This window comes from Streptomyces sp. NPDC006332, from assembly GCF_040612855.1.
Lineage (GTDB): Bacteria > Actinomycetota > Actinomycetes > Streptomycetales > Streptomycetaceae > Streptomyces.
The window spans coordinates 1-92888 of the sequence record NZ_JBEXRA010000038.1 but is presented as its reverse complement, the minus strand read 5'-3'; the positions used below and the strand labels follow the sequence as shown (position 1 = coordinate 92888).

The 92888-nt window shown below is 71.3% G+C and carries 82 protein-coding genes and 1 pseudogene; 47 read left to right on the top strand and 36 right to left on the bottom strand.

What is annotated here, in order from left to right; translation table 11 throughout:
- Window positions 1-707, bottom strand: a 707-nt coding sequence (locus ABZ027_RS29315; RefSeq protein ID WP_356773576.1) for a GntR family transcriptional regulator, incomplete at its 3' end; no start/stop codon positions are given.
- A gap of 165 nt (window positions 708-872) precedes the next feature.
- On the opposite strand from ABZ027_RS29315, the gene ABZ027_RS29310 reads away from it, so the two are divergent.
- The 8 genes from ABZ027_RS29310 to ABZ027_RS29275 are packed head-to-tail and all read left to right on the top strand — an operon-like array spanning window position 873 to window position 8773.
- Window positions 873-1946 (top strand): sugar ABC transporter substrate-binding protein, encoded by a 1074-nt coding sequence (locus ABZ027_RS29310; RefSeq protein ID WP_356773574.1) that lies wholly within the window; start codon window positions 873-875, stop codon window positions 1944-1946.
- On the top strand, window positions 1943-3469 hold the full coding sequence (locus ABZ027_RS29305; protein WP_356773572.1) for a sugar ABC transporter ATP-binding protein: 1527 nt from the start codon (window positions 1943-1945) through the stop codon (window positions 3467-3469). Before ABZ027_RS29310 ends, ABZ027_RS29305 begins: the two co-directional genes overlap by 4 nt.
- Window positions 3462-4496 carry an ABC transporter permease gene (locus ABZ027_RS29300; RefSeq protein ID WP_356773570.1) on the top strand — a complete coding sequence of 345 codons (1035 nt, stop codon included), beginning with the start codon at window positions 3462-3464 and terminating at the stop codon, window positions 4494-4496. Before ABZ027_RS29305 ends, ABZ027_RS29300 begins: the two co-directional genes overlap by 8 nt.
- A 36-nt stretch (window positions 4497-4532) precedes the next feature.
- Window positions 4533-5906 (top strand): L-fuconate dehydratase, encoded by a 1374-nt coding sequence (locus ABZ027_RS29295; RefSeq protein ID WP_356773568.1) that lies wholly within the window; start codon window positions 4533-4535, stop codon window positions 5904-5906.
- A complete protein-coding gene (locus tag ABZ027_RS29290; RefSeq protein WP_356773566.1) occupies window positions 5903-6658 on the top strand; it encodes an SDR family oxidoreductase in 756 nt (251 codons plus the stop codon). Before ABZ027_RS29295 ends, ABZ027_RS29290 begins: the two co-directional genes overlap by 4 nt.
- On the top strand, window positions 6655-7641 hold the full coding sequence (locus tag ABZ027_RS29285) for an aldo/keto reductase (protein WP_356773564.1): 987 nt from the start codon (window positions 6655-6657) through the stop codon (window positions 7639-7641). Before ABZ027_RS29290 ends, ABZ027_RS29285 begins: the two co-directional genes overlap by 4 nt.
- Window positions 7638-7952 (top strand): L-rhamnose mutarotase, encoded by a 315-nt coding sequence (locus ABZ027_RS29280; RefSeq protein ID WP_356773562.1) that lies wholly within the window; start codon window positions 7638-7640, stop codon window positions 7950-7952. Before ABZ027_RS29285 ends, ABZ027_RS29280 begins: the two co-directional genes overlap by 4 nt.
- Entirely contained in the window at window positions 7949-8773 is an 825-nt protein-coding gene (locus ABZ027_RS29275; RefSeq protein ID WP_356773560.1) for an amidohydrolase family protein, read from the top strand. Before ABZ027_RS29280 ends, ABZ027_RS29275 begins: the two co-directional genes overlap by 4 nt.
- A gap of 36 nt (window positions 8774-8809) precedes the next feature.
- Here ABZ027_RS29275 and ABZ027_RS29270 read toward each other — a convergent pair whose 3' ends face one another.
- Entirely contained in the window at window positions 8810-10231 is a 1422-nt protein-coding gene (locus ABZ027_RS29270; protein WP_356773558.1) for a lipase maturation factor family protein, read from the bottom strand.
- 305 nt (window positions 10232-10536) lie between these two features.
- Here ABZ027_RS29270 and ABZ027_RS29265 point away from each other — a divergent pair, with 305 nt between their 5' ends.
- The gene (locus tag ABZ027_RS29265) at window positions 10537-12624 is read left to right on the top strand and encodes a SpoIIE family protein phosphatase (RefSeq protein ID WP_356773556.1); all 2088 of its coding nucleotides are present in this window, start codon (window positions 10537-10539) and stop codon (window positions 12622-12624) included.
- Between the two features lie 104 nt (window positions 12625-12728).
- Window positions 12729-13592: a DNA-formamidopyrimidine glycosylase family protein gene (locus tag ABZ027_RS29260; RefSeq protein ID WP_356773554.1), complete on the top strand. Its 864-nt coding sequence runs from the start codon at window positions 12729-12731 to the stop codon at window positions 13590-13592.
- Between the two features lie 36 nt (window positions 13593-13628).
- On the opposite strand, the gene ABZ027_RS29255 is transcribed toward ABZ027_RS29260, so the two are convergent.
- From ABZ027_RS29255 to ABZ027_RS29245, 3 genes are all read right to left on the bottom strand, one after another.
- Window positions 13629-14288, bottom strand: coding sequence for a zf-HC2 domain-containing protein (locus ABZ027_RS29255; RefSeq protein WP_356773552.1), 660 nt, complete (start codon window positions 14286-14288; stop codon window positions 13629-13631).
- A gap of 152 nt (window positions 14289-14440) precedes the next feature.
- Window positions 14441-14956, bottom strand: a complete 516-nt coding sequence (locus ABZ027_RS29250; RefSeq protein WP_356773550.1) for a hypothetical protein — start codon at window positions 14954-14956, stop codon at window positions 14441-14443.
- A gap of 136 nt (window positions 14957-15092) precedes the next feature.
- Window positions 15093-15638, bottom strand: a complete 546-nt coding sequence (locus ABZ027_RS29245; RefSeq protein ID WP_356773584.1) for a sigma-70 family RNA polymerase sigma factor — start codon at window positions 15636-15638, stop codon at window positions 15093-15095.
- Between the two features lie 279 nt (window positions 15639-15917).
- On the opposite strand from ABZ027_RS29245, the gene ABZ027_RS29240 reads away from it, so the two are divergent.
- A complete protein-coding gene (locus ABZ027_RS29240; protein WP_356773548.1) occupies window positions 15918-17066 on the top strand; it encodes a CapA family protein in 1149 nt (382 codons plus the stop codon).
- Between the two features lie 67 nt (window positions 17067-17133).
- Here ABZ027_RS29240 and ABZ027_RS29235 read toward each other — a convergent pair whose 3' ends face one another.
- Complete coding sequence (locus tag ABZ027_RS29235) at window positions 17134-17595, bottom strand: universal stress protein (protein WP_356773546.1); 462 nt, start codon at window positions 17593-17595, stop codon at window positions 17134-17136.
- An 89-nt stretch (window positions 17596-17684) separates the two neighbouring features.
- On the opposite strand from ABZ027_RS29235, the gene lysX reads away from it, so the two are divergent.
- Together lysX and ABZ027_RS29225 are read left to right on the top strand one after the other, a co-directional pair.
- Window positions 17685-20957 (top strand): bifunctional lysylphosphatidylglycerol synthetase/lysine--tRNA ligase LysX, encoded by a 3273-nt coding sequence (gene lysX, locus ABZ027_RS29230; protein WP_356773544.1) that lies wholly within the window; start codon window positions 17685-17687, stop codon window positions 20955-20957.
- Window positions 20958-21046: 89 nt separating this feature from the next.
- Entirely contained in the window at window positions 21047-21913 is an 867-nt protein-coding gene (locus ABZ027_RS29225; protein ID WP_356773542.1) for a polysaccharide deacetylase family protein, read from the top strand.
- Window positions 21914-21947: 34 nt separating this feature from the next.
- Here the strand turns inward: ABZ027_RS29225 and ABZ027_RS29220 are convergent, their stop codons facing one another.
- Window positions 21948-22619 (bottom strand): class F sortase, encoded by a 672-nt coding sequence (locus tag ABZ027_RS29220; RefSeq protein ID WP_356773540.1) that lies wholly within the window; start codon window positions 22617-22619, stop codon window positions 21948-21950.
- Between the two features lie 332 nt (window positions 22620-22951).
- Here ABZ027_RS29220 and ABZ027_RS29215 point away from each other — a divergent pair, with 332 nt between their 5' ends.
- A complete protein-coding gene (locus tag ABZ027_RS29215; RefSeq protein ID WP_356773538.1) occupies window positions 22952-23467 on the top strand; it encodes a hypothetical protein in 516 nt (171 codons plus the stop codon).
- A 165-nt stretch (window positions 23468-23632) separates the two neighbouring features.
- Here the strand turns inward: ABZ027_RS29215 and ABZ027_RS29210 are convergent, their stop codons facing one another.
- Together ABZ027_RS29210 and ABZ027_RS29205 are read right to left on the bottom strand one after the other, a co-directional pair.
- Window positions 23633-24148 (bottom strand): hypothetical protein, encoded by a 516-nt coding sequence (locus tag ABZ027_RS29210; RefSeq protein ID WP_356773536.1) that lies wholly within the window; start codon window positions 24146-24148, stop codon window positions 23633-23635.
- Window positions 24149-24407: 259 nt separating this feature from the next.
- A complete protein-coding gene (locus tag ABZ027_RS29205) occupies window positions 24408-25172 on the bottom strand; it encodes a hypothetical protein (protein ID WP_356773534.1) in 765 nt (254 codons plus the stop codon).
- Window positions 25173-25352: 180 nt separating this feature from the next.
- On the opposite strand from ABZ027_RS29205, the gene ABZ027_RS29200 reads away from it, so the two are divergent.
- The 4 genes from ABZ027_RS29200 to ABZ027_RS29185 all read left to right on the top strand — a co-directional run bounded on the left by ABZ027_RS29200 (window position 25353) and on the right by ABZ027_RS29185 (window position 30277).
- Window positions 25353-25616 carry a hypothetical protein gene (locus ABZ027_RS29200; protein WP_356773532.1) on the top strand — a complete coding sequence of 88 codons (264 nt, stop codon included), beginning with the start codon at window positions 25353-25355 and terminating at the stop codon, window positions 25614-25616.
- A gap of 445 nt (window positions 25617-26061) precedes the next feature.
- Window positions 26062-27051 carry an SCO0930 family lipoprotein gene (locus ABZ027_RS29195; protein WP_356773530.1) on the top strand — a complete coding sequence of 330 codons (990 nt, stop codon included), beginning with the start codon at window positions 26062-26064 and terminating at the stop codon, window positions 27049-27051.
- Between the two features lie 281 nt (window positions 27052-27332).
- On the top strand, window positions 27333-28145 hold the full coding sequence (locus ABZ027_RS29190) for an SAM-dependent methyltransferase (RefSeq protein WP_356773528.1): 813 nt from the start codon (window positions 27333-27335) through the stop codon (window positions 28143-28145).
- Window positions 28142-30277, top strand: coding sequence for an EAL domain-containing protein (locus ABZ027_RS29185; RefSeq protein ID WP_356773526.1), 2136 nt, complete (start codon window positions 28142-28144; stop codon window positions 30275-30277). Before ABZ027_RS29190 ends, ABZ027_RS29185 begins: the two co-directional genes overlap by 4 nt.
- An 81-nt stretch (window positions 30278-30358) precedes the next feature.
- Here the strand turns inward: ABZ027_RS29185 and ABZ027_RS29180 are convergent, their stop codons facing one another.
- The gene (locus tag ABZ027_RS29180; protein WP_356773524.1) at window positions 30359-31243 is read right to left on the bottom strand and encodes a LysR substrate-binding domain-containing protein; all 885 of its coding nucleotides are present in this window, start codon (window positions 31241-31243) and stop codon (window positions 30359-30361) included.
- Window positions 31244-31361: 118 nt separating this feature from the next.
- Here ABZ027_RS29180 and ABZ027_RS29175 point away from each other — a divergent pair, with 118 nt between their 5' ends.
- The 5 genes from ABZ027_RS29175 to ABZ027_RS29155 all read left to right on the top strand — a co-directional run bounded on the left by ABZ027_RS29175 (window position 31362) and on the right by ABZ027_RS29155 (window position 36694).
- A complete protein-coding gene (locus ABZ027_RS29175) occupies window positions 31362-32033 on the top strand; it encodes a succinate dehydrogenase (RefSeq protein WP_356773582.1) in 672 nt (223 codons plus the stop codon).
- A gap of 2 nt (window positions 32034-32035) precedes the next feature.
- On the top strand, window positions 32036-33985 hold the full coding sequence (locus ABZ027_RS29170) for a fumarate reductase/succinate dehydrogenase flavoprotein subunit (protein ID WP_356773522.1): 1950 nt from the start codon (window positions 32036-32038) through the stop codon (window positions 33983-33985).
- On the top strand, window positions 33982-34728 hold the full coding sequence (locus ABZ027_RS29165; protein WP_356773520.1) for a succinate dehydrogenase/fumarate reductase iron-sulfur subunit: 747 nt from the start codon (window positions 33982-33984) through the stop codon (window positions 34726-34728). The genes ABZ027_RS29170 and ABZ027_RS29165 overlap by 4 nt, the downstream gene beginning before the upstream one ends.
- Window positions 34729-35096: 368 nt before the next feature.
- Window positions 35097-35867, top strand: a complete 771-nt coding sequence (locus ABZ027_RS29160; RefSeq protein ID WP_356773518.1) for a GNAT family N-acyltransferase — start codon at window positions 35097-35099, stop codon at window positions 35865-35867.
- Window positions 35867-36694: a 1-acyl-sn-glycerol-3-phosphate acyltransferase gene (locus tag ABZ027_RS29155; RefSeq protein ID WP_356773516.1), complete on the top strand. Its 828-nt coding sequence runs from the start codon at window positions 35867-35869 to the stop codon at window positions 36692-36694. Before ABZ027_RS29160 ends, ABZ027_RS29155 begins: the two co-directional genes overlap by 1 nt.
- 425 nt (window positions 36695-37119) lie before the next feature.
- On the opposite strand, the gene ABZ027_RS29150 is transcribed toward ABZ027_RS29155, so the two are convergent.
- The gene (locus ABZ027_RS29150; protein WP_356773514.1) at window positions 37120-39462 is read right to left on the bottom strand and encodes an excinuclease ABC subunit UvrA; all 2343 of its coding nucleotides are present in this window, start codon (window positions 39460-39462) and stop codon (window positions 37120-37122) included.
- Window positions 39463-39567: 105 nt separating this feature from the next.
- The gene (locus ABZ027_RS29145) at window positions 39568-40566 is read right to left on the bottom strand and encodes an LLM class flavin-dependent oxidoreductase (RefSeq protein ID WP_356773512.1); all 999 of its coding nucleotides are present in this window, start codon (window positions 40564-40566) and stop codon (window positions 39568-39570) included.
- Window positions 40567-40728: 162 nt separating this feature from the next.
- Here ABZ027_RS29145 and ABZ027_RS29140 point away from each other — a divergent pair, with 162 nt between their 5' ends.
- Complete coding sequence (locus ABZ027_RS29140) at window positions 40729-41421, top strand: nucleotidyltransferase domain-containing protein (protein WP_356773510.1); 693 nt, start codon at window positions 40729-40731, stop codon at window positions 41419-41421.
- A gap of 45 nt (window positions 41422-41466) precedes the next feature.
- Here the strand turns inward: ABZ027_RS29140 and ABZ027_RS29135 are convergent, their stop codons facing one another.
- Window positions 41467-41871: a (2Fe-2S) ferredoxin domain-containing protein gene (locus tag ABZ027_RS29135; RefSeq protein WP_356773508.1), complete on the bottom strand. Its 405-nt coding sequence runs from the start codon at window positions 41869-41871 to the stop codon at window positions 41467-41469.
- A gap of 130 nt (window positions 41872-42001) precedes the next feature.
- Here ABZ027_RS29135 and ABZ027_RS29130 point away from each other — a divergent pair, with 130 nt between their 5' ends.
- Window positions 42002-42493 carry a hypothetical protein gene (locus tag ABZ027_RS29130; RefSeq protein ID WP_356773506.1) on the top strand — a complete coding sequence of 164 codons (492 nt, stop codon included), beginning with the start codon at window positions 42002-42004 and terminating at the stop codon, window positions 42491-42493.
- A gap of 57 nt (window positions 42494-42550) precedes the next feature.
- Here the strand turns inward: ABZ027_RS29130 and ABZ027_RS29125 are convergent, their stop codons facing one another.
- Complete coding sequence (locus tag ABZ027_RS29125) at window positions 42551-42766, bottom strand: dodecin (protein ID WP_356773504.1); 216 nt, start codon at window positions 42764-42766, stop codon at window positions 42551-42553.
- Between the two features lie 226 nt (window positions 42767-42992).
- On the opposite strand from ABZ027_RS29125, the gene ABZ027_RS29120 reads away from it, so the two are divergent.
- From ABZ027_RS29120 to ABZ027_RS29110, 3 genes are all read left to right on the top strand, one after another.
- Window positions 42993-44465 carry a sugar transferase gene (locus tag ABZ027_RS29120; RefSeq protein WP_356773502.1) on the top strand — a complete coding sequence of 491 codons (1473 nt, stop codon included), beginning with the start codon at window positions 42993-42995 and terminating at the stop codon, window positions 44463-44465.
- A gap of 186 nt (window positions 44466-44651) precedes the next feature.
- Window positions 44652-45344 (top strand): putative colanic acid biosynthesis acetyltransferase, encoded by a 693-nt coding sequence (locus ABZ027_RS29115; protein WP_356773500.1) that lies wholly within the window; start codon window positions 44652-44654, stop codon window positions 45342-45344.
- A complete protein-coding gene (locus ABZ027_RS29110; RefSeq protein WP_356773498.1) occupies window positions 45341-46468 on the top strand; it encodes a glycosyltransferase in 1128 nt (375 codons plus the stop codon). Before ABZ027_RS29115 ends, ABZ027_RS29110 begins: the two co-directional genes overlap by 4 nt.
- Before the next feature lie 87 nt (window positions 46469-46555).
- Here ABZ027_RS29110 and ABZ027_RS29105 read toward each other — a convergent pair whose 3' ends face one another.
- Entirely contained in the window at window positions 46556-47755 is a 1200-nt protein-coding gene (locus ABZ027_RS29105; RefSeq protein ID WP_356773496.1) for a glycosyltransferase family 4 protein, read from the bottom strand.
- Window positions 47756-47787: 32 nt separating this feature from the next.
- Window positions 47788-48768 (bottom strand): NAD-dependent epimerase/dehydratase family protein, encoded by a 981-nt coding sequence (locus ABZ027_RS29100; protein WP_356773494.1) that lies wholly within the window; start codon window positions 48766-48768, stop codon window positions 47788-47790.
- A 295-nt stretch (window positions 48769-49063) separates the two neighbouring features.
- On the opposite strand from ABZ027_RS29100, the gene ABZ027_RS29095 reads away from it, so the two are divergent.
- The 5 genes and pseudogenes from ABZ027_RS29095 to ABZ027_RS29075 form a co-directional block, all read left to right on the top strand.
- On the top strand, window positions 49064-50548 hold the full coding sequence (locus ABZ027_RS29095; protein ID WP_356773492.1) for a hypothetical protein: 1485 nt from the start codon (window positions 49064-49066) through the stop codon (window positions 50546-50548).
- A complete protein-coding gene (locus ABZ027_RS29090; RefSeq protein WP_356773490.1) occupies window positions 50545-52125 on the top strand; it encodes a hypothetical protein in 1581 nt (526 codons plus the stop codon). The genes ABZ027_RS29095 and ABZ027_RS29090 overlap by 4 nt, the downstream gene beginning before the upstream one ends.
- The gene (locus tag ABZ027_RS29085; protein ID WP_356773488.1) at window positions 52122-53663 is read left to right on the top strand and encodes an oligosaccharide flippase family protein; all 1542 of its coding nucleotides are present in this window, start codon (window positions 52122-52124) and stop codon (window positions 53661-53663) included. Before ABZ027_RS29090 ends, ABZ027_RS29085 begins: the two co-directional genes overlap by 4 nt.
- A gap of 142 nt (window positions 53664-53805) precedes the next feature.
- A complete protein-coding gene (locus tag ABZ027_RS29080; RefSeq protein ID WP_356773487.1) occupies window positions 53806-55296 on the top strand; it encodes a fibronectin type III domain-containing protein in 1491 nt (496 codons plus the stop codon).
- Window positions 55293-55706: pseudogene (locus ABZ027_RS29075) on the top strand (adenylyltransferase/cytidyltransferase family protein); the annotation flags it as partial. The gene ABZ027_RS29080 and the pseudogene ABZ027_RS29075, both read left to right, overlap by 4 nt.
- Window positions 55707-55730: 24 nt before the next feature.
- Here ABZ027_RS29075 and ABZ027_RS29070 read toward each other — a convergent pair.
- A complete protein-coding gene (locus tag ABZ027_RS29070) occupies window positions 55731-56432 on the bottom strand; it encodes a CDP-alcohol phosphatidyltransferase family protein (RefSeq protein WP_356773485.1) in 702 nt (233 codons plus the stop codon).
- Between the two features lie 62 nt (window positions 56433-56494).
- Here ABZ027_RS29070 and ABZ027_RS29065 point away from each other — a divergent pair, with 62 nt between their 5' ends.
- Window positions 56495-58012, top strand: coding sequence for a glycosyl hydrolase family 28-related protein (locus ABZ027_RS29065; protein ID WP_356773483.1), 1518 nt, complete (start codon window positions 56495-56497; stop codon window positions 58010-58012).
- A gap of 75 nt (window positions 58013-58087) precedes the next feature.
- Here ABZ027_RS29065 and egtD read toward each other — a convergent pair whose 3' ends face one another.
- From egtD to ABZ027_RS29025, 8 genes are all read right to left on the bottom strand, one after another.
- A complete protein-coding gene (egtD, locus tag ABZ027_RS29060) occupies window positions 58088-59050 on the bottom strand; it encodes an L-histidine N(alpha)-methyltransferase (protein ID WP_356773481.1) in 963 nt (320 codons plus the stop codon).
- Window positions 59047-59874 (bottom strand): ergothioneine biosynthesis protein EgtC, encoded by an 828-nt coding sequence (gene egtC / locus ABZ027_RS29055; RefSeq protein ID WP_356773479.1) that lies wholly within the window; start codon window positions 59872-59874, stop codon window positions 59047-59049. The genes egtD and egtC overlap by 4 nt, the downstream gene beginning before the upstream one ends.
- On the bottom strand, window positions 59874-61220 hold the full coding sequence (egtB, locus tag ABZ027_RS29050; RefSeq protein ID WP_356773477.1) for an ergothioneine biosynthesis protein EgtB: 1347 nt from the start codon (window positions 61218-61220) through the stop codon (window positions 59874-59876). Before egtB ends, egtC begins: the two co-directional genes overlap by 1 nt.
- Window positions 61217-62554: an ergothioneine biosynthesis glutamate--cysteine ligase EgtA gene (gene egtA / locus ABZ027_RS29045; protein ID WP_356773475.1), complete on the bottom strand. Its 1338-nt coding sequence runs from the start codon at window positions 62552-62554 to the stop codon at window positions 61217-61219. Before egtA ends, egtB begins: the two co-directional genes overlap by 4 nt.
- Window positions 62555-62985: 431 nt before the next feature.
- Window positions 62986-63432 carry a type II toxin-antitoxin system PemK/MazF family toxin gene (locus ABZ027_RS29040; RefSeq protein ID WP_356773473.1) on the bottom strand — a complete coding sequence of 149 codons (447 nt, stop codon included), beginning with the start codon at window positions 63430-63432 and terminating at the stop codon, window positions 62986-62988.
- A gap of 107 nt (window positions 63433-63539) precedes the next feature.
- Window positions 63540-65024, bottom strand: coding sequence for an SPFH domain-containing protein (locus tag ABZ027_RS29035; protein WP_356773471.1), 1485 nt, complete (start codon window positions 65022-65024; stop codon window positions 63540-63542).
- Between the two features lie 156 nt (window positions 65025-65180).
- On the bottom strand, window positions 65181-65399 hold the full coding sequence (locus ABZ027_RS29030; RefSeq protein ID WP_356773469.1) for a hypothetical protein: 219 nt from the start codon (window positions 65397-65399) through the stop codon (window positions 65181-65183).
- A gap of 26 nt (window positions 65400-65425) precedes the next feature.
- Window positions 65426-66850: an amidase gene (locus tag ABZ027_RS29025; RefSeq protein WP_356773467.1), complete on the bottom strand. Its 1425-nt coding sequence runs from the start codon at window positions 66848-66850 to the stop codon at window positions 65426-65428.
- 278 nt (window positions 66851-67128) lie between these two features.
- On the opposite strand from ABZ027_RS29025, the gene ABZ027_RS29020 reads away from it, so the two are divergent.
- A complete protein-coding gene (locus ABZ027_RS29020) occupies window positions 67129-68523 on the top strand; it encodes a glycoside hydrolase family 43 protein (protein WP_356773466.1) in 1395 nt (464 codons plus the stop codon).
- Between the two features lie 138 nt (window positions 68524-68661).
- Window positions 68662-69567: an SDR family oxidoreductase gene (locus ABZ027_RS29015; RefSeq protein ID WP_356773464.1), complete on the top strand. Its 906-nt coding sequence runs from the start codon at window positions 68662-68664 to the stop codon at window positions 69565-69567.
- A gap of 146 nt (window positions 69568-69713) precedes the next feature.
- Here the strand turns inward: ABZ027_RS29015 and ABZ027_RS29010 are convergent, their stop codons facing one another.
- Window positions 69714-70772 carry a YihY/virulence factor BrkB family protein gene (locus ABZ027_RS29010; protein ID WP_356773462.1) on the bottom strand — a complete coding sequence of 353 codons (1059 nt, stop codon included), beginning with the start codon at window positions 70770-70772 and terminating at the stop codon, window positions 69714-69716.
- 288 nt (window positions 70773-71060) lie between these two features.
- On the opposite strand from ABZ027_RS29010, the gene ABZ027_RS29005 reads away from it, so the two are divergent.
- Window positions 71061-71981: a phosphotransferase gene (locus ABZ027_RS29005; protein ID WP_356773580.1), complete on the top strand. Its 921-nt coding sequence runs from the start codon at window positions 71061-71063 to the stop codon at window positions 71979-71981.
- Between the two features lie 43 nt (window positions 71982-72024).
- On the opposite strand, the gene ppk2 is transcribed toward ABZ027_RS29005, so the two are convergent.
- A complete protein-coding gene (gene ppk2 / locus ABZ027_RS29000) occupies window positions 72025-72936 on the bottom strand; it encodes a polyphosphate kinase 2 (RefSeq protein WP_356773460.1) in 912 nt (303 codons plus the stop codon).
- A gap of 202 nt (window positions 72937-73138) precedes the next feature.
- On the opposite strand from ppk2, the gene ABZ027_RS28995 reads away from it, so the two are divergent.
- Together ABZ027_RS28995 and ABZ027_RS28990 are read left to right on the top strand one after the other, a co-directional pair.
- Complete coding sequence (locus ABZ027_RS28995) at window positions 73139-74017, top strand: hypothetical protein (RefSeq protein ID WP_356773458.1); 879 nt, start codon at window positions 73139-73141, stop codon at window positions 74015-74017.
- A gap of 541 nt (window positions 74018-74558) precedes the next feature.
- Complete coding sequence (locus tag ABZ027_RS28990; protein ID WP_356773456.1) at window positions 74559-75227, top strand: formylglycine-generating enzyme family protein; 669 nt, start codon at window positions 74559-74561, stop codon at window positions 75225-75227.
- Here ABZ027_RS28990 and ABZ027_RS28985 read toward each other — a convergent pair.
- Entirely contained in the window at window positions 75224-76063 is an 840-nt protein-coding gene (locus ABZ027_RS28985; protein ID WP_356773454.1) for a helix-turn-helix transcriptional regulator, read from the bottom strand. The two genes, ABZ027_RS28990 and ABZ027_RS28985, sit on opposite strands and share 4 nt — an antisense overlap.
- Window positions 76064-76164: 101 nt before the next feature.
- Between ABZ027_RS28985 and ABZ027_RS28980 the strand changes: the two genes are divergently transcribed.
- Entirely contained in the window at window positions 76165-76872 is a 708-nt protein-coding gene (locus ABZ027_RS28980) for an SDR family NAD(P)-dependent oxidoreductase (protein ID WP_356773452.1), read from the top strand.
- Window positions 76873-77031: 159 nt separating this feature from the next.
- On the opposite strand, the gene ABZ027_RS28975 is transcribed toward ABZ027_RS28980, so the two are convergent.
- Window positions 77032-78225 (bottom strand): CaiB/BaiF CoA-transferase family protein, encoded by a 1194-nt coding sequence (locus tag ABZ027_RS28975; RefSeq protein WP_356773450.1) that lies wholly within the window; start codon window positions 78223-78225, stop codon window positions 77032-77034.
- A 122-nt stretch (window positions 78226-78347) separates the two neighbouring features.
- Here ABZ027_RS28975 and ABZ027_RS28970 point away from each other — a divergent pair, with 122 nt between their 5' ends.
- The gene (locus ABZ027_RS28970) at window positions 78348-79271 is read left to right on the top strand and encodes an NADP-dependent oxidoreductase (RefSeq protein ID WP_356773578.1); all 924 of its coding nucleotides are present in this window, start codon (window positions 78348-78350) and stop codon (window positions 79269-79271) included.
- Window positions 79272-79520: 249 nt separating this feature from the next.
- On the opposite strand, the gene ABZ027_RS28965 is transcribed toward ABZ027_RS28970, so the two are convergent.
- The 3 genes from ABZ027_RS28965 to ABZ027_RS28955 all read right to left on the bottom strand — a co-directional run bounded on the left by ABZ027_RS28965 (window position 79521) and on the right by ABZ027_RS28955 (window position 82217).
- Complete coding sequence (locus ABZ027_RS28965; protein WP_356773448.1) at window positions 79521-79979, bottom strand: MarR family transcriptional regulator; 459 nt, start codon at window positions 79977-79979, stop codon at window positions 79521-79523.
- Window positions 79980-80149: 170 nt separating this feature from the next.
- On the bottom strand, window positions 80150-81139 hold the full coding sequence (locus tag ABZ027_RS28960; protein WP_356773446.1) for a helix-turn-helix domain-containing protein: 990 nt from the start codon (window positions 81137-81139) through the stop codon (window positions 80150-80152).
- Between the two features lie 103 nt (window positions 81140-81242).
- On the bottom strand, window positions 81243-82217 hold the full coding sequence (locus tag ABZ027_RS28955) for an alpha/beta hydrolase (RefSeq protein ID WP_356773444.1): 975 nt from the start codon (window positions 82215-82217) through the stop codon (window positions 81243-81245).
- Between the two features lie 245 nt (window positions 82218-82462).
- Here ABZ027_RS28955 and ABZ027_RS28950 point away from each other — a divergent pair, with 245 nt between their 5' ends.
- Window positions 82463-83431, top strand: coding sequence for a TerC family protein (locus ABZ027_RS28950; RefSeq protein ID WP_356773442.1), 969 nt, complete (start codon window positions 82463-82465; stop codon window positions 83429-83431).
- Window positions 83432-83523: 92 nt separating this feature from the next.
- Here the strand turns inward: ABZ027_RS28950 and ABZ027_RS28945 are convergent, their stop codons facing one another.
- Window positions 83524-84087, bottom strand: a complete 564-nt coding sequence (locus ABZ027_RS28945) for an NAD(P)H-dependent oxidoreductase (protein WP_356773440.1) — start codon at window positions 84085-84087, stop codon at window positions 83524-83526.
- 116 nt (window positions 84088-84203) lie between these two features.
- Here ABZ027_RS28945 and ABZ027_RS28940 point away from each other — a divergent pair, with 116 nt between their 5' ends.
- The 3 genes from ABZ027_RS28940 (at window position 84204) to ABZ027_RS28930 (ending at window position 87667) form a co-directional block, all read left to right on the top strand.
- On the top strand, window positions 84204-84851 hold the full coding sequence (locus tag ABZ027_RS28940) for a helix-turn-helix domain-containing protein (RefSeq protein WP_356773438.1): 648 nt from the start codon (window positions 84204-84206) through the stop codon (window positions 84849-84851).
- A 113-nt stretch (window positions 84852-84964) separates the two neighbouring features.
- Complete coding sequence (locus ABZ027_RS28935; protein WP_356773436.1) at window positions 84965-85999, top strand: LacI family DNA-binding transcriptional regulator; 1035 nt, start codon at window positions 84965-84967, stop codon at window positions 85997-85999.
- Window positions 86000-86230: 231 nt separating this feature from the next.
- Window positions 86231-87667 (top strand): benzaldehyde dehydrogenase, encoded by a 1437-nt coding sequence (locus tag ABZ027_RS28930; protein WP_356773434.1) that lies wholly within the window; start codon window positions 86231-86233, stop codon window positions 87665-87667.
- A gap of 56 nt (window positions 87668-87723) precedes the next feature.
- Here the strand turns inward: ABZ027_RS28930 and trxA are convergent, their stop codons facing one another.
- Window positions 87724-88110: a thioredoxin gene (gene trxA / locus ABZ027_RS28925; protein WP_356773432.1), complete on the bottom strand. Its 387-nt coding sequence runs from the start codon at window positions 88108-88110 to the stop codon at window positions 87724-87726.
- Between the two features lie 119 nt (window positions 88111-88229).
- Here trxA and ABZ027_RS28920 point away from each other — a divergent pair, with 119 nt between their 5' ends.
- Window positions 88230-89663, top strand: a complete 1434-nt coding sequence (locus ABZ027_RS28920; RefSeq protein ID WP_356773430.1) for an NAD(P)/FAD-dependent oxidoreductase — start codon at window positions 88230-88232, stop codon at window positions 89661-89663.
- Window positions 89664-89789: 126 nt separating this feature from the next.
- On the opposite strand, the gene ABZ027_RS28915 is transcribed toward ABZ027_RS28920, so the two are convergent.
- Window positions 89790-90437, bottom strand: coding sequence for a peptide deformylase (locus ABZ027_RS28915; protein WP_356773428.1), 648 nt, complete (start codon window positions 90435-90437; stop codon window positions 89790-89792).
- 147 nt (window positions 90438-90584) lie between these two features.
- On the opposite strand from ABZ027_RS28915, the gene ABZ027_RS28910 reads away from it, so the two are divergent.
- On the top strand, window positions 90585-91991 hold the full coding sequence (locus ABZ027_RS28910; protein ID WP_356773426.1) for a PepSY-associated TM helix domain-containing protein: 1407 nt from the start codon (window positions 90585-90587) through the stop codon (window positions 91989-91991).
- A gap of 226 nt (window positions 91992-92217) precedes the next feature.
- On the opposite strand, the gene ABZ027_RS28905 is transcribed toward ABZ027_RS28910, so the two are convergent.
- Window positions 92218-92565 (bottom strand): tetratricopeptide repeat protein, encoded by a 348-nt coding sequence (locus tag ABZ027_RS28905; RefSeq protein ID WP_356773424.1) that lies wholly within the window; start codon window positions 92563-92565, stop codon window positions 92218-92220.
- Between the last annotated feature and the right edge of the window lie 323 nt (window positions 92566-92888).

The window sequence follows — 92888 nt, the reverse complement described above, 5'->3', positions numbered from 1 at the left end:
GCTTGGCGGTGGCGGGGTAGAGCGGGATGAGGGCGCCGGCCCAGCTGTCGACGGCCTCCGCCGCCTCGCCGTCGGCGCCGCGCAGCAACTCGTACCAGGGCGCGGTGGATGGCGGCGTGCTCGCGGCGCGTGCGTGCGAAGGCGCCCTCCTCCTGGTAGCCGCGCCAGACCCGGGCGCGGAAGGTGCGCGAGGACAGGCCGTCCAGGATCGCGGCCATGGTCTCGTTGCCCGCGGCCGAAGCGATCTCGCGGTGGAAGGCCAGGTCGTGGGCGATGATCACCTCCGGATCCTCGGTGGCGTTCATCGCCGTCAGGTGCTTCTCGACCTCGGCGAGCTGGTCCGGGGTGATCCGGGCCGCCGCCAGCGCGGTCGCCGTCGACTCCAGGATGCGGCGCACCTCCAGCAACTCCACCAGGCGCGGGCCGCGGGACAGGTCGGCGACCACACCGAAGGTCTCCAGCAGGTCCCCGGCCTCCAGCTGGGTCACGTAGATGCCCGAGCCGTGCCGGGCCTCCAGTACGCCCAGCACCGTGAGCGCGCGGATCGCCTCCCGCATGGAGCTGCGGGAGATGCCGAGCTGGGCCGCCAGGTCGCGTTCGGTGGGCAGCCGCTGACCCGGCTCCAGCCGGCCCTCGCCGATCATCTCCTTGATCCGCTCGATGGCGCGCTGCGTCACGGTGCCCTTCTGGGGGGCTGTCTCGTCCACGCCGTTCCTCCACTCGCGGGGTGCGCCGCAGTCTAACCGGCAGAGTGGTCCGACCACTACGGCCTCAAGTCGGGAAAATATGGCCGCGGAGGGTGTTCCTCTGGCCGAGTGGTCTGATATCTATGCGGACATCTGCTCGAAGACCGCTCGACGAGGAGCCACCAGATGCTCGGCAGGACTGTGGGGAAGCGGAACAGGTTTCGGAGTGCCGGTACGGCGGCCACGGCCGTCGGAGCCGCGCTCGTGCTCGCCGCGTGCGGCAGCACCAAGGACTCGGGTGGCGCTGCCAGCGCGGGAGGTGACGGCAAGGGCAAGGTCGGGGTGATCCTGCCCCTGCTGACCTCGCCGTTCTGGCAGTCGTACAACGACTACGTGCCCAAGATGGCGAAGTCCGAAGGCGTGGACGCGCTGAAGACGGTCAACTCCAACAGCGACCCCTCGCAGCAGATCACCGACATCAACAACCAGCTCAACCAGGGTGTGAAGGGGCTCGTCGTGGCCCCTCTGGACAGCGCCGCGATCGAGGCCGGACTCAACCAGGCCGAGCGCAAGGGAGTACCGGTCGTCGCCGTGGACGTCGCCCCCGAGAAGGGCAAGGTCGCCATGGTCGTGCGCGCCAACAACGAGGCGTACGGAGAGAAGGCCTGCCAGTACCTCGGCAAGCAGATCCCCTCCGGCAAGGTCGTGCAGATCATGGGCGACCTCGCCTCGGTCAACGGCCGTGACCGCTCCGAGGCGTTCCGCGCCTGCGTGAAGAAGAACTTCCCGAAGCTGAAGGTCCTGGAGATCCCGGCCAAGTGGGAGTCCGACACCGCGGCCTCCAAGCTGGACACGCTGCTCAACGCCAACCCCGACATCAAGGGCATCTACATGCAGGCGGGCGGCGTCTACCTCGCGCCGACCCTGCAGACCCTGAAGTCCAAGAACATGCTGAAGACGATGGGCCAGAAGGGCCACATCGCGATCGTCTCGAACGACGGCATCCCGCAGGAGTTCGACGCCATCCGCAAGGGCGAGATCGACGCGACCGTCTCCCAGCCCGCCGACGCCTACGCCAAGTACGGCATGTACTACATCAAGGCGGCGATGGAGGGGAAGACGTTCAAGCCCGGTCCGACCGACCACGACTCGACCATCGTCAAGCTGCCCAGCGGCATCCTCGAGGACCAGCTTCCCGCGCCCCTGGTCACCAAGGACAACGTCGACGACGCCAAGCTCTGGGGCAACACGGTCAAATGAGCCTGCCACTGGTTGAAGCGCGTGGGGTCGTCAAACGCTACGGCCCCACCACCGCCCTCGCCGACGGCAGGCTCACTGTCCTGCCCGGCGAGTCCCACGCCCTCGTCGGCCGCAACGGCGCCGGCAAGTCCACCCTCGTCACCGTCCTCACCGGCCTCCAGGCACCGGACGAGGGCACCGTCAGCTTCGACGGCGAGCCCGCGCCGCCGCTCACCGACCGCACCGCCTGGCGCTCCAAGGTGGCCTGCGTCTACCAGCGGCCCACCGTGGTCCCGGAACTCACCGTCGCCGAAAACCTCTTCCTCAACCGTCAGCCCGACAGCCGGCGCGGCTTCTTCAGCTGGCGTCGGCTCCAGGCCGAGGCCGCCGAGGTCCTCGACACCTGGGACATCCACGTCGACCCCACCGCCCGCACCGCCGACCTCAAGGTCGAAGACCGGCAAATGGTGGAGATCGCCCGGGCACTGAGCCAGGGCGCCCGCTTCATCGTCCTCGACGAACCCACCGCCCAGCTCGACAACCGCGAGATCGAGCGCCTCTTCAGCAAGATGCGCGCGCTGCAGGAGTCCGGTGTCACCTTCCTGTTCATCTCGCACCACCTCCAAGAGGTGTACGAGGTCTGCCAGAAGGTGACCGTACTGCGCGACGCCCGCTGGATCACGACCGCACCCGTCGCCGAACTGCCCAGGGCGGCCCTGGTGGAGGCGATGGCGGGGGAGGCGCTGGCCGAGCAGCAGGCGGCTGCCGCGGACGCCGTGGTGGAGCAGGCGGAACAGGTGGAACAGGAGCGGGCCGACGCGTCCGTCGTCCTCGATGTCCAGGGCCTGACCTCGGACACGTACAAGGACATCGCTCTGACCGTCCGCCGTGGTGAGGTCGTCGGCCTCGCCGGTTCCAGTGGCAGCGGGAAGATCGCGCTCGCGGAGTCCCTCGCCGGGCTGCACACTCCGACCTCCGGAACCGCGCAGGTGGAGGGCAGACAGCTTCCGTTCGGCGATGTCCAGGGAGCTCTGAAGGCCGGCGTCGGCTGCGTCCCCCGCGACCGGCACGGCCAGGGACTCGTCTTCGGCATGTCCATCGGCGACAACGCCACCATGAGTGTCCTGGGCCGGCTCGGGCGGTACGGGTTCGTCGGCGCGGCCCGTAAGCGCTCCTTCGCCGCCGAGCTGATCCGGCGGCTGGACATCCACGCGGAGGGACCCGACCAGCCGGTCTCCGACCTCTCCGGCGGCAACGCCCAGAAGGTCGTGATGGCCCGCGCCCTCGCGTCGGACCCGCGTCTGCTGGTGCTCATCAACCCCACCGCCGGCGTCGACGTGAAATCCAAGGAGTCCCTGCTGTCCCGGGTGGACACCGCCCGCGAGGACGGCACCGCCGTCCTGGTCGTCTCCGACGAACTCGACGACCTGCGCCGCTGCGACCGCGTCCTCGTCCTCTTCCACGGCAGGGTCGTGGCCGAGTACCCGGCGGGCTGGCACGACCACGAGCTGATCGCCTCCATCGAAGGAGTGGACCATGGCTGACACGAAGGCCCCGTCGGCCTCCGCACCCATCCCCGTCAAAGCGCCCGAGGGCAAGGCCCTGCGGGGCGTGCTGCTTCACCGGGCCCGTGAACTGGCTCTGGTCCCACCCCTGTTGCTGCTCGTGGTGATCGGCGCCGTCGTCAATGACTCGTTTCTCACCGAGCGCACCCTGATCTCCATCCTCGCCTCCTCCGCCGCGCTCGCGATGGTGGTGCTGGCCGAGGCGCTGGTGCTGATCATCGGCAAGATCGACCTGTCCCTGGAGTCGGTGGTCGGTATCGCGCCCGCCATCGGCGCGCTGTTGGTGCTGCCCGCCGCACAGTACGGCTGGGGCACCGAATGGCCCGCCGCCCTCGCCCTCCTCGGGATCCTCGTCGTGGGCGGAGCGATCGGCGCGTTCAACGGCTTCCTCGTGGTGAAGCTCAAGCTCAACGCCTTCATCGTCTCCCTCGCCATGCTGATCGTTCTGCGCGGTCTGCTGGTCGGCGCGACCAAGGGCAAGACGCTGTTCTCGATGCCCGACGCGTTCTTCTCGCTGGCGACAACCACGTTCCTGCGCGTACCGATGTCGGTGTGGGTCGCCGCGATCTGCTTCGGTGTCGCCGGACTGATCCTCAAGTACCACCGGATCGGCCGCGCCCTGTACGCCATCGGAGGCAACGCGGACGCCGCCCGCGCCGCCGGCATCCGGGTCGACCGGGTGGTGTTCGGGGTGTTCGTCGTGGCGGGCGTCCTCGCCTCGGTCGGCGGGATCATGCTGACCGGCTACGTCGGCGCGATCAGCGCCAACCAGGGCAACAACATGATCTTCACAGTAATGGCGGCGGCGGTCATCGGCGGCATCAGTCTCGACGGTGGCAAGGGCACCATGTTCGGCGCCCTCACCGGTGTCCTGTTGCTCGGTGTCGTACAGACCCTGCTGCAACTCGCCCAGGTGCCGTCCTTCTGGATCCAGGCCATCTACGGCGGCATCATCCTGCTCGCCCTCATGATCGCCCGCGTCACCACCGGCCGCGCCCAGGACTGACCCGCCCCGACCCCGCCAACGACCGAAAGGCCCTCCGTGTCCCCGACGCCCGTCCGTATCACCGACGTCGACACCTACGACATCCGTTTCCCCACCTCGCGGGAGCTCGACGGCTCCGACGCGATGAACCCCGACCCCGACTACTCGGCGGCGTACGTCGTGCTGCGCACGGACAGCGACGACGCGGACGGCGGGCCCGAGGGGCACGGCTTCACCTTCACCATCGGGCGTGGCAACGATGTCCAGGTCGCCGCGATCCAGGCACTGCGCCACCACGTGGTCGGACGGTCGGTCGACGAGCTGTGCGCCGACCCGGGTTCGCTGTTCCGGGACCTGATCGGGGACAGCCAGCTGCGGTGGCTCGGCCCTGAGAAGGGCGTGATGCACATGGCGATCGGCGCGGTCACCAACGCCGTGTGGGACCTGGCGGCCAAGTGCGCCGGCAAGCCCTTGTGGCGGCTGCTCGCCGAGGCCGACCCCGAATGGCTGGTCGGACAGATCGACTTCCGCTACCTCACCGACGCGCTCACCCCGGAAGAGGCGCTGGAACTCCTGCGCAAGGGCCGGGAGGGCGCGGCCGACCGCACCACGACCCTGCTCGCCAAGGGTTTTCCCGCCTACACCACCTCCGCGGGCTGGCTCGGCTACGACGACGAGAAACTCACCCGGCTCGCCTCCGAGGCCGTCGCCGACGGCTTCAGGCAGATCAAGCTGAAGGTCGGCGCGGACCTCGACGACGACATCCGGCGCTGCCGCGTCGCCCGCTCCGTCGTCGGCCCCGACATCCGCATGGCGATCGACGCCAACCAGCGCTGGGACGTGGACGAGGCGATCCGCTGGACCAAGGCCCTCGCCGAGTTCGACGTGTACTGGATCGAGGAGCCCACCAGCCCCGACGACATCCTCGGCCACGCGGCCATCCGCCGGGCCGTTGCGCCGGTGAAGGTGGCCACCGGCGAGCACGTGCAGAACAGGGTGGTCTTCAAGCAGCTCCTCCAGGCCGGGGCCGTCGACATCGTCCAGATCGACGCGGCGCGGGTCGCCGGAGTCAACGAGAACCTGGCGATCCTGCTGCTGGCGGCCAAGTTCGGCGTCCCGGTCTGCCCGCACGCGGGCGGTGTCGGCCTGTGCGAACTCGTCCAGCACCTGTCGATGTTCGACTACGTGGCGCTGTCCGGCACCACCGAGGACCGCGTGATCGAGTACGTGGACCATCTGCACGACCACTTCCTCGACCCGGTGGTGATCCGGGACGGTCACTACACGGCACCCAATGCGCCGGGCTTCTCGGCCGCCATGCGACCGGAGTCCCTGGCGCGGTACACCTTCCCCGACGGCGCCTTCTGGGCGGCCGACCTCCAGACCCAGCAGAATGACGACACCCCCCACAAGAAGGGTCAGGCGGCATGACCGACTTCGAGGGCCTCAAGGCCCTGGTGACCGGCGGCGCCTCCGGCATCGGCCGGGCGACGGCGGAACTCCTGGCGGCGCGCGGCGCCCAGGTCGCGGTACTCGACCTGGACCCGTCGTCGGTGGACAAGCCGCTCCTCGCCCACCGGGCCGACGTCACCGACGACGCCTCCGTACGCACGGCCGTCGCGGCCGCGGCGAGCGACCTCGGCGGACTGGACGTCGTGGTCAACAACGCGGGCATCGGCGCCCAGGGCACCATCGAGGACAACTCCGACGACGAGTGGCACCGGGTCCTGGACGTCAATGTCGTCGGCATGGTCAGGGTGGCCCGTGCCGCCCTGCCCCACCTGCGGGAATCCACCCACTCGGCGATCGTCAACACCTGCTCGATCGCGGCCACCGCGGGCCTGCCGCAGCGGGCGCTGTACAGCGCGACCAAGGGTGCCGTGTACTCCCTCACCCTCGCGATGGCCGCCGACCACGTCCGTGAGGGCATCCGCGTCAACTGCGTCAACCCCGGCACGGTGGACACCCCCTGGATCGGCCGGCTGCTGTCCAAAGCCGCCGACCCGGCCGCCGAACGCGCCGCGCTGGAGGCCCGCCAGCCCACCGGCCGGCTGGTGAGCGCCGACGAGGTCGCGAGCGCGATCGCCTACCTGGCGAGTCCGCTGTCCGGCGCCACCACCGGCACGTCACTCGCCGTGGACGGTGGCATGCAGGGCCTGCGGCTTCGACCGGCGGGCCGGTGAGCACGCTGGGCCGAAGCGGCGTCGAGGTCAGCGCCCTGGCCTTCGGCGCCGCCGCCATCGGCAACCTCTTCACCGAGGTCGGCGAGGAGCAGGCGCACGAGGCGGTGACCGCCGCCTGGCAGCGGGGCGTGCGCTACTTCGACACCGCCCCGCACTACGGCCTCGGCCTGTCCGAACGCCGGCTCGGAGCGGCCCTGCGGGAGCACCCCCGCACCGAGTACACCGTCTCGACGAAGGTGGGCCGCCGTCTGGAGCCGACGCGGGACGGGGGCGACGACCTGGCGAACGGTTTCGCGGTCCCCGCCACCCACCGCCGCGTCTGGGACTTCACCGCCGACGGCGTACGACGCACCCTGGAGGCGAGCCTTCAGCGGCTCGGCCTCGACCACGTCGACGTCGTCTACCTGCACGACCCCGACGACCACGCCGAACAGGCCTTCCGGGAGGGCTATCCGGCCCTGGAGAAACTCCGCTCGGAGGGCGTCGTCGGCGCGATCGGCGCGGGCATGAACCAGGCCGGGATGCTCACCCGCTTCGTCCGGGACACCGACGTCGACGTGGTGCTGTGCGCCGGCCGCTACACCCTGCTGGACCAGCACGCGCTCGCCGAACTGCTCCCGGCCGCCGTGGCACGCGGCACCTCCGTCGTCATCGGCGGCGCCTTCAACTCCGGGCTGCTGGCCGACCCCCGGCCCGGGGCGACCTACAACTACGCACAGGCACCGGCCGAGTTGCTGGATCGGGCCCTGCGCCTGAAAACGGTCGCCGACCGCCACGGCACCACCCTGCGGGCCGCCGCGCTGGCCTTCTGCGCCGCCCCCGCCGCGGTCCCGAGCGTCCTGGTCGGCGTCCGGTCGGCGGCCGAGGTCCACGACTGCGCCGACCAGTTCGCCGCCCAGGTCCCCGCCGCCTTCTGGCAGGAACTGCGTGACACCGGCCTGCTGCCCGCCGACGCCCCCGTCCCCACCGAGGAACAGTCATGAGAGTCGCCCTGCACACCAAGGTCCGCGCCGACCGCGTCGACGAGTACGAGGCCGCTCACCGCGAGGTCCCGGTCGAGCTCACCGACGCGATCCGCGCCGCCGGGGCCACCTCCTGGACGATCTGGCGCAGCGGCACCGACCTCTTCCACGTCCTGGAGTGCGAGGACTACGCCCGTCTCCTGGCCGAACTGGAGAACCTCCCGGTCAACGTCGCCTGGCAGACCCGCATGGGCCGGCTGCTGGACGTGGTGCACGACTACTCCGGCGAGGGTGCGGACGCCGGTCTGCCCGTCGTGTGGGAGCTGCCGTGACCGTGGACGCGCACCACCACGCGTGGGACCTGTCCGTACGGGACCAGGACTGGATAGAGGAACACAGCCCGCTGCGGCGCGATTTCACTATGGCCGACCTCCAGCCCGAGGCCGACGCGGCCGGAGTCGACCGCACCGTCCTCGTCCAGACCGTCACCGTCGCCGAGGAGACCCCGGAGTTCCTCGCCCTCGCGGCCGGCCACGAACTGATCGCGGGCGTGGTCGGCTGGACCGACCTCACGCGCCCCGACGTCGCCGACGAACTGGCCCGGCTGCGGGAACTCCCCGGCGGGCAGTACCTCAAGGGCATCCGGCACCAGGTCCAGGGCGAGCCGGACCCCCGGTGGCTGCTGCGGGCGGACGTACGGCGCGGCCTCGCCGCCGTCGCCGACGCCGGACTGGTCTACGACCTCCTGGTGCTGCCCCACCAGCTCCCGTCCTGCGTCGAGGCGGCGGCCGACCTGCCCCAACTCACCTTCGTCCTGGACCACTTGGGCAAGCCGCCGATCGCCTCCGGGGCCCTCGAACCCTGGGCGGGCGACATCCGCGCCCTCGCCGCCCTGCCGAACACCGTGTGCAAGCTCTCCGGCATGGTCACCGAGGCGGACATCGGCTCCTGGACCGTCGACGACCTGCGACCGTACGCCGAGGTGGCGGTGAACGCCTTCGGTCCGGACCGGCTGATGTTCGGCTCGGACTGGCCGGTGTGCACGCTCGCGGCGACCTACGGCGACGTGCTGGACGCGGCGGCCGCGCTGACCGACCCCGCCGACCGCACCCGCATCTTCGAGACCACCGCCACCCGCGTCTATGACCTTTGAGGCACCCGCGCTCCACGGCCCGCGAGCCCCACACCTCTACGACCCGCGGGACACTCCCGTCAGCCGGGTCGGCGGCAGGTACTCGCGTACGTACGTCCGCTCCCAGCACGCGCCCGTCTCCCGCAGCTCACGCCAGGTCGTGTAGCGGTAGCGGAACAGGCGGGCGCGGACGTGGCGTGGCGGGGCGTCGGACGGGAACGGGCAGTGGCGCAGCAGCTTCAGGGTGTCGCGGTCGTTCTCCAGCAGCCGTTCCACCATGGCCCCGAACCAGGTCCCGGCGTACGCGGGCGACAGCGCGGCGAACCACATCATCCAGTCGAGCCGCAGATGGTACGGCGCGAACTGGCGCGGCCAGCGCCGGGGATCGCCGGGCTTGCCCTTGAACTCGTACTCCCGCCACTGCGAGTCCTCACGCGGTACCTCGTCCGCCGTGCCCTCGACGACCACCTCGTAGCGGATCCGGCTGACGCTGCCGAACGCGCCGTAGGTGTTGAGCAGATGGAGCGGGTCGAAGGAGCGGTTCATGACCTGGCGACGGGAGAGCATGTTGCGGACCGGCTGGTAGCTCAGGCCCACCAGCAGCGCGGCGACGGCCAGCACCACCACCTCGTACCAGAGCGGCGGCCCGGCCACCGACGGCGGGTCGGCCGGGAACCTGACCGCCGACAGCGCCAGCACGACGGTGATCCAGTTCAGCCAGGAGAAGTTGCCCGACAGCACCAGCCACAGCTGGGTCACGATCATCAGCGCGGCCGCCGCCGTGGCGATCGGCTGCGGGGTGAACAGCAGCACCGGCACGACGAGTTGGGTGACATGGTTGGCGGCCACCTCCACCCGGTGCAGGGGGCGGGGCAGACGATGGAAGAACCAGCTGAGCGGCCCCGGCATCGGCTGGGTCTCGTGGTGGAAGTCGAGACAGGTCAGCTTCCGCCAGCAGGCGTCACCGCGCATCTTGATCAGACCCGCGCCGAACTCCACCCGGAACAGGATCCAACGCAGCAGGAACAGCACCACGACCGGCGGGGCCACCTCGTCGTTGCCGAGGAACACCGCGAGGAAGCCGACCTCCAGGAGCAGGGACTCCCAGCCGAAGCCGTACCAGGTCTGACCGACGTTCACGATCGACAGGTACAGCGCCCAGGGGAGCGCCCACAGCGCCATCGCGGCCCCCAACGGCAGCCGGGAGTCCACTCCCGCCAGCAGCGCCACCGACACCGCGCACCCCGCCCAGGCGCAGACGGCGAAGAAACGGTCCGAGTAGTGCAGGTGGAAGACGGAGGGAGCCCGCCTGAACGGCACCCGCTCCAGATACCGGGGCACCGGCAGCATCCCGCGCTCCCCGATCAGCGCCCGGAACTGCAGGGCCGCCGTCAGGAACGCCACCAGGTACACCCCGGCCAGCGCCCGCTGGAAGACCAGCCGGCTCATCCAGTACTCCGGTGCGGTGAACCAGTCCACGGACGTGCGCTCCTGTTCTCGCGATGCACGAGCGAACACCCGCGCGCCGGACATCTACGTGATCCTCCGTGTACCTCCCCTCAGCTCGCATACCCCGATCGAGTGAAGCAGAGGAACCCCGGCAGACCGGCCCGACCGGCCCCGGACCAGCCCCGATCGCAGGAGTCCCGCACGGACGCGCCCCGCACCTCGCCGGGAACAACACCCTCGACAACCCCGCCCCCATCATCGACGGCGAACAACGAACCACGTCCCATTCCCACCCGAGGGTCGAAGATTCGGGCAAATGCTGGCAAGGTGGCCCCATGGTTGATCGGGGAGCGAGCGCCCTGTCACTCCCGGACGACTGGCCCGCCCATCCGGATCCGATCCTGGCGCTCAATCGCATGGGCAGTTTCGACTGGGATCTGGACACCGGTCTGTTCCACATGGACGCCCAGGCCCACGAAGTCTTCGACCTGCGCCCCGACGAATACGACGGCTTCCCCGCGTCCCTCGCGATCCGGGTCCCGCGCGCCGAGGGCCACCGGCTCGACGCCGTGGTCGCGCAGGCCATGAAGGACGGCAGCGAGAACTACGGCGCCTACTTCAGGCTCCGCTGCCGGGACGGATCACTGCGCTGGACCCACACCCAGGGCTACATCCGGCGGGACTCGACGGGCCGTCCGCGCCGCATCGTCGGCATCGTCCGGGAAGCCACCCAGGAGTTCAGCGAGCTCGAGTCCCGCCGGGACCAGGCAGCCCAGGACGAGGCACGGCGCCACCAGACCAGCGTCGTGCAGCTCGCCACCGCCGCCCTGGCGCACGCCCGCACCGTCGACGACGTGATCGACGTCCTCAGGGACACCCACGGCCTCACCCACCTCGGCGCCACCAGCCTGGTCTTCGGCCTGGTCGAGGCCGGCCGGATCCGGCTGGTCACCGAAGGCGCGGAGGGCAGCTTCGTCCCCGGCGCCGACGTCACCCGGATCGACGAGCCGTACCCGATGAGCGAGGTCGTCCGTACCCTCAGTCCGCGGTTCATCGAGTCGCCTGAGGAGTTCGCCGAGCGCTATCCGGGCCTCTGGTCGCACATCACCGGCCTGAACATCACCGCGGCCGCCTATCTGCCGCTCATCGCCGAGGCCCGCCCGATCGGCGCCATGGGCCTGCTCTACAGCGACCGGCGCGCCTTCTCGCCGGAGGACCGCAACGTCCTCGTCGCCCTCGGCAGCAGCATCGCCCAGAGCCTGCAGCGGGCCATGCTCTTCGAGCAGGAGAAGGACCTCGCCAACGGTCTCCAGCAGGCCATGCTGCCGCGCACCATCCCCAGCGTCCCCGGCGCCGACCTGGCCGTCCGCTACCGGGCCGCGACCGCCGGCGGTTCCCCCGGCCGGGACATCGGCGGCGACTGGTACGACCTCATCCCGCTGCCGGGCGGCCGTGTCGGCGCGGTCATCGGCGACGTCCAAGGGCACGACGCGCACGCCGCCGCCGTCATGGGGCAACTGCGCATCGTCCTGAGGGCCTACGCCGCCGAGGGGCACACTCCGGCCACCGTGATGGCCCGCGCCTCGGTCTTCCTGCACGAACTCGACACCGATCGCTTCGCCACCTGCCTGTACGCCGAGGTCGACCTGGCCACCGGCGTGGTCCAGGTGGTCCGGGCGGGCCACCTGGACCCGCTGATCCGGCATTCCGACGGCAGTTGCCACCGCGTGCCGGTCGAGGGCGGCCTGCCCCTGGGCCTGTCCGCGGAGTTCCACAACCTCGAATACCCGGTCACCACCCTCGAACTCGATCCCGGCCACACCCTGCTGCTGTGCACCGACGGCCTCGTCGAACAGCCCGGCGCCGACCTGGACGACGGCATGCGGACCCTCGCGGCCCTCGTCGCCACCGGCCCGGACGACGTCCGGGACCTCGCCGACCGGCTCATCGACGTGGTCGAGGACCGCCGCGGCGACGACGACGTGGCTCTGCTCCTGCTGCGCCGCCGCGCCCTGGAAACGCCCCGGACCGGGGGCCGGCTCCAGCAGCACGTGGCGCCCGGAGACCCCGAGGCGCTGGCCGAGGCCCGGCACATGGTCCGTGCCGCGGTCGCCGCCTGGGGCGCGCGTGACAGGTCCGACGAGATCGAACTCGTCGCCGACGAACTGATCACCAATGCCCTGATGCACACCGAAGGTTCGGCGATCATCACGCTCAGGGCCTTCACCAGCAGCGACCGCCGGCTGCGCGTGGAGGTCGAGGACTCCTCCAGTGCCCTGCCCCGCCGCCGCGACGCGGGCGAGTCCGGTGTCTCCGGTCGGGGGCTGCTCCTGGTCGACCTGCTCACCGACGTGTGGGGCGTGGAGGCGCGCGGCGGCGGCAAGTGCGTGTGGTGCGAGTTCGTGGTGCCGGAGCGGGGCTGAGCGGGGCTGAGTGGTGCCAGAGCGGGTGGAGTGTGCCGTGACCGAGGCTGATCGGGTGCCGTGACGGAGCTGAGCACTCCGGTGTCCGGTGGCACTCTGGACCTATGCCGGAACTTCCCGAGGTCGAAGCGCTCAAGGACTTCCTGGCCGAGCACCTGGTCGGTCACGAGATCGTCCGGGTGCTGCCCGTCGCGATCAGCGTCCTGAAGACCTACGACCCTCCGCTCGCCGCGGTGGAGGGCCACGAGGTCACCGCGGTGCACCGGCACGGCAAGTTCCTCGACCTCGTCACCGACGGCGGCCCGCACCTCGTCACCCACCTCGCCCGAGCGGGCTGGCTGCACTGGAAGGACAAGCTCCCGGACGGCGCGCCCCGCCCCGGCAAGGGCCCCCTCGCCCTGCGCGTCGCCCTGGAGACCGGCGCCGGCTTCGACCTCACCGAGGCGGGCACCCAGAAGCGCCTGGCGGTGTACGTCGTCCAGGACCCGCAGCAGGTGGCCGGGGTGGCCCGGCTCGGCCCGGACCCGCTCGCCGACGACTTCGACGAGGCCCGTCTCGCCGCCCTGCTGAAGGGCGAGCGGCGCCAGCTCAAGGGCGCGCTGCGCGACCAGGGCCTGATCGCCGGCGTCGGCAACGCGTACAGCGACGAGATCCTGCACGCGGCGAGGATGTCCCCCTTCAAACCGACCTCCTCGCTGACCCCGGAGGAGACCACGAGGCTGTACGAGGCCCTGCGCACCACCCTCACCGAGGCGGTCGAGCGCTCCCGCGGGGTGGCGGCGGGCCGTCTGAAGGCCGAGAAGAAGAGCGGCCTGCGCGTCCACGGCCGTACCGGCGAGCCCTGCCCGGTGTGCGGTGACACGGTGCGCGAGGTCTCCTTCAGCGACTCGTCGCTCCAGTACTGCCCGACCTGCCAGACCGGCGGCAAGCCCCTCGCCGACCGCAGGCTGTCCAGGCTGCTGAAGTAGCCCGGCACCGCGGCTTGCCGGTGACGGTCCGCCCAGTCAGCGGGACTTGAGCGTCACCAGGTGCTCCCCGGTGCTGGTGCGCACCTCGTAGTGGTCGATCTCGTCGCTGTGCATGGAGGAGCCGCCGTGCATGGTGTTCGGCCTGGCGTCGTGACGGGGGACGGTCCAGGTGGTCACGGTCTGTTCCGAGCCGTCGACGCCGACCGCGATCAGGCGGCAGGAGCGGGGGCCCGCACCGTCCTTGATCTTCAGCTCCACGTCGCTGCCCCAGACCTCGTCCTCGGAGGTGACCTGCGCCCACACGCCCGACCGCTCGTCGGTCGCGGCGGTCACCCGCACGGCGCTGTCCTGGGCGGTGCCGCCCACCGTCATCGCGAGCCCGGATCCGGCCACCGTGAACACCACCGACGCGGCCAGCGCGTACAGCAGTCGCCGACGCCGTGACCGGTGCCGGGTCGCGACCTCGCCGAGCAGCCGGTCCAGCATCCGGGGGCCCGGCTGGGCCATCGGGTGGACGACGCGCGGGGTCGCCCTCCGGTACAGCATCATCTGGCGGGTGATGGGCCCGAACTCAGTCACGTGTGCCGCACAGCGGGGGCACTCCATGAGGTGATCCTCGAAGCGGAAGGCGTCCGCCTCGTCCAGCACGCCGAGCGCGTACGCGCCGACGTCGCGATGCCTCTCCAGGGACCTCATGCCGAATCCTCGTGCCGTTGGGTGCGGGTGGGGGGTTGCTCCTTGCTCCCACCCGTACGCACCAGCCAGCCGAATCACTCAAGGCGCACACCGAATCGTAACCAAGGGGTTCGGAGCCGTCGGGCCCGAGGATTGGTCCAAGTCGAAACGAATTAAAAAAGATGGATCGCGAGATGTCCCAGAGGCAACCCGAGCTGCCACGCGGGCGTCCATACCTCAGGCCCTTCTTCCTCTCCGCCCGCCGCACCGCCGCCCGGCACCGCGTTCAGATCGGGCGCGAGCAGCTCGGTCTCCTCCAGCCAGCGCCAGGCCGCCCGGGCCAGTTCCAGGTCGGGCGCCGGGCCGCCCGCGGCGAGAGCCTCGGCGGCGACCGCGGCCATCCGCTCGTCCACCCAGTCCTGCCACGGTTGGTCGTACGCCGTCAGCGACAGCCAGTTCTCCAACTGGGAGACGACCTGGATGCCGGACAGCTCACGGTCGGTGTCGGACAGGTAGATGGTCAGCGCCAGCGCGTCCCGTCCGGCCCGGAACTCGAAGGACGTCGGCGGCATCAGATCGCCGGAGCGCAGCAGCTCGTCGGCGATGTACTCGGCGTACAACCAGGCCATGGGGACGGTGAGTTCGCCCTCTCCGGCACCGTCCGTGCTCTCTTGACCTCTGTGCAGCATCCCTTCCTGCCTTCCTCCGGTGCGTGCGCGTCGCCCGTTGCCGGGTCCTCAGTCCGGAACACGGATAGGGACACCCGATTACTCAACCGGGGTCAACGGCAAGGCGCTTTACGGAGGTTTGACTCAGCCATTGGTTTCACCGCAGGTCGGCCGCGTATCCCGGAAGCACCCGGCGCAGGGCGCGCAGCGCGTAGTACGCGCGGGACTTCACCGTACCGGGCGGGATTCCGAGGACTTCGGCTGTTTCCGCCACACTCGCCCCCTGGAAGTACACCAGCACCAGGACTTCGCGGTGCTCCGGAGTGAGTGTCTTCACAGCTTCGCGGACGTCGAGCGTCGCGGCCGCCCGCTCGGCGTGGTCGGCACACACCCGCGCGTTCTCCAGGACGGCGTCGCCGACCTCGGCCGGACGCGCCTGCCGGGCCCGGCGGGCGTCGATCGCGAGCCGCCTGCCCACCGTGAGCAGCCAGGGCCGTACGGACTCGAAATCGTCGGCGCGCAGCGCCTCGGGATGCTGCCAGGCGCGTACGAGGGTTTCCTGGACGAGGTCCTCGGCGCGCTGTCGGTCGCCGTCACAGAGCCGGAGCAACAGCGCGAAGAGGGGCCGGCCGTGCTCCCGCTGCAGTGCGGCGAGCTCGTGCTCGGCGGTCGTCCCGTTCATGAGTGTGGTTCCGGCCGTCATGGCCGTATGGCACAGCAGGGGACCCTTTCTGGACAGGGCGGGCGCACAGCTCTGCGGCGGACGGTCGATCGCGTCGACGAACGGTTCGGTGAACGGTTCCCTCCGCATGAGCCGCCCGCTCCTCCTGGCGCGTCGCCACGAGCCTGTGCGGCGAACCCAGTAGGTCCCACCCCGCCGTTCGCGCCCTCCGGACGGGCTAAGAGGGCGGGCAGGCCGTTTGCGGGCGACTCCACCTTCGTACCTATTCGTAGGTAAATATGATCACAGTGGGGTGAGCCGATGATTGCACGCAGACAACAGGTTGCCCTGGCCCTGACGGCCCTGCTCACGGCGGGCGCCGCCTGCCAGGCCGAGGGCCACGCACCGTCCGCCGGACATCCGGCGCCGTCCGCCGCCGGCCGCGGCTTCACACTCGTCGCCTCCGGCGACGTCCTCCCGCACAGTTCCATCATCGACCGGGCGCACTCCGACGCGGGCGGCACCGGATACGACTTCCGCCCGATGCTCGCCGGGATCAAACCCGTGGTCTCCCGCGCCGATCTGGCGCTGTGTCACATGGAGACCGTCTACGGCGCGAACGGCGACTACACCGGCTACCCGACCTTCAAGTCCCCGCCCGAAGTGGCCAAGGCCCTCGCCACCACCGGCTACGACGGCTGCTCCACCGCCTCCAACCACAGCCTCGACGACGGTGCCGCCGGCATCCGCCGCACCCTGGACGCCCTCGACCGCGCCGGTGTCCGGCACGCCGGAACGGCCCGCGCCGAGGTCGAGGCACGCACGGTCACCGTGCTGCGCGCGGGCCGGGCGCAGGTCGCCCACCTCTCCTACACCTATGACACCAACGGCCTCCCCCTGCCGCAGGGGCAGCCCTGGGCCGTCAACCTGATCGACGAGCACCGGATCGTCACCGACGCCCGGGCGGCCCGGAAGGCCGGCGCCGACGTGGTGGTCGTGTCCCTGCACTGGGGCACGGAATGGCAGGACACACCCGACGAACAACAACTGTCGCTGGGCCGCAGGCTCACCGCCGCCCGCACCGGGCACCGCCCCGACATCGACCTGATCCTCGGCACCCACGCCCACATTCCGCAGGCGTACGAGAAGGTCAACGGCACCTGGGTCGTCTACGGGATGGGCGACCAGATCGCCGGAGCGATGTACAACCACGAGGGCGCCCAGGACCCGCGCGGGAACCAGTCCACCCTCGGCCGTTTCACCTTCGCGCCGCCCGCGCGGAAGGGGCAGCGCTGGCGGGTCACGAAGGCGGAGTTCGTCCCCCAACTGTTCGACCTCGACGCGGGGCGGGTGGTGAACCTCAACGAGGCGCTCGCCGCGGGCGCCGACGTGCGCGCCGTGCGCGACCGCATCCGGACCGTGGTACTCAGCCGGGGCGCCGCGCAAGACGGGCTCGCGATGGGCCGGTAGAGGGTGTCAGCGCCCCCTGGCCTCCGTACGGCACCGCCTGGTCTCCCTACCGCACCGCCTGGCCCCCCTACGGCACCACCGTCACCGGCCACCGCCCCGCCTTCACCAGCCGCACCGCTACCGAGCCGACGATCCGGTGGCCGGCCTGCTCGGAGGCGCCCACCACCACCGCGTCCGCCGTCAACTCGTCCGCCGCCTTCACCAGGCCGTTGTAGGGGTCGCCGCGGAAGGTGTGGAACTCCCAGCGCACGTCGAATATCCCCCGGGTCCGCTCGGCCGCCTCACGGATCTGAGTCACCAGGTCCTCGGCGATCTCGTCCGTGGTCGCGGCCACCGGGGCGCCGAGCGCCGCGCCCGACGCGAGCACCGGCTGCACGTACACGACCGCGAGCAGGGCGTTCTGGCGCCGGGCCAGACCACCGGCGTACGCCGCCGCCCGGAACGAGGAGTCGGATCCGTCCACGCCGACCACGATGACCTTGGGCCCGTCGGTGCCCCGCTCGAACTGGTGCGAGTGCTGTTCCATCACGGCATCGAGGCTATCGGAACCCGCAGGTCCGGCCCCCTCCGGGACCAGTTCGACGGGCGGCCCCACCAGGGTGTTCCTACAGTCGGAACATGAGCGCCACCCTTCAGGCCGCCCCTGCGAAGGACACCACGGGCCCCGCCCGGCCGCCCGGACACGGGTTCCTCGGCAGGGTGCCGGAGGGCTTCGCGGCCTTCTTCGGCGCCGTCGGCCTGCTGTGCGTGCTGCTCGCCCTGATCCCGCCGCTGCGCGCGCTGCTCCGCCCGGTCGTGCGGTTCCTCGACCACCTCGTGGTGCCCGTCAGCGCCAACCTCGCCTACGCCGTCTTCCTGTTCCTGCTCGCCGCCGCCACCGCCGCCCGCAAGAAGGTCGCCTGGTGGCTGGTCGTCGTCTACCTGGGCCTGCTCGTCCTGACCGACGTCCTGGGCGTCGTCGTGGGCCTGTACGGCGACTCGATCCCCTCGCTGGTCGTGTGCGCCCTCGCGCTGACCGTCCTGATCGCGGCCCGCCGGGAGTTCTACGCCTCCTCCCGCCGCGCCGCCGTACGCAGGGCGCTCGCCGTCCTGGCCGCCGGGCTGGTCATCGGGATCCTGGCCGGGTGGGGCCTGGTCGAGCTGTTCCCCGGCACGCTGCCGAGCAGTCAGCGGCCGGCCTGGGCCGCCGACCGGGTGTGCGGCGGCCTGGCCTCCGACGGCACCTACGACGGCCGCCCGCCCCGCGTCCTGTTCTTCCTGCTCGGCCTGTTCGGCGCACTCGCCCTGCTCAACGCCTGCGCGACGCTCTTCCGCTCACAGCGCCTGGAGTCGGCCCTGCACGGCGACGAGGAGGCCCGTATCCGCGCCCTCCTGGGCCGGTACGGCGACCAGGACTCCCTCGGCTACTTCGCGACCCGCCGCGACAAGGCCGTGGTCTTCTCACCCAGCGGCAAGGCGGCCGTCACCTACCGCGTCGAGGCCGGGGTCTGCCTCGCCGGCGGCGACCCCGTCGGCGACCGGGAGGCCTGGCCGCACGCCATCGCCGCCTGGCTGGACATCGCCCGCCGCCATGCCTGGGCCCCCGCCGCGATGGGCGCCTCCGAGGACGGGGCCACCGCCTTCGTCCGCGCCGGACTCGGCGCCCTCCAACTCGGTGACGAGGCCATCCTGCAGGTGGCCGCCTTCGACCTGAACGGCCGCGAGATGCGAGTGACCCGGCAGTCCGTGCACCGGGTCCGCCGCACCGGCGCCACCTGCCGGGTCCGCCGCCACTCGGCCCTCACCGACGCGGAGATGGAGGAGGTGATCGACAAGGCCGACGCCTGGCGCGACACCGAGACCGAACGGGGCTTCTCCATGGCCCTCGACCGCCTGGGCGACCCCGCCGACGGCGACTGCCTCCTCGTGGAGGCACTCAGCGAGGACGGCCGCCTGCTCGCCCTGCTCTCCCTGGTGCCCTGGGGCAAGGACGGCATCTCCCTCGACCTGATGCGCCGTGACCGCGGCGCCCCCAACGGCGTCATGGAGTTCATGGTCGCCGAACTGTGCGCCGCGGCACCCAAACTCGGCGTCCGCCGGATCTCGATGAACTTCGCGGTCTTCCGCTCCGTCTTCGAGGAGGGCGCCCGCATCGGCGCCGGACCGGTCCTGCGGCTGTGGCGACGACTGCTGCTCTTCTTCTCCCGCTGGTGGCAACTGGAGGCGCTCTACCGCTCCAACGCCAAGTACCACCCCGAATGGTCCCCCCGCTTCATCTGCTACGGCGAGACCGGCGCCCTCGCCCGCATCGGCCTCGCCTCCGCAATCGCCGAAGGCTTCGTCTCCGTACCCTCGTTGCGCAAACTCTGGGGAAAAGGGCACTCGAAGGGCGGACGCCCACCGGCCACCACGGCCGGTCTGCCGTCACTCTCGGCGCTCGGCCTCGACGGAGGGGAGGAGGCCGGGGCCGGGGAACCGGACGCGGACCTGCCCGAACAGGTCCGCGTCCGGCACCACACCCTCGACCGGCTGCGCGCAGCCGGCACCGATCCCTACCCGGTCGGCTTCCCCGAGCGCACCCACGCCCTCGCCGACGTCCGGGAGGGCGAGCGGGTCACCGTCGCGGGCCGGATCATGCGGGTACGCGACTTCGGCGGCATCGTCTTCGTGACCCTGCGCGACTGGTCCGGGGACCACCAACTAGCCCTCACCCGCGCGGGCGGCGGCCTCGACCCGTTCCGGGCCGACACCGACATCGGCGACCACATCACGGCCTCGGGCACGGCCGGCACGAGTGACCGGGGCGAGCCCACCGTCTTCGTGACGTCCTGGCAGCTCCTCGGCAAGTGCCTGCGCCCGCTGCCCGACAAACGCCGGGGACTGACCGACCCCGAAGCCAAGGTCCGGATGCGCCACCTCGACCTGATCGCGGGCCCCGAGGCCCGCGAGGTGGTCCGCGTCCGCTCCACCGCCGTACAGGCCCTGCGCCAGGGCCTCCTGGAACGCGGCTACCTCGAGGTGGAGACGCCGATGCTCCAGCAGGTCCACGGCGGCGCCAACGCCCGCCCCTTCGCCACCCACATCAACGCCTACGACCTCGACCTCTATCTGCGCATCGCCCCCGAGCTGTATCTGAAGCGGTTGTGCGTCGGCGGCCTGGAGAAGGTCTTCGAGATGGGTCGCACCTTCCGCAACGAAGGTGTCTCCTACAAGCACAACCCCGAGTTCACGGTGCTGGAGGCCTACCAGGCGTACGCCGACTACGACGTGATGCTCGACCTCACCCGTGAGCTGATCCAGGGCGTCGCCCTCGCCGCCGTCGGCTCGCCGACCGTCCGCAGGGACGGCGAGGAGTACGACATCTCGGGGCCGTGGCCGGTCAGGACGGTCCACGGCGCGATCTCCGAGGCGCTCGGCGAGGAGGTGGACGCCGACACCGAGCTGCCCGCGCTGCTGCGGATGTGCGACCGTGCGGGCGTGCCGTACACCGCCGACGACGGCCGCGGCGACGTCGTCCTGGAGATGTACGAGCGCCTCGTCGAGGAACGGACCCAGCTGCCCACCTTCTACAAGGACTTCCCGACCGACGTGTCCCCGCTCACCCGCCAGCACCGCGCCGACCCCCGGCTCGCCGAACGCTGGGACCTCGTCGCGTTCGGCACCGAACTCGGCACCGCCTACTCCGAACTCACCGACCCCGTCGAGCAGCGCCGCCGCCTCACCGCCCAGTCCCTGCTCGCCGCCGGGGGAGACCCCGAGGCGATGGAACTCGACGAGGACTTCCTCGACGCCCTCGAATACGCCATGCCGCCCACCGGCGGCCTCGGCCTCGGTGTCGACCGGCTGGTCATGTTCCTCACCGGCCTGACGATCCGGGAGACCCTCCCCTTTCCCCTGGTACGCAACCGCTGACCCGAAGGGCTGCGCCGAGCGGGTGTTTTGGTGCCGCCGCTCCGGTACCTCCGTGGTGCGTCGGGGCCGCCACGGGCGACTGATGAGTCATGACGAAGGATCAGTTGCTCACACGGCTGTCGTCGACCGCGGCGGCGCTCACGCGGCGCCGGGCACTGCTCGCCGGTGCCGCGGCCTGCGGGGCGGCCGGTACGGCCGGCCTGCTGTCGCTGGGCTCGGGCGGCGAGTCGGCCCCGCCCGCCCTGCCCGCCGCCGGCGCCCAGAAGCACCGCGCGCCCGCCCCCTCCGCCTACCGTCTCCAGCCCATGACCGGGTACGGCTCGCCCCGGACCGAGCCCATCCCGCCCCTGGTCCGGCGCGAACCGTTCCTGCGCCTGTCCGGGCACGGCCGGACCATGGTGCTGACCTTCGACGACGGGCCCGACCCCCGCTACACCCCCGACATCCTCTACATCCTCGCGCAGTACGACGTCCGGGCGATGTTCTTCGTGTGCGGCTCGATGGCCGCCCGCCACCAGGACCTGGTGGCCCTGATCGCCGACGAGGGACACGTCGTCGGCAATCACACCTGGTCGCACCCGCTGCTGACCAGATGCAGCCGCGGTCGGATCCGATGGGAGATGGAACGCACCAGCGAGGTCATCGAGGAGGCGTGCGGCGAACGCCCGCTGTGGTTCCGCGCGCCCTACGGGGCGTGGAACCGTGCCGCCTTCCAGATCGGCGCCGAACTCGGCATGGAACCGCTGGGCTGGACGGTCGACACCCTCGACTGGACCACCCCCGGCACCCGCACCATCGTCGGCCGGGTGGAGCACAACGCGGCCCCCGGCGTCGTGGTGCTCTCGCACGACGCCGGGGGAGACCGCACCCAGAGTGTCCGGGCGTTGCGCGCCTATCTGCCGCAACTGCTGGACTCCGGCTACCACATCACCGTCCCGCGACGGCGGCGCACCTAACCGCGGCCGGGCCGCCCGCCCGGTCGGGGAGCGCTCAGCGCACCTCGACCAGGCGGGCGAAAGCGACGACGTTGCCGTCGTAGCCGTTCTGCTGGGAGAAACCGCCCCCGCAGGTGATGACCCGCAGCTCGGGGGCGCCTTTCGAGGCGTAGACACGGTCGCCGGGGAAGTTGTTCTTCTCGAACACCTCGACGCCGTAGACCTCGAAAACGGCCGTCTTTCCGTCCTTGCGCGTGACCTCGACGCGATGTCCCTGTTTCAGGGCCCCGAGCCCGTAGAACACCGCCGGGCCCTGTCTGTTGTCGACGTGGCCCACGATCACCGCGGTGCCCTTCTCGCCCGGAGAGACCGCGCCGGTGAACCAGCCGGCCAGGTTGGGGTCCTCCGGCGGTGGCGCGGCGATCCAGCCGTCCGCGGCCAGACCGATGGGCATGATCGGCGCGTCGACCCGGATCGTCGGGATCTTGACCCGGTCCGGCACGCCGTACGGCAGCGGGCTGGGGGTACCCGAAAAGGTGCCGGGCGTGAGGGTGCTCCTGGCGGCGGCCGCCGACGCGGGTTGCGGCGGCCCGACGTCGAACTCTCCCGAGCCGTTCCGAATGAGCGCGAGGCCGGTCAGCAGAACAAGCGCTATCACGCCCCAGGGAGCGCGTTTCCGCCGCGGCTCCTCCTCTTCGGCCAGGTCGGCCAATTCGGACGCATACATTCGATTTCCCCTCTCGACGCGGCCGTCGCCACGTCATTCGCGCATACGGAAACGCTATGTCCGGCGCGATGAAGCGGCGACGGGGCGGATACGAACGGGTGACCCGCGATGTGCTCGGTGCGCCATCCGAGTTGCCGCGGACAGGAATTTTCTGACGGCCCGTGACCTGCGACAATATCCGATTGTGCGCTTTTCGTTCGGCATGTCCCCTCACCAGGACGGACCATTCTCGAAATGCGCCCGCGCCCACGGCATCTGAGGGTCTTTCTGGGAGGCGCTTTCTCGCCGATCCACCGGGGACGGTTCCCGGGGCGTCTTCCGCGGAGGATCACATGCGTACTACTCGTGCCCTGGCGGCCGCCGGAGCCGCGGTCGCCGTCTTCGGGCTCGCCACCCCCACCGCCGTCGCACGGGACGGCATGGGTGCCCACCCGAGCAACATCGTCGCGCTGCCCAGCGTCATCGCCCGTGGCGGTCAGCTGACCGTCACCGTCGACGGCTGCCCCCACGGCGGCCGCATGACCTCGGACGCGTTCCCGAACGCGACCCTGACCCCGCTTCCCGGCACCAACGGGACGTCGAGGGGCACCGCGACGGTCAACAACAACGCGAGCCCGGGCTCGCACAGCATCACGGTCAACTGCTCCGGCAAGACCCTGACGAACCCGGCTGCCTTCACCGTCATCGGAGGCGTCCAGGGCGGTCTCGGTGGCAGCAGCTCCACCGGCGCGACGCCGACCGACATGGCCATCGGCGGCGGGCTGCTGGCCGCGGCCCTTGTCGGCGGCGGGCTGTTCTGGATGCGTCGCCGCTCCGAGAAGCAGGTGGGATCCCAGCGGCCGCTCTGAAGGTGCGAAGAGGGGGCCGAGTTCCCCCACGCAGAGCCCGACAGGCGGAGCCCGACAGGCGGAGCCCGACCGCAGGTGCGACGGCCTTTCCCCGGCCCTTCCGGGAACCCCGGGGTGAAGGCCGTGTGCCTGCGGGTCGTGGTGCGGTGCGGGAGGGGGGCGCGGTCAGCCGCCGTCCTCGCCGCCGCGCCGGCGGGCGAGGCGGTACGCCGTCCCGACCGACCCCGCGACGAGCGCGGCCCCGAGTCCGATCTCCTTGAGGTCGAACCCGGCGAAGCTGCCGCCCTCACCGGCGTGGGCACCCCGGGACGGCTGCACCGGCACCGGTGTGGGGCCGTCCGGACGACCGCCGGCGATGGTGAGGTCCGCGTTCCGCCGGAAGGTTCCGCAGTGGAACGTCACCTCGTACACCGCCCCCGGTCTCGCGTCCCAGTCGACATGGGCGACGGCCCAGGACCGGCCCGCCCGGATCGTCACGTCGTCGAAGACTCCCGAGGTGACGAACACGTCCTGGTCGCAGCCGGTGGCCCGGAGGGTCACCTGCCCCCCGGGCGCGACGGTCTCGGGAAAGACACTGACGCTGAAGTGCCGGCTCTCGCCGCTCGCGTGCGCGGCGGGTGCGGTGAGGGCCAGGGCACAGGCGCCCAGTAGGGCGGCCGAAGCGACGCGTATCGCGCGCATGGTGGTTCCTCCGGTCCCCGAGGAGCAGCTGCGGACTTTTTCCGCTCGCGCCATGAGTGCACCTCGATGACCGAAACGCTAAGAACGTGGGTACGTCCGCGCGATCGCACTCGTGCGAACGGGGTAAGCGGGTGCGCCGGTCGGGTGATGCCGTTGCTGCGGCCGGGGGACAACGCCCGCGTGCGAGTGTCCCCCGGCGGTCCGACGGTCCGACGACCTGGCGTCCCGCCGGGGTGAGGCGCTGCCAGTGGCCGGAGCGTCAGCCCTTGATGTGCGGGAAGAGGCTCAAGAACGGGTCCGCCGACGCGGTGATGCCCCGGCTGTAGGGCGCGTCGAAGTCCCAGATCAGGAAGAGCAGGAACGCGATCAGCGCGGAGAACAGTCCGGCGAGGACCAGCTCACGCGGCGTACGCCGGATCTGCAGCGCGAAGATCATCCCGATGGTGGCGGCTCCTCCGGTCAGCAGCCCGAACCACACCACGCCCGGCATGGTCGGCGAGGCCGAGTCCGCGCGGGCGTTGCGTGCCTGGTCCGCGGCGGCCATCTGGTCGAGGACCGGCTGGTAGGCCTGGGCCTCGAAGTCCGTCTTCGGCTGGTAGTCGGTGACGTCCGCGCGGACCTTTCCGAGGAGCGCGGTGCCCCGCTCCGTGACCTCGCCGCTGTCCGCCATGTGCTTCCACTCGGTGTCGACGACGTGTCCGACATAGGCGTTGACATCGTCCCGAATGTGGTCGCGGACGTCGGCCGGGTAGACCCGGACCCGCTCCGAGATCTCGTGCAGCGCCTGGGCCTCGGCCTGGACATGGTCCTGGGCGCCGCTGCGCGCCTCCCAGACACCTGCGATGGCCAGGCCCAGGACGATGGCGTACACCACGCCGATCCACATCGTCATGTACTCGATGACGTCCGGCGTCTCGTTGGGGTCCTCGTCCTCGGGCGCCCTGCGGTGCCGTAGGAGGGTGATGACGACCACCACGACACAGGCGGCCAGCATCGCGAGGGTGAGAACAAGCCATTCCGGCAAGGGGTGCCTCCAGGATCAGGCGTTAGCGCGGCCGCAGTGCGGCGACGGCGATCACTGCGGGTGCGGTGATGAGCAGGACGTAGGTGACCGGTGACGTGGTGCCGTGGGGCCGCCGTTGGTGGGGCTGTGCCCGGTAGCGCGGGTATGTGACCGGGGCGGCGGAGGGGCTCGGGGTGGGCTTTGCCGACGGTGTCGGGGTGGGCGACGGGGGCGGTGGAGTGGGAGTGGGGGCTGGTGGCGGGGTCGGCCGCGCACGGGGTGGCGCCGGCTGGGGTGCTCGGGGCGGCGCGGGGGGTGGCGGCGGCGTCGGCTTCGGCGCGGGTTTCTGCGGCGGTGGGGGTTCCGGAGTGGGGGTGGGCTTCGGCGGTGGCGGAGCCGGTGGCGGAGGTGGCGGAGTCGGAGTCGGCGGTGGTGGCGGAGTCGGCGGCGGGGGCGGCGGCGTAGGAGTGGGAGCGGGGGTCGGCGTCGGGCACGGCGGGGGAGGGGGCGGTGGGCAGATCGGGGGCGTCGGCCAGGTGGCGCCGCCGGCGATCGCCACCACCTCTGTGCCGCCCGGCCCGGTCGAGACGTAGGCGCAGGCGTCGGCCTGGGCCGTGCCGGCCGGCACGCCCACGAGCAGCCAGGTGAGCGCCAGCAGAGCGAACACCCTTGTGGCAGGGGCGGATTGGATCGGTTCGGGTCGATGCACGACGGAGATCATGAGGCTTCACGCGGTCCCGTGCGCCCGGGTACGGGGGGATTGGCCCGAAAGAGGGAACGTCGATGCCACAGGTTTCGGAAAGAAATCTGCGAACTCGTTGAACACAACCAGGCCCGCCGTGCGTACCCATGGTCGTGCGGCGGCGCAGCAGGGCGCTGCAACACCCTACGGATGTATGGGGAGTTGACGATGAACACCTCCTGGCGGAGCGCCTCACTCGTGGCGAGTGCCGCGGCGGTCTTGGTGCTGACGACGGCGTGCGGCCAGGAAAGCGCCCCGTCCACCGGCAGCCAGAACGTCGGCGCTACGGCTGCCGCGGGCGACTACGGAAGCGCCGGTGCCGGTCTCGGGACCGACACCGGAGCAGGGGCCGGCGCGGGAGCGGGAGCGCAGGCCAGTCCGAGCGAGGCCACCCAGACGGCGGGCGCGGGACAGCTGGCCGTGTCCACCAACGCGGAGCTCGGCGACGTCCTCACCGACGGCACCGGCCTCACCCTCTACCGCTTCGACGCGGACACCGCCGAGCCGCCGAAGTCGAACTGTGACGGCGACTGCGCCACGGCCTGGCCGCCTGTCCCGGCGGACGACGCCGCGGCGGGCGAGGGCATCGACAAGTCGAAGCTCGGCGAGGTGACCCGCGCGGACGGCACCAAGCAGCTGACCGTGGGCGGCTGGCCGGTCTACCGCTACGCGAAGGACACCAAGGCCGGTGACGTCACCGGCCAGGGCGTGGGCGGCAAGTGGTACGCGCTCGCTCCGGACGGCAAGAAGGCGAAGAAGGGCGGCGGCGGCCTCTCCGAGGAGGCCGAGCAGGCCGGACTGTCCACGCGTAAGGACCCCAAGCTGGGTGAGGTCGTCGTGGACAAGAACGGCCACACGGTCTACCGGTTCCTCAAGGACACGGCCTGGCCCGACCCGATCTCCGCCTGCACCGGCGCCTGCCTGGAGAAGTGGCCCGCCGTGGCCCCCGTCGACATCAACGACACCAAGGGGATCCAGAAGAAGGGCTACATGAAGTTCACCCGGCCCGACGGCGTCGAGCAGCAGACCATCAACTGCTGGCCGATCTACACGTTCGCGGGTGACAAGGCCCCGGGTGACACCAACGGCCAGGGTGTGGGCGGCACGTGGTACGCCGCGGCACCCGACGGAAAGCCGATCGGCGCGCCCGAGAAGTAACGCCCGAGCGTCCGCTCCACCGGTCCCGCCCCCTCCGCGCCGCACGGAGGGGGCGGACCGGTTTGCCGTCGTTTCCCCGTAATGCCGTATGTACTTTTCATAGCATTTCCCCATGAATGGAAGCGGCTGCGCTTCACGGGCGTTGTACCGGGGAATCACTTGGGCACGTGCCGCAGGCAGTGACCGGGAACGGACGGTCAATTTCCGTTTCTGCTCGCTCCTTTGGCGGGCGATCAGTAGCCTCAGCTCGAACACCGGATCGCCTACGCCTGGAGAGATAGATGGAGCGTCCCGCCTGGGCCCCACGCAGCATCGACATTTCGGTGCCGAGCGTTTCGCGCATCTACGACTACTACCTGGGCGGTTCGCACAACTTCGAGGTCGACCGGGAAGCGGCCCGCAGGGCCATGGAGTTCCTGCCGGGACTTCCCAAGATCATGCAGGCGAACCGGGCGTTCACCCGCCGCGCCGTGCGCTACGCCGTTGACGAGGGCATCACCCAGTTCCTCGACATCGGCTCCGGCATCCCGACCTTCGGCAACGTGCACGAAGTGGCCCAGGCGGCCTGTCCAGGCGCCCGCGTGGTGTACGTGGACCACGACCCGGTCGCCGTCGCGCACAGCGAGGCGGTCCTGGCCGGCAACGCGGACGCGGGCGTCGTCGCCGCCGACCTGCGCAAGCCCCGGGAGATACTCTCCAGCCCCGAAGTGCGGGGCCTGATCGACCTGAACCGGCCGGTGGCCCTGCTTCTCGTTGCGATACTGCACTTCGTGGAAGACGCGGACGACCCCTATGAGGCGGTGGCAGAGTTGCGTGACGCACTCGCGCCCGGCAGCCTGCTGCTGCTCACGCACGCCTCGTACGAGGGAATCCCGCTGCCGCCACAGCGGGCCGAGGGGGCGGTGGACGTGTACAAGGACATCCGCAACCCGCTGATCATGCGTTCGCGCGCCGAGATCGCGCGGTTCTTCGAGGGGTACGACATGGTGGAACCCGGACTGGTGCCGATGCCGCAGTGGCGGCCGGAGACCGCACCGGAGGACGAGGATCCCTACGCGTTCTCGGGTTTCGCCGGCGTGGGGCGTACGGCGTGAGCGCGGAACAGGACGGGCCCGAGGACAGACTGCGGCGGTTCGCGACGATCTGGAGCCGGGCGGTCTTCCCGGTGACCACGACGTCCGCGACCCGGCCGGAGTTCGAGGAACAGCTGCTGCCGCTGGCGCGACGGTTGAGTGAGGCCCTCCGTGCCAGGATCTTCGACGCGGACGAGGCGAGGGCGGTGGGCGCCGCCCTGGTCGCGGCGCACTGCACCGACCCGGAGGCACTGACCCGCACCCTGGACTGCGTCGAGGCCTATCTGGTGCTCTACTGCGGCGCGGACGGCGTCCAGGAGGACCTGCGGGCGCGCGCGGCACGGATCCAGCACGCCATGGCCGCCGGGTTCGCGAAGGCGTTGCGCGAGCGGACACTCGCCGAGCAGGAGGCCATCGCGCAGGCCGCGTTGCGGGCCCAGGGCGTGGTGGCGCAGGCACTGCACGCGAGCGAGGCGCGCTTCCGCGCGGTCTTCGAGGGCGCCGCCATAGGTATCGGCATCGCCGACCTGGACGGCCAGGTCCTCCAGGTCAACGGGGCCCTGCTGCGCATGTTCGGGCTGTCCGACCAGGCGCTGCGCAGCCGCCGGGTCCAGGACTGGACCCACCCCGACGACGGCCCCCAGATCTGGCGGCTCTACGACGAACTCGTCCGCGGGCGGCGCGAGCACTACCACGTCGAAAAGGCCTTCTACCGCCCCGACGGAACGGTCCTGTGGACCAACCTCACGGTCTCCCTGCTGCGCGACGCCGACGGCAACCCGCAGTACCAGCTGGCCCTCATGGAGGACACCACCGAGCGCCGGCTGCTCAACCTCCGGCTGCGTTACGAGGCCACGCACGACGCGCTCACCGGCCTGCCCAACCGCACCTTCTTCTTCGAACGCCTGGAGAAGGCGCTCGGCGCCGGCCCGGGCCAGCGGTTCGGGCTGTGCTACCTCGATCTGGACGGCTTCAAGACCATCAACGACAGCCTCGGCCACGCGGCCGGCGACCGGCTGCTCGTCGAGATCGCCGACCGGCTGCAGTCCTGCGCGACCGCGCCCGGCGAGATGGTCGCCCGGCTCGGCGGCGACGAGTTCGTGGCCCTGACCACCGGACCGGAGACCGAGCGCGAGGTCGACGAACTCGCCGCGCGGATCATGAACGCGCTGCTCGCGCCGGTCGGCATCGACGGCCGGGAGCTGACCGTGCGCGGCAGCATCGGCGTCGTCGAGGGCCCGGCGGGGGAGCACAGCCCGGCGGAGGTGCTGCGCAGCGCCGACATCACGATGTACCGGGCCAAGTCGGCCGGCGGCAACCGCTTCGAGCTCGCCGACCCGGAGGCCGACGCCCGGGCCATCACCCGCCACGGACTGACCACGGCCCTGCCGACCGCCCTGGACCGGGGCGAGTTCTTCATCGAGTACCAGCCGCTGGTCCACCTCGGTGACGGCAGCGTGCACGGCGCGGAGGCGCTGGTGCGCTGGCTGCACCCGCAGCACGGCGTGCTCGGCCCCGACCAGTTCATCCCGCTCGCCGAGCACACCGGGCTGATCGTGCCGCTGGGCCGATGGGTCCTCGAACAGTCGGTGCGCCAGGCCCGCGCCTGGCAGGAGCACCAGGACGACGCCGGCCCGCTGCGGATCAACGTCAACCTCTCCCCCTGCCAGCTCACCCACCCCGGCCTGGTCCAGGACACCGTGGAGATCCTGGAGCGCACGGGTGTCGAACCGGACGCGCTCTGCCTGGAGGTGACCGAGTCGGCGCTGATCGGCGCGGACGACGACCTGTTGAAGCCGCTGCGCAGGCTCGCCGAGATGGGCGTCGACATCGCCCTGGACGACTTCGGCACCGGTTACTCGAATCTCGCGAACCTGCGCCGGCTGCCGGTGAGCATCCTCAAGCTGGACCGTTCCTTCACGCAGAGCATGCAGCAGTTCCCGGCGGACCCCGTCGACCTCAAGATCGTCGAGGGGATCGTCTCGCTCGCCCACAGCCTGAACCTGGCGGTGACGGTGGAGGGCGTGGAGACCGGCGCCCAGGCCGAGCAGCTGCGGATACTGGGCTGCGACACCGCACAGGGCTGGTACTACGCCCGCCCCGGCCCGCCGGAGCGACTGCACGAGCTGGCGCTGATGGACGCGACGGGGTGAGGCCGTAGCCGTCGCTAGGTCCTGGCAGACGGGAATTGTCAGACAGGGCCTAGGGGGCGCACGCGCACCGCCCGCCGCGGCTCACCGCTCCAGCAGCATCCGCTGCAGCTCCCTGGCGGCGCGCGGTGGGGCCACGTCGCTGCGGTGAGCCAGCGCGATCGTCCGGTGCAGCCCGGGCCGGGCGAGCGGGGTCACCCGCAGCCCCCGCCCCGACCGCGTCGCCACCATGCGCGGTACGACGGCCACCCCGAGGCCCGCCCGCACGAACCCCAGCACCGCGTCCATCTCCCCGCCCTCCACCGCGAAGTCGGGCTCGAAGCCCTCGCCGCGGCAGGCGGCGACGGTCAGTTCACGCAGGTCGTAGCCGTGCCGGAACATGACCAGGCGTTCGCCCTCCAGGTCGGCGACGCGCACCGTCCGCCTACCCCGGCCCGGCGCGGGCGCTTCCGGCGACGACACCACCACCAGGTCCTCACGGAGCAGTTCCACCGTGGTCAGCGCGGGGGAGGGCGTCGGCAGCGGGAGGACGACCAGGGCCAGGTCGAGGGCGCCGCGGGCGAGCTCCCGTACGAGATCGTGCGAGCCGCCCTCCTCGATCAGCAGCCGGATGCCGGGATAGCGGTCGTGGAAGGCGCGCAGCACGTCCGGCAGCAGACCTGTGCACACGCTCGGTGTCGCGCCCAGCCGGACCCGGCCGCCGCGCAGCTGCACCAGCTCCAGCACCTCGTGCCGGGCGGTGTCCGCGTCGGCCAGGATCCGCCGGGCCAGTGGCAGCAGCGCCTCGCCCGCGTCGGTGAGGGTGATGTTGCCCCGCGCCCGCTGGAACAGGTCCGCGCCCAACTCCCGCTCCAGCGCCTTGATCTGCTGCGACAGGGACGGCTGCGCCACATGGACCAGCTCGGCGGCCCGGGTGAAGTGCCGGGTCTCGGCGACCGCCACGAAGTACTGGAGCTGCTGGAACTGCATGCCTCCACGATAGCCCCAGGCTATGGAATCAAGCCGGACCATGTCTTGGACCGATCGCGCGTACGCCCGTAGCGTCAGCGACATGGCTCTGGCAACGCGGACGGACCGACGGCCGTCCTTGGCACGCACCGTGTGGGACTCCTCCGTCGGGAAGAAGACCGTGATGGCGGTCAGCGGCCTGATCATGCTGCTGTACCTGGTCGCCCACATGCTCGGAAACCTGAAGATCTTCTTCGGAGCGGGCGAGTTCAACCACTACGCCCACTGGCTGCGCACCGTCGGTGAACCGTTCATGCACTACGAGTGGACGCTGTGGCTGATCCGGGTCGTCCTGGTGGTCGCCGTGGTCGCCCACGCCACGTCCGCGTACCAGCTCAGCCGCCGGGACATCAGAGCCCGCCCCGACAGGTACGTCCACAAGAAGCCGCGGGCCACCTACGCGACCCGCACCATGCGCTGGGGCGGGATCATCCTCGGCCTGTTCATCGTGTGGCACATCCTGGACCTGACGACCGGCACCGTGCACTCCGGCGGCTTCCAGGAGGGCCACCCGTACCAGAACGTCGTGGACACCTTCTCCACCTGGTACGGCAACGTCATCTACATCGTCGCGATGCTCGCCCTCGGCCTGCACATCCGGCACGGGTTCTGGAGCGCCGCCCAGACCCTCGGCGCCGGCAGCAGGGCCCGCGACCGCGCCCTGAAGACCGTCGCCCATGTTCTCGCGCTGCTGCTCACGGCCGGTTTCATCGCCGTGCCCGTGGGTGTCATGACCGGAGTGGTGAGCTGAAGATGACTTCCTACGCGGACTACCGGACCGGCGAGCCGATCGTCGATGCCAAGGCCCCCGAAGGGCCCGTCGAGGAGCGCTGGGACAAGCGCCGCTTCGAGGCCAAACTGGTCAACCCGGCCAACCGGCGCAAGCACACCGTGATCGTCGTCGGTACCGGCCTCGCCGGCGGGTCGGCCGGTGCCACCCTCGCCGAGCAGGGCTACCACGTCGTCCAGTTCTGCTACCAGGACTCCCCGCGCCGCGCCCACTCCATCGCCGCGCAGGGCGGCATCAACGCGGCGAAGGACTACCGCAACGACGGCGACTCGATCCACCGGCTCTTCTACGACACCGTCAAGGGCGGCGACTTCCGGGCCAGGGAGTCCAACGTCCACCGGCTCGCCCAGATCTCCGTCGAGATCATCGACCAGTGCGTGGCGCAGGGCGTCCCGTTCGCCCGTGAGTACGGCGGCCTGCTCGACACCCGCTCCTTCGGAGGCGTCCAGGTGTCGCGGACCTTCTACGCCCGGGGGCAGACTGGGCAGCAACTGCTCCTTGGCGCCTACCAGGCGCTGTCCCGGCAGATCGCGGCCGGGAACGTCGAGATGCATCCGCGGACCGAGATGCTCGACCTGATCGTGGTCGACGGGAAGGCGCGCGGGATCGTGGCGCGGGACCTGATCACCGGGCGCGTCGACACCTACTTCGCGGACGCCGTCGTCCTGGCGAGCGGCGGCTACGGCAACGTCTTCTACCTGTCGACGAACGCCATGAACTCCAACGCCACCGCCGTCTGGCGGGCCCACCGCCGCGGCGCCCACTTCGCCAACCCGTGCTTCACCCAGATCCATCCGACCTGCATCCCACGCACCGGCGAGCACCAGTCCAAGCTGACGCTGATGAGCGAGTCGCTGCGCAACGACGGCCGGATCTGGGTGCCGAAGGCCAAGGGCGACGACCGGCCCGCCCACCTGATTCCGGAGGACGAGCGCGACTACTACCTGGAGCGCATCTACCCGTCCTTCGGCAACCTGGTCCCGCGTGACATCGCCTCCCGCGCCGCGAAGAACGTCTGCGACGAGGGCCGGGGCGTCGGACCCGGCGGACAGGGCGTCTACCTCGACTTCGCGGACGCCATCGAGCGGATGGGACGGGGGGCCGTCGAGGCCAAGTACGGCAACCTCTTCGACATGTACCAGCGGATCACCGACGAGGACCCCTACGAGGTGCCGATGCGGATCTATCCCGCCGTGCACTACACCATGGGCGGCCTGTGGGTGGACTACGACCTGCAGACCACCGTCCCCGGCCTGTTCGCGATCGGCGAGGCCAACTTCTCCGACCACGGCGCGAACCGGCTGGGCGCGTCCGCCCTCATGCAGGGCCTGGCGGACGGCTACTTCGTGTTGCCGGCCACCATCAACGACTACCTCGCCCGCAACCCGCACCACGAGAGCGTCACCGCCGAACACCCCGTCGTACAAGAGGTGTTGGCCGAGACCGAGGACCGGCTGCATCTGCTCCTTGCCGTGGACGGCGACCGGACCCCCGACTCCTTCCACCGCGAACTCGGCGAACTCATGTGGGAGTTCTGCGGCATGGCCCGCACCGACAGCGGACTGCGCAAGGCGCTGGAGCGGATTCCGCAGATCCGCGACGAGTTCTGGCGGCGCATCAAGGTCCCGGGCGTCGGCGAGGAGTTCAACCAGTCGCTGGAGAAGGCCAACCGGATCGTCGACTACCTGGAACTCGCCGAGCTGATGTGCCTGGACGCCCTGCACCGGGCGGAGTCCTGCGGCGGCCACTTCCGCGAGGAGTCCCAGACCCCCGACGGCGAGGCCGCCCGCCGGGACGACGAGTTCGGGTACGCGGCCGCCTGGGAGTTCACCGGCACCGGCGAGGCGCCCGTCCTGCACAAGGAAGACCTGGTCTTCGAGTACGTCCATCCCACTCAGCGGAGCTACGCATGAAGCTCACCCTGCGCGTCTGGCGGCAGCAGAACGCCGACGCCGACGGCGCGATGTCCACCTACGAGGTGGACCACATCTCCTCCGACATGTCCTTCCTGGAGATGCTGGACACCCTCAACGAGGAACTCATCCTCAAGGGCGAGGACCCGGTCGCCTTCGACCACGACTGCCGTGAGGGCATCTGCGGAGCGTGCTCACTCGTCATCAACGGCGACGCGCACGGACCGGAGCGCACGACCACCTGCCAGCTGCACATGCGGTCCTTCCAGGACGGCGACACGATCGACATCGAGCCGTGGCGGGCGTCCGCGTTCCCGGTGATCAAGGATCTGGTCGTCGACCGGACCGCCTTCGACCGGATCATCCAGGCCGGCGGTTACGTCTCGGTGCCGACCGGCGCCGCACCCGAGGCGCATGCCACGCCGGTTCCGAAGCCGGACGCGGACTTCGCGTTCGAGCACGCGGAGTGCATCGGGTGCGGGGCCTGTGTGGCCGCCTGTCCCAACGGGGCGGCGATGTTGTTCACCTCCGCCAAGGTCAATCACCTCAACGTGCTGCCGCAGGGCGCGCCCGAGCGGGAGACCCGGGTGCTGGACATGGTGGCGCAGATGGACGAGGAGGGGTTCGGTGGGTGCACGCTCGCGGGAGAGTGCGCGACCGCCTGCCCCAAGGGGATCCCGCTCATGTCCATCACCGGGATGAACAAGGAGTGGCTGCGGGCCGCGCGGAAGGTCAAGCGGTGACGCCGTAGGGGGCGGTCGTCGAGTGGCTGCGGGCTGTGGCCGGCCGCGCCCGCGCGGCCCGGGCGGGCACAGTGAAAGGACCCCTTGAAGGGGGACGGAGAACGTTCGCCGAGAACGTGCGGACGGGCGGGGCCGGGAGTGGTGCTCATCCCCGGCCCCGTCTCGCATCGGGTGGCCGCCGGCCCGACGCGCACCGGCGAACCAGGGGCCGCACACGCCGCAAAAGGGACGGACCGTGCGGGAGTCCGCGCAGTTCAACCTCCCCACATCCGCGCTCCTGGCTCAGGTCACGTCCGCGCCAACCCGGGTCGGAAGAAACAGGGTGTACCGCCACCGTCCCCGAGTTGGCCCGTGCCCTGGAGAGAGCCATGACCGGCGTTTCCACGCTCGTCCGTCCCCCGCAGTCGACCGCTCCCGTCCGCTACACCGTCACCCTCGCCCGCGACGAGGCCGACGTGCGGGCCGCGCAGCGGCTGCGCCACGAGGTCTTCGCCAAGGAGATGGGGGCCCTGCTGACCTCCCCGCAGCCCGGTCTCGACGTCGACCCCTTCGACTCCTACTGCGACCACCTGCTCGTCCGCGACACGGTGACCGGTCAGGTCGTCGGCACATACCGGCTGCTGCCGCCGGAGCGGGCCGCGATCGCCGGACGCCTCTACTCCGAGGGCGAGTTCGACCTCACCCCGCTCGACCCGATCCGCCCCGGGCTCGTCGAGGTCGGCCGCTCCTGCGTGCACCCCGACCACCGGGACGGCGCGGTCATCGGCCTCATCTGGGCCGGCATAGCCCGCTACATGGTCGACGAGGGCCACGAGTGGCTCGCCGGCTGCTGCTCGATCCCGCTCGCGGACGGCGGCGCCCTCGCGGCCGGCACCTGGGACCGGGTACGGGACAAGCACCTGGCCCCGGAGGAGTTCCGGGTGCGGCCGCTGCTCCCCTGGGTGCCGCAGGACGTGAGCGTCCCGGCGCGCACCGAACTCCCCGCGCTGCTGCGCGGCTATCTGCGGCTCGGCGCCTGGGTCTGCGCGCAGCCCGCCCACGACCCGGACTTCGGGGTCGCCGACCTGTACGTGCTGCTGTCGATGCGCCGGGTCAACCCGCGCTATTTGCGGCACTTCCTCTCCCTCGTCCCGGCCTGATGAGCGTCTGGCTGCCCGGAGCGCCCTGCACTCCGGGGGCGTGCGTGGAACGGACGGCGGCCGCCGCGGCCGTACCGCGGGCCGTGCTGCGGCTGGTGGCGGTCACGGCCCTGGTGCTGGCCGGGGTCGTGCTGTCGACGCTCGGCTTGCGGGGGAGGATCCCGGCCGGACCGGTGAGGCGGTGGTGCCTGTGGATCGTGCGGGCCGCCGGGGTCCGGGTCCGGATCACCGGCGCCGCCCCGCCCGCCGGAGGACTGCTCCTGGTCGCCAACCACATCTCCTGGCTGGACATCCCGCTGCTCGCCGCCGTCCGCCCGGCCAGGATGCTCGCCAAGGGGGAGATCCGGCGATGGCCGGTGGCGGGGCCGCTCGCGGCGCGCGGGGGTGTCCTGTTCATCGACCGGGACCGGCTGCGGGCCCTGCCCGGCACGGTCGCCCACGTCGCGGACGTCCTGCGGACGGGCGGGGCCGTCGCGGTGTTCCCCGAGGGCAGCACCTGGTGCGGGCGCGCCCAGGGGCACTTCCGCCGAGCCGTGTTCCAGGCCGCGCTCGACGCGGGCGTCCCGGTGCAACCGGTGCGTATCCGCTACCGGCTCGCCGGGGGAGCGGCCAGCACCGCGCCCGCCTTCGTCGGCGACGACTCCCTGCTCGCCTCGGTGTGGCGGGTGGTGTCGGCACGGGGGCTGGTGGCCGAGGTCGAGGTACGCACGGTGATCGCACCGGGCCACCACCCCGACCGCCGCACACTGGCCCGGGCCGCACAACTGGACGCCCTGCCCGAGCCGGACCCCGTCCATACGGTCTCGATGGCATGGGGGGCGTCCTGACGAGGCGTGCGACTTGGGCGGCGTCGGCGGGAGTTCGACGGCCGGGGCGCCGAGCGCGGCCGACCGGTCCGCGCTCCGTCGGCGCCGCTCACGACCGGGGCGGTCGAATCGGTCGCCCAAGCGGACTGTGACCCGCCCGGCACCTGGCGGCGCACGCGAGCTGACACCACCCAGCCCGTCCGGCGTTTGAGGACGAGGCCCGTCCAGGGCCGACAGCGGGGGCCTGGGGGCGCAGCCCCCGGGGACGGGACGGGTAGGGGCGGCGGGGGCGGGAATCAGGCCTTCAGCGCACCGAGCTGATCCAGGAACCACTGCGCCGGCGGCAACGCCGTGGCCGCTCGGTCATGTCGGCGGGGTCAGCCGTGTCAGCGCCGTCAGCCCCGGCAGCCCTGCGAGCCCCGTCCGCCCGGTCGGCCCCCGTCGCCTCAGTCGTCCCCGGACAGCGCCCGCCTCAGATACCTGGCCGTAGTGCTCCCCTCCGCCCGCGCCACCTCAACCGGCGGCCCCGCCGCCACGATCCGTCCGCCCGCGTCGCCGCCACCCGGCCCGAGGTCGATCACCCAGTCCGCGCCCGCGACGACCGCCATGTCGTGCTCGACGACGACCACCGTGTGCCCGGCGTCGACGAGAGCGTGCAGCCGGCCCATCAGGACCTCGACGTCGGCCGGATGCAGACCGCTCGTCGGCTCGTCGAGGAGATAGAGGGTGTGACCGCGGCGCCCGCGCTGCAACTCGCTGGCCAGCTTGATGCGTTGGGCCTCCCCGCCGGACAGCTCGGTCGCGGGCTGGCCCAGACGCGGATAGCCGAGACCGACGTCCAGCAGGGCGCCGAGACTGCGGGCCACGGCCGGGGTGTCGGCGAAGAACTCCGCCGCCGCCTCGACGGTGAGGTCGAGCACCTGCGCGATGTTCCGCCCCCGGTACGTCACTTCGAGCGTCTCGGGGTTGTAGCGCGCGCCGCCGCAGTCCGGGCAGGGGGCGTAGGTGCTCGGCAGGAACAGCAGCTCGACGGTCACGTACCCCTCGCCCTGGCAGGTCTCGCAGCGCCCTCCGGGCACGTTGAAGGAGAAGCGGCTGACGCCGTAACCCCGCGAGCGGGCCTCGTCGGTGGTCGCGAACACCTTCCGCACCACGTCGAACAGGCCCGTGTACGTGGCCAGGTTGGAGCGCGGGGTGCGCCCGATGGGCTTCTGGTCGACCGACACCAGCCGCCGTACCCCCGGCAGGTCCTCCGTGATCTCCCCGATGAGTGTGGACTTGCCGGATCCTGAGACGCCCGTGACCGCGGTGAGCACACCGAGGGGGAACTGGGCGCTCACCCCGCGCAGGTTGTGCCGGGTGACCGGACCGACCTTCAACTCACCGCGCGCCGGGCGCACTTCGCGGTCGGGTGCGGGGGACCGGTCGAACAGGAACCGGGCCGTGGCGGACTCCGCGACACCGGCCAGCTCCGCCACCGGCCCGCTGTGCAGCACCCGCCCGCCGTGCTCGCCGGCGAGCGGTCCCACGTCCACCAGCCAGTCGGCGCCGCGTACGACATCGAGGTGGTGCTCCACCACGAACACCGAGTTCCCGGACGCCTTCAAGCGCTCCAGCACGGTCAGCAGCGCCTCGGTGTCCGCCGGGTGCAGTCCGGCGGACGGTTCGTCGAGGACGTACACGACTCCGAACAGTCCGGACCGCAACTGGGTGGCCAGCCGCAGCCGTTGCAGTTCGCCCGCCGAGAGGGTCGGGGTGGCCCGGTCCAGGCTCAGGTAGCCGAGGCCGAGCTCCACCACGGGTGCGATACGGGACCTGAGGTCGGCGGTGAGTACCCTGCCCGCTTCCGAGGCGGCGGTTTCCAGAGCGGCCGCCAGCTCCACCAGCGGCAGGGCGGCCAGGTCGGCGATCGTGCGGCCCGTGAAGGTCACCGCCAGTGACTCGGGACGCAGCCTGCTGCCGCCGCAGGCCGGGCAGGGGGCGCTGGTGAGGAAGCGTTCCGCCCTGGCCCGAAGGGTGGGGCTCTTCGAGTCCGCGAACGTCTTCATCACGTACCGCCGGGCGCTCATGTACGTGCCCTGGTAGGGCCGTTGGATGCGTTCGGCGTCCCGGACCGGGTGCACGGTGACGACCGGCTGCTCGTCCGTGAACAGGATCCACTCGCGCTGCTCGGTCGGCAGCTCCCGCCAGGGCCGGTCGACGTCGTACCCGAGCGCGTCCAGGATGTCCCGCAGGTTCTTGCCCTGCCAGGCGCCCGGCCAGGCGGCCACGGCGCCGTCACGGATCGACAGTGACGGGTCGGGGACCAGCGACTGCTCCGTCGTACGGTGCACCCGGCCCAGCCCGTGGCACTGCGAACACGCCCCGGCCGTCGTGTTGGGGGAGAAGGCGTCCGAGTCGAGCCGCTCGGCGCCCGGCGGGTAGTCACCGGCCCGGGAGTACAGCATCCGCAGGGAGTTCGACAGATTGGTCACCGTACCGACGGAGGAACGGGACGTCGGCGCCGACCGGCGCTGCTGGAGCGACACCGCGGGCGGCAGGCCGCTGATCTCACCGACCTTCGGCGCCCCGACCTGGTGGATCAGCCGACGCGCGTACGGCGCGACCGACTCGAAGTAGCGCCGCTGCGCCTCCGCGTAGATGGTGCCGAACGCCAGCGACGACTTCCCCGACCCCGACACGCCGGTGAACACGGCCAGCACGTCCCGGGGGATGTCGACGTCCACATCCCGCAGGTTGTGTTCACGGGCACCGCGAACGCGGACGTATGGGTCGTGCGAGTCGGACATGAGGGGGGCACTCCGTACGGGTCTGCTGGACGGGTTTCCTGGCCGGGCCGAGGACAAACCCCGCGATCCTATGCGAACCAGGGCGGGCCGCCGGGCAGCGGGGGCTCAGCGGGCGGTGATCCGGGCGAGCCGCCGATAGGAGTCCAGGAGGGCCTCCCGGTCGTAACCGCTCGTGGTGACCAGGACCTCCTGGGCCCCCGTCTCCTTCAGCACCGTCTCCAGCTCGTGCGCGACCTGCTCCTCGGTGCCGGCGATGTGCCCGGTCAGCCCGGACTCGTAGAAGCCGCGTTCCTTCTCGGTCATCGCCAGGGCCTCCACGCGCTCGGCGGGCGGCAGCGGCGGGAAGGTGCCGTGGGTGCGCGAGTACGCCATCGACCAGGCCTCCGGTATCAGCAGCCGCCGGGCCTCCTCGGGCGTGGCGGACACCGCGATCGTGCCGGAGATGACGACGTACGGCTCCCGCGCCCAGGGCGAGGGGCGAAACCGCGTGCGGTAGTGGTCGATGCCGCGCCGCATCTTCTCGCGGTTGCGCAGGTCTCCGATGACCATGGGCAGCCCGGCGTCGGCCGCGATCGTCGCGCCCTCACCCATGGCCAGGACGAACGGCGGCACCGTCAGCCCCTCGGCGGGACGCGCGTGCACGCCCGTGGGAGAGGTGCCCCGGAACCAGCCGAGCAGGTCGTCGAGGTGCGCCGCGAAATCGTCCGCCACGTCCTTGCCGCGCCCCAGCGCTCTGCGCACCCCGTCCGTGAAGCCGACGGAACGGCCGAGCCCCATGTCGATCCGCCCGGGGAAGAGGGACTCCAGCACCCCGAACTGCTCGGCCACGACCAGGGGTTGGTGGTTGGGCAGCATCACCCCGCCGGTGCCGACCCGGATCCGCTCGGTCGCGGCGGCCACCGCGGCGGCCAGCACCGTCGGCGCGGAACCGGCGACGCCGGGCACCCCGTGGTGCTCCGACACCCAGAACCGGTGGTAGCCCAGCTGCTCCAGTTCCCGCGCCATGCGCACGGTGTCGCGCAGCGCCTCGGCGTTCGCGTGGCCCTCCCGGGTCCGGGAACGGTCGAGGACGGAGAAGCGGGTGGCGGCGATCAGGGAACTCACATGGGGTTCAACGCGTGGCGGGCGATGACATTCCCGTCCGCCGTCGGCCCGGCCGGGCCCGGGAAATCCGGGTGACCGCGATCGGCCTGGTCAGCACAATGGGACACACCCTCCGCGGCGGCCGCACCTCCACCACGTCACACCCAAGGAAGGCGGCCGACCGTGACCGTCCCGAACCTCCTGCTGTCCGGCGTCGTCGGCTCCACCGCGTACGGACTCGCCCACGCCGGCTCCGACGTCGACCGCCTCGGCCTCTTCGCCGCGCCCACCACCGAACTGCACGGCCTGCGCGGCCCGAAGGAGTCCCACGTCACCACGGCACCGGACCGCACCCTGCACGAGGCCGCGAAGTGGTGCCGGCTCGCCCTCGGCGGCAATCCGACCGTCATGGAGCTGGTGTGGCTCCCGGACGAGCTGTACGAGCTCCGGACGCCGCTGGGCGAGGAACTCATCGGCATCCGTACGTCGTTCCTGTGCGCGAAGCGCGTCCGGGACGCCTATCTCGGTTACGCCACCCAGCAGTTCCGCCGGCTGGAGAACCGCGGCGACGGCTCGTTCTCCGCGGACACCCGGGGGCGTACCGCCAAGCACGCCCGGCACCTGAAACGGCTGTGCCACCAGGGTCTCCAGCTGTACGCCACCGGCCGGTTGGAGATCCACGTCGAGGACCCCGAGGAGTACCACGCGTTCGGCGACCGGGTGGCCGCCGACCCGTCGGCGGCGCTGTCCCTGCTGCACCACTACGAGACCGCCTTCGACGAGACCCGCGGTGTGCTGCCCGAGGAGCCCGACGAGGCGGCGGCGGAGGCGTGGCTGCACCGGGTCCGCCGCCACTTCTACACCGCTGAACGGTGACGGGCGGTCGGTGGTCGGCTGTACTCCTGCGTCCGGCTGGGATGCTCAACGCCGGGACCGGACGCGCGCGTCCCTGGGCGGGCGGATGAACTGCAACTCCAGCGTGAGCGGCGGCTCGGCGACACCGGGCCCGCCTGCCGCCGCCCACCGCACGACCTCCTCGGTGCTGTCGTCGTCCATGACGAACCCGATCCACACCGCCCGCCCGCCGGCCCGGCGCCCTGCCGCCGACGGGCGGACCACGATCACGTTGGCCTGGTCGCAGGGGCCCAGGCAGTCGGTCGTGCGGACCCGGAAGCCGTGTTCGGCCGCACCCGCCCGCAGCAGCTCCAGTTGCCAGGCCGGGTCGGTGCCGGGTTGTTTGCGGGCGTTGCCGCAGCAGCAGCCCCGGCAGACGACGAGCGTGCAGGAGGCGGAGCCGGACAGGGGCGTTCGGGGCGTCGAAGGCATGGGACAAGCATGGGGCCCACGCTGATCACGCGATGGCGCCGGGGTGCCCGTCTCCCACGTCGTCTGTGGCCGCCGGGGGCGTGGGGGCCGCCAGGTGTCCAGTGCCTGTCGCGGCACTAGGGTGGAACGTGTGACCGACCGCAGCAGTCTTCCGCTGGCCGTGTTCGACCTGGACAACACCCTCGCCGACACGGCCCACCGGCAGCGGTTCCTGGAGCGCAAGCCGCGTGACTGGGACGGCTTCTTCGCCGCCGCGCCGCAGGACCCGCCGCTCGCCGAGGGCGTGGCGCTGGTCCTGGAGAGCGCTCGGGAGTGCGAGGTCGTCTACCTCACCGGCCGGCCGGAGCGCTGTCGGCGCGACACACTGGACTGGCTCGCCGCGCAGGGCCTGCCCGAAGGGCGTGTGTACATGCGGCGCGACCACGACCGCAGGCCCGCCCGGCGCACCAAGCTTGAGACCCTCCGCCGTCTCGCCGACACCCGGGAGGTCCGGGTGTTCGTGGACGACGACGAGTTGGTGTGCGAGGACGCTGAACGGGAGGGCTTCAGGGTCGTACGGGCACGCTGGGCGGCCCAGTCGGCGGAGCTCAAGGTGGCTCAGGAACGGGAGGGGCGGACCTGACGCCACTCCGCCCGGACCGAGGCGCCGCCGGGACCCGGGTTCGGGACGTCAGGGACGTCAGTCCGACTCGTCGAGCCGGAAACCCACCTTCAGGCCGACCTGCCAGTGCGCCACCTGTCCCTCCTCGATCTGGCCCCGTACCTGGGTGATCTCGAACCAGTCGAGGTTGCGGAGGGTCTGTGCGGCACGAGCGATGCCGTTGCGGACGGCCTGGTCGACGCCCTCGGGCGAGGTACCGACGATCTCCGTGACCCGATACGTGTGGTTCGACATGCGGGGCTCCTCTCCGCGGTGACCGCGGTGTCACCTGTGCCGGCGCGCCTCGGTGCGCCCTGGCCCGTCACTCCACCGTGCCCCGAGCGCCACACAGAGGCAGGCATAAAAGTACGATATTGCTACCCATCCAATGATATAAGAATCACATCCAAGGGCGTGACTGCGCGCGACTCTGGTCCGCGCGGTGCGCCCGTGATCTGTGATTGGGGGTTGAGAGGAGACCATGCGGCGGTTCAAGAACGCGATGTCCCGGCAGGCGCCAGTTTCCGTGGCGCGCCGCCCCGTCTACCGCGCGGAGACCCGGGCACGCTGGTACTGCCCCTTCTCGGTCTGTGTGGACCTGCTGGCCGCGGCCCTGCCGGTCGGCGCGGCGATCGTGAAGGTCCACGAACCCCACCCGCTGCGCCTGGCTGCCACTGCGGCCCTGCTGTGGCCGCTGATCGGCGTGATGAGCAAGCGGTACACGTCCTTGGCCTGGGGCGACAAGGGCGGCCTGCGGGCCGTCGTACGGGACTGGCTGGTCCTGGTCGGCGCTCTGGCGACGCTCCGTGTGATCTGCGGGCTCGACAGCGTGCCCGCCGAGGCGTTCACGGCGCTCATCCCCGCACTGGTCCTCACCGGCCTCTGCCAGAAACTGATTCACCGTCACCTGCTGGCGGCCCGCCGGGAAGCCCGCGCGCTGCGCCACGTGCTGGTCGTGGGGGAGCCCCCGACCGTCGACGCCGTGGTCGAGCAGCTCGCCCAGCGCACCGACCACGAGTACGTGATCGTCGGATCCTGCCCGGTGGGCGAGGGTGAGGTGCGCTCCGGGGTTCCGGTGTGCGTGCGACTGCCCTGCGAGGAGCCCGAGACACCCGAGGCGGACGCCACGGCGGTGCTCGGGGCTGCCGACGAACTCGCGGCCGACCTGGTCTTCGTGGCCCCGGGCCGGTACCTGTCCGGCGAGCGGGTGCGCCGGCTGTCCTGGATGCTGCACGACCGGGGCCGCTCGCTCATGGTGCTGCCCGGCATCGTCGACGTGGCGCGTCGACGGGTGCAGCTGACCTCGGCGGCCGGCCTCACCCTGCTGCACATCGCACCGCCGCTGCAGCGGGGTGTGCACACGCTGGCCAAGTCCGTGGTGGACCGGGTGTGCGCCCTGGTGTTGATCATCCTGCTCTCGCCGCTGCTGCTGGCGCTGGCGCTGGCGGTCCGGCTGGGGTCGCCCGGCCCCGCTCTCTACCGGCAGACCCGGGTCGGCTGGAACATGACGCCGTTCGCCATGTGGAAGTTCCGCACGATGGTGGTCGACGCGGACCGGCTCAAGGGCGGGCTGGAGGCGCAGAACGAGAACGACGGCCACATGTTCAAGATGCGCCGGGACCCCCGGGTCACTCCCGTGGGGCGCGTCCTGCGCCGATTCTCGCTGGACGAACTGCCCCAGCTGTTCAACATCCTGTTCGGCCACATGTCCCTGGTCGGTCCCCGCCCTCCGGTTCCCGAGGAGGTGGTCAAGTACAACGGGACGGAGATGCGCCGGCTCATGGTCAAACCGGGCCTGACCGGGTTGTGGCAGGTGAGTGGACGGTCGGATCTGTCCTGGCGGGAAACCGTCGCGCTCGATCTGCGCTACGTCGACAACTGGTCCCTGGCCGGGGACATGAACGTCATGGTCCGCACCGTACGCGCGGTGCTGGACGGCCAAGGAGCCTACTGAGCACGAGCCTGCTGAGCACGGAGGTGTCCCCGAGGGGCGTGCCGTCGACCCCCGGCACGCCCCTCGGGGCGGGTCCTCCATCCGGGCAGGTCTGCCGCCAACACGCGGTGATCGCGGGTGATCCGTCCGCGGGGACGTGAAGGATCCCGGACGTGGACGTCTTGGGCCTCGGGAAGGGACACCGTCATGGCGCAGACCACAGCCGCACAGACCACAGCCACAGCCGAACAGCCCGCAGCCGAACAGCCCCCAGTGGCACAGCCCGCAGGCGCCCCGCTCCCGGGTGACGCCGGAGCGCAGACGCCGCACCGGCCCGTCGTGACGCGAACCCTCCGGGGCTTCACCGGTGCCGGCTACGACAAGGGGCGGCCCGTGCTGGTGCAGGCGGCCTGGTTCGCCGCCCTCCACCTGCTCTTCGTCAAGTGGTGGTTCCCGGCCCGGCTGCGGCCGGCCCTGCTGCGTGCCTTCGGCGCTCGGGTCGGACAGCGGGTGCTGATCCGGCGAGGGGTGCGGATCCACTGGCCGTGGAAACTGGACGTCGGCGACGACGTGTGGATCGGCGAGGACGTCTGGATCCTCAACCTCGAACCCGTCACGATCGGCAGCGACTGCTGCGTCTCGCAGAGCGCGCTGCTGTGCACCGGCAGCCATCGTCGCCGGTGCGCCACCTTCGAGTTCGACAACGGCCCCATCCGGTTGGAGCCGGGGAGCTGGGTCGCGGCCCGCGCGGTCGTGCTGCGCGGTGTCACCGTCGGCCGGGGCGCGGTGGTGGGCGCGGGCGCCGTCGCCCACCAGGACCTCGCACCGGAGTCGGTTCTTACCGCGCGCGCCACGTCGGCGACGGCTGCGTCCGCGTCAGCGAAGGGGGCCACGGCATGAGACTGGTCCATGTGGTCACGCTGGTCAGCGACGACGGTGCCTTCGGCGGACCGACGAGCGTGGCCGTCGCCCAACTGGGGGAGTGCGCCGAACGCGGCCACGACGTGACCCTGGTGTCGCTGTGGCGGGGCCGGACACAGGCCTCGGACCGCATCGGCGCCGTCCGTTTCGTCTCCCGCCCGGCCAAGCGCCTGGTCCCGGGCCGGGGATGTCTGGGACTCATGCATCCCCTGCTGCTGCGTGACCTGTGGCGCACCATGGGGCGTGCCGACGCCGTTCACCTCCACGCGGGACGGGACCTCGTCTCGCTCGCCGCGCTCGCCGTCGCCCGGCTGCGGCGCAAGGACTTCGTCACCCAGACGCACGGCATGGTCGAGCCCCGTACCGGTGTCGTCGCGCGGGTCTTCGACCGTCTGTACGTTCCCTTGCTGCGCCGGGCACGCTGCTGCCTCGTGCTCACCGACCGGGAGCGGCGGTCCCTGACCGCGGTGCTCGGCCCGGACGGGCCACCGCTGGTGTCGCTGCCCAACGGCCTGCGCACCACCGGTGACGGGCCGGGGCCCCGGCCGGGCGACGACCGCGAGGTGATCTTCCTCGCCCGGCTGCACCCGCGCAAACGCCCCGAGGCCTTCGTCGAGATGGCGGCCCTGGTGCACAAGGAGATCCCCGAGGCACGCTTCACCCTCTACGGAGCGGACGAGGGATCCCTCCCGGCGGTGAACCGGCTCGTCGCGGACCGCGGGCTGACCGAGGTGGTCTCCTACGGCGGCGCGCTGAGCCACTCCGCGGCGCTGGAGGCCTACCGGAGAGCCGCCGTGTACGTCCTGCCGAGCGTGCACGAGCCGTTCCCGATGACGGTCCTGGAAGCACTGGCCGAGGGGACACCGGTCGTCTGCACGGACAGCAGCGGCATCGCCGCCGAACTGGAACGCAGGCACGCCGCACTGGTCACCGACGGCAGCCCGCAGGCCATGGCGGACGCGGTGGCCGCACTGCTCGCCGACGAGGGGCTGCGCGCCGGACTTGCCGAGGCCGGCCGCCGCGCGATCGACGAGGTCTTCTCGATCCGCGCGGTCGTGGATCAGCTGGAGGACATCTACCGGGACCGACCGGGATGCCGGTGACCGGGCGCTGAAAGTGCCGGCCACCTCGGGCCCGTCGGACCGACGGCGAGCCCAAGGTGGCCGGCACTCCCTGCGATCACGCCTCCCTCAGCGGGCGGAGACCCGGCCCGCCGCCCGCAGGATGTCCTCGAAGCGGGAGGCACAGTGCTCCAGGGCGAACTCCCGCTCGGCCAGGGCACGGCTCTCCTTGCCCAGCGACTCGGCGCGCGCCGGGTCGGAAAGGACCTCCTGGACCCAGACGGAGGCCTCCTCGAGTGAGGACTCCTCCGGTGGGAAGACGGCCGACCCCGCCTGATGGAGCAACTGCGAGGCCAGGTTGTCGGCGGGCATCAGCCCGAGCACGGGGCGCCCGGCGCACAGATAGGACAGGGTCTTGGACGGCACCGAGAACTCCCCCGCGTCCGCCGCCAGCAGGACGACGAGGAGATCGCCCGTGCCCAGCACCTCGGGCAGTCGCTCGTAGGGCTGGAAGGGCAGCAGCGTCAGATCGACGCCACGCGCGGCCGCCGCCTGCCTGAGGACGGGCACCGCCGGGCCGTCGTTGACGACGACGAGACGTACCGGAGTGCCCCGGTCACGCAACCGCTCGGCCAGCCGCACCAGCAGCACCGGGTTGTGCTTCAGGCCCAGGGTGCCGGAGTACAGCAGCGTGCGCACACCGCTCAGACCCTGCTCGTCGGACCAGGCGTTGGCCCGGGCCACCGGGACGATCTCGTCCAGCGGCGCCCAGTTCGGAATGACGGTCACCTTGCCGGAGGTGCCCCACTGCCGGTGGATCCGCACGAAGGACTCGGCGATCACGACGATGGCCGAGGCCCGGCGCGCCGCCCACTTCTCGCCCGCCCCGAAGACCCTGGCGGCGACGCCCATCGACTTGGCGACGTCGGCGGCGGCGAAGCTCTTGAGCGCGACGGCGGTCACGTCCTGGTGCCACAGCACCCACGGGATGCGCAGCCGCCGCAGCACCGCCGCCGCCACCACCAGCACCGGAATGGGCAGGTTGGACAGCAGCGCCACATCGGGTCTCTCGCGCTGCACCTGCCGGGCGAGTTCGAGACCCAGCAGCGTCTCCTGGCGGAGCCGGTGGAAGTAGGCCTCCTTCCGCAGCGCGGTGCTGTCCCCGATGGTGACGAAACGGAGGCCGGGGACGTCCCCGGCGAGGTTGCCCTTGCCGGAGACGTAGGCCGTACAGGTCGAGTGGACGACATCGTGGCCGCGTCGCGCCAGTTCCCGGCTCAGCTGGGCCTGGAACGGGTGGCCGCTGTAGTCGTGGACGAGGATCCTCATCGGTTGTCCGTGTCCTGATACTCGGTCGGGTGTCACTGGTGGGAGCGCTTGACCTGGTCGTAGACCCAGGCGTAGGTCCTCTCCAGACCGTCGGCCAGGGCGATCGACGGCTCCCAGCCGTGGATCTCGCGGATCAGGGTGTTGTCCGAGTTGCGTCCGCGCACCCCCTGCGGGGCGTCGAGCCGGTAGCTGCGCTCGCAGCGGACGCCCGCGATCTGCTCGACGATGTCGACGAGCTGGTTGATGGTCACCAGCTCCGACGAGCCGAGGTTGACCGGTACGCCACTGTCCCCGGCCATGATCATCTGGCTGCCGTGGAGGCAGTCGTCGATGTACATGAAGGAGCGGCTCTGCTCCCCGTCGCCCCAGATCTCGATCCGGTGCTCGCCCGAGAAGACCGCCTCGGCGACCTTCCGGCACACCGCCGCGGGAGCCTTCTCCCGGCCTCCGGTCCAGGTGCCGTGCGGGCCGTACACGTTGTGGTACCGGGCGACACGGGTGACGAACCCGTAGTCCTCGGCGTAGTGGCGGCACATGCGCTCGGAGAAGAGCTTCTCCCACCCGTAGCCGTCCTCCGGCTGCGCCGGATAGGCGTCCTCCTCCTTGAGGGCGGTGACGTTCGGGTCGGTCTGCTTGTCGGCCGCGTACACGCAGGCGGAGGAGGAGTAGAAGTAGCGCTCCACACCGGCCTCGTGCGCTTCCTTGAGCATGTGGGTGCTGGTCAGCACCGACATCATGCACGCGGCCTTGTTGTTCTCGATGAAGCCCATGCCCCCCATGTCGGCGGCCAGCATGTACACCTGGCGGGCGCCCCGCACTCCCGCGCGAGCACTGTCCGGGAGCGACAGGTCGGCGATCACGTTCTCGGCGCCCTGGTGGACCTGGTACCACTCGTGCCGGGGCTTGATGTCGATGGAGCGGACGGTCAGTCCCTGGGCAAGTAGGTCCCCCACCAGGTGACCACCGATGAAACCCCCGCCTCCGGCGACGACGACGTCGACCTGCTTGCTCATGCGCAACTCCTCTGGGATTCCGGAGATCTGATGTGCGGTCAGCCGACCCAGCGCTGCGTGACGCCCGTTCCAGCACCGGTTGCGCGGAGACCTGCGCGATAAGCTATGCAGATTTGTCATGATTTGGGGTAAAAGGCACGCCGCCCGATATCCACAATCACCCGATGACTCTGTCCGGGTATGGCCGCGTTGAAGTGGGTGAATCATGCGCGCCTAGGATGATTTGCGAATTAAAGGCGCTATATATCTTTCAGTGAAGATTCAGCCTGAATACTCGTTCGGCAGAGAGGTCGGGATGCAGGACGCGCGCGTCCGCAGTGTGGCTGCGGTCTCTGTCTGGGCCGTGGTGCTGACCGTCTTGCTACCGGGGCTGATCCTCCAGTCGCACGGCCTGCACCTGTCGGCCGCACTCGCTCTGCAAGGTGTCGTCGTGGCGCACACCGGTGGTGCGCTCGCCCGGGTGCTCTCCGCGACCACGATGCGGTTCGTCGCCTTCGGCTTCTGGGTCTTCGCCTACATCTGGCTCGGCCTCGCGCCCCTGGCGATGCTCGCCACCGACACCTACCCCTGGTCGTACCGGACCAGCGAGGTGACGACCGTCGGGGCGGTGGCGGTCATCGAACTCGGACTCGTCGCCTACAGCGCCGGAGCGGCCCTCGCCGCCCGAAGGGGCCGCGCAAGCGTGGCCCCCACCGCGCCGGGGTTCCTGGAGCGCCTGCTCGCCCGCCGTCTGGCGCCCTGGCGCCTGCTGGCGCTGTGCGGGGTCGCCCTCGTGTTCGCGGTGCTGCTGATCTCGGGTCAGCCCGGCCGGCTGGGTGCGTACTTCACCAGTCGGCAGGCCATCACCAAGTTCGGCGCCACGGACAACGTGGACGGTGCCTTCGTGCAGGTCCTGCTCAGCTGGTCGCTGTCCGTGCCCGCGTTCTGGGCGCTGCTTGGCCTGCTGCGGGTACCGCGCCTGTCCGGCGGCGACCGGTGGCTGCGCGGTGTCCGCTGGCTGCTGCTGCCGGTGCTCCTCGCACTGAACGTCGTCGTCAACAACCCCATCAGCAAGCCCAGGTTCTGGGTCGGCACGATCCTGCTGACCCTGCTGTTCACCATGCCCTGGTTGCGTCGGCCCCGTGTCTTCCGCGTCGCGGCGGTCGGACTCATCGCGGCGCTCCTGCTCGTCTTCCCGTACAGCGACTACTTCCGCTACTCCGACCGGGAGGACGTCACCGTCGTCTCGCTCGCCGACCAGTTCACCGGCAACGGTGACTACGACGCGTTCCAGCAGGTGCAGACCGGGCTCGACTACGCGCGGGAGAACGGATACTCCCCCCAGGACGCGCTCGGCCCCGCGCTGTTCATGGTGCCGCGCACGATGTGGCCGGAGAAGCCGGACGACACCGGCATCACCCTCGCCGAGTACGCGGGATACGACTTCGTCAACCTTTCCGCACCCCTGTGGATCGAGAGTTACCTGTGGGCCGGCCCCTGGGCGGTGGTCGTCGTGTTCTGCCTGTTCGGCGCGGCCGGACGGCGTATGGACGACGTACACCACCGGCTCCGGGACCAGGCAGGCACCCTGGCGGCGCTGTTGGTCCCGGCCTTCGCCTTCTACCAGATGGTCCTCCTGCGCGGCAGCCTGCTGGGCATCGCGGGCCCGCTGACGCTGCTGGTGACCGTCCCGCTGCTCATCAGCACCCCTACCGGCAGGGCATCCCGGTTCCCCTCATCGGCGGTGCCGACCGGACCCATCCGTCATGCATCGATCTCCGGAACAGGAGGGCACCCGTGACCGGCCCCACTCCATTCGACGACCGGTACGACGAGCCGGACCAGCTACGCGACCAACTGCGCCGGCTCCTGCGCCACCGTGTCCTCATCACGCTGGGCATCCTCCTGGGAGTGCTCGGCGGGCTGGCTCTGTCCGTGCAACGAGCCCACACCTACGCCGCCACCAGCGAAGTCCTGGTGCGTTCCACCACCGACCCCTTCGGGGCGGTCGGCGTCTCCGCCGACAACCAGGTCAGCATGAGCACGGAGCAACGGATCGCCGGCAGCGCGGGCGTCGCCCACCAGGCGGCGCTCCTCCTGGGCCGAACCGGCAGCCAGGCCGGCGTGCTCGGGGCCCGGGTACGCGTCTCCAACCCGATGAAGTCCCAGGTACTCCGCTTCGAGTTCACCGCCCGCTCGCCGGAGCGCGCGGCGCGCGGCGCCAACGCCTTCGCCCAGGCCTATCTCGCCGACCGCAAGATCCGTAACAACGCCACCGTGCAGCGGGCCATCAGCGCCCTGGAGCAGCAGATCGCCGTGCTGAACCAGCGGCTGGCCCAGCAGCAGCTGGAGCGCGCGACGGCGAAGCCCGCCGCGCAGAACCAGCTCTACAACCTGCAAAAGCGCGTCCTCGACATCAAGTCCCGCGACACCGACGGCGGTGACATCGTCCGCGCGGCCCAACCCCCCACCCTGCCGGTCGGGCCGGGCCTGCGCACCCTGCTCGCCCTCGGGCTGGCCTGCGGTCTCCTCCTCGGCATCGTGCTGGCCTGGGTGCGCTCCGCCCTGGACACCCGGGTCCGGTCGGTCGGTGAGGTGCGGGCCGCCCTGCGCTCGCCGGTGCTCGGCATCCTGCCGTCCGACGACGGCGGCGACGACGCCCTGCTGACGGTCGGTCACACCGACAGTCCCCGCACCGAGGCATACCGGGCCCTGGCCTTCAGGCTGCGGCAGATGGGCGGTGCCGCGGGTCCCGGCCAGGTACTCGTCGTGGCCCCCCGCCGGGCCGGCGCCGCCGAGGAGGTCGCCGCCAACCTGGCGGCCGCCCTCCGCGAGGAAGGGGGCGACGTGCTGTTGCTGGACGCCGCTCCCGACACCTCCGGCCTCGCCGCCCGGCTGCCGCTGGTTCCGTACGAGGCATCCGCCACGGGGGAGGGGTACCCCACCGACGGCGGCGTCGTCGTCGACGCCGGTGCCGCCGGCCGGTTCGCCTTCGCGTCGGGCGGTGTCACCGGACCGTTCACCCGGGCGACCACCTCCGAGACGGACGGGACGGGGTCCGAGACCACCTCGTCCACCGTCGTCGTCTCGGGGCCCTTCCTCGCGCACGCCGACGCACTGGCGGTCGCCCAGCGCGTCGACGGCATCCTCGTCGTCGCCGGTCTCGACAAGACCCGGCGGGACGACCTCAGGCAGGTGCAGGAACTGATCGGCTGTGCCGGCGGACGTCTTTTCGGGGCCGTGCTCGACGCCGGGCGCCCGCGCCGTCGTCTCCGTGCCCTGTTCCGCCGCCCGAAGCACCGCCGCCCGTCGTCCGTCGACGCGGCGTCCATGGATCTGCCCCTGCAGGACGACCTGCTCACGGTCTCCCGTCGATGACCGCCCCCGAAGCGACCACTCGTCGCCGCGCCGGGGCCACCGCCCCGAGCGCGGTGGCCGTGGCCGCCCGGGGCGGATGGTGGGGGATGGCGGGTTCCGTCGCGAACGCCGCCTTCTCCTTTCTTCTGGTCGGTCTGATCACCCGTGCCGTCGGGGCGAGCGGGGCTGGTGCCATCTTCACGGGCGTCGCCCTGTTCACCATTCTCAGCAACGCCTGCAAGCTCGGTGCCGACACCGGGCTCGTCCGCTTCGTCCCGCGCGACCTCGCCGTCGGCGACGGCCGCTCGGTCGGCGCGCTGCTGCGCATGGCCGTCCTTCCGGCGGCGCTCGTCGCCACCGCGGCCGCCGTGCCCCTGGTCATGTTCCCCGCGGTGGCCACCACGCTCCTGCCCGAACTGCCTCCCGCGGACGCCATCGCCCTGGTCCGGCTCTTCGGGCTCTTCCTGCCCACCGCCACCGTGGGCGCGGTCCTGCTGGGCGCGTCCCGGGGCTACGGGACGGTGGTGCCGTTCGTCGGCGTGGAGCAGATCGGCAAACCGGTCCTGCGGGTGCTGATCGCCGTACCCGTGGCCTGCTACGCGCCCGGACTGTTGTCCCTGGCCTCGGCCTGGCTGCTGCCCGCCCTGGCAGGCTCGGTGGCCGCCTGGATCGCCCTGCGCCGCTGCCGCGCCCGCCACGGGACGACGTACCCCACAGGAAACGGCACCCTGCCCTGGCGGACCTTCTGGGGCTTCTCCGCCCCCCGCGCCGTCTCCTCCGTCTTCGACATCAGCGCGGCGTGGATCGGCGTCATCCTGCTGTCCGTCCTGGCCACCGCGGACGAGGCGGGGGTGTACACCGCCATCGGCCGCGTCGTCACCGCGGGCACCCTCATCCAGCTCGCCGTCCGGCTCGCCGTCGCACCGGAGCTCAGCCGTCTGCTCGCGGTCGACAAGGTCCGCGAGGCGCACGAGCTGCACCGCGTGTCGACCTGCTGGATCGTGCTGTTCTCCTGGCCCCTGTTCCTCCTCGTCGCGGGATTCCCCCAGACCGTGCTGTCGGTCTTCGGACCGGAGTTCGTCCACGGCGCGCCGGCCCTGGTGGTGTTGTGCGCCGCCTCGATGGTGAACGTCGCGGTCGGCAACGCGCAGACCGTGCTCCTGATGGCCGGCAAGAGCTCCTGGCACCTGGCCGTCACCGCGGCGGCGTGCACGGTCCAGCTGATCGTCGGGTTCTTCGCCGTGCCGGCCTGGGGGGTGCTCGGCGCCGCAGTGTCCTGGGGCGCGGCCATCATCGTGGAGAACCTCGCGGCGGCCGCGCTCATCCGGTTGCGTCTCGGCTTCAGGTCCGTGGACGGCGGATACCTGAACGCCCTGGTCCTCGGGCTCGTCGTCTCGGTCGTGCTGACGGCCTCCCGCGCGCTGGAAGGTGACACGCCATCAGGACTCGCCGTGGGAATGGCCTTGGGAATGTGTGTATTTGCTATTAGTTTGTGGCGATATCGGGCGTCGCTGAGAGTGAGCGAGCTGGTCGGAGTGCTGCGCCGCCGCGCCGCATGAGCCCAGCCACGGTCGACCGTCCGGGCCCACTCAGCCGACGTCCCTCCCTACGTGTTCGTCACGCCACTGCTATCCGGGGTGTCCATTGCGCCTGAAAAAGCTCCGTACGAAGTCGGTCACGAGGGTCGCTGTCACCACCCTCGTGTGCACCGCAGCCCTGCTCGACGCCTCCCTCGCCACGGCCGCCGACGGCTCCGGCCCGCTCTCCGCCGATCCACTCAGCACCTGGCAGACGGACGGCGTCGTCTGGTCGCTGGCCTCGGCGAACGGCGTCGTCTATGTCGGAGGAACCTTCGACACCGTCCGCCCGCCGGGGGCCGCTCCCGGCCAGAAGGCGGTGAAACGCACCAACTTCGCCGCGTTCGACGCCGCGACCGGCAAACTGCTGCCGTGCGCCCCGTCGTTCACCGGCCTGAACCACACCGTACGGGCCATGAAGGCCTCGCCCGACGGCCGAACGCTGTACGTGGGCGGGTCCTTCAACAGTGTCGGATCCACCAGGGTGGCCAACGCGGTCGCCATCAAGACCGGCGACTGCTCACTGAGCGCGGACTTCCGGCCCGCCGTCTCCGCCGTTGTCCGGGCCATCGACACGACGGCCGACGCCGTGTACCTCGGAGGTGACTTCAACCGCGTCAGCGGCCAGGTCAGAAGTCGCGTCGCCGCCGTCGAACCCAAGGGTCCCCTGCTGCCCTTCAAGGCGGATATCGACCACCCGGTGCGCGCCTTGTCGGCCGCGCCCTCGCACGGCAAGGTCTTCGTCGGTGGCGACTTCGATTCGGTCAACGGAAGAAGCGACCACGCGTTGGTCACCCTCGACGCCCGCAGCGGCGCGACGCTCCTGTCCTATCCGGGCTGGTTCTCGTTGCAGGCGTCGGTGAAGGCGATCGTGCGTGACAACAGCCGTTTCTTCGTGGGCGTCGAGGGCCACGGGCCGTCCATCCTCGAACCCCGCATCTCCGGCCGTCTCACCAACGGCACCATGGTGTGGAAGGACACCTGCCGTGGCGCCACCCAGGCACTCGTTCCCTTCCAGGGCGTCCTCTACAGCGCCTCGCACGCGCACGACTGCTCGGACACGCCCGGAGGGTTCCCCGAAAGCGGGGACCGGCAGCACCTGATGGCCCAGTCGATGACGGACCGCAGCATCTTTCACTGGTTCCCCGACACCAACGACGGGATGGGCGAGGGCGTGGGACCGCGCGCCCTGGCGGTCGAGAAGGGCGTCCTGTGGGTGGGTGGTGAGTTCACCAAGGTCAACGGAAAGCCGCAGATGGGCCTCACCCGCTTCGGAAGCCGCGACACCGGAGCTCCGAAGGTGCCCGCCCTCTCGCTGGGAGCCACCCAGCCCGGCAAGGTCACCATCACCTGGCGCGCCTCCTGGGACCGTGACGACGCTGCGCTGACGTACAAGATCTACCGGGACGGGAAGCTCGTCGGCCGCAAGACCGAGTCCTCCGCCTACTGGGACCGCGCGCAGATGAACTACACGGACTCCGTGAAGCCCGGCTCGCGCCACCGGTACACGATCGACGTGACGGACGGGACGAACACCTCGCGCAAGTCCGCCGCGCTGACGGTGACCGTGCCCAAGGCCAAGGCCAAGTCCAGAACGGCCGGTGGCCACCGGTGACGCGCATCGGATTCGCACCCGGCGTCTATGACCTGTTCCACATCGGGCACCTCAACATCCTGCGCGAGGCCCGCCGGCACTGCGACCGCCTCGTCGTGGGAGTGACCACCGACGACCTGACCGTGCGTCTGAAGGGCAAGGTGCCGGTCATCCCGCTCGCCGAGCGCCTGGACATCGTCCGCAGTATTCGCTACGTCGACGAGGCCGTCGTGGAGTCGGAGGTCGACAAGCTGAACACCTGGAGACGGGTGGGCTTCCACGTCATCTTCAAGGGCGACGACTGGCGCGGAACCCCCAAGTGGGAGGAGTTCGAGCGCCGTTTCGCGAAGGTGGGCGTCGAAGTCGTCTATTTCCCGTACACCAGGCACACCTCCAGCACTCTGCTGAGCGGCGCCCTGAAGATGCTGTCCGCGCACGAGCCGCCGGAGATCCCCTCAGCTCAACTCGCGGAACCACTTGACCAGGAAGGCGGCCATGAACAGCACGTGGGCCAGCAGCAGCGCGCAGTACACCGTGAGGAAGACGTCCTGACGTCCCAGGAATAGGAAGCTGACGCAGGTCAGGCCGTAGTCGACGGGCAGGAGCAGCACGGCCCGAAATCCCGCCGTCGACCCGGCCTGGCCTCGGCCCGGCGTCCGCAGCTTGAGCTTCTCGGTCAGGATCCCGCCGAAGAAGATCACCACGGCCGCGAGCTGGAACACCATCGGCGCCAGCAGGAAAGCCGGGCTGGGCAAGGAGAAGTAGCGGTAGAACGACACCAGCACCACCAGGTGGAGGGCGACGATCTTGACGCAGTCCAGGACGTGGTCGAGCCATTCGCCCGACGGGCTTCCCGAGCGCTGCCCGCGCGCGAGCTGACCGTCCGCCGAGTCCAGGGCGAACCCCACCGCCAGAGCCGTGCCGACGCAGACGGACATCGTCGGTCCGGGGGGCAGCAGGGCCACCGCCGCCAGGGCCGGAAAGGTGAACAGGGCTCCCAGAACAGTCAGTTGATTGGGTGTCGCCCCCACTCGGTAGGCCACTGCGGCCAGCACCCGGCCGGCCGGGCGATTGACGAACAAGGTGTAGAGCGACGCCCCCTTCGAGGGCTTCTGTGCCGTTGAGAGGTGTCTCAGCGCCTCGGCAAATTCGGACATGTTTCCTCTTAATTGCGGAAATAGCTGGAAAGAAGGCGATTATGGCAGAAAGAGAAGGTCAGATGCCTCGTGTCAGCCGACGGCACGTTCTGCGTGGCGGAGCCTCGGTGCTGGCCGCGACGGCCCTGACAGGCCACAGCGCGTACGCCGCCGCAGGGCCGGGGGGCGGCCCCGGGCTGGGCCGTTCCTTCACCGGTGGGAAGACGTTCGTGATCGATGTGGCCGAGCTCGGAGCGGTGGGCGACGGACAGACCGACGACAGCTCGGCGTTCGAACAGGCCTACCGTCTCGCGGCGGAGAGGGTTGTTCGCGGGGTCGGGCGCACGGTGATCCAGATTCCGGCCGGCGAGTTCCTCATCACCCGTCCGTACGCGCTGCTGAACGGTGTCGCTCCGACGCGGCCGGCCAACGGTCTGCGCTTCTCCGGCGCGGGCAAGCGCATGACCACTCTGGTGTTCCGTCCGGCGGCCGGCCCGGGCTCCTATCTGTGCCGCAACGAGAACATCTGGGCGAATCTCTCCTTCGAGCGCATGCAGTTCCGCTCGGCCACGCCGGGTGCCTCCTTCTTCAGCTCGTACTCCGCCGGGCAGGCGCAGGACTACCGGTTCTCGGAGTGCGAGTGGATGGGGGAGTGGGAGTTCGGGCTCGCCCTGGACGGCACGGACACCAACTCGGAGATGCTGTGGGAGGCCTGCCGGATCGGCGGCAGGTACCGCAGGGCCTTCCTGTACTCGGGTCTCACGGGCCGCAAGCAGGCGGACCCCAACGACCAGGACCAGTTCCTCAACTACTGGTTCAACGACATGAAGGTCGAATACGAGTGGGGCAACTTCCTCGAGTTCCCCTACGGAGGATCGATCACCTGCCGGGGTGGCTCGTACATCATCGGCGGCACGCGCCCCCAGAGCACCGAGGAATACGGCATCACCAGTACGTTCTTCCGCTTCCCCGTCGCCCAGCACCACGACTCGGTGCAGCGGTTCCACGCCCAGGACATCCGGTTCGAGGTGCGCAACCCCAACGCGCGGATCATCGACAGCGCGTGGAGGAGCGGAACGATCCACTTCAGTGACTGTGACGACACCGGGCTCGCCTTCAAGGACTACTCGGCCGACGTGCGTGCGCACCGCTACACGGTGGGGCCGCGAGGGCCGCTGATCCGCTACGACTCCTGCCAGTTGGTGGGCCACCATGAGTACCGGACCACCGAGAAGCAAGGATCCATGCCGACCGTCGCCCGCTACGACATGTGTCTGCTGCGCAGTCACCCGACGAGCGAGTTCGCGGTCCTCGAAGGCACCGACCAGCCCGAACTGGTCAGCTTCGTCGACTGCCTGGAGGGGTCCGCCGACGGCACGCCCGCGGAGTCGACGACCTCCGCCGACGGTACGCCCACGGACTCCGCGGCCTCCGCCGACGGCACGCCCACGGACTCCGCGGCCTCCGCCGACGGCACGCCCACCGAGTCCACGGCCTCCGCCGACGGCACGCCCACGGACGCCGCGTCCGTCGCCCCCGTGTCCCCTGCGAGTCCGCCGCCACCCGCCGGTGAGGCCGTCCCGTCGACGGCGGGCGGGTGATCGCACCGAAGAGGCTCACCGCGGGCCGACGCCGTCACAGGGGTGACGGACGCCGGCCCGCGGTGAGCCCCGCGGTCAGCGCGCCACGCTCAGCGACAGTGCGAAACGGCCCTCCCGATCCGTCCACCAGTGCGCCAACTCCAGCCCGGAGTGGGACAGTTCGGTGCGCACTCCGCTCTCCCGGAACTTCGCCGAGACCTCGGTGCGCAGTTCCTCGCCGGCCGCGAAGTCGACGGCGAGATCCAGCGCCGGGACCTTCACGGTCTGGGCCGTCCGGGACCGCAGCCGCATCTCGATCCAGTCGTTCTCGGCGTTCCACAGGGCCACGTGGTCGAAGGCCGCGGGATCGAAGTCGGCGCCCAGTTCACGGTTGACGACGGTCAGGACGTTCTTGTTGAACGCGGCCGTCACCCCGGCCGCGTCGTCGTACGCCCGCACCAGGACCTTCTCGTCCTTGACCAGGTCGGTGCCGAGCAACAGGGCGTCCCCCGGGGAGAGCAGGGACCGTACCGAGGCCAGGAACGCGGCCCGCTCGACCGGCAGCAGATTGCCGATCGTGCCGCCGAGGAAGGCCACCAGCCGCGGACCCGGGGTCTCGGGCAGGGCCAGCCGCGCGGTGAAGTCGGCGATGAGCGCGTGCACGTGCAGACCGGGGCGATCGGCGATGAGGGCGTGCCCGGCCTGGGTGAGCGCACTCTCACTGACGTCGACGGGGACGTACGTGTGCAGGTCCGTGAGCGCTTCGATCAGATGCCGTGTCTTCGCCGAGGAGCCCGATCCCAGTTCGACCAGGGTGCGGGCGCCGGTCGCCGCCGCGATCTCGCCGGAGCGGGTGATCAGGATCTCCCGTTCGGCGCGCGTCGGGTAGTACTCGGGCAGCTCGGTGATCTGCTCGAACAGGTCGCTGCCGTGGGCGTCGTAGAACCACTTGGGCGGCAGTGCCTTGGGGGAGCTGGTCAGGCCCTGGAGGACGTCGGCGCGGAGGGCGGCCTCGGTGGCGTCCTCGGGCAGGGTGCGGGTGAGAAGGAACGGACTCACGTGCTGGGCTCCTTCGAGGATGAGGGTCCGCCCGCCCGGACGGGGCCGGGAACGGGGGAGGGTGCCAGGTCTTCGCCCGGGTCCTTGAGCGGGGTGAGCAGCACCTCCGTGCGGCTCGCCGCGAGCAGGGTGCGGTCGGGGACCTCCCGCCAGTGCGGGTCGTCGTCGTACGGTTCGGAGGCCACGACCGTGCGACGGCCGGGCTTGGTGAGGTACCAGAGGGTGTCGCCCCAGGCGGTCGCGGTGATCGTCTCTCCGTTGGTCAGCAACAGGTTGAGCCGGGAGGCGGGGGCCGCCGCGGCGACCTCCAGGACCGTGTCGGCGAGGGCCTGGCCCTCCGTGTCGCCGCCCCGCAGCCGGGCCAGGATCAGCGCCCACACGAACGCGGAGTCGTTGCGCGCCTCCAGCGACAGCAGGTCGGCCGGCGGCAGGCTCGCCACCAGCGGCGCCAGCGAACCGGGCCAGCCGGTGACCGCGCCGTTGTGGCTGAACAGCCAGGGTCCCGCGGCGAACGGCGCCGCCGCGGCCTCCGCGTCCGCGCCCGACAGGGTCGCGTCCCGTACGGCGGCGAGTACCGCCCCCGAGCGCACGACCCGCACCAGGTCGGTGAGTGACTGGTCCGCCCAGATGGGCCCGGCGCGGCGGTAGCGGGCGGGCACCGGATCGCCGTCGGCGTACCAACCGACGCCGAAACCGTCGGCGTTGACCGTCCCGTACCGCTGCCGCCGAGGAGCCCACGACTGCCGGTACAGACTGTGCGCCGGATCGGTCAGGACGTGGGCGAGCGGTTCCGGTGGGCCCAGGAAGGCCAGGTGGCGGCACATCAGACGGCCCCCGAGCGGGCGGTGCGGAACCCGGAGAAGATCTGCCGCCGGATCGGGTAGTCCCAGTTGCGGAACGTCCCCCGGCAGGCCACCGCGTCCACGGCGAACGAACCGCCGCGCAGCACCTTGTGGTCCGGGCCGAAGAAGACCTCCGAGTACTCCTTGTACGGAAACGCCCGGAACCCCGGATACGGCAGGAAGTCGCTCGACGTCCACTCCCACACGTCACCGATCAACTGCCGCACACCGAGCGGGGATTCCCCCTCCGGGTAGCTCCCGGCCGGTGCCGGGCGCAGATGCCGCTGTCCCAGGTTGGCGTGCTCGGGCGCCGGGTCGGCGTCGCCCCACGGGTAGCGGGCCGAGCGGTCACCGGCCGGGTCGTGGCGGGCCGCCTTCTCCCACTCGGCCTCGGTGGGCAGCCGGCGCCCGGCCCAGCGGGCGTACGCGTCGGCCTCGTACCAGCACACGTGCAGCACCGGCTCGTCGGGCGGCACGACCTCGGTGACCCCGAAGCGGCGCCGCAGCCACTGCTTTCCGTCCCGTTGCCAGTACAGCGGCGCGTGGATGGAGTTGCGTTGGATGTGCGCCCAGCCGGCCGGTTCCCACCAGCGCTCGTTGTCGTAGCCGCCGTCCTCGATGAACGCCTGGTACGCGGCGTTGGTCACCGGGGTCGTGTCGATGTGGAACGGGGCCACCTCGCGCCGGTGCGCCGGGCGTTCGTTGTCCAGGGCCCAGGGCTCGGTCGAGGTGCCCATCGTGAACGGGCCGCCGGGGACGAGGACTTCGGCCGGACCGGTGAACAGCGGTACCGGGCCCGGGTCGGGAGCGGTCAGGGCCTGCGGGCCCTTGCGGAGCTGATGGGTGATCAACATGGTCTCGTCGTGCTGCTGTTCGTGCTGCGCGATCATCCCGAAGGCGAAGCCGGCCTCCGTCAGCCGGGTGCCGTGGAACGCGGCGCGCTCCAGCACGTCCAGCACCCGTCCGCGGACGTCAGCCGCGTAGCCGCGAGCCTCCACGGGTGCCAGCAGGGGCAGGGTGGGGCGTTCGGAGCGAGGGTGCTCGAAGGCGTCGTAGATGCTGTCGATCTCGGGCCGGATCGCCTCCTGCCCGGCGACGGTCCGCAGCAGCCACTGCTCCTCCTGGTTGCCGATGTGGGCGAGGTCCCACACGAGCGGCGACATGAGCGGCGAGTGCTGGGCGGTCAGGTCGGGCTCCTCCACACAACTGGTCAGCAGTGTGGTGCGCTCCCGCGCGGTGACGAGGGTGTTCAGCGCCCGGTCACGGAACGTCTCGGCATCGAGGGAGGCGGAGTCGGCGGTATCGGTGCCGATGGCGGCGTCGGTCATGTGCGGATGTCCTTCCCGTGAGCGGTGGGGATCTCTCCGGCCGCGTGGGGCCGGGACCCGGAGAGGTCCGTGCCGCGCAGGTGGTCGAGCAGATCGTCGGCGGGGCAGCGGCCCCGGATGACATAGCGGTCCCGGTACGCCGCGACGGCGGCCGTCACCTCCGGGGTGGCGCCGAGCCGGGGCAGGGCGTCCAGGGCCGCCGCGAAGCACGCCACGGCCGCCTCCCGCAGCTCCGGGTCCCGCAGACCCAGCCGGGCCGCGTCGAGCCACAGCGGATTGTGCGGTGCGGGCAGCGACCCGCCCCGTTCGGCCAGCGGTTTCACGATCCGGTAGACGGTCTCGGCGGCCTCCGGGTCGTCGAACAGGGCCGTCGTGACGGCGAGCGGCACGATCCAGCCGTCGTCGCCGGGCTGTGCGTCGATCATGCGCAGTTCCAGGTGACCGCGCGGCCTGATCGGCGGGAACAGCGTCGTGACGTGGTAGTCGAGGTCCTCCCGGGTCGGTGGCCTGGGCTCCCGCGAACGGGTCCACTCCCGGAACGTCAGGCCCTCGGGCACGGTCCACGGTCCGCTGTCCTGCCGTACGCACATCACCGGGGCGTCCAGGACGTGCCGGGCCCAGGCGGTGCGCGGGTCCGTGTCCAGGGCGGGCGCGCCCGCCCGGCCGGGGCCGATCTCCGTCCACAGCAGCTGCCGCGTCGAGAGCCAACCGGTGGGCTCCGACCCGGCCAGGGGGGAGTTGGCGAACGCGGCCACCAGCACCGCGCCCAGCTGGTGCGCGAGCCACCAGCGCCGCCCGAGCCCCAGCGGGCCGGGCTCCTCGTACCCGGCGTCCAGGCACACCTGGACGGAGGCGGAGGTGCACATCATGGCGCGGCCCGCAGGGCCGGTGCGGTCGAGACAGGCCTCCATGGCGTCATAGCGCGGTTCGCGCAGGAACCGGCGGGGCGGGTGCCAGGGATCCTGGCCGACGCCCACGAGCCCGAGGCCCTCCGCGGCCAGCGCGGCGCGGACGGCGGTCAGGTCGGCGGAGACGGTACCGATGCACTCCATCAGGGAGGCGGCGGGCGGCGAGCTCAGTTCCAGCTGGCCGCCGGGCTCCACGGTGAGCGCCGACCTCAGGGGCACGGTACGCGCTGCGGCACAGGCCGCTTCGAGTCGTTCGGGTGTTACGGGGAGCTGCGGTGCGCGCAGCTCGTGGACGAGCCATTCCACCTCGACCCCGACGGTGCGGGGCGGGCCGGTCTTGAAGCAGATGCCCCGGACCAGGGCCTCCACCTCGGGTTCTGTGACTGCGGTACGGGGCTCCGTACAGTCACCTATCGATTCGGACATGTCGGGATCCTCCTGAGATTCCACCATGCCGCCGACCCGGGTTCTGATGGGCCGGGCCGACACCATCCGTCCTACCCAAGACCTTCACGCCCATCAGCACAAGGGGGCACATCGTCGTCATCGTCGCATGTGATCTCCGTTTCCGGGATGTTCCTGTGGAGTTCCCCGGATGGCCGGGGGCCGCGAAAACTCGTTGCACGACATGACCAGAATCGCTCACGATCAGTGCACGGGCACGGCGGGGGAGATCGCAACGGGGAGGCCGTGCGGCACGCGGTCATGGCGCGCACGGGGGTGGCGCCATGAGCGCGCGCCTGCGTGACATCGGCGGTGGTGGGAGAGGCGTTCGTGCGGGAACTTCCGGAGCGTCGGCTTCGGCCGTCGGAGTGATGTCGGCGGGCCGGAACCGCACCGGACGGGCGTGGGCCCGGTCAGCTCCAGCCGTAGCGTTCCGCCAGCCGGTGGCGGACCAGGTTGAACCGCATCCGGTCCAGGGCACAGGCCTCCCGGCGCATGCCGTCCTCGTGCAGCCGCAGGACGCGGTCCACGGCGACCCACGAGTCCCGCCCGGACCGGTCCCAGGGGCCGCTGCCGATCGGCACCCACTCCCGGTCCCCGTCGTGCCGCTTGCTCGACAGCTGGACGGCGAGCACGGTGCCGCCGGGTTCGCGGGCGACGACGAGGACGGGGCGGTCCTTGCCCCGGCCGTCGTTCTCCTCGAAGGGGACCCAGGTCCAGACGATCTCGCCGGGATCCGGGTCCCCGTCGTGCGCGGGCGAGTACTCCGTGCGCACCCGGCCCACCTTTCGGGGGTCGGCCTCGACGGTGGCGGAGGGGCCGAACCGGCCGGGGACGTTCTCATCGGTAGACGCAGTCACGGAGGCAACGTTAGAGCCGGAGCCCCGGGCCGGTTCACTCGCCCCTAGAGCCCGCCACCTCCGGACCACTGCCCGGCCGGCCGCCCCCGCCGGTCACGCCCCGCCCGTCACCCTCCGTCCTCCACCGCGACCTTCTGTGCCGCCGGCGGCACGACCCCGTTGAGGGACGAGGTCCCGTTCGTGGCCTGACCGTTCTGGTTCATCGAGGCCAGCAGCTGACGGGCGAGGCCGAGCCCCGTACCGCCCATGGTGAGCGCTTTGGCGAGCATCTCCGCCATACCGTCGGCGCCGTTGAGCACCACCATGTTGTCCACGCTGCCGAACGCGGACGCGCCGGCCTTCACGATCTCCGGCCAGTTCTCGGCGAGTTGCTGGGCGACGACCGCCTCCTGGTTCTCGGCGAGGGCGGCGGCCCGCGCCTTGATGGCCTCCGCCTCGGCCAGACCCCGGGCCTTGGCCGCCTCGGCCTCCGCGAGCCCCCTGGCCTGCGCCGCGGCGGCCTCGGCCTCACCGGTGGCCCGGGTCGACGCCGCGGTGGCCGCGCCCCTGGCCTTCGTCGCCTCGGCCTCGGCACCCGCGGCCGTCTTGACCCGGGTCGCCTCGGCCGCGGCTGCCAACTCCGTCTCCTTCGCCTTGGCCTCGGCCCCCGAGATCCGCGCGTCGCGCTCGGCCTCGGCCAGCGTGCGCTTCTCGTAGGCCTTCGCGTCCGCGGGTTTGCGGACGTCCGCCTGGAGCTGCTGCTCACGCCGTTGCGCTTCCAGCTCGGCGACCCGGGTCTCCTGCACGACGACCTCCTGCCGGGCGGCGGCGTCGGCGAGCGGCCCGGCCTGGCGGGCCTTGGCGCCCGCCTTGTCGCGCTCGGCCTGGTAGCCGGCCTGCAGGATCTCGCTGTCCCGGGTGGCCTGCGCCATCCGGGCGAAGGACTGCTGCTCGGCCTCGGTGGCCAGCCGGTTCGCCTCCGCCTGCGCGATCCGTGCGTCCCGCTGTACGGCCGCGGCATGCGGCATCGCCAGGTTCCGGATGTACCCGGTCGGGTCCTCGATCTCGTGGATCTGCAACGAGTCCACGATCAGCCCCAGCTTCTCCATCTCGGTACCGCAGGCCGCCCGGGTCTGCCCGGTGAGTTTCTCCCGGTCGCGGATCATGTCCTCGACCGTCAACCCGCCCACGATGGACCGCAGATGACCGGCGAACACGTTGTGCACCCGCTCCGACATCAGCTTCTGCTGGTCGAGGAAACGACGGGCCGCGTTGGCGATCGACACGAAGTCGTCGCCCACCTTGAAGATGACCACGCCCCGCACCTTGAGCGGTATGCCCTGGTGGGTCACGCAGTCCACGTGCAGTTCGGTCTCGTTCAGGTCGAGTGACATCTTGCGCACCGCCTGCACCCCGGGCAGCACGAGCGTGCCGCGCCCGGTGACGATACGGAACCCCATGCCCTCCTCGAGGCCTTCCGTGCGGTGCTTGGACCCGGAGATCACCAGAGCCTCGTTGGGTTCGGCGACCCGCCACATCATCTTGAACAGACCGATCAGAACGAGAACGGCGACAACCGCCGCTCCCGCAACGACGCCGACAACCATCGGCATACGCCCCCTTTGGATGGTGCCCTTTCGGCACCGAACGAAGGGAGTGTGCGCCTACGTGAGTCGCGGGTGAAGACGCCGGCGCATCCTTGTCGAAACCTTGACGCGGACGGCTCTCACCTGCGACGCGCGTGGCTCACCTGTCGCACGCCGGACCGCTCAACTGTCGTACGCCGCCGTGACGTAGACCGTCCTGGGCGCCAGGTACTCCACGACCATCACCACCGTGCCCGGCTCGATGCGGTCCGTGCCGGAGGCGGGGTGGGCGAGGAAGTGCTCGGCACCACCGCGCACCCGGACGATCACCTCGCCGACCAGCCCCGGCCCGATCGTCCCGGTCACCCGCCCCATCAACCCGACCATCGACGCGTCGTCCATGGACAAAGGGTAAGCGCGCAACGCCCCTATACGACCGGTGAGTCGGTGGCCGTGACCGGCGGCGGCCATGCCTCGTGCCAGCGTGCCCGCGCCTCCAGTTGCGCGGCGAGGGAGATCAGCAGCGGCTCGCTGTTGGCCGGCCCGAGCAACTGGGCGCCCACCGGCAGGCCGCCCATGACGAACCCGGCGGGCACGTTGATCCCGGGCCAGCCCAGGACGTTCCACGGCCAGGCGTAGGGACAGGCGGCGATCATCGCGCGGTCGGTGGCCAGGCCGTTCAGGTCCAGCAGCGCCCCGATGCGCGGCGGGGGAGCGGCCGTGGTCGGCGCGAGGACCACGTCGTACGAGGTGAAGAACCGTCCGATACGACGGTGCAGTACCGCCTCGGCGCGCCGGGCCACCCGCAGCGGCGCCCCGCCGAGCAGGCCGCCGAGCCGTGCGGCCCCCCGGGTCCTGCGGTCCAGGAGCGCCGGGAAGGGTGCCTCGCGGACGCGTTCGGCGATGCCGGCGGTGGCGCGGGGGACGAAGGTCAGCCCGATCTGGCCGTACGGCGGGTCGGCCTCCTCGACATGGTGCCCCAAGTCGGCCAGCAACTCGGCGAGTTGGACGACCTGGGCGCGCACCTCCGGCCGCAGCCGGGCGGGCACGGCGGTGAACGGCGGCCGGAGGGAGAGCGCGATGCGTAGCCGTCCGGGGTCGCGGCCGGCGGCCTCGGCGGCACGCACGGCCGGTGGCCGGTGCGGGTCCTGCGGATGGTTGCCGCTCGCCGCGTCCAGCAGCAGGGCCGCGTCGGCGACCGTACGGGCGAGGGTGCCGTTGACCGTGATGCCCTGGAAGGACTCGCCGCGCGGCCAGGTGGAGATGCGGCCGCGCTGCGGTTTGATGCCGATCAGGTGGGTCCAGGACGCGGGGATCCGCACGGATCCGGCGCCGTCCGAGCCGAGCGCGGCCGGCACCAGACCGGCGGCGACGGCGGCCGCCGAACCGCCCGACGAGCCTCCGGGTGTGTGCTCCGGGCTCCACGGGTTGCGGGTCGCGCCGAAGGCGGGGCCCTCGGTGAAGGGCCACTGCCCGAACTCGCAGGTGTTGGTCTTGCCGACGATCACGGCGCCGGCCGCGCGCAGCCGCCGTACCGCCTCGCCGTCCTCCGCGACCGGCGGGAACTCACCCTGGCAGCCGAACGCGGTCGGCTCGCCCGCCACGTCCATGTCGTCCTTGACGGCCACCGGCACCCCGAGCAGCGGCTTGCGGATCCCGGCGGCCAGCTCCTGGTCGGCCGCCTCCGCCTCGGCGAGCGCCGCTTTCGTCCGTACGATCCGGAAGGCGTTCAGGGACGACTGGGAGGCCTCGATCCGCGCCAGGGCCGCTTCCACGAGCGCCCGGGCGGTCACCTCCCCGGCGGCCAGCGCGCGGGCGGACTCCGCCAGGCCTGCGGAACGGTCGAGCGTCATGCGGGACACCTCCGGAAGCGCGTTCTCTACCGAACGGTAACGGCCGTGCGGGTTCGGCGGCATGTCTTCGGCGGTGGCGGGTTCGCCGGTGAGGACGACCCGGGCGCCACGGATGGCCCACCGGCCTCGCCGAGTCGTGCGCAAACCATTGACGGTTCAGTGCCTCACCCCTACTTTCTGATCGCATTTCCGAACCTTGTTCGGTACTTCGAACGTCGAACGCCCCGAACGTATGAGCCGAACGTTGAGCCGTATGAGTCCGAGAGTGAGAGCCACCCGTGAGCACCCGACCCCCCACGTCGTCCCCGTCCCGTCGTAGCCTGCTGCGCGCACTGGCCGTCCTGCCGGCTTCGGCGGTGCTGCTCGGCGAGACACCAGGACTGTCCGGCACGGCCCTCGCCGCCGCGCCGCCGAGCGGCTCGGCCACCCGCTACACCATCGTGCCGTTCCTCAACAGCGACGACGGCACCGTGAACGTCTATCAGTCCGACGACGCCACCGACTTCCGGCTCGCCAGGTCCTCCGCGTACACGCCGCCGAGCAACCGGATCCGCGACGCGAGCGTCCTCAAGCACACCAACGGCTCCTACTACCTCACCTACACGACCCACACCTGGCAGGACCCGAGCACCACGATCGGCTTCGCCCGCAGCTCGGACCGGCTCAACTGGACCTTCCTGTACGACTATCCGGTCCCGATCGCCAACCTGTCCCGGGCGTGGGCGCCGGAGTGGTTCGTCGACAGCGACGGCAGCGTGAACGTCATCGTGTCCTGTTCGACGGCGAACGACGAGTGGATCTTCACGCCGTATCGGCTCAAGGCCACCAACTCCGCGCTGACCGCCTGGAGTTCACCGGTGGCGCTGACCGGGATCGGCGCCAACCACATCGACACGTACATCGTGAGGACCGGCTCGACCTATCACGCCTTCACCAAGAACGAGACGGCGAAGTACATCGAGTACGCGACGGCCTCCAGCCTCACCGGCCCCTACACCATCAGACGTACCGGCGACTGGGCGGGCTGGGGCAGTTACCGCGAGGGCCCGGCGCTGGTGCAGCTCGACAACGGCGGCTGGCGGATCTTCTTCGACGGCTACGGCGACGGCAGCTACTACTACAGCGACAGCTACGACACCTTCGCCACCTGGTCCGCGCCGACCGCGCTGCCCGGCGTCTCCGGTACCGCGCGGCACTTCACGGTGGTCAAGGAGACCGTCTCCGGCGGTCCGAGCCTGGCGAAGAACGTCACCCGTTCCTTCCGGTCGGGCAACTTCCCCACCCGTTACTGGCAGTCGCAGTCCGCCCTGCTCAACCTCCCCGTGGTGACCGGCTCGAGCAGCACCGCCGAGAAACAGGCGGCCACCTTCACGGTCGTCGCCGGCCTCGCCGACACCAACGGCTACTCCTTCCGGGACAGGGCCGGCAACTACCTGCGGCACTGGGACTTCCGGGCCCGCTTCGACGCGAACGACGGCACCTCGACCTTCGCCAGGGACGCCACGTTCATCGCCCGCACAGGCAGCGCGTCGGACTCCGTCCGCTTCGAGTCGTACAACTACCCGGGCCACTACCTGCGCCACTACGACTACCAACTCCGGGTCGACCGCACGAACGGAACGGACCTCTTCAGGCAGGACAGCTCGTTCGTGCCGGTGACGGCCTGGGCCTGAGCATGTCGTGGGGCGGATCGGCGGTGAAGCCGTCCGCCCAGACCATGCGTGGCCCTCGCCGTCTCGGGCACGCGGGATGGGCAAGCACGGCGCGAGCATGGACGCCCGCCGTGGACGGCACCGACGAAAGAGCAAGCTGTGCAGTCCGAGAACGAGGAAACAGCACCGCAGGTCGTGTCCGAGCCCGCTCCGCCCTACGACTCCCAGAAGCAGCAGTGGCCCGGCCTGGAAGCCGACATGCGCACCGCGCCGAACCACCGGGCGAGCCGGTACCGCGCCAGCGGCAAGCTGGAGGGAAAGGTCGCGCTGATCACCGGCGGTGATTCCGGCATCGGACGCGCGGTCGCGCTGCTGTACGCGAGGGAGGGCGCCGACGTCGCCATCGTGTACCTGCCCGAGGAGCAGGTGGACGCGGACCGGATACGAGGTGAGATCGAGGAGCAGGGCCGACGCTGCCTGCTGCTGCCCGGCGACCTCACGGACCCGGCGTTCTGCCGCGGGGTCGTCGACCGCACGGTGGCCGAACTCGGCGGGGTGAACGTCCTGGTGAGCAACGCCGCCTACCTCAACAGCAAGCTGGAGCTGGAGCAGCTGACGGCCGAGGACTTCGACCGGACGTTCAAGACCAACGTCTACGCCTACTTCCACCTGGTCATGGCGGCGCTGCCGCACTTCCGGCCGGGCGACGCGGTCATCGCCACGGCGACGGAGGAAGCCCTCAAGGGCAGTACCACCATGATCGACTACGCGGCGTCCAAGGCCGCGTTGGTCACCTTGAACAAGTCACTCGCGAGTCATCTGGCCAAACTGGGCGTGCGCGCCAACGTGGTCGCACCGGGACCGACCTGGACGCCGCTCAACGAAGCCGACCAGCACATGCCCCCGGACGGCCTGGCGCACATCGGCAGCGAGGGGCCGCTGGGACGCGCGGCCCAGCCCGAGGAGATCGCACCGACGTACGTCTACCTCGCCTCCGACGCCGACTCCAGCTACACGATCGGTGAGGTGATCGCCGTGACCGGTGGCATCACCGACACCCGATGAGACCTGCCCCGGTAGCCGACCGGACCGGACGACCGAGGCCGGTGAGGCGGCCACCGACGACGGCGCGGTGGACACCTGTGCTGTCACGGTGTGCCCGTCGAGCCGTCACGGACCAGGCCGCAGCCGTCGCGGACCCGGCCGCGGGCCTATCCGCGGCCGCGGCGGTCCTCCTCGTCCCACTTGCGGGTATCGCGCGGCCGGACGTACGGCTCCTCCTCGGGCGGATGGCCTCCGGCGACGGCGCGCTGGCGCGACAGTTCCGCGTCGAACTCCAGGCCGAGCAGAATCGCCAGGTTCGTGATCCACAGCCACACCAGGAAGATGATCACGCCGGCGAGTGCCCCGTAGGTCTTGTTGTACGAGCCGAAGTTGGCCACGTACAGAGCGAACCCCGCGGAGGCGAGCATCCAGATCACCAGCGCGAGGAAGCTGCCCGGAGTGATCCAGCGGAAGCCGCGGACCCTGGCGTTCGGGGCCGCCCAGTACAGGACCGCGATCATGACGGTGACCAGGATCAGCAGCACCGGCCACTTCGCGATCGACCAGGCCGTCAGCCCCGCGTCGCCGACCCCGAGCGCGGTCCCCACCTCCCGTGCGAGACCGCCGGTGAACACCACGATCACGGCGCTGATCACGGCCATCACCATCAGTGCCACGGTCACACCGACCCGTACCGGCAGCACCTTCCACACCGGACGGCCCTCGGGAACGTCGTAGACCGCGTTGGCGCTGCGGATGAACGCGGCGACATAGCCGGAAGCCGACCACACCGCGAGCACCAGGCCCACGATCGCCATGATCGAGCCCAGCCCGGCGTTGCCCTGCATCCGTTCCACCGCGTTGCGCAGGATGTCCTGCGCGGCGCCCGGGGCGAGCTTCTGGATGTTGTCCAGCACCTGCTGCGTCGCGGACTGACCGACGACGCCCAGCAGTGACACGAGCGCGAGCAGCGCGGGGAACAGTGCCAGGATTCCGTAGTAGGTCAGGGCTGCCGCCCGGTCGGTCAGCTCGTCCTTCTTGAACTCCTTCAGGGTGCCTTTCAGTACTGCCTTCCAGGAGCGTTTCGGCAGGTCAGTCGGGCTTTTCGGGGCCCGCTGCTCCACCTGCTCGTCCGGCCCCGCGTCCAGGGTCCGCTGGGTTTCGTCCTCGCGGCCGGTGTCGGCGCGTCCGCCGTGCCGTCCATGCCGCCTCAGTGTCCGTACCATTGCGGACGGGTATCCGGCCTGGTGCCGCTTAGACGTGAATTTCGTACATATCGGACTTTTCTTCTCCGTCTCGTCTTCTCCGTCTCGTCTTCTCCGTCTCAGCTCTTCTGTCCGGCTGCGGTGCCCTCCCTCGCCGTTTCCGCCGCCATCACGGCAGTCCGCACCATGTCGGCGCTGCCGTAGAGTGCGCGCGTTGCGGTGGCGGAGAGGCGGCAGGACGTGGCGGTCAGGGCGGCGACGAGGGAGCAGTTGTCGGGTGCGGCGCGGGCCGCGTTCGGCGGTGGGCGGATGCTGGAGATGGTGGAGCGGGTCGCGGGCGGCAGCAAGAAGGGCGTGTACCGCCTCGTGATGGACGACGCGACGACGGCCATCGCCTACGTGTGGGACGACGGCGAGAACTACTGGCCGGCCGCCGAGGGCGACGGCGACCTCACCGACCCGTTCTCGCCGGGTCTCGGGCTCGACCTGTTCGAGGCCGCGCACGCGCGTCTGGACGGGCTCGGCGTCCGCGTCCCGGCGCTCCGGCTCGTCGACCGCGACGGCGCCCACTACCCGGCCGACCTCGCGATCGTCGAGGACCTCCGGGGGGAGAGCCTGGAGGAACTGCTGGCGCGTGATCCGGCCACGGCCGCCCCGGTCATGTCCCGCCTGGGGGAGGCACTGGAGGCGATGCGGGGTCACCGGGCGCCGACGTACGGCAAGGTCGCTGTGGTCGACGGGGGAGGGACATCGCGGGGGACGTCCTGCGAGGGAGTCGTCCTGGACCGTGCGCTGCGGGATCTCGCCGAGGCGGCGTCGCGTGACGCGCGGATCGCGACAGCCCGCGACCGCCTGGAGGAGCGACTGCTGGTCCTGGCTCGGTCGGTCCGGCCGCGCGAGCGGTACGCGGTCGTGCACGGCGAACTGGGGCCCGACCACGTGCTGGTGGACGCGGGCGGTGACCCCGTGGTGATCGACATCGAGGGCTTGATGTACTTCGACGTGGAGTGGGAGCACGTCTTCCTGCGGATCCGCCTGCACGACGACTACCGGCCGCTGGCGGTGGACGGGCTGGACGAGGACCGGCTCGCGCTCTACCTGCTGGCACAACGGCTTTCCCTGACGGCGGGGCCCCTGCGCCTGCTCGACGGGGACTTCCCCGACCGCACGTTCATGGCAGGCATCGCCGAGCACAACCTGAACATGGCGCTGGAACTGGTCCGGGACTGACACCCCAGGGTCTGTCGATTGGATCACGCCGGCTCGAAAGGCCCTAGACGGGCGCGGGGACGACGTCGTCCTCGCCGGCCTCCAGGAGGGTGGCCGCCGCGCCGACGACGCGCGGGTCGGGGCTGCCGACGACCTCGTCGTCCTTGTCCGAGTAGTCGAAACGCGCCAGCACGCTGCGCATGGCCTCCACCCGGGCCCGTTTCTTGTCGTTGCTCTTCACCACCGTCCACGGCGCCTGTTCGGTGTCCGTCTCGCGGAACATGGTGACCTTCGCGGCGGTGTAGTCGTCCCAGCGGTCCAGCGAGGCCAGGTCCATGGGGCTGAGCTTCCACTGCCGTACGGGGTCGACCTGGCGGATGGTGAAGCGGGTGCGCTGCTCGCCCTGCGAGACCGAGAACCAGAACTTGATCAGGTCCACTCCGTCGTCGACGAGCATCCGCTCGAATGCGGGCGCCTGCCGCATGAAGCGCCAGTACTCGTCGTCCGTGCAGAACCCCATCACCCGTTCCACACCGGCCCGGTTGTACCACGACCGGTCGAACAGCACGATCTCGCCGGCGGTCGGCAGATGCTCGACGTACCGCTGGAAGTACCACTGACCGCGTTCGCGTTCGGTCGGTTTCTCCAGGGCGACCACCCGGGCACCGCGGGGGTTGAGGTGTTCGGTGAACCGCTTGATGGTGCCGCCCTTGCCGGCCGCGTCGCGCCCTTCGAAGACGATGACGAGACGACGGCCGGTCTCCTTGATCCAGCTCTGCAGCTTCAGCAGTTCGATCTGCTGGAGCCGCTTGTGCAGGTCGTACTCCCTGCGCTCCATGCGCTGGTCGTAGGGGTAGTTCTCCCGCCAGGTGTCGATGGGGGTGCCGTCCGGCCGGATCAGCACCGGGTCGTCGTGGTCGGTGTAGTCGACGCGCAGCCCTGACATCAGTTCGGTCGTCTCGCCCTTGTGCTCCATGCCCCGATGGAAGCAAGCGCGGTCGTACTCCGGGCGAACCCCAGGCAAAGCCCGTGTGCGGAGCGCGACAGGCGGAGGGCGTCCCGGTCAGGGCCTCGCTGCGGCGCCAGTCCGGCCGAACAGCCCGCACGACGCGGCAACCCGCACGGCTTCGGCGGCGACGTGTGGGTGACACCCCGTCCCCCACCGAGGGAGTTCACCCATGCGCACCCAGTTAGCGCGCCTGGCCGCCGTCCTCGCCGCCCTGGCCGTGCTGTTGGCCGCACCCGGCATGGCCGCGTCCGCGGCGTCGGCCGCACCGGCGACGTCCGCCGCGCGTGCCGCCGACAACTGGAACCCGCCCGCCAACCTGGTCCAGCCGCTGAACGAGGTCTGGAACCACGTCCAGTCGACCTACCCGGACCTCTACGGCTTCCGCAACTACGGCTGGGACCAGGTCATGGCCAACAAGGGAAGCGTCAACTACTGCGTCCGCTGGGAGTCCGACGCCCCCGTCTCCGCCGCCCTGCGCGACCGCGTGCACGCCGCGCTGAAGAAACAGTTCGCCAAGTGGATGGCCGCCATGGTCGAAGGCGGCAAGGGACACAACGCGTGGCCGTACACCACCGTCCCCGTCAACATCGTCGGCTGGGCCGTGAAGAACCGCTCCACCCTCCAGTGGACCGACAACTCCGTCGACATCTACGCCGGAAACCTCGACGGCGGCGGCGCCCCGCAGTGCTCCCCCGACTGCGGCCGCTTCTTCCACCAGGACGGCAACTACTCGAGGTGCCCGGGCGGCGCGGCCCGCCACTACGACCAGTCGCTGTGGCTGACCAAGGGCTTCCAGGGCGGCGCCGGAGGCGACTGGGGCCAGCGGGTCGGCCAGGAGTACTTCACCGGCGCGCTGGGCCAGGAGAACATCCACATCTACCTGCACGAGGTCGGCCACACCTTCGGCCTCGACGACTTCTACGACTGGACTCCGACCGGCCAGTGCTGCTTCATCATGAACGCGGGCAGCGCCACCCAGATCACGGAGTTCGACAAGTGGATGTTCCGCGACTTCTGGCGCCACCTCAAGAACCGCTACGGCCTCTGACCGTCCTCACCCGGCCGAACGCCCAAGGGTGACCGAGCCCTCTGTGGCCGGTCGCCCGTGGGCACGACCACTCGACGGCTCCGGGCGTACGCCGAGGCGGGCGGAGTGACGTACGACGAGTTCAGCGATCTGACCGAGGCGCTCCCGGTCACCGGCACGGGACGCTGCCGTCGGGGGCCCGGGCCCCGCACGGGGCCGACGGTCTGCGACCGCGGGGCGCCGAGGAGTTGGCGGCCCACCAGCACCCGCACTTCGGCCGCCGGCCCGCCGCCACCACACACCGCCACGGCAGCGGACGGATCACCTACGTCGGTACCGTCCCCGACGCCGGATTCGCCCGCGCCCTGTCCGCGTGGTCGGCCGCCGCCGACCCGTGGCGGCCCTTCCCACCCGAGCGTCACCCCGGCCTCGGCCACCGCATTACGGGATGTGCTCTCGGACACGCGGTACGCCCGAGAGGTCCCGCTCGGCCCCTGGGACGTCAAGGTGGTCACCGGCGAACTCCCCTAGGTCATCGGCGACTTGGTGAGACCATCCGGACATGGACCACGAGATGATCACTGTTCCGGCCGGCCGGGTCACGCTGTCCGACCGGCGCACCGAGCGACGCTGGGACGTGCGGCTCGCCTCTTTCCGGCTGGCGGCACACCCGGTCACTCAGGAGCAGTACGCCCGGGTGACCGGCGCTCGCCCGAGCACCGCGCGGGGAGAGCGGCTGCCCGTCGAGAACGTCTCCTGGCAGGACGCGATCCGGTTCTGCAACGCCCTGTCCGAGCGCTCCGGACTGTCGCCGGCCTACCACCTCCTGGCCGACGGTGAGAGCACCGACTGGGACCCGCGCTCCGACGGGTACCGGCTTCCGACCGAGGCGGAGTGGGAGCACGCCTGCCGCGCCGACACGACCGGACCGCGCTACGGGCCCCTCGACGAGATCGCCTGGTACCGCGGCAACGCGGACGAACGCATCCACGAGGTCGGCGGCAAACAGCCCAACCCCTGGGGCCTGTACGACATGCTCGGCGACGTCTGGGAATGGTGCTGGGATCTCTACGACCCCGAGGTGTACGGCAGTTACCGGGTGCTGCGCGGCGGCGGCTGGTTCGACGAACACTGGAGCTGCCGGGCCTCGGTACGCCGCCGCAGCCACCCGACGTTCCGGGTGGACGACGTGGGATTCCGCGTCGCGCGTTCCCTGGTGCCGCGGCACTAACCGACCAGAGTCTGGGTGCCGAGGACCGAGAGCAGTTTCAGGCGGTCGGCGTCCTCGGTGCCGGGCCTGGCCGTGTAGACGAGGAGGTGCAGATCGCTGCCGGCGACACTGAGGACGTCGCAGTCCAACGTCAGGACCCCCACCTGTGGGTGCTCGATCGTCTTGCGTGACGACTCCACCCGTCCGACGGACCCCGTGTCCCACAGTTCGGCGAAGCGTTCGCTGTGGGCCCGCAACTCCGATATCAGGAGCCGTAGGTGTGGGTCCGCGGGATACCGCAGGGCGGTCGTCCGCAGTTCCGAGACCAGGGCGGACTGGAAGGTCCGTGTCTCCTCGGGCGTGTGCCGGACGCGGGTGCTCGCCCCCATGAAGTTGCGCCACACCCCGTTGCGTTCGAAGCCGCGCCAGCCGGTCGGGTCGCCCATCAGCGCCGCGTACATCGGGTTGGCCAGGAGCAGCGTCCAGGCGGCGTCGGAGACACCGACGGGGGTGTCGACCAGCCGGTCCAGCAGCCGCTGGACGCTGGGTGTGAGGTACCCGGGCACCGTGTCGGGGCCCGGCGGTGCCAGTCCGGCCAGCCGGAACAGATAACCCCGCTCGTCCTGCGACAGCCTCAGCGCCCGGGCCAGCGCCTCGACGATCTGCCCCGACGGATTGCTCGCCCGTCCCTGTTCGAGACGCGTCACGTAGTCGACGGAGATCCCGGCCAGCAGGGCCAGTTCCTCGCGTCGCAGACCGGCCGCACGCCGTCTGCCGCCGACGGGCAGCCCGGCGGTGTCCGGAGCGGTCCGGTCGCGCCAGCGCCGCAGTGCCTGTCCCAGTTCCGTCCCCGCCATGCCCCCAGTGAACACGGTCCGACGTGCGCGTGCCTGGTACCGGCAGTCCCAGGAAAACGGGTCTCCTGGCCCGCAGTGTCGCCGCGCCGCAGGCTGGGGTCATGACGACAACACTGATCACTGGAGCCAACAAGGGCCTGGGCTTCGAGACCGCCCGTCGGCTTCTCGCGGCAGGCCACACCGTCTACGTCACGAGCCGCGACGCCGAACGCGGACCCCGGGCCGCCGACCGGCTCGGCGCCCGGTTCGTCCTCCTCGACGTCACCGACGACGCCTCCGTCGAGGCCGCGGCGAAGAGCGTCGAGGCCGACGGAGGGCTCGACGTCCTGGTCAACAACGCCGGAATCGAATCGAGGGGGGAGGGCAACACCGTGGTCGGCGCCGCGGAGGTGACCGCCGACCACCTGCGGACGGTGTTCGCCACGAACGTCCTCGGTCTGGTCCGCGTCACCCACGCGTTCCTGCCGCTGCTGGAGCGCTCGGCCGCTCCGGTCGTGGTCAACGTCAGCAGCGGTCTGGCCTCGCTGGCCGCACTGACCGACCCGACCCGCCCGGCGTACTCCTACCCTGGCCTCGCCTACCCGGCGTCGAAGACCGCGGTCAACGCGATCACCGTGCAGTACGCGAAGGCCTTCCCCGGCATGCGGATCAATGCCGTGGAGCCCGGCTACACCGCCACGGACCTCAACGGGCACACGGGCACGCAGACCGTCGAGGAGGGCGCCGAGATCATCGTCCGGATGGCGCGGACCGGCCCCGCCGGACCGACCGGCGGCTACTTCGACGCCGAGGGTCCGCTGGCCTGGTAGGGCACGGCCAGGGGTGCACACCGGTACGAACAGGGCGGCAGGGCGACCGGTCGGCGGTCGCCCTGCTCGGCCCGCGCCGTCCGGCGGCCTCTCCCGGCGGTTCGCGCACCGGCTGTCCCGCAGGACAGGGTGGGCCGACCGCGACTCAGCGGCCGACGTTCAGATCACCGCGTCGGCGCGCAGCGCCTCGATGTCGCCGTGACCGCGGCCGAGTTCCGCGAGGATCGCCTCGGTGTGCTCACCCACCGCCGGTACGGAGTCCATCCGCGCCGGCAGCCCCGTCAGGTCGGCCGGCGGCAGCAGCGCCCGCACCCGTTCCCCGCCGGGCACGCCCACCTCGCGCCAGCGGTCGCGACCGGCCAGCACCGGGTGGTCGAGGAACGCGGCCACGTCGTTGACGCCGGCGCACGCGATGCCGATGCCCTCCAGCTCTTCGAGGATCCGCTCGGCGTCGGAGCGGCCGACTCGCTCGGCGATGATCGTGTTGAGCTCCTCGCGATGGGCGACCCGGTCGGAACCGGTGGCGAACCGCGGGTCCTCGGCCAGCTCGGGCCGCTCCAGGAAGCGGGCGCACAGCGCGACCCATTCCCGCTCGTTCTGGATGGAGAACAGCACGTCCTTGCCGTCGGCGGCCGTGAAGGCGCCGTAGGGCGCGATGGTGGCGTGCTGGGTGCCCAGGCGCGGCGGCTGGGTGCCGCCGTACAGGGTGTAGTAGGCGGGCTGGCTCATCCACTCCGCCAGCGCCTCGAACAGGGACACCTCGACGGGGTGTGCCGTGCCGGTGGTGGCGCGCGTGTACAGGGCCGTGAGGACGCCGCTGTAGGCGTACATCCCAGCGGCGATGTCGGCGACGGAGATGCCCGTCCGGGCGGTCTCCTCTTCCGTTCCGGTGAGGGACACCAGGCCGGTCTGGCACTGCACCAGCAGGTCGTACGCCTTGCGGTCGGCCCAGGGTCCCGAGGTGCCGTATCCGGAGATCGTGCACGGGATCAGCCGGGGGTGGCGCTCGCCGAGCGCGCCGGCACCGAGGCCGAGACGGTCGGCCGCTCCCGGAGCCAGGTTCTGTACGAACACGTCGGCGCCGTCCAGGAGTTGGTGCAGGATCTCGCGGCCCCGGGGGTCTTTCAGGTCCAGGGTGAGGGACTCCTTGGACCGGTTGAGCCAGACGAAATAGCTGGAGTGTCCGTGGACGGTCGTGTCGTAGCGGCGGGCGAAGTCGCCGTCACCGGGCCGCTCCACCTTGATCACCCGGGCGCCGAGATCGGCGAGTTGGCGGGTGGCGAAGGGGGCGGCGACGGCCTGCTCCAGGCTGACCACCGTGATCCCGGACAGGGGACGCTGCGGGAGGCTCATGGGGCCCATTTGTACGGGCGCGCCGAAGACGCTGTCAACGGTATCCACCACCGCTGACCTGTGCTTTTCCCGGTCCCCGAGGGGGTGAGTGCGGGAGCGGGGGGTGTGATTTCATGGTGACCATGAAGGCCATCGCACTGCAGAAATACGGTCAGGACCTCGAACTGGTGGACCGCCCGGAGCCCAAGGTGGCCCCCGGCGAGGTACTCATCCGCGTGAAGGCGGCCGGAGTGAATCCGGTGGACTGGAAGGTGGGAGAGGGGTACCTCGACCCCATCATGGAGGTGCGCTTCCCGATGATTCCCGGCTGGGACGTGGCCGGAGTCGTCGAACAGGTCGGCCTGGACGTCGAGGCGTTCGCGCCCGGCGACGAGGTGTACGGCTACATCCGCAAGGACTGGGTGCAGCAGGGCTCCTACGCCGAACTGGCCGCCGCCCACGTCCGGATGCTCGCCCGCAAACCGTCCTCCCTCAGCTGGGAGGAGGCCGCGGGGCTCCCGCTGGCGGGGCTCACCGCCTATCAGTCGATCAAGCGGGTCGGGGTCAACGCCGGTGACACCGTCCTGGTCCACGCCGCGGCCGGCGGGGTCGGCATGTGCGCCGTCCAGATCGCCGCCGCCCTCGGTGCCCGGGTCATCGGCACCGCGAGCGAACGCAACCACGACTTCGTGCGCTCGCTTGGCGCGGAGCCCGTGACCTACGGCGACGGACTCGCCGACCGGATCCGCGAGGTGGCCCCGGACGGGGTGGACGTGGCCCTCGACTTCGTGGGCGGGGACGCGGTGGAGGTCTCACGGCAGGTCCTGAAGAGCCCCGAGCGCCTCGCCTCGGTCGTCGACGCGGCCGCGGCCGAGACCGGCGGCCACTACGTGTGGGTACAGCCCGACTCGGTGGGCCTGACGGCGCTCGCGGAACTGGCCGACCAGGGCCGGCTCTCCGTGACCGTCGCGCGGACACTGCCGCTCGCCGAGGCCGCGGAGGCCTGGCGTCTCAGCCGCGAGGGCCACACGCGCGGCAAGTTGGTGCTGACCGTCGGCGAACGCTGACGGCAGTCCGACCGGTGCGGTCGGTGCACGCCGAGGGTCGGCGTGCACCGCGGGCCGGTATACGGCTGGGTCGGTGGGCAGTGCGGACCGGTGGGCGGTGCGGACCGGTGGGCGGTGCGGACCGGTGGGTGGTGCGGACCGGTGGGCGGTGCGGACCGGTGGGTGGTGCGGACCGGTGGGTGGTGCGGACCGGTGGGTGGCGCGGCCGAGGAGCGGTGTCGCCGGGCGGCGGTGTCGTGTGCGTCGGCCTCAGGCCGGTGCGCCGAGCGTCTCCACGGCCCGGACGAGCGGGGCCAGTTCGGGGGTCCGCGCGGCCTGGTCCAGGGCCTCGCGCAGGGCGGCCTCGTTCGTGGGGCGCGCCTCTTCGAGCAGCTTCAGGCCCGCCTCGGTGACGTTGGTGTAGATGCCGCGGCGGTCGGTGGGACACAGGTAGCGGGAGAGCAGTCCGCGGTCCTCCAGCCGGGTCACCAGGCGGGTCGTGGCGCTCTGGCTCAGTACCACCGCGTCGGCGACCTGCTTCATCTGCAGGTGGCCGCCCTCCCCGTCGTGCTGGCGGCTGAGCACGTCGAGCAGCGAGTACTCGCGCACGCTCAGGTCGTGCTCCGTCTGCAGAGCCCGCTCGATGTGGACCTCGATCCTGCCGTGCAGCAGCGAAAGCGCACACCAGCCCTGTGCGAGGGCGGTGAGCGCGGGGTCTGTCGCGGTCATGGGGCCTGCTCCTTCGTCCCGAGGCCACTGACGTCCAGGATGACGTCCACGATATGTCATGGACGAAAATTCCGGCGAGTGCGGATATTGCGCGCCTGCAAGCAGCACTCGTCGCGTGAGGTCTGGTGGCTCTTCCCGGTGACGGTTCCCGGTGACCGTCCGGCGGCGGGCTACGGTCGCGCCAAGTGCCGCATGGTCAGGGCCAGATGGAGTCGAAGGCGGCCCTGGGGCGTGCGCACCGGCCAGCCGAGCAGGTGCTCGGCGTGGGTCAGGCGGTCCTGGAGCGTGGAGTGGTGGACGTTGGCCTCGGCGGCGGCCGCGCGCAGGCTCGCCGTCGAGGCGACCGCGTGCAGGGTGGGCAGCAGCCAGGGCGTGACCGCGGCGGCCGCGTCCAGGTCGCGGACGTCCGGCGGCGGCTCGGCGCCCGGTGCGACCAGGTCGGCCAGCAGGGCGATCCCGCCGAGTTCGTCGGCGTACACCACGCGTTGTCCGGGGTCCTGGGCGGTGCCGTCGGCGGTGAAGCGCAGTGCGGTACGCGCCGCGGTCCACGAGTGCGGCAGGTCGAGCACCGGGACGGCGGGGCCGACCCCGAGGCGTCCTGTGGACGGCACGGTGCCCGGGTGCGCGCCGACGACCCGCGGCCTGCCGTCGTGGGGTGCCAGCGCGCGTGCCGGTGCCGCGGGGTCCAGACCGAGCCCGCGGGCCGCGTGCAGGCGGGCCTGGTCGGGAGCCGTGGCGTCCAGGACCGTCTCGACGAGCGCGGGGTCGTCGGCGGGGGCCCGGCCCCGGGTGCGGTCGAGGACGAGACGTACGGCGCCCGCGGCCCGCTCCAGGATCACCGCGTCGACGACGCTGGGCCCGGCCTCCGCCCGCTCCAGCCACAGGGCGGGCGGTCCGCCCGGGGCCAGCGCGGCGGACGGCCACGCGGGGTCGGGCGGGCCGTCCGTGTCCCGGCGCGTGCCCTCGGCCTCGACCCGGACCTGCACACGCCGCTCGGCGTCGACCAGTCGGGCGGGCACCCCGGCCAGCACCGCGGCCCCGCGCACCAGTGCCTCCAGACCGGCCCGGGACTCGGACAGTCGGTCGAAGTAGGCGATGACCCGGACGGCGGCACCAGCGTCCGGGTCCAGCGCGGTCAGGCGCCCGGCCAGCTCTTTCATACGCCCATGGTGCGGCATGCGGTCACGTTCCGTGGAGCCTTGCGGTGGGATTCCGCCGGGCGGGCGCGGGACACGAGGTGGGGGCAGGCCCGCGGTATGGGTCTCAGTCGGCCAGCAGCCTCCGCAGCCAGGCCAGCTGGGCCGCGCGGGCCGCCTGGGAGACGGCGGCCTGGGGGGCGAAGCCGTCGAAGCCGTGGAAGCCGCCGGGCCACACATGCAGCTCGGCCACCCCGCCGGCCTGCCAGATGCGGGAGGCGTAGGCGACGACCTCGTCCCGGAAGGTCTCCGCGGACCCGACGTCGAGGAAGGCCGGAGGAAGGCCCGACAGGTCCTCCGCGCGGGCCGGGGCCGCGTACGCGGGCACGTCGGGACCGCCGCGCAGCTCACCCAGCAGGGCCGACCAGCCGGTCTCGTTCGCCGTCCGGTCCCAGACGCCGAGGCCCGCCATCTGGTGGGAGGACGGAGTGTCGTTGCGGTCGTCCAACATGGGGCACAACAGCAGCTGACCGATCGGCCGCGGCCCCTTGCGGTCCCGTGTGAGCAGGGCCAGCGCCGCGCTCAGCCCTCCGCCCGCGCTGGCGCCCGCGATGACGATCCGCTCCGGGTCGCCCCCTATCTCAAGGGCGTGTTCCGCCGTCCACACCAGGCCGGCGTAGACATCCTCGACCGGCGCCGGATGCGGATGCTCGGGCGCCAGCCGGTACTCCACGGACACCACGACCGCGCCCAGCTCCCTGGCCCAGGTCAGCGGACCGTCCACCCCTACCCGGTTGTTGCCGAGGACCATGCCGCCACCGTGCACGTGGTACAGGACGGGCAGCGGGGACCCGATCGCCCGGTCGGCGGGGCGGCAGATCAGCAGCGAGATCTCCGGAGCGTCCTCGGGGCCGGGCACCGTACGGTCCTCGACCTCGAAGAACCCGTCCATGGTCAGGTCCAGGTCGGCCAGCATCTGGATGCCCGGGCCCTGACGCACGGTGTCGATCTCGTCCGGGGTGAGACCGGGTGACACGACATCCTTGATCAGGTCGAGGGCGGCGGCCAGTTCGGGATCGAACGGGGGTGGCACGTGACTCATGGCGTCTCCTCACGCGAAACACGGCGGCTCGTGGCGCCATGATCCGCACATCGACGCCTTCGAGGGGCGCCGCCGTCCGGCGGAAGCTGCCCGCCGTCTGGCGGGTGGCACCGCGACTTCCGGCCAGGCCTCGTCCGGACCTGCTGTTTTTTACCAGCAGATGGCCTGTTCTTCACCTGCTGTGAGTGGAACGCATCGGAGGCGCTGACGACGCTGTCGATGCCCCCCACGCATCAGGAGTAACAGTGGACGTCTCTCTCACCGTCTGGCTGCTGACCGTCGCGGCCCTGTGCGCCCTTGTGGCGGCGGATTTCTTCATCGGCCGAAGACCCCATGACGTCTCCCTCAAGGAGGCGGGCACCTGGACGGTCGTCTGGATCGTCCTCGCCTGCCTGTTCGGCGTCGGGCTGTTCCTCCACGCCGGCGCGAAGCCCACCGGCGAGTTCTTCGCGGGGTACATCACCGAGAAGTCGCTCAGCGTCGACAACCTCTTCGTGTTCGTCCTGATCATGGGGAAGTTCGCGGTGCCGTCCCAGTACCAGCAGCGGGTACTCATGGTCGGCGTTGTCATGGCCCTGGTGCTGCGCGCGGGCTTCATCGCGGCCGGAGCGGCGATCATCTCGACGTTCTCCTGGGTGTTCTACCTCTTCGGTGCCTTCCTGATCTGGACCGCCTGGAAGCTGGTCCAGGACGCCCGTAAGGAGGGCCACGAGGAGGAGTACCAGGAGAACAAGCTGCTGAAAGCAGTGGAGAAGCGTTTCGGCGTGGCCGACCGGTATCACGGCACCAAGCTGTGGATCGAGGAGAACGGCAAGCGGATCATGACGCCGATGTTGGTCGTGATGCTCGCGATCGGCTCCACCGACGTCCTGTTCGCCCTGGACTCGATCCCCGCCATCTACGGGCTGACCCAGGACCCGTACATCGTGTTCACCGCCAACGCGTTCGCCCTGATGGGGCTCAGGCAGCTGTACTTCCTCATCGGCGGGCTGCTGAAAAAGCTGGTCCACCTCAGCTACGGGTTGTCGATCATCCTCGGGTTCATCGGCGTCAAGCTGGTCCTGCACGCACTGCACGAGTCCGGGGTGCACGTCCCGGAGATCAGCATCCCGGTCTCCCTGGGCTTCATCGTGCTCGTCCTGGCGGTCACCACCCTCACCAGCCTGTGGGCTTCGAGGGAGCAGGAGGACGCGGAGGCGGAGCGCCCGGCCTGACGGACGACGCGAAGGGGGCCGGAGTCCGTGGACGTCGCGGACCTGCCGCGGGTCGTGAACTCCGGCCCCCTCCCGGGGCCTCAGGGCGTGGATCAGGCGGCAGCGGCGTCGTCCGCGTGGCCGTGCAGACGGGAGACCACCTCGGCGAGCTGCCCGGCGACCTCGGCGTCGTCGACCGGGTGGGTCTCGGCGAAGCGGGTCAGGGAGCCGGGGATCGAGAGCTTGAGGTCCTCGATCACCTTGGCGCCGGCGATGCCCACGGCCTTGCGGGTCTCGTCCTGCGCCCAGACACCGCCGTACTGGCCGAACGCGGTGCCGACCACGGCGGCCGGCTTGCCGCCGAACGCGCCGGCGCCGTACGGACGCGACAGCCAGTCGATGGCGTTCTTCAGAACGGCCGGGATGGTGCCGTTGTACTCGGGCGAGAAGAACAGGAAGGCGTCGGCGGCCTGGGCGGCCTCACGCAGCTTGGCGGCGGGGGCCGGCACGCTGCCCTCGACGTCGATGTCCTCGTTGTAGAAGGGGACGTCGCCCAGGCCCTCGAACAGCACCACGTCAGCGCCCTCAGGAGCGAGCTTGACGGCCGCCTCGGCGAGCTGACGGTTGTGTGAACCGGCGCGAAGGCTGCCGACGAGTGCAAGGATGCGAACAGACATGCGAAACTCCAAGGCTGAAACGGTGCCGTTTGTGATCCGGACCGAGGTCCGTTTACGTTGTAGCATCCTAAACGGACCGAGGTCCAGTTTTCCTGGCGATGCTTTACGCTGAGTTCATGTCCGCCTTTCCGCCCCTGCCCGCCGAACCCTCACACTCGGCTGTCACACCCGAGGTGCTCCAGCTCGGCGACACCAAGGAGCATCCCTGCCTGCGTGCCGACGCCGCCCGCAACCGGGCCAGGCTGCTGGAGGCCGCGGCGCGACTGGTGGCGGAGCACGGGGCGGCCGGAGTGACGATGGAGGCGGTGGCGGCCGCTGCGAACGTCGGCAAGGGCACCGTCTTCCGCCGGTTCGGTGACCGCACCGGCCTGCTGACAGCGCTGCTCGACCATTCCGAGAAGAAGTTCCAGGCCGCCTTCCTCGGTGGCCCGGCCCCGCTCGGTCCGGGCGCGCCGCCCGTGGACCGGCTGCGGGCCTTCGGGCGGGCCATGCTGCGTCGCTCGGTCGAGGAACTGGACCTCCAGCTGGCGGCCGAACCGAGCCCGGACCGCCGTTTCTCCGTGCCGGCCCGCGTGGTGCAGCGCGGCCATGTCGCCCTGCTGCTGCGGCAAGCGGTGCCGGACGCGGACACCGAACTTCTCTCCCACACGCTCATGGGGTACCTGAGTCCCGTCCTGATCCACCACCTGACCCGGCAGTGCGGGATGCCGCTGGAGCGGCTGGAGAGCGGATGGGACGATCTGGTCGAGCAGTTGACGGGCTGACGGGCTGACGGGCTGACGGGCGATGGGTTGGCATATGCCCTCCGAACCGATTCGGTCGCGAAGTTCCCCCACTCGAAAGCCCAGTCACAGGTTCTGCAAAGATGCCGTACGTCATGGTGCAGATACCGAAAACACCCGTGCCCGCGCCGCCCTTACCGCGCGCCGTACCCACGAGCGCCGATGTGGCCCGCCTGGCCGGAGTCTCGCGTGCGACCGTCTCCTACGTCCTCAACAACACCAGTGCCGTCCGGATCAGCGAACCCACCCGCCGTCGCGTCCACGAGGCCGCGAAGGAACTCGGGTACGTGCCGCACGCCGCGGCCCGCAGCCTGCGCGCCGGACACAGCCACATGGTGCTGATGCCCGCGCCGGACTTCCCGGTGGGCCCGCTCTACGCCCGGTTCCTCAGTGAGCTCCAGTGGGAGCTGGGGCGCCTCGACTACACGGTCGTGCAGTACGGCGCGGTCGGGCTCCAGGGCGACGACGCCGCCCGCGCCTGGGCCGAACTACGGCCGGTCGCCGTGTTGTTGCCCGGCTCCGACCTCGGCCCGAAGGGCGTGACGGTGCTCAAACGCTCCGGCGCCCGGGCGGTGATCACGTTGGGGCCCGACTCCGTCGAGGGGGCCCACGCCCTGCTCATGGACCACGAGGCCGTCGGCCACTGCGCCGGCACGCATCTCTACGCCCGGGGCAGGCGCCGTATCGGCGTCGTCGTACCGCAGGAGACGACGCTGGGGTCGTTCTCCGCGCCCCGCCTCCAAGGCGTCAGGGACGCCCTGCGCGGTACGGATGCCACGGTCACCGAACTGCCCCTCGCCTACGACGAGTTGTCCGCCGCCCGGCTCGCCGCCCGCTGGCCCGACCTCGGTCTCGACGCGGTGTTCGCCTACAACGACGAGTACGCGATGCTGCTGATGCGCGCCCTGCACGACGAGGGAGTCCGGATCCCGGAGGACGCGGCGTTGATCGGGGCCGACGACCTCATGCTCGGACGGCTGCTGCGGCCACGGCTGAGCACGGTCCACATCGACCTTCCGTCGGGCCGTGACCTGGCCGAACTGGTCGACCGCGCGGTACGCGATCCGGGCGCCGCGCCCGAGGCCCGCAAGGTGCTCGGGGCATCGACGGTGCAACGCGACTCCAGCTGACACCGACGGGGTCCGCGGCGGACCCGTCGAGAGGCGTCGGGGTCGGTCAGGTGCTCGCCGGGCATGGGCACCGTTCCTCCACGCGTGATCGGAGCTGTGTCGCGCATGGACGCGGCGGGCCCTGCCGAGACCGTACGGCACGACTAGGATGTTGCATGCTCAACCACATGGGGCCCGACGCGTGACCACCGTCGCCCCGTGCGTCCGCCGGTGACCGAACGGAGAGCCGTCATGCCCTTGCTCGAACCCAAGACCTGGCAGTCCCGTACCTTGTCGGGACCCGAACACGCCGTCACCGAGCCCGCCACCGGCGACACTCTCGGCACCGTCGCCCTCGCCACCGCGGAGGACGTCGCGGCGGCCGCCGCGACGGCCCGCGGTGCCCAGACGGAGTGGTCCCGCCTCCCGCACTTCGTCCGCGCCGGGGTGCTGCGCAAGGCCGGCGACCTGTTCACCACGCACGCCGACGAACTGCGCGAGTGGCTGGTGCGCGAATCCGGGTCCATCCCCGGCAAGGCCGACTTCGAACTGCACGTCGCCGCCCAGGAGTGCTACGAGGCCGCCGCGCTCGCCTCCCGCCCCGCCGGGCAGGTCCTGCCCAGCGAGGCGGCCCGGCTGTCCTACACCCGCAGGGTCCCGGCCGGTGTGGTGGGCGTGATCGCCCCCTTCAACGCCCCGCTGATCCTCTCCATCCGCTCCGTCGCCCCGGCACTGGCCCTCGGCAACGCGGTCGTCCTGAAGCCGGACCCGCGCACCGCGGTCTGCGGGGGACTGTCGCTCGCCGCGATCTTCGCCGAGGCCGGTCTGCCCGAGGGCCTGCTGCAGGTACTGCCGGGCGGCCCCGACGCCGGGCAGGCCCTGGTCGCCGATCCCCGGATCCCCGTCATCTCGTTCACCGGATCGACCGCGGCCGGCCGCGCGGTCGGCGAGGCGGCCGGCCGCCACCTCAAGCGCGCCCATCTGGAACTGGGCGGCAACTCCGCCCTGATCGTGCTGGAGGACGCGGACCTGGACGCGGTGATCTCCACGGCGGCCTGGGGTTCCTTCTTCCACCAGGGCCAGATCTGCATGACGACCGGCCGTCACCTGGTGCACGAGTCCCTCTACGACGACTACGTCGAGCGGCTGGCCGCCCGGGCCGACTCGCTGGCCGTCGGGGACCCGCACCGCGAGCAGGTCCACCTCGGTCCGATCATCGACGACGGCCAGCTCGCCAAGGTGCGCGGCCTGGTGGAGGCGAGCACGGCCGACGGCGCCAGGCTGGCAGCGGGCGGCACCCACGACCGGCGCTTCTACCGGCCGACGGTCCTCGCCGACGTCGGCGACCGGACCCCCGCGTACGCGGAGGAGGTCTTCGGCCCGGTGGCGCCCGTCAGGTCGTTCCGCACGCCCGACGAGGCGGCCACGCTGGCGGCCGCCGGTCCCTACGGCCTCTCGCTCGGCATCGTCACCCGGGACGCGGCCCGCGGCCTCGACCTCGCCGAACGGATCCCGACCGGCATCGTCCACATCAACGACCAGACCGTGAACGACGAGGCCGTCGCCCCCTTCGGTGGCATCGCCGCGTCCGGCACCGGCGCCCGCTTCGGCGGCGAGGCCAACCTGGAGGCGTTCACGGAGACGCGCTGGACGACCGTACGCGGGGATGTGGCGACGTACCCGTTCTGAGACCGAAACCGTTCTGAGCAGTCAGACCCGGCCCACGAGCGGGTACGCGCGGCGTCCTAACCGCCGTTCTGCTCGGCCTGGGCCTGCTGCTCGGCGACGGACTTGCGGACCTCGTCCATGTCCAGATTGCGGGCCTGCCCGATGACGTCCGTCAGGGCGGCCTCGGGCAGGGCACCCGGCTGGGCGAACACCGCGACCTGGTCACGGACGATCATCAACGTGGGGATCGACTGGATACCGAAGGCCGCGGCCAGCTCCGGCTGCGCCTCGGTGTCCACCTTTCCGAACACCAGGTCGGGGTTCCCCTCGGCCGCCTTCTCGTAGACGGGTGCGAACTGTCGGCACGGACCACACCATTCCGCCCAGAAGTCGATCAGAACGAACTCGTTGTCCGTGACCGTCTGGTCGAAGTTCTCCTTGGTGAGCTCAACGGTGCTGCTCATGGCGTGATCCCTCTTCCTGATGTCGGGGCGAAGCCGTCGGCACAACACGGCAGCCCTGGTCCCTATTCCGCGCACGTACCCATGTGGCCTCCGCGCACACCACCCACCAGACTGGCCCCATGACGGAAACGGAATCCATCGCCTACGACGTCGTGGTGCTCGGTGCCGGACCCGTGGGGGAGAACGTCGCCGACCGCACCCGTGCGGCCGGCCTCTCCACCGCGGTCGTGGAGAGCGAACTGATCGGCGGCGAGTGCTCGTACTGGGCGTGCATGCCGAGCAAGGCCCTGCTGCGCCCGGTCATCGCCCGCGCCGACGCCCGCCGCGTCCCCGGTCTGCGCCAGTCGGTACAGGGCCCCCTCGACGCGTCGGCCATCCTCGCCCACCGTGACTACTACACCTCGCACTGGAAGGACGACGGCCAGGTCCAGTGGCTGGAGAGCATCGGGGCCGACATCTACCGCGGCCACGGCCGCCTCACCGGATCACGCACGATCACGGTCACCGGCCCCGACGGCGAGCGGCACGTGCTCACCGCCCGGCACGCGGTGGCCGTCTGCACCGGCACCCGCGCCGTCGTACCCGACCTGCCGGGGATCGCCGAGGTCAGGCCGTGGACCAGCCGGGAGGCCACCAGCGCGCAGGCGGTGCCCGGACGCCTGATCGTGGTCGGCGGGGGAGTTGTCGCCACCGAGATGGCCACCGTCTGGCAGGCCCTCGGCTCGCAGGTCACCCTCCTCGTCCGCGGCAAGGGCCTGCTGAACCGCATGGAGCCCTTCGCCGGTGAGCTGGTCACCGAGGGCCTCGCCGAGGCGGGCGCCGACATCCGCACCGGGACGTCCGTCGAGTCGGTCACCCGGGAGAACGGCACCGTCGTGGTCGTCACCGGAACCGGTGACCGCATCGAGGCCGACGAGATCCTCTTCGCCACCGGACGCTCCCCGCACACCGACGACATCGGTCTCGACACCATCGGCCTCGAACCCGGCTCCTGGCTGGACGTCGACGACAGCCTGCGCGTCACCGGCAGCGAGTGGCTCTACGCCGTCGGCGACGTCAACCACCGTGCGCTGCTGACCCACCAGGGCAAGTACCAGGCCCGCATCGCGGGCGCCGCCATCGCCGCCCGCGCGTCGGGCGTCCCCATCCTGGAAACCGACCCCTGGGGCGCCCACGCGGCCACCGCCGACCACGCCGCCGTCCCCCAGGTCGTCTTCACCGACCCCGAGGCGGCCGCCGTAGGCCTCTCGCTCGCCGAGGCGGAAGCGGCCGGCCACCGTGTCCGCGCCGTCGACCACGACCTCGCCTCGGTCTCCGGCGCCGGACTCTACGCCGACGGCTACCGGGGCCGCGCCCGCATGATCGTCGACCTGGACCGCGAGATCCTGCTCGGCGTCACCTTCGTCGGACCCGGGGTCGGCGAACTCATCCACTCCGCGACGATCGCGGTCGCCGGTCAGGTCCCGATCAACCGGCTGTGGCACGCGGTGCCGTCGTATCCGACGATCAGCGAGGTGTGGTTGCGGTTGCTGGAGGCCTATCGCGACAACTGACGCCGCGCGGCCCATGCGGAGGCGGTCCCGCCGGACGCGGGGCCGCCTCGGACGTGGGAGGGCGCCGGGCGGACTCGAGGACAGCCCGGTCAGGGTGGGCAGATCCGTGCCTCGCCGACGGTGGCCCTAGCCCGGCAGCCGGAACCCCAGCTCCCTCGCCGCTTCCTGGGGCGTCGGCTGCGTCCACCGCTGCGCCATCGCCTCGTTCGAGGACAGCGAACGCAACTCCGCGCGGTCGAGGTACAGGGTGCCGTCGAGGTGGTCGGTCTCGTGCTGGACGATCCGCGCGGGCCAGCCGGTGAACTGCTCGTCCAGCGCGCGGCCCCGCTCGTCCTCGCCGGTCAGCCGCACCGCGGCATGCCGCGCCACCACCGCCTGCCACCCCGGCACGCTCAGGCAGCCCTCGAAGAACGCGGCCCGGGCAGGGCCGACGGGCTCGTACGACGGGTTGACCAGGACCCGGAACGGCTGCGGGATCCGGCCGCGGGCCAGCCGTACCTCCTCCGGCACGGGCGCGGGATCCTCGATCACCGCGATCCGCAGTGGCACCCCCACCTGCGGTGCGGCCAGGCCCACGCCCGGTGCCGCGCGCATGGTCACCCGCAGCGCCTCGACGAAACGGGACAGCAGCGCGGGGCCCAGTTGGCCGTCGAAGCGTTCCGTGCCCCCGCGCAGCACCGGATCGCCGGCCGCCACGATGGGCAACGGGCCGTCCGTGGACAGGAGTTGCTCGACCAGCTCGGCAACGGGGGCGTGATCACGGGGAGATGCCATCGCGACAGCATGCCACGGTACCCCCGGACACCCGACACTCCAATGTGACGCACACCACTTGCGGGCCCGGGAACTCGGTGGCCCTTCCTCCCGACTACCGGACCGCCACACCCGAGAAACGTCCCCTGCCCCGGGAGAAGCCCGCCGATGTCCACCGCTCCCTCGCCGACCACGGACGAGGCCCCTGACCGCGCCGCCCCAGCGCCGTCCCCCCGCCGTTGGGCCACGCTGCGCCCGCTGGTGCTGCGCCTGCACTTCTACGCCGGCGTGCTCGTCGCCCCGTTCCTGCTGGTCGCCGCCGTCACCGGATTCCTGTACGCGGGCTCGTTCCAGGCGGAGAAGTTCGTGTACGCCGACGAGATGACCGTCTCCGCCGTCGGGGACACCAAGGTGCCGATATCCGAGCAGGTGGCCGCCGCTCGCGCAGCGCACCCCGAGGGCACGGTGGCCGCCGTACGCCCCTCGCCGGAGAACGACGCGACGACCAGGGTGCTGCTGTCCGGCGTCAAGGGTGTCGACGCCGACCACACACTCGCCGTGTTCGTCGACCCGTACACCGCGAAGGTGCGGGGTGCGCTGGAGCAGTACGGCTCGACCGGCGCGCTGCCGCTGCGCACCTGGATCGACGAGCTCCACCGCGATCTGCACCTCGGCGAGACGGGGCGCCTCTACAGCGAGTTCGCCGCGAGCTGGCTCGGGGTGATCTCGCTGGGCGGCCTGGCGCTGTGGTTCTCCCGCCGACGCGCCCTGCGCACGCTGCGCGGCACCAGCGGGCGGCGCCGCACCCTCGGCCGGCACGGCACCGTGGGTGCCTGGGCGGCCGCCGGGTTCCTGTTCCTGTCGGCGACCGGGCTGACCTGGTCGACATACGCCGGTGCGAACATCGACGAACTGCGCACCTCCCTCGGCCAGGCCACCCCGTCCGTCTCGGCCGCGGCGGGCGGCGACCACGCGGGTCACGGCGCCTCCGCGTCGGCCGGGGACGCGGAGCACGGCGTGGGCCTCGACAAGGTCCTGGCCGCGGCCCGCTCCGAAGGGCTAGGCGACCCGGTCGAGTTGGTTCCGCCCGCCGACGCCTCCTCCGCGTACGTGGTGAGGCAGATCCAGCGCAGTTGGCCCGAGAAGCAGGACTCCGTCGCGATCGACCCGAACACCGGCGAGGTCACCGACGTCCTGCGGTTCGCGGACTACCCGCTGCTGGCGAAGCTGACCCGCTGGGGCATCGACCTGCACACCGGCTCCCTGTTCGGGCTGGTCAACCAGATCGCCCTGATGGGCCTCGCGCTGTCCCTGATCCTGCTGATCGTGTGGGGCTACCGCATGTGGTGGCAGCGCGGCCGTGGCTCCGCCTTCGGCCGACCGATCCCGCGCGGCGCCTGGCAGCAGGTGCCGCCGCAGATCCTGCTGCCGTGCGTGGTGGCCGTCGCCGTGATCGGCTACTTCGTGCCGCTGCTCGGCATCCCACTGGCCGCCTTCATCGCCATGGACGTCGTCCTTGGCGAGGTCGACCGCCGACGGGGGCGGCGGACACGGACGAGTGCCGCGGACGGGTGATGCCGGGGGCAGCGGACACGGCCGAGCGCCGTGGACGGGCGATGCCGGGGTCGGCCCGTGGCGTGCGGCCCCTGCGTAGTGACGTGGCCGGCGGGCCTCCGAGGAGCAGGTGATCGGCGCCACCCGGCGGGTCGCGGACGACGTCCCGCACGACGAGGGGTGCGCCTCGGGCCCGGCTCCAGGGTGGAGCCGGGCCCGAGGCCCGATCGGATCGCGACGGGGGAGGTCAGAGCTGCTCGAAGTCACCCGCGAGGGCCGAGGCGAGGCGCAGGTGCGACTCCGCCTCGTCCGTCCGGCCCTGCCGCTGCAAGGTGCGGCCGAGCATCAGCCGGGCGTAGTGTTCCACCGGGTCACGCTCGACGATGACCCGCAACTCGCTCTCCGCGCGCCGCAGTTGAGCCGAGTGGTAGTAGGCACGGGCCAGCAGCAGCCGCGGTCCGGTCTGCTCCGGCACCTCCTCGACCAGCCCGCCGAGAACGCGCGCGGCGGCGGCGTAGTCCTTCGCGTCGAAGAACATCCGGGCGCGCTCCCAGCGCTCCGCCGGTGTTCCGTGGTCGTAGTACGTCATGTCCACTGCTGACCTCCTTCGCGGCCTACAACTCCACGAGATGGTCAAACATTCCACTACCCGGGAAGGGCGGTCGGGACGACCGAGGGGGCGCCCGGCTCGGGGTTCGGTGCCGGGAAGCTCGGCGCATCCACCGAGGTCCGCCGTCTGCTGCCCAACCTGGGCCGGCGCATGATCGGCGCATGGTGCTTCGTCGTCACTTACTCCAAAACACAGACGCCCCCACCTGCAGCGAGGCGGGTTCTACTGATCCCCGCAACACCCTGGAGTTCAGGGAGTTGCGGGGATCGTGGATTTTGAGGTGCTGAAGGCCAGGTTCTTCGAGGCAC

Excerpts from the sequence above, each read along its gene's own strand:
- ABZ027_RS29085 (WP_356773488.1), top strand. The coding sequence starts at position 52,122 with ATGACCGCCCCCGAAGCGACCACTCGTCGCCGCGCCGGGGCCACCGCC.
- ABZ027_RS29070 (WP_356773485.1), bottom strand. The coding sequence starts at position 56,432 with ATGTCCGAATTTGCCGAGGCGCTGAGACACCTCTCAACGGCACAGAAG.
- ABZ027_RS29250 (WP_356773550.1), bottom strand. The coding sequence starts at position 14,956 with ATGCTGCACAGAGGTCAAGAGAGCACGGACGGTGCCGGAGAGGGCGAA.
- ABZ027_RS29110 (WP_356773498.1), top strand. The coding sequence starts at position 45,341 with ATGAGACTGGTCCATGTGGTCACGCTGGTCAGCGACGACGGTGCCTTC.
- egtA (WP_356773475.1), bottom strand. The coding sequence starts at position 62,554 with ATGTCCGAATCGATAGGTGACTGTACGGAGCCCCGTACCGCAGTCACA.
- egtC (WP_356773479.1), bottom strand. The coding sequence starts at position 59,874 with ATGTGCCGCCACCTGGCCTTCCTGGGCCCACCGGAACCGCTCGCCCAC.
- ABZ027_RS29290 (WP_356773566.1), top strand. The coding sequence starts at position 5,903 with ATGACCGACTTCGAGGGCCTCAAGGCCCTGGTGACCGGCGGCGCCTCC.
- ABZ027_RS28930 (WP_356773434.1), top strand. The coding sequence starts at position 86,231 with ATGCCCTTGCTCGAACCCAAGACCTGGCAGTCCCGTACCTTGTCGGGA.
- ABZ027_RS29190 (WP_356773528.1), top strand. The coding sequence starts at position 27,333 with ATGGAGCGTCCCGCCTGGGCCCCACGCAGCATCGACATTTCGGTGCCG.
- ABZ027_RS28920 (WP_356773430.1), top strand. The coding sequence starts at position 88,230 with ATGACGGAAACGGAATCCATCGCCTACGACGTCGTGGTGCTCGGTGCC.
- ABZ027_RS28985 (WP_356773454.1), bottom strand. The coding sequence starts at position 76,063 with ATGGCGGGGACGGAACTGGGACAGGCACTGCGGCGCTGGCGCGACCGG.
- ABZ027_RS28960 (WP_356773446.1), bottom strand. The coding sequence starts at position 81,139 with ATGAAAGAGCTGGCCGGGCGCCTGACCGCGCTGGACCCGGACGCTGGT.
- ABZ027_RS29265 (WP_356773556.1), top strand. The coding sequence starts at position 10,537 with ATGGTTGATCGGGGAGCGAGCGCCCTGTCACTCCCGGACGACTGGCCC.
- ABZ027_RS29100 (WP_356773494.1), bottom strand. The coding sequence starts at position 48,768 with ATGAGCAAGCAGGTCGACGTCGTCGTCGCCGGAGGCGGGGGTTTCATC.
- ABZ027_RS29150 (WP_356773514.1), bottom strand. The coding sequence starts at position 39,462 with ATGTCCGACTCGCACGACCCATACGTCCGCGTTCGCGGTGCCCGTGAA.
- ABZ027_RS29240 (WP_356773548.1), top strand. The coding sequence starts at position 15,918 with ATGATTGCACGCAGACAACAGGTTGCCCTGGCCCTGACGGCCCTGCTC.
- ABZ027_RS29195 (WP_356773530.1), top strand. The coding sequence starts at position 26,062 with ATGAACACCTCCTGGCGGAGCGCCTCACTCGTGGCGAGTGCCGCGGCG.
- ABZ027_RS29280 (WP_356773562.1), top strand. The coding sequence starts at position 7,638 with ATGAGAGTCGCCCTGCACACCAAGGTCCGCGCCGACCGCGTCGACGAG.
- ABZ027_RS28970 (WP_356773578.1), top strand. The coding sequence starts at position 78,348 with ATGAAGGCCATCGCACTGCAGAAATACGGTCAGGACCTCGAACTGGTG.
- ABZ027_RS28940 (WP_356773438.1), top strand. The coding sequence starts at position 84,204 with ATGTCCGCCTTTCCGCCCCTGCCCGCCGAACCCTCACACTCGGCTGTC.
- ABZ027_RS29105 (WP_356773496.1), bottom strand. The coding sequence starts at position 47,755 with ATGAGGATCCTCGTCCACGACTACAGCGGCCACCCGTTCCAGGCCCAG.
- ABZ027_RS29300 (WP_356773570.1), top strand. The coding sequence starts at position 3,462 with ATGGCTGACACGAAGGCCCCGTCGGCCTCCGCACCCATCCCCGTCAAA.
- ABZ027_RS28915 (WP_356773428.1), bottom strand. The coding sequence starts at position 90,437 with ATGGCATCTCCCCGTGATCACGCCCCCGTTGCCGAGCTGGTCGAGCAA.
- ABZ027_RS29115 (WP_356773500.1), top strand. The coding sequence starts at position 44,652 with ATGGCGCAGACCACAGCCGCACAGACCACAGCCACAGCCGAACAGCCC.
- ABZ027_RS29030 (WP_356773469.1), bottom strand. The coding sequence starts at position 65,399 with ATGGACGACGCGTCGATGGTCGGGTTGATGGGGCGGGTGACCGGGACG.
- ABZ027_RS29220 (WP_356773540.1), bottom strand. The coding sequence starts at position 22,619 with ATGTATGCGTCCGAATTGGCCGACCTGGCCGAAGAGGAGGAGCCGCGG.
- ABZ027_RS29180 (WP_356773524.1), bottom strand. The coding sequence starts at position 31,243 with ATGCAGTTCCAGCAGCTCCAGTACTTCGTGGCGGTCGCCGAGACCCGG.
- ppk2 (WP_356773460.1), bottom strand. The coding sequence starts at position 72,936 with ATGGAGCACAAGGGCGAGACGACCGAACTGATGTCAGGGCTGCGCGTC.
- ABZ027_RS29255 (WP_356773552.1), bottom strand. The coding sequence starts at position 14,288 with ATGAGGTCCCTGGAGAGGCATCGCGACGTCGGCGCGTACGCGCTCGGC.
- ABZ027_RS29210 (WP_356773536.1), bottom strand. The coding sequence starts at position 24,148 with ATGCGCGCGATACGCGTCGCTTCGGCCGCCCTACTGGGCGCCTGTGCC.
- ABZ027_RS29095 (WP_356773492.1), top strand. The coding sequence starts at position 49,064 with ATGCAGGACGCGCGCGTCCGCAGTGTGGCTGCGGTCTCTGTCTGGGCC.
- trxA (WP_356773432.1), bottom strand. The coding sequence starts at position 88,110 with ATGAGCAGCACCGTTGAGCTCACCAAGGAGAACTTCGACCAGACGGTC.
- lysX (WP_356773544.1), top strand. The coding sequence starts at position 17,685 with ATGAGCGCCACCCTTCAGGCCGCCCCTGCGAAGGACACCACGGGCCCC.
- ABZ027_RS29165 (WP_356773520.1), top strand. The coding sequence starts at position 33,982 with ATGAAGCTCACCCTGCGCGTCTGGCGGCAGCAGAACGCCGACGCCGAC.
- ABZ027_RS29310 (WP_356773574.1), top strand. The coding sequence starts at position 873 with ATGCTCGGCAGGACTGTGGGGAAGCGGAACAGGTTTCGGAGTGCCGGT.
- ABZ027_RS29225 (WP_356773542.1), top strand. The coding sequence starts at position 21,047 with ATGACGAAGGATCAGTTGCTCACACGGCTGTCGTCGACCGCGGCGGCG.
- ABZ027_RS29305 (WP_356773572.1), top strand. The coding sequence starts at position 1,943 with ATGAGCCTGCCACTGGTTGAAGCGCGTGGGGTCGTCAAACGCTACGGC.
- ABZ027_RS29065 (WP_356773483.1), top strand. The coding sequence starts at position 56,495 with ATGCCTCGTGTCAGCCGACGGCACGTTCTGCGTGGCGGAGCCTCGGTG.
- ABZ027_RS29025 (WP_356773467.1), bottom strand. The coding sequence starts at position 66,850 with ATGACGCTCGACCGTTCCGCAGGCCTGGCGGAGTCCGCCCGCGCGCTG.
- ABZ027_RS29135 (WP_356773508.1), bottom strand. The coding sequence starts at position 41,871 with ATGCCTTCGACGCCCCGAACGCCCCTGTCCGGCTCCGCCTCCTGCACG.
- ABZ027_RS28975 (WP_356773450.1), bottom strand. The coding sequence starts at position 78,225 with ATGAGCCTCCCGCAGCGTCCCCTGTCCGGGATCACGGTGGTCAGCCTG.
- ABZ027_RS28945 (WP_356773440.1), bottom strand. The coding sequence starts at position 84,087 with ATGTCTGTTCGCATCCTTGCACTCGTCGGCAGCCTTCGCGCCGGTTCA.
- ABZ027_RS28935 (WP_356773436.1), top strand. The coding sequence starts at position 84,965 with ATGGTGCAGATACCGAAAACACCCGTGCCCGCGCCGCCCTTACCGCGC.
- ABZ027_RS29005 (WP_356773580.1), top strand. The coding sequence starts at position 71,061 with ATGCTGGAGATGGTGGAGCGGGTCGCGGGCGGCAGCAAGAAGGGCGTG.
- ABZ027_RS28965 (WP_356773448.1), bottom strand. The coding sequence starts at position 79,979 with ATGACCGCGACAGACCCCGCGCTCACCGCCCTCGCACAGGGCTGGTGT.
- ABZ027_RS29215 (WP_356773538.1), top strand. The coding sequence starts at position 22,952 with ATGCGTACTACTCGTGCCCTGGCGGCCGCCGGAGCCGCGGTCGCCGTC.
- ABZ027_RS28910 (WP_356773426.1), top strand. The coding sequence starts at position 90,585 with ATGTCCACCGCTCCCTCGCCGACCACGGACGAGGCCCCTGACCGCGCC.
- ABZ027_RS29260 (WP_356773554.1), top strand. The coding sequence starts at position 12,729 with ATGCCGGAACTTCCCGAGGTCGAAGCGCTCAAGGACTTCCTGGCCGAG.
- ABZ027_RS28990 (WP_356773456.1), top strand. The coding sequence starts at position 74,559 with ATGGACCACGAGATGATCACTGTTCCGGCCGGCCGGGTCACGCTGTCC.
- ABZ027_RS29120 (WP_356773502.1), top strand. The coding sequence starts at position 42,993 with ATGCGGCGGTTCAAGAACGCGATGTCCCGGCAGGCGCCAGTTTCCGTG.
- ABZ027_RS29125 (WP_356773504.1), bottom strand. The coding sequence starts at position 42,766 with ATGTCGAACCACACGTATCGGGTCACGGAGATCGTCGGTACCTCGCCC.
- ABZ027_RS29010 (WP_356773462.1), bottom strand. The coding sequence starts at position 70,772 with ATGGTACGGACACTGAGGCGGCATGGACGGCACGGCGGACGCGCCGAC.
- ABZ027_RS29035 (WP_356773471.1), bottom strand. The coding sequence starts at position 65,024 with ATGCCGATGGTTGTCGGCGTCGTTGCGGGAGCGGCGGTTGTCGCCGTT.
- ABZ027_RS28995 (WP_356773458.1), top strand. The coding sequence starts at position 73,139 with ATGCGCACCCAGTTAGCGCGCCTGGCCGCCGTCCTCGCCGCCCTGGCC.
- ABZ027_RS29160 (WP_356773518.1), top strand. The coding sequence starts at position 35,097 with ATGACCGGCGTTTCCACGCTCGTCCGTCCCCCGCAGTCGACCGCTCCC.
- ABZ027_RS29170 (WP_356773522.1), top strand. The coding sequence starts at position 32,036 with ATGACTTCCTACGCGGACTACCGGACCGGCGAGCCGATCGTCGATGCC.
- egtB (WP_356773477.1), bottom strand. The coding sequence starts at position 61,220 with ATGACCGACGCCGCCATCGGCACCGATACCGCCGACTCCGCCTCCCTC.
- ABZ027_RS29155 (WP_356773516.1), top strand. The coding sequence starts at position 35,867 with ATGAGCGTCTGGCTGCCCGGAGCGCCCTGCACTCCGGGGGCGTGCGTG.
- ABZ027_RS29245 (WP_356773584.1), bottom strand. The coding sequence starts at position 15,638 with ATGACGGCCGGAACCACACTCATGAACGGGACGACCGCCGAGCACGAG.
- ABZ027_RS28980 (WP_356773452.1), top strand. The coding sequence starts at position 76,165 with ATGACGACAACACTGATCACTGGAGCCAACAAGGGCCTGGGCTTCGAG.
- ABZ027_RS28955 (WP_356773444.1), bottom strand. The coding sequence starts at position 82,217 with ATGAGTCACGTGCCACCCCCGTTCGATCCCGAACTGGCCGCCGCCCTC.